The 115,343-nt window shown below is 36.0% G+C and carries 94 protein-coding genes, 2 pseudogenes, 2 CRISPR repeat arrays and 1 riboswitch (2 of these 99 running past the window's edge); of the genes and pseudogenes, 20 read left to right on the top strand and 76 right to left on the bottom strand.

What is annotated here, in order from left to right; translation table 11 throughout:
* Together sigK and E5Z56_RS10300 are read right to left on the bottom strand one after the other, a co-directional pair.
* Positions 1 to 570: the 5' portion of an RNA polymerase sporulation sigma factor SigK gene (gene sigK, locus E5Z56_RS10305; RefSeq protein ID WP_138157711.1), read on the bottom strand. 117 nt of this gene lie to the left of the window's left edge; 570 of the gene's 687 nt are visible here — the first part of the coding sequence; the start codon lies at positions 568 to 570; its stop codon lies beyond the left edge, outside the window.
* A 130-nt stretch (positions 571 to 700) separates the two neighbouring features.
* A complete protein-coding gene (locus tag E5Z56_RS10300; protein WP_138157710.1) occupies positions 701 to 994 on the bottom strand; it encodes a hypothetical protein in 294 nt (97 codons plus the stop codon).
* Positions 995 to 1,045: 51 nt separating this feature from the next.
* A riboswitch (SAM riboswitch) is annotated at positions 1,046 to 1,176 on the bottom strand.
* Positions 1,177 to 1,323: 147 nt separating this feature from the next.
* On the opposite strand from E5Z56_RS10300, the gene E5Z56_RS10295 reads away from it, so the two are divergent.
* The 5 genes from E5Z56_RS10295 to E5Z56_RS10275 all read left to right on the top strand — a co-directional run bounded on the left by E5Z56_RS10295 (position 1,324) and on the right by E5Z56_RS10275 (position 4,552).
* A complete protein-coding gene (locus tag E5Z56_RS10295; protein WP_138157709.1) occupies positions 1,324 to 1,845 on the top strand; it encodes a flavodoxin in 522 nt (173 codons plus the stop codon).
* A gap of 127 nt (positions 1,846 to 1,972) precedes the next feature.
* Positions 1,973 to 2,854 carry a LysR family transcriptional regulator gene (locus E5Z56_RS10290; RefSeq protein WP_138157708.1) on the top strand — a complete coding sequence of 294 codons (882 nt, stop codon included), beginning with the start codon at positions 1,973 to 1,975 and terminating at the stop codon, positions 2,852 to 2,854.
* 90 nt (positions 2,855 to 2,944) lie between these two features.
* A complete protein-coding gene (locus E5Z56_RS10285; RefSeq protein WP_138157707.1) occupies positions 2,945 to 3,388 on the top strand; it encodes a cupin domain-containing protein in 444 nt (147 codons plus the stop codon).
* Positions 3,389 to 3,862, top strand: a complete 474-nt coding sequence (locus E5Z56_RS10280; RefSeq protein WP_138157706.1) for a flavodoxin — start codon at positions 3,389 to 3,391, stop codon at positions 3,860 to 3,862.
* Positions 3,863 to 3,871: 9 nt separating this feature from the next.
* On the top strand, positions 3,872 to 4,552 hold the full coding sequence (locus E5Z56_RS10275; RefSeq protein ID WP_138157705.1) for a carboxymuconolactone decarboxylase family protein: 681 nt from the start codon (positions 3,872 to 3,874) through the stop codon (positions 4,550 to 4,552).
* 57 nt (positions 4,553 to 4,609) lie between these two features.
* Here the strand turns inward: E5Z56_RS10275 and E5Z56_RS10270 are convergent, their stop codons facing one another.
* Entirely contained in the window at positions 4,610 to 5,296 is a 687-nt protein-coding gene (locus E5Z56_RS10270; RefSeq protein ID WP_232842438.1) for a Crp/Fnr family transcriptional regulator, read from the bottom strand.
* Positions 5,297 to 5,411: 115 nt separating this feature from the next.
* On the opposite strand from E5Z56_RS10270, the gene hcp reads away from it, so the two are divergent.
* Complete coding sequence (gene hcp / locus E5Z56_RS10265; protein WP_138157704.1) at positions 5,412 to 7,049, top strand: hydroxylamine reductase; 1,638 nt, start codon at positions 5,412 to 5,414, stop codon at positions 7,047 to 7,049.
* A 244-nt stretch (positions 7,050 to 7,293) separates the two neighbouring features.
* On the opposite strand, the gene E5Z56_RS10260 is transcribed toward hcp, so the two are convergent.
* Positions 7,294 to 8,883 carry a peptide chain release factor 3 gene (locus E5Z56_RS10260; protein WP_138157703.1) on the bottom strand — a complete coding sequence of 530 codons (1,590 nt, stop codon included), beginning with the start codon at positions 8,881 to 8,883 and terminating at the stop codon, positions 7,294 to 7,296.
* Positions 8,884 to 8,966: 83 nt separating this feature from the next.
* Between E5Z56_RS10260 and hemW the strand changes: the two genes are divergently transcribed.
* The gene (hemW, locus tag E5Z56_RS10255) at positions 8,967 to 10,061 is read left to right on the top strand and encodes a radical SAM family heme chaperone HemW (protein ID WP_138157702.1); all 1,095 of its coding nucleotides are present in this window, start codon (positions 8,967 to 8,969) and stop codon (positions 10,059 to 10,061) included.
* On the opposite strand, the gene E5Z56_RS10250 is transcribed toward hemW, so the two are convergent.
* The 12 genes from E5Z56_RS10250 to asd all read right to left on the bottom strand — a co-directional run bounded on the left by E5Z56_RS10250 (position 10,058) and on the right by asd (position 24,659).
* On the bottom strand, positions 10,058 to 10,654 hold the full coding sequence (locus E5Z56_RS10250; RefSeq protein ID WP_138157701.1) for a hypothetical protein: 597 nt from the start codon (positions 10,652 to 10,654) through the stop codon (positions 10,058 to 10,060). The two genes, hemW and E5Z56_RS10250, sit on opposite strands and share 4 nt — an antisense overlap.
* A 12-nt stretch (positions 10,655 to 10,666) precedes the next feature.
* Positions 10,667 to 11,110 (bottom strand): cell wall hydrolase, encoded by a 444-nt coding sequence (locus tag E5Z56_RS10245; protein WP_138157700.1) that lies wholly within the window; start codon positions 11,108 to 11,110, stop codon positions 10,667 to 10,669.
* 56 nt (positions 11,111 to 11,166) lie between these two features.
* Positions 11,167 to 11,631, bottom strand: coding sequence for a hypothetical protein (locus E5Z56_RS10240; RefSeq protein ID WP_138157699.1), 465 nt, complete (start codon positions 11,629 to 11,631; stop codon positions 11,167 to 11,169).
* Positions 11,632 to 11,770: 139 nt separating this feature from the next.
* Positions 11,771 to 13,258: a glutamate synthase subunit beta gene (locus E5Z56_RS10235; protein ID WP_138157698.1), complete on the bottom strand. Its 1,488-nt coding sequence runs from the start codon at positions 13,256 to 13,258 to the stop codon at positions 11,771 to 11,773.
* A gap of 10 nt (positions 13,259 to 13,268) precedes the next feature.
* Positions 13,269 to 17,834: a glutamate synthase large subunit gene (gene gltB / locus E5Z56_RS10230; protein ID WP_138157697.1), complete on the bottom strand. Its 4,566-nt coding sequence runs from the start codon at positions 17,832 to 17,834 to the stop codon at positions 13,269 to 13,271.
* Positions 17,835 to 18,234: 400 nt separating this feature from the next.
* Positions 18,235 to 19,479, bottom strand: a complete 1,245-nt coding sequence (locus E5Z56_RS10225) for a CdaR family protein (protein WP_138157696.1) — start codon at positions 19,477 to 19,479, stop codon at positions 18,235 to 18,237.
* The gene (gene cdaA, locus E5Z56_RS10220; protein ID WP_138157695.1) at positions 19,472 to 20,347 is read right to left on the bottom strand and encodes a diadenylate cyclase CdaA; all 876 of its coding nucleotides are present in this window, start codon (positions 20,345 to 20,347) and stop codon (positions 19,472 to 19,474) included. Before cdaA ends, E5Z56_RS10225 begins: the two co-directional genes overlap by 8 nt.
* 68 nt (positions 20,348 to 20,415) lie before the next feature.
* Entirely contained in the window at positions 20,416 to 21,549 is a 1,134-nt protein-coding gene (locus tag E5Z56_RS10215; protein WP_138157694.1) for an aminotransferase class V-fold PLP-dependent enzyme, read from the bottom strand.
* Positions 21,546 to 21,761, bottom strand: a complete 216-nt coding sequence (locus E5Z56_RS10210; protein WP_175405461.1) for a DUF3343 domain-containing protein — start codon at positions 21,759 to 21,761, stop codon at positions 21,546 to 21,548. The genes E5Z56_RS10215 and E5Z56_RS10210 overlap by 4 nt, the downstream gene beginning before the upstream one ends.
* Before the next feature lie 66 nt (positions 21,762 to 21,827).
* Positions 21,828 to 22,592 (bottom strand): 4-hydroxy-tetrahydrodipicolinate reductase, encoded by a 765-nt coding sequence (dapB, locus tag E5Z56_RS10205; RefSeq protein WP_022506338.1) that lies wholly within the window; start codon positions 22,590 to 22,592, stop codon positions 21,828 to 21,830.
* Between the two features lie 60 nt (positions 22,593 to 22,652).
* A complete protein-coding gene (gene dapA / locus E5Z56_RS10200) occupies positions 22,653 to 23,555 on the bottom strand; it encodes a 4-hydroxy-tetrahydrodipicolinate synthase (protein WP_022506339.1) in 903 nt (300 codons plus the stop codon).
* 21 nt (positions 23,556 to 23,576) lie between these two features.
* Entirely contained in the window at positions 23,577 to 24,659 is a 1,083-nt protein-coding gene (gene asd / locus E5Z56_RS10195; protein WP_138157692.1) for an aspartate-semialdehyde dehydrogenase, read from the bottom strand.
* 164 nt (positions 24,660 to 24,823) lie between these two features.
* Here asd and queA point away from each other — a divergent pair, with 164 nt between their 5' ends.
* From queA to E5Z56_RS10175, 4 genes are all read left to right on the top strand, one after another.
* Positions 24,824 to 25,849, top strand: a complete 1,026-nt coding sequence (gene queA / locus E5Z56_RS10190) for a tRNA preQ1(34) S-adenosylmethionine ribosyltransferase-isomerase QueA (RefSeq protein WP_138157691.1) — start codon at positions 24,824 to 24,826, stop codon at positions 25,847 to 25,849.
* 8 nt (positions 25,850 to 25,857) lie between these two features.
* Complete coding sequence (gene tgt, locus E5Z56_RS10185) at positions 25,858 to 26,988, top strand: tRNA guanosine(34) transglycosylase Tgt (protein ID WP_138157690.1); 1,131 nt, start codon at positions 25,858 to 25,860, stop codon at positions 26,986 to 26,988.
* Positions 26,989 to 27,057: 69 nt separating this feature from the next.
* Entirely contained in the window at positions 27,058 to 27,456 is a 399-nt protein-coding gene (yajC, locus tag E5Z56_RS10180) for a preprotein translocase subunit YajC (RefSeq protein WP_138157689.1), read from the top strand.
* 57 nt (positions 27,457 to 27,513) lie between these two features.
* Entirely contained in the window at positions 27,514 to 27,921 is a 408-nt protein-coding gene (locus tag E5Z56_RS10175) for a TIGR04086 family membrane protein (protein WP_175405460.1), read from the top strand.
* Between the two features lie 93 nt (positions 27,922 to 28,014).
* Here E5Z56_RS10175 and E5Z56_RS10170 read toward each other — a convergent pair whose 3' ends face one another.
* The 6 genes from E5Z56_RS10170 to E5Z56_RS10145 form a co-directional block, all read right to left on the bottom strand.
* Positions 28,015 to 35,298, bottom strand: a complete 7,284-nt coding sequence (locus tag E5Z56_RS10170) for a dockerin type I domain-containing protein (protein ID WP_138157687.1) — start codon at positions 35,296 to 35,298, stop codon at positions 28,015 to 28,017.
* A 182-nt stretch (positions 35,299 to 35,480) separates the two neighbouring features.
* On the bottom strand, positions 35,481 to 36,929 hold the full coding sequence (locus E5Z56_RS10165) for a nicotinate phosphoribosyltransferase (protein WP_138157686.1): 1,449 nt from the start codon (positions 36,927 to 36,929) through the stop codon (positions 35,481 to 35,483).
* Positions 36,930 to 36,941: 12 nt separating this feature from the next.
* Entirely contained in the window at positions 36,942 to 37,466 is a 525-nt protein-coding gene (locus E5Z56_RS10160; protein ID WP_138157685.1) for a cysteine hydrolase family protein, read from the bottom strand.
* A 171-nt stretch (positions 37,467 to 37,637) separates the two neighbouring features.
* On the bottom strand, positions 37,638 to 38,708 hold the full coding sequence (locus E5Z56_RS10155) for a branched-chain amino acid aminotransferase (protein ID WP_138157684.1): 1,071 nt from the start codon (positions 38,706 to 38,708) through the stop codon (positions 37,638 to 37,640).
* A gap of 60 nt (positions 38,709 to 38,768) precedes the next feature.
* Entirely contained in the window at positions 38,769 to 39,635 is an 867-nt protein-coding gene (locus E5Z56_RS10150; protein WP_138157683.1) for an RluA family pseudouridine synthase, read from the bottom strand.
* A gap of 4 nt (positions 39,636 to 39,639) precedes the next feature.
* Complete coding sequence (locus E5Z56_RS10145) at positions 39,640 to 39,921, bottom strand: DUF1294 domain-containing protein (RefSeq protein WP_175405459.1); 282 nt, start codon at positions 39,919 to 39,921, stop codon at positions 39,640 to 39,642.
* Positions 39,922 to 39,946: 25 nt separating this feature from the next.
* Here E5Z56_RS10145 and E5Z56_RS10140 point away from each other — a divergent pair, with 25 nt between their 5' ends.
* A complete protein-coding gene (locus E5Z56_RS10140; RefSeq protein WP_175405458.1) occupies positions 39,947 to 41,014 on the top strand; it encodes a glycoside hydrolase family 10 protein in 1,068 nt (355 codons plus the stop codon).
* Here E5Z56_RS10140 and E5Z56_RS12245 read toward each other — a convergent pair.
* The 16 genes and pseudogenes from E5Z56_RS12245 to purE form a co-directional block, all read right to left on the bottom strand.
* Positions 41,011 to 41,981 (bottom strand): annotated as a pseudogene (locus E5Z56_RS12245) (IS30 family transposase). The gene E5Z56_RS10140 and the pseudogene E5Z56_RS12245 sit on opposite strands and share 4 nt — an antisense overlap.
* Before the next feature lie 260 nt (positions 41,982 to 42,241).
* Positions 42,242 to 43,528, bottom strand: a complete 1,287-nt coding sequence (gene mtaB / locus E5Z56_RS10125) for a tRNA (N(6)-L-threonylcarbamoyladenosine(37)-C(2))-methylthiotransferase MtaB (RefSeq protein WP_138157681.1) — start codon at positions 43,526 to 43,528, stop codon at positions 42,242 to 42,244.
* A 149-nt stretch (positions 43,529 to 43,677) separates the two neighbouring features.
* A complete protein-coding gene (locus E5Z56_RS10120) occupies positions 43,678 to 44,313 on the bottom strand; it encodes a flavodoxin (RefSeq protein ID WP_138157680.1) in 636 nt (211 codons plus the stop codon).
* A gap of 11 nt (positions 44,314 to 44,324) precedes the next feature.
* Positions 44,325 to 45,494 carry an iron-containing alcohol dehydrogenase gene (locus tag E5Z56_RS10115; RefSeq protein WP_138157994.1) on the bottom strand — a complete coding sequence of 390 codons (1,170 nt, stop codon included), beginning with the start codon at positions 45,492 to 45,494 and terminating at the stop codon, positions 44,325 to 44,327.
* Positions 45,495 to 45,531: 37 nt separating this feature from the next.
* Positions 45,532 to 46,533 (bottom strand): aldo/keto reductase, encoded by a 1,002-nt coding sequence (locus E5Z56_RS10110; RefSeq protein ID WP_138157679.1) that lies wholly within the window; start codon positions 46,531 to 46,533, stop codon positions 45,532 to 45,534.
* 114 nt (positions 46,534 to 46,647) lie between these two features.
* Complete coding sequence (locus E5Z56_RS10105) at positions 46,648 to 47,541, bottom strand: LysR family transcriptional regulator (RefSeq protein ID WP_138157678.1); 894 nt, start codon at positions 47,539 to 47,541, stop codon at positions 46,648 to 46,650.
* Between the two features lie 70 nt (positions 47,542 to 47,611).
* Positions 47,612 to 48,286 carry a RibD family protein gene (locus E5Z56_RS10100; protein ID WP_138157677.1) on the bottom strand — a complete coding sequence of 225 codons (675 nt, stop codon included), beginning with the start codon at positions 48,284 to 48,286 and terminating at the stop codon, positions 47,612 to 47,614.
* A gap of 228 nt (positions 48,287 to 48,514) precedes the next feature.
* A complete protein-coding gene (locus E5Z56_RS10095; protein WP_175405457.1) occupies positions 48,515 to 49,378 on the bottom strand; it encodes an aldo/keto reductase in 864 nt (287 codons plus the stop codon).
* Between the two features lie 173 nt (positions 49,379 to 49,551).
* On the bottom strand, positions 49,552 to 50,877 hold the full coding sequence (locus tag E5Z56_RS10090) for an MATE family efflux transporter (protein WP_138157676.1): 1,326 nt from the start codon (positions 50,875 to 50,877) through the stop codon (positions 49,552 to 49,554).
* 81 nt (positions 50,878 to 50,958) lie between these two features.
* Entirely contained in the window at positions 50,959 to 52,224 is a 1,266-nt protein-coding gene (purD, locus tag E5Z56_RS10085) for a phosphoribosylamine--glycine ligase (RefSeq protein ID WP_138157675.1), read from the bottom strand.
* Positions 52,225 to 52,237: 13 nt separating this feature from the next.
* Positions 52,238 to 53,416, bottom strand: coding sequence for a phosphoribosylaminoimidazolecarboxamide formyltransferase (locus E5Z56_RS10080; protein WP_138157674.1), 1,179 nt, complete (start codon positions 53,414 to 53,416; stop codon positions 52,238 to 52,240).
* An 11-nt stretch (positions 53,417 to 53,427) separates the two neighbouring features.
* Positions 53,428 to 54,144: an IMP cyclohydrolase gene (locus tag E5Z56_RS10075; protein WP_138157673.1), complete on the bottom strand. Its 717-nt coding sequence runs from the start codon at positions 54,142 to 54,144 to the stop codon at positions 53,428 to 53,430.
* Between the two features lie 13 nt (positions 54,145 to 54,157).
* A complete protein-coding gene (gene purN / locus E5Z56_RS10070) occupies positions 54,158 to 54,784 on the bottom strand; it encodes a phosphoribosylglycinamide formyltransferase (protein WP_138157672.1) in 627 nt (208 codons plus the stop codon).
* Positions 54,784 to 55,821 carry a phosphoribosylformylglycinamidine cyclo-ligase gene (purM, locus tag E5Z56_RS10065; protein WP_138157671.1) on the bottom strand — a complete coding sequence of 346 codons (1,038 nt, stop codon included), beginning with the start codon at positions 55,819 to 55,821 and terminating at the stop codon, positions 54,784 to 54,786. The genes purN and purM overlap by 1 nt, the downstream gene beginning before the upstream one ends.
* 10 nt (positions 55,822 to 55,831) lie before the next feature.
* A complete protein-coding gene (purF, locus tag E5Z56_RS10060) occupies positions 55,832 to 57,286 on the bottom strand; it encodes an amidophosphoribosyltransferase (protein ID WP_232842437.1) in 1,455 nt (484 codons plus the stop codon).
* Positions 57,283 to 57,780: a 5-(carboxyamino)imidazole ribonucleotide mutase gene (gene purE / locus E5Z56_RS10055; RefSeq protein WP_022506249.1), complete on the bottom strand. Its 498-nt coding sequence runs from the start codon at positions 57,778 to 57,780 to the stop codon at positions 57,283 to 57,285. The genes purF and purE overlap by 4 nt, the downstream gene beginning before the upstream one ends.
* Positions 57,781 to 57,985: 205 nt before the next feature.
* On the opposite strand from purE, the pseudogene E5Z56_RS12235 reads away from it, so the two are divergent.
* A pseudogene (locus tag E5Z56_RS12235) lies at positions 57,986 to 58,057 on the top strand (hypothetical protein); the annotation flags it as partial.
* On the opposite strand, the gene E5Z56_RS10045 reads toward E5Z56_RS12235, so the two are convergent.
* Both E5Z56_RS10045 and E5Z56_RS10040 read right to left on the bottom strand, forming a co-directional pair.
* Positions 58,045 to 58,953, bottom strand: a complete 909-nt coding sequence (locus tag E5Z56_RS10045; protein ID WP_138157669.1) for an SPFH domain-containing protein — start codon at positions 58,951 to 58,953, stop codon at positions 58,045 to 58,047. The pseudogene E5Z56_RS12235 and the gene E5Z56_RS10045 sit on opposite strands and share 13 nt — an antisense overlap.
* 3 nt (positions 58,954 to 58,956) lie before the next feature.
* Positions 58,957 to 59,391 carry an NfeD family protein gene (locus E5Z56_RS10040; RefSeq protein WP_138157668.1) on the bottom strand — a complete coding sequence of 145 codons (435 nt, stop codon included), beginning with the start codon at positions 59,389 to 59,391 and terminating at the stop codon, positions 58,957 to 58,959.
* 128 nt (positions 59,392 to 59,519) lie between these two features.
* On the opposite strand from E5Z56_RS10040, the gene E5Z56_RS10035 reads away from it, so the two are divergent.
* Positions 59,520 to 60,110 (top strand): DUF4364 family protein, encoded by a 591-nt coding sequence (locus E5Z56_RS10035; protein WP_175405456.1) that lies wholly within the window; start codon positions 59,520 to 59,522, stop codon positions 60,108 to 60,110.
* Here the strand turns inward: E5Z56_RS10035 and E5Z56_RS10030 are convergent.
* From E5Z56_RS10030 to E5Z56_RS09995, 8 genes are all read right to left on the bottom strand, one after another.
* Complete coding sequence (locus E5Z56_RS10030; protein ID WP_138157666.1) at positions 60,105 to 60,359, bottom strand: pro-sigmaK processing inhibitor BofA family protein; 255 nt, start codon at positions 60,357 to 60,359, stop codon at positions 60,105 to 60,107. The two genes, E5Z56_RS10035 and E5Z56_RS10030, sit on opposite strands and share 6 nt — an antisense overlap.
* Positions 60,360 to 60,433: 74 nt before the next feature.
* A complete protein-coding gene (gene secG, locus E5Z56_RS10025) occupies positions 60,434 to 60,679 on the bottom strand; it encodes a preprotein translocase subunit SecG (protein WP_138157665.1) in 246 nt (81 codons plus the stop codon).
* A 91-nt stretch (positions 60,680 to 60,770) separates the two neighbouring features.
* A complete protein-coding gene (locus E5Z56_RS10020) occupies positions 60,771 to 63,011 on the bottom strand; it encodes a DNA gyrase subunit A (protein ID WP_138157664.1) in 2,241 nt (746 codons plus the stop codon).
* 14 nt (positions 63,012 to 63,025) lie between these two features.
* The gene (locus E5Z56_RS10015; RefSeq protein WP_138157663.1) at positions 63,026 to 65,011 is read right to left on the bottom strand and encodes a DNA gyrase/topoisomerase IV subunit B; all 1,986 of its coding nucleotides are present in this window, start codon (positions 65,009 to 65,011) and stop codon (positions 63,026 to 63,028) included.
* Positions 65,012 to 66,970 (bottom strand): excinuclease ABC subunit UvrB, encoded by a 1,959-nt coding sequence (gene uvrB, locus E5Z56_RS10010; RefSeq protein WP_138157662.1) that lies wholly within the window; start codon positions 66,968 to 66,970, stop codon positions 65,012 to 65,014. It abuts the gene before it with no gap.
* Between the two features lie 5 nt (positions 66,971 to 66,975).
* On the bottom strand, positions 66,976 to 67,683 hold the full coding sequence (locus E5Z56_RS10005) for a JAB domain-containing protein (RefSeq protein ID WP_138157661.1): 708 nt from the start codon (positions 67,681 to 67,683) through the stop codon (positions 66,976 to 66,978).
* Between the two features lie 208 nt (positions 67,684 to 67,891).
* On the bottom strand, positions 67,892 to 68,449 hold the full coding sequence (gene cyaB, locus E5Z56_RS10000) for a class IV adenylate cyclase (protein ID WP_138157660.1): 558 nt from the start codon (positions 68,447 to 68,449) through the stop codon (positions 67,892 to 67,894).
* A gap of 1 nt (position 68,450) precedes the next feature.
* Complete coding sequence (locus E5Z56_RS09995) at positions 68,451 to 69,404, bottom strand: ketopantoate reductase family protein (RefSeq protein ID WP_138157659.1); 954 nt, start codon at positions 69,402 to 69,404, stop codon at positions 68,451 to 68,453.
* A 128-nt stretch (positions 69,405 to 69,532) separates the two neighbouring features.
* On the opposite strand from E5Z56_RS09995, the gene E5Z56_RS09990 reads away from it, so the two are divergent.
* Positions 69,533 to 71,680: a Tex family protein gene (locus tag E5Z56_RS09990; protein ID WP_138157658.1), complete on the top strand. Its 2,148-nt coding sequence runs from the start codon at positions 69,533 to 69,535 to the stop codon at positions 71,678 to 71,680.
* A 914-nt stretch (positions 71,681 to 72,594) separates the two neighbouring features.
* Here the strand turns inward: E5Z56_RS09990 and E5Z56_RS09985 are convergent.
* Entirely contained in the window at positions 72,595 to 73,599 is a 1,005-nt protein-coding gene (locus E5Z56_RS09985) for an aldo/keto reductase (protein WP_138157657.1), read from the bottom strand.
* Positions 73,600 to 73,803: 204 nt separating this feature from the next.
* Between E5Z56_RS09985 and E5Z56_RS09980 the strand changes: the two genes are divergently transcribed.
* Entirely contained in the window at positions 73,804 to 75,129 is a 1,326-nt protein-coding gene (locus E5Z56_RS09980; protein ID WP_138157656.1) for an MATE family efflux transporter, read from the top strand.
* Positions 75,130 to 75,225: 96 nt separating this feature from the next.
* Here E5Z56_RS09980 and E5Z56_RS09975 read toward each other — a convergent pair whose 3' ends face one another.
* The 3 genes from E5Z56_RS09975 to feoB are packed head-to-tail and all read right to left on the bottom strand — an operon-like array spanning position 75,226 to position 78,364.
* Positions 75,226 to 75,822, bottom strand: a complete 597-nt coding sequence (locus tag E5Z56_RS09975) for a hypothetical protein (RefSeq protein WP_138157655.1) — start codon at positions 75,820 to 75,822, stop codon at positions 75,226 to 75,228.
* A 36-nt stretch (positions 75,823 to 75,858) separates the two neighbouring features.
* Complete coding sequence (locus E5Z56_RS09970; protein ID WP_138157654.1) at positions 75,859 to 76,017, bottom strand: FeoB-associated Cys-rich membrane protein; 159 nt, start codon at positions 76,015 to 76,017, stop codon at positions 75,859 to 75,861.
* Position 76,018: 1 nt separating this feature from the next.
* Positions 76,019 to 78,364 carry a ferrous iron transport protein B gene (gene feoB, locus E5Z56_RS09965; protein ID WP_138157653.1) on the bottom strand — a complete coding sequence of 782 codons (2,346 nt, stop codon included), beginning with the start codon at positions 78,362 to 78,364 and terminating at the stop codon, positions 76,019 to 76,021.
* Between the two features lie 404 nt (positions 78,365 to 78,768).
* Here feoB and pckA point away from each other — a divergent pair, with 404 nt between their 5' ends.
* On the top strand, positions 78,769 to 80,376 hold the full coding sequence (pckA, locus tag E5Z56_RS09960; RefSeq protein ID WP_138157652.1) for a phosphoenolpyruvate carboxykinase (ATP): 1,608 nt from the start codon (positions 78,769 to 78,771) through the stop codon (positions 80,374 to 80,376).
* A gap of 118 nt (positions 80,377 to 80,494) precedes the next feature.
* Here the strand turns inward: pckA and E5Z56_RS09955 are convergent, their stop codons facing one another.
* The 12 genes from E5Z56_RS09955 to E5Z56_RS09905 all read right to left on the bottom strand — a co-directional run bounded on the left by E5Z56_RS09955 (position 80,495) and on the right by E5Z56_RS09905 (position 92,626).
* Positions 80,495 to 81,013 carry an NAD(+) diphosphatase gene (locus tag E5Z56_RS09955; RefSeq protein WP_138157651.1) on the bottom strand — a complete coding sequence of 173 codons (519 nt, stop codon included), beginning with the start codon at positions 81,011 to 81,013 and terminating at the stop codon, positions 80,495 to 80,497.
* A 220-nt stretch (positions 81,014 to 81,233) separates the two neighbouring features.
* A CRISPR array of direct repeats spans positions 81,234 to 81,649; the repeat unit is 36 nt; unit sequence ATCTACAATAGTAGAAATTCTAAGGGTTGATTAAAC.
* A gap of 128 nt (positions 81,650 to 81,777) precedes the next feature.
* On the bottom strand, positions 81,778 to 82,053 hold the full coding sequence (gene cas2 / locus E5Z56_RS09950) for a CRISPR-associated endonuclease Cas2 (RefSeq protein ID WP_138157650.1): 276 nt from the start codon (positions 82,051 to 82,053) through the stop codon (positions 81,778 to 81,780).
* 106 nt (positions 82,054 to 82,159) lie between these two features.
* Positions 82,160 to 82,324, bottom strand: a complete 165-nt coding sequence (locus E5Z56_RS11715; protein ID WP_175405455.1) for a PD-(D/E)XK nuclease family protein — start codon at positions 82,322 to 82,324, stop codon at positions 82,160 to 82,162.
* Positions 82,317 to 86,153: a type V CRISPR-associated protein Cas12a/Cpf1 gene (gene cas12a, locus E5Z56_RS09945; RefSeq protein WP_138157649.1), complete on the bottom strand. Its 3,837-nt coding sequence runs from the start codon at positions 86,151 to 86,153 to the stop codon at positions 82,317 to 82,319. The genes E5Z56_RS11715 and cas12a overlap by 8 nt, the downstream gene beginning before the upstream one ends.
* A gap of 404 nt (positions 86,154 to 86,557) precedes the next feature.
* Positions 86,558 to 88,066, bottom strand: coding sequence for a recombinase family protein (locus E5Z56_RS09940; protein WP_138157648.1), 1,509 nt, complete (start codon positions 88,064 to 88,066; stop codon positions 86,558 to 86,560).
* 91 nt (positions 88,067 to 88,157) lie between these two features.
* The gene (locus tag E5Z56_RS09935; RefSeq protein ID WP_232842436.1) at positions 88,158 to 88,328 is read right to left on the bottom strand and encodes a hypothetical protein; all 171 of its coding nucleotides are present in this window, start codon (positions 88,326 to 88,328) and stop codon (positions 88,158 to 88,160) included.
* 10 nt (positions 88,329 to 88,338) lie between these two features.
* Positions 88,339 to 89,193, bottom strand: a complete 855-nt coding sequence (locus E5Z56_RS09930; RefSeq protein ID WP_138157646.1) for a ParB/RepB/Spo0J family partition protein — start codon at positions 89,191 to 89,193, stop codon at positions 88,339 to 88,341.
* Entirely contained in the window at positions 89,190 to 90,584 is a 1,395-nt protein-coding gene (locus tag E5Z56_RS09925; RefSeq protein WP_175405454.1) for a relaxase/mobilization nuclease domain-containing protein, read from the bottom strand. Before E5Z56_RS09925 ends, E5Z56_RS09930 begins: the two co-directional genes overlap by 4 nt.
* Positions 90,545 to 90,901 carry a plasmid mobilization protein gene (locus E5Z56_RS09920; protein ID WP_138157644.1) on the bottom strand — a complete coding sequence of 119 codons (357 nt, stop codon included), beginning with the start codon at positions 90,899 to 90,901 and terminating at the stop codon, positions 90,545 to 90,547. Before E5Z56_RS09920 ends, E5Z56_RS09925 begins: the two co-directional genes overlap by 40 nt.
* A 249-nt stretch (positions 90,902 to 91,150) precedes the next feature.
* A complete protein-coding gene (locus tag E5Z56_RS09915) occupies positions 91,151 to 91,471 on the bottom strand; it encodes a hypothetical protein (protein WP_138157643.1) in 321 nt (106 codons plus the stop codon).
* Positions 91,452 to 92,384: a ParM/StbA family protein gene (locus E5Z56_RS09910; protein WP_138157642.1), complete on the bottom strand. Its 933-nt coding sequence runs from the start codon at positions 92,382 to 92,384 to the stop codon at positions 91,452 to 91,454. Before E5Z56_RS09910 ends, E5Z56_RS09915 begins: the two co-directional genes overlap by 20 nt.
* A complete protein-coding gene (locus tag E5Z56_RS09905; protein ID WP_232842435.1) occupies positions 92,381 to 92,626 on the bottom strand; it encodes a cysteine-rich VLP domain-containing protein in 246 nt (81 codons plus the stop codon). Before E5Z56_RS09905 ends, E5Z56_RS09910 begins: the two co-directional genes overlap by 4 nt.
* Positions 92,627 to 92,760: 134 nt before the next feature.
* On the opposite strand from E5Z56_RS09905, the gene E5Z56_RS09900 reads away from it, so the two are divergent.
* From E5Z56_RS09900 to E5Z56_RS09890, 3 genes are all read left to right on the top strand, one after another.
* Positions 92,761 to 95,751, top strand: coding sequence for a hypothetical protein (locus E5Z56_RS09900; RefSeq protein ID WP_138157641.1), 2,991 nt, complete (start codon positions 92,761 to 92,763; stop codon positions 95,749 to 95,751).
* The gene (locus E5Z56_RS09895) at positions 95,751 to 96,587 is read left to right on the top strand and encodes a hypothetical protein (RefSeq protein WP_138157640.1); all 837 of its coding nucleotides are present in this window, start codon (positions 95,751 to 95,753) and stop codon (positions 96,585 to 96,587) included. Before E5Z56_RS09900 ends, E5Z56_RS09895 begins: the two co-directional genes overlap by 1 nt.
* Positions 96,588 to 97,395: 808 nt before the next feature.
* The gene (locus tag E5Z56_RS09890) at positions 97,396 to 97,869 is read left to right on the top strand and encodes a phosphatase PAP2 family protein (protein WP_138157639.1); all 474 of its coding nucleotides are present in this window, start codon (positions 97,396 to 97,398) and stop codon (positions 97,867 to 97,869) included.
* Positions 97,870 to 97,973: 104 nt separating this feature from the next.
* Here the strand turns inward: E5Z56_RS09890 and E5Z56_RS09885 are convergent, their stop codons facing one another.
* The 12 genes from E5Z56_RS09885 to cas1 all read right to left on the bottom strand — a co-directional run.
* Positions 97,974 to 103,817 (bottom strand): DUF7601 domain-containing protein, encoded by a 5,844-nt coding sequence (locus E5Z56_RS09885; RefSeq protein WP_138157638.1) that lies wholly within the window; start codon positions 103,815 to 103,817, stop codon positions 97,974 to 97,976.
* Between the two features lie 96 nt (positions 103,818 to 103,913).
* Positions 103,914 to 104,534: a Spy0128 family protein gene (locus E5Z56_RS09880; protein ID WP_138157637.1), complete on the bottom strand. Its 621-nt coding sequence runs from the start codon at positions 104,532 to 104,534 to the stop codon at positions 103,914 to 103,916.
* A gap of 37 nt (positions 104,535 to 104,571) precedes the next feature.
* The gene (srtB, locus tag E5Z56_RS09875) at positions 104,572 to 105,276 is read right to left on the bottom strand and encodes a class B sortase (protein WP_138157636.1); all 705 of its coding nucleotides are present in this window, start codon (positions 105,274 to 105,276) and stop codon (positions 104,572 to 104,574) included.
* A gap of 187 nt (positions 105,277 to 105,463) precedes the next feature.
* Positions 105,464 to 106,663 carry a DUF7601 domain-containing protein gene (locus E5Z56_RS09870; RefSeq protein ID WP_138157635.1) on the bottom strand — a complete coding sequence of 400 codons (1,200 nt, stop codon included), beginning with the start codon at positions 106,661 to 106,663 and terminating at the stop codon, positions 105,464 to 105,466.
* Between the two features lie 123 nt (positions 106,664 to 106,786).
* The gene (lepB, locus tag E5Z56_RS09865; RefSeq protein WP_175405453.1) at positions 106,787 to 107,503 is read right to left on the bottom strand and encodes a signal peptidase I; all 717 of its coding nucleotides are present in this window, start codon (positions 107,501 to 107,503) and stop codon (positions 106,787 to 106,789) included.
* Between the two features lie 201 nt (positions 107,504 to 107,704).
* Positions 107,705 to 108,523, bottom strand: coding sequence for a class B sortase (locus E5Z56_RS09860; RefSeq protein WP_175405452.1), 819 nt, complete (start codon positions 108,521 to 108,523; stop codon positions 107,705 to 107,707).
* Between the two features lie 75 nt (positions 108,524 to 108,598).
* Positions 108,599 to 109,411: an SGNH/GDSL hydrolase family protein gene (locus tag E5Z56_RS09855; protein WP_175405451.1), complete on the bottom strand. Its 813-nt coding sequence runs from the start codon at positions 109,409 to 109,411 to the stop codon at positions 108,599 to 108,601.
* Positions 109,412 to 109,829: 418 nt separating this feature from the next.
* Complete coding sequence (locus E5Z56_RS09850; RefSeq protein WP_138157631.1) at positions 109,830 to 110,684, bottom strand: IS3 family transposase; 855 nt, start codon at positions 110,682 to 110,684, stop codon at positions 109,830 to 109,832.
* Positions 110,681 to 111,016 (bottom strand): imidazolonepropionase, encoded by a 336-nt coding sequence (locus E5Z56_RS11945; protein WP_232842434.1) that lies wholly within the window; start codon positions 111,014 to 111,016, stop codon positions 110,681 to 110,683. Before E5Z56_RS11945 ends, E5Z56_RS09850 begins: the two co-directional genes overlap by 4 nt.
* Before the next feature lie 86 nt (positions 111,017 to 111,102).
* A CRISPR array of direct repeats spans positions 111,103 to 113,835; the repeat unit is 36 nt; unit sequence GTTTTAATACCTTATGAAATTACACTACTCTCAAAC.
* 76 nt (positions 113,836 to 113,911) lie between these two features.
* The gene (gene csn2, locus E5Z56_RS09840) at positions 113,912 to 114,583 is read right to left on the bottom strand and encodes a type II-A CRISPR-associated protein Csn2 (protein WP_138157630.1); all 672 of its coding nucleotides are present in this window, start codon (positions 114,581 to 114,583) and stop codon (positions 113,912 to 113,914) included.
* Entirely contained in the window at positions 114,580 to 114,900 is a 321-nt protein-coding gene (gene cas2, locus E5Z56_RS09835) for a CRISPR-associated endonuclease Cas2 (protein WP_232842433.1), read from the bottom strand. Before cas2 (E5Z56_RS09835) ends, csn2 begins: the two co-directional genes overlap by 4 nt.
* On the bottom strand, positions 114,890 to 115,343 hold the 3' portion of the coding sequence (gene cas1, locus E5Z56_RS09830) for a type II CRISPR-associated endonuclease Cas1 (protein ID WP_138157629.1). The gene runs 422 nt beyond the window's last position; the window shows 454 of its 876 coding nt (coding positions 423-876); the start codon falls outside the window, past its right edge — the gene reads right to left on this strand; its stop codon occupies positions 114,890 to 114,892. The genes cas2 (E5Z56_RS09835) and cas1 overlap by 11 nt, the downstream gene beginning before the upstream one ends.

The following is a 115,343-nucleotide window of genomic DNA, read 5'->3' as shown; positions in this document are numbered from 1 at the left end:
ACCGTTTAGTCCATATCTTAAGTTAATTATTTGCAATTCTCTTTTTGTTAAAGTTTCAGTTAGGTACTTATTAATCTTTTGGAGATTTAGCTTTTTATCTAAGTTATCTGCAAAGTCATCATCAATAGAAAGTAAGTCCATTAATTTTAGGGTGTTACCGTCTTTGTCAATATCAACTGCATCTTCCAGAGAAACATTTTGTGAGGACTTTTTCAAATTTCTAAAATGCATTAGAATTTCATTTTCAATACACCTTGATGCATAACTGCTGAGTTTTATATTTTTGTCCATATCAAAGGTATTTATGGCTTTAATAAGTCCTATTGTACCGATTGAAACTAAATCATCTTGGTCAACATTTACTGCATAATATTTCTTAATAATATGTGCTACTAATCGCAAATTATGTTCTACTAAAATATTTCTAGCCTTAATATCGCCATTCTTGGACTTTAGAAGGTATTCCTTTTCTTTCTCTTCCGATAATGGTTTAGGGAATTTTCCGTTACCACATATGTGAAGAATAAAGGTAAAAATATACTGACCTAAAAAATTTATAAATTCCAGCACAACACCACCTCCAAATTACTAGTACATTTTATTCAATGAATTTGGCATTTTGCTTGTACTTATAATTTTTATTTAAACAGAAATAGCTGACACCTAAGTGGTATCAGCCTTTCTGTTTTACATATTGATTTTACTTTGATTGTTTTAGTACTTCACTGTAATCAATCTTGATAAGTGGTTCTTCCCCAATTTTGTCTGTTGATTGATAGGCAATATGACCTACTGTACCAACATAATTAATTGTGTTGTTCCTATTAACTGCCATAATATCAGATGGTTTTCTCTCAGTTGGCTTCTTTCCATCACTAAAAGTAAAGCCCTCACTTTCGGCATCAATCATAAACTGATTTGCTACTGAATTGTCCTTAAGATAAACATAGATTCTTCCTTCATTTTCTGCTAATAAGTTTTTAATTCTTGACATAAAAAATTCTCCCTTTGAGTAATAATTCCACAAAGAGAGGTAAAAAAATAACACCCATCGTTACCGATAGATGTTGACCAGACTAAATATATACACACCATCGGTTAAGCTTTACCACCTTGCCTTTTGGTAGGTTGGTGTGCGATCATAGGGCTTACTCCCTCACGCACTCTTTATGGTAGTTTCATAATAACACTTTAGTTTATATATGTCAAGAAGAAATTAATAAGTTATACTTATTATTTACATAAGTATAAAGAATTGAATTATAGGTACTTTTTAAATATAATTAAAATGTAGAGTAAATTTGTAAATTTGGAGGAATCTTTATGAGTAAAAATTTAATCATCTATTATTCACGAAAAGGTGAGAATTATGTTAATGGAAATATTGTAAGCCTTAAGAAAGGCAATACTGAAATTTGTGCTGAGTATATTAGTAATGCAGTTGGTGGAGATTTATTTGAAGTTGAAACTGTAAATGAATATTCAGAAAACTACACTCAATGTACTAAAGAGGCAAAAGATGAATTCAATAGCAATGCAAGACCTGAACTAAAAAAGTATCTTGACAGTATTGAAGAATATGATAACATTTTTATTTGTGGTCCATGTTGGTGGGGTACTTACCCTATGGCAGTATTTTCTCTTATTGAGAAGTTAGATTTTAACGGTAAAAATGTATTGCCTTTAATGACACATGAGGGTAGTGGTCTTGGTAACTCAGTAAACGACTTAAAGAAAATTTGTATTGGTGCTAATGTTAAAGCAGGTCTTGCTATTCATGGTGCTGAGTCAGAAAATTCTGAAAGTAAAGTTACCTCTTGGGCAAAGAAAAGCATTGATGAATAAATCTATTTACACTAAACATCTACTAAATTAATCATATCTTTACACAAGAAAGATAGTATAGCGTAATTGTTTCTATACTGTCTTTCTTATTATTTAACAATATGTTATAATTAATTTGGTGATAAATATGGAACTTAGAGTTTTGAATTATTTTTTAGTTATTGCTAATGAAAAAAATTTTACTAAAGCAAGTCAGCTTTTACATATAACTCAACCTACCCTATCAAGGCAAATTGCTCAACTTGAAAAAGAACTAGGCACAAAGTTATTTATAAGAAACAATCACAACATTTCTTTAACTGAGGATGGATTAATTCTTAAAAGAAGAGCACAGGAAATTTTATCCTTAGCCGATAAGACAGTCAAGGAACTTTCTTACAATGAAAAGGAACTTGAAGGTGTAATAAATATTGGTTGTGGGGAATTTTTGTCTTCTAAAATTTTAGGTGATATTATTGCTGAATTTAGGAAGAAATATCCACTTGTACAATTTGACTTACATAGTGGCAACGGTTACAGTGTTTTTGACAGAATAGAAAGTGGACTTCTTGACATTGGACTTGTACAAACTCCTATTGATATAGACAAATATAACTATGTTACTATGCCTGTTAAGGAACTTTGGGGTGTTTACATTTGTGAAGAATGTGAATTAGCTAACAAGGAATTTGTTGAACCTAAGGACTTAAAAAATCTTCCTATGATTGTATCTATGAACAAGTTTATGCAACAAAAAGTAAACAGTTGGCTAGGTAAAAGCAGTGGTAATATGATTGTGGGAAAAGGTAATTTAATATACAATCAAGCTATGATGGGCAAAAGTACAGAAAGTTGTGTTGTAGGAATAGAACTTAACTGTAAATATGATGGTTTAAAATTTGTTCCTTTCAGTCCTAAAATTGAAAGTGAAACTGTGTTAATTTGGAAGAAAGACTGTATATTTTCTACTGCTACATCAACATTTATTGAGTTTATAGAACAATACCTAAAAGGCATAACTAACAATTAATTTTAAGTATTAGACATTGTATTATTAAGGATATATAATGTAAATAAGGAATAATATAATAAGTTATTTATCAGACAGGAGGAAAAGTAAATGAAGTATTTAGATAAGAAAGAATTTGACAAAGCCAACAAATTTGGCACAGGTAATCCTAATGATGCTTTTGCAAAGTATTTTGTTGGTAATTCATTTTTGAATCCACTAACTAATCCTAAGGATACAGCAGTATTCCTAGCTAATGTTACATTTGAACCGGGTTGTAGAAACAACTGGCACATTCATCACGCTAAGAGTGGTGGTGGACAACTACTTATCTGTACTGCCGGTGAAGGTTGGTATCAGGAAGAAGGCAAAGATGCAGTTGAACTAAAGGAAGGCTCTGTTATTACAATTCCACCTGAAGTTAAACATTGGCATGGTGCTAAGAAAGACAGCTGGTTCTCACACATTGCAGTAGAAGTTCCCGGTGAAGAAACTTCCAATGAGTGGTGTGAAGAAGTTAGTGATGAAGAATATAACAAATTGGAGGAAAAATAAATGAGTAAGAAATTAGTAGCTTATTTTTCAGCAAGTGGTGTTACAAAAAGCGTTGCAGAAAGACTTGCTAATATTGCAAATGCTGATTTATTTGAAATTAAACCTACTGAAAAATACACAAGTAAAGACCTAGACTGGATGGACAAGAAAAGTAGGACTACTTATGAAAAGGACCATCTTGACTTTAGACCTGAAATTAAATCTAAGGTTGAAAATATGGAACAGTATGATGAAGTTTTTGTTGGCTTCCCTATTTGGTGGTATGTTGCTCCTAACATTATTGATACTTTCCTAGAAAGTTATGACTTCTCCAACAAGAAAGTAATTCCATTTGCTACTTCCGGTGGCAGTGGTCTAGGTAGAACTGTTGATGTACTAAAGCCTCTATGTGACAGTAGCACAAAATGGGATAAGGGTAGAATGATGAACCATATTTCTGATGATGAAATCAAAAACTGGGTAGAAAGTTTATAAGGTGATAATATGAACTTAAAGATTACTGATCCTGAATATATTGAAAGATTCAATCATTTTGCATTTGATGAAGTTGTAAATGCTGAAGAAAGTCTAGACACTAAGACTAGATATATGGCTATTCTTGCAACACTTATCGGTTGTCAAGGTACTGATGCATACAGAGAAATGCTAGGCAAAGCACTTGATGACAAAGTTAGTCCTATTGTAATTAAAGAAGTTGTATATCAGGCTACTGACTATCTTGGTTATGGCAGAACTCTTAACTTCTTAAACATTACTAATGAAGTATTTGCTGAAAGAAATATTGAGATGCCACTTGAAAGTCAATGTACTACTACACTTGAAGACAGACTTGAAAAAGGTATTGAAGCTCAAGCTACTATCTTTGGTGAACATATGAATGAGGCCTGGAAAGCAGGTACTATCAACAAGTGGTTAGCTGATAATTGCTTTGGTGACTACTACACAAGAAAAGGTCTTACTCTTGCAGAAAGAGAAATGATTACTTTCTGTTTCTTATCTGCTCAAGGTGGTTGTGAACCTCAGCTTATTGCACATTCAAAAGGCAATATGAATATGGGCAATGACAAAGAATTTTTAATTAAAGTTGTTTTACAATGTGTTCCATATATTGGTTACCCTAGAAGTCTAAATGCTATTAACTGCATTAATAAGGCTTGTAAATAATTTAAAATTATAAAAAATTGACCTACACATTAGCGTAATGCTTTTGTGTAGGTCTTTTTATATAAGTAATTGAAAATGATTTTTTGTATTGATGAAGAAGTTTTCTTTTTGCATTTTGCTGATTTCGTAGGACAATGCACTTCTATCTACATTAAGGTAATCGGCTAATTCTTGGCGATTATAGGGAATATCAAAGGTAGTAGAATTCTTTGATTTTGACACATAGGACAGGTATGACAATAATTTCTCTCTAATAGTTTTAGGTGTTGTTATTAAAATTTTCTTAGACAGATTAAGGCACTTTACTGATGAGATTGTAAGTAAATTTTTGATTATACTATTATGATAAGTACACACATTACTACATAAGTTCATAATTTTATTGATTTCAAAGAATACTACTTTTGAATTTTTTGCTGACACTACATCAACCATAATTGGTTCATTCATAATGCAAGCATAATTTTCTCCGAAAATCTCCCCTACCGTTACTGTATCAATTATGTTCCTATTACCCCACACATCATTATTTTCTATTATTATATTTCCATCAAGTACAAGTCCTATTGTGTTTACACTTTGTCCTGTTGTAAAGATATACTCACCTTTGTTATATTCTTTGATAGTTGGTTTTAGACAATACAATAAGCTATTTAATTCTTCTACAGAAATATTATTAAACAATAATGAATTTTCTAGGACTTTTATATTCTCTTGGATTAAAAGTTTTTCTTGTAATTTCAAAATAGCAAATTCATCCTTTTTAGATTTTGTTGTAGAAACAACATAATTATAATTGAAAATATATTATACTAACCTCACAAAGTCAAGGGACTTTGAAATTTTGGAGGTATATATAATGGAAAATAAAATGTTTTGTTATCAATGTCAAGAAACTGCTAAATGTAGTGGTTGTACTATGAGTGGTGTATGTGGTAAGACACCTGACACAGCAGTTATGCAAGACTTGTTGGTATATGTAAGTAAGTTACTATCTACTGTTACAACACAGTTAAGAAAAGAAAACAAGGTTATTGATAAGGAAATTAATCACCTTATTACACTTAACCTATTTACAACAATTACAAATGCAAATTTTGACAAAAAGGTAATTGAAGAGAGAGTAACAGAAACTTTAAAGGTTAAGGAAGAATTACTTTCTAAGGTTAAGGATAAAAATTCTTTATCAGAAAAAGTATTTTGGAATGGCAACAAAGATGAATATGAAAGCAAAGGTAAAACTGTCGGTGTACTTTCTACTAAAGATGAAGATGTTAGAAGTTTAAGAGAGCTAATCACATATGGTTTAAAGGGACTTTCTGCATACAGTAAACATGCTAATGTGCTAATGAGTGACAATGAAGAAGTTGATGGATTTTTACAAAGTGCATTAGCTAAGACACTTGATGACAGTTTATCTGTTGAAGAATTGATTAATCTTACACTTGAAACAGGTAAATACGGTGTTGAGGGTATGGCTATGCTTGACAAGGCTAACACATCAACTTATGGTAATCCTGAAATTACTAAAGTTAATATTGGTGTAAAGAGTCGTCCCGGTATTCTTGTATCAGGTCATGATTTAAAGGATCTTGAAATATTACTAAAGCAAAGTGAAAATTCAGGTGTTGATATTTACACACATTCAGAAATGCTACCTGCACACTACTATCCACACTTTAAGAAGTATTCTCACTTTGTAGGTAACTACGGTAATGCTTGGTGGAAACAGAAAGAAGAATTTGAAAGTTTCAATGGTCCTATCCTAATGACAACTAACTGTATTGTGCCACCTAAGAAACGTTATATTGACAGGATATTCACTACAGGTGCTACAGGTTATCCGGGTGTTAAACATATTGATGGTTGTATTGGTGAAGAAAAAGACTTTTCCGAAATTATTGAACTTGCTAAAAAATGTCCACCACCTACTGAAATTGAACAAGGTGAAATTATCGGTGGCTTTGCTCGCAATCAAGTACTTTCACTTGCAGACAAAATTGTTGATGCAGTTAAAAGTGGTGATATTAAGAAGTTTGTTGTTATGGCAGGTTGTGACGGTAGAGCAAAATCAAGAAACTACTACACAGACTTTGCAAAGGCTTTACCTAAGGACACAGTAATCCTTACTGCCGGTTGTGCAAAATACAAGTACAACAAGCTAAATCTAGGTGATATTAACGGTATTCCTAGGGTACTTGATGCCGGTCAATGTAATGACTCATATTCACTTGCAGTTATTGCACTAAAACTGAAAGAAGTATTTGGACTTGATGACATTAATGAGTTGCCTATTATTTACAATATTTCTTGGTATGAACAGAAGGCAGTTATTGTTCTACTAGCATTATTATACTTAGGTGTAAAAAATATTCATCTTGGTCCTACACTACCTGCTTTTCTATCTGAAAATGTAGCAAAGGTGCTTGTTGATAACTTTGGTATTTCAGGTATCGGTACAGTTGAAGATGATATTGAATTATTTTTCGGGAAATAATTTATAAGAAAAAAGAACTAGGGTTGCAGTAAAATTACTACAACCCCAGTCGATATATAATATCATTTGTGCCATAAATTAATTAAAATAATGTTCTTTTCTCTGTTAATAAAATAACATACAATGTATGGAAAATCATTACTTGTGGTAAAATTAACCGAATATTTGACAAATTTAAATAATTTCACAACTAAACAGGCTACAAAAAAGCACAACCTTATAAAAGGTTGTGCTGAATTTTTAATTATACATTACCAAATTCTTGAAGTTCAAGTCCTTTATTATGTTCTAACGCCCAATCAATTGACCAATAAGATGTAAATAGAAGTAAGTGATTACCTTTTAAATCTTGAATTCTCTTAGTATCTGATGCTAAGTCAAGAGCCTTAACATCAACTTCACTGTCATTCTTAATCCAACGGATAAACTGATAAGGTAGGTTCTCCATAATAATTTCTACATTGTATTCATTGTTTAGTCTGTACTTTAGAACATCAAACTGAAGTACACCAACAACACCAACAATTACTTCTTCCATACCGGCATCAAGTTCCTGGAAAATCTGAATTGCACCTTCCTGTGCAATCTGGTTTGTACCCTTAATGAACTGCTTTCTCTTCATTGTGTCTTTCTGTCTAACTAAACAGAAATGTTCAGGTGCAAAGGTAGGAATACCCTTAAATTTAAACTTATGTGATGGTGAACAAACAGTATCACCGATTGAGAAAATACCCGGATCAAATACACCGATAATATCACCGGCATAGGCTTCATCAACAATTTCTCTTTCTTGAGCCATAATCTGTTGTGGTTGAGAAAGTTTGATTTTCTTGTTGCCTTGCATATGGAATACTTCCATATTCTTTTCAAACTTACCTGAACAAATACGCATAAAGGCAATTCTGTCTCTATGGTTCTTGTTCATATTAGCTTGAATTTTAAATACAAATGCTGAAAATTCATCACTCTTAGGTTCAATAATACCGTCATCAGATTCTCTAGCTAATGGTGGTGTAGTTAAGTTCAAGAATTCTTCTAGAAATGGTTCAACACCAAAGTTAGTTAAAGCTGAACCAAAGAATACAGGTGTAAGTTCACCTTTACGAACTGCATCAATATCAAATTCATCACCTGCACCATCAAGAAGTTCTACATCTTCAAGTAGAGTTTCTTTTTGACCATATGCTAGGTGTGAATCAAGTTCAGGGTCATCAAGAGTAAATTCTTCTTTTTCAACTTCCTTTTGACCATTATTAGCAGTAAAGGCAATAACTTTCTTAGTGTTTCTTTCATAAACACCCTTGAATTCTTTACCTGAACCTATAGGCCAGTTAATAGGACAAGTGTTGATACCAAGTACATTTTCAATATCTTCAAGTAGGTCATAAGGACTCTTAGAGTCTCTATCCATTTTATTAATAAATGTAATAATAGGAATATGTCGCATAACACAAACTTTGAAAAGTTTGATTGTCTGATTTTCTACACCCTTACTACCGTCAATAACCATTACTGCACAGTCAGCAGCCATCAGTGTTCTATAAGTATCTTCTGAGAAGTCTTGGTGTCCGGGTGTATCCAAAATGTTGATACAATATCCTTTATATTTAAACTGAAGAACTGAAGAAGTAACAGAAATACCTCTTTGTTTTTCAATTTCCATCCAGTCTGATACAGCATGTTTTGCTGTTCTCTTACCTTTTACAGAACCGGCAAGGTTAATTGCTCCTCCGTATAGCAAAAGTTTCTCTGTTAGTGTTGTTTTACCTGCGTCAGGGTGAGAAATGATTGCAAAGGTTCTTCTTTTATCAATTTCGTTAAATAAATCGCTCATTTTTCCTCCAATAATACTTGACATATCTCTAAAAGTATATTTTACTATTATTAATAGAATTAGTCAATGTTTTTGAGGTAATTATGAAGAAAATCGGATTATATATTCACATTCCTTTTTGCAAAAGTAAATGTCCTTACTGTGACTTTTTCAGCATTAAGATGAATGATGAAGAAATGAATAGGTATGTAGATAAAGTAATTGAAAGATTTGATAAGTACTGTAATGACAATATTGTGCTGGATACTGTTTATTTCGGTGGTGGTACACCCAGCACCTTGGGTACTGAAAGAATTGCTAAAATACTAAATGCAATTAATAATAAATTTACTGTTGATGAAAATGCTGAAATCACTATGGAAATGAACCCTACCAGCAAAGAATTAATCGACTTTACTGTACTTAAAGAATGTGGGTTAAACAGATTATCAATCGGTATGCAATCTGCTGTAGAAAATGAAATGAAGTTACTTGGAAGAACTCATAGTCAAGAAGATGTAATCAACACTGTTAATCTGGCTAAAAAGTCAGGTATTGATAATATTTCACTTGACCTTATTATCGGTGTACCTACTCAGACTAAAGAGTCACTAAAATATTCTGTGGATTTTTGTAAGTCACTTAATGTTAAGCATATTTCTGCTTATATTCTAAAGATTGAAGAAGGTACAAAGTTCTATACAATTAAGGACAGTTTAAATATGCCTAGTGATGATGAACAGGCTGAAATATATATGTATGTTAGCGAATACCTTGAAAGTATTGGATATAATCAATACGAAATTTCTAATTATTCTTTAGAGGGCTTTGAAAGTAAGCACAACACAAAATACTGGAGATGTGAAGAATATATTGGCATTGGTCCATCGGCTCATTCATTTTATAATGGTGAAAGATTTTACTACAACAGAAGTTTTGAAGAATTTTATAATGACAAAACTAATTTTGATTGTATTGGTGGTACTGAGGAAGAATTTATTATGCTAAATTTACGACTTAAAAGAGGTTTAATTTTTAAGGAATATGAAGAAAAGTATAATAAAAAATTTCCGGAAGAAATTATTAAGAAAGCTAAAATACTTGAAAAAGCAGGACTAGTGAATGTGGATAAAGAAAAGGTATCCCTAAATCGTAAGGGATACCTTGTATCTAATGCTATAATATGTGAGTTAATTTAGTAGAAAAATCTAATGTACTTTACATTATAGAAATCACAAGCAGTTACATTTCTTGTTCCTCGTTCATTGATTAAAAGGAAGTTTGCACCTACACCTAAAAGTGTACCCTCTAATGACTGAACTGTATTTGTACCCATCATAAAATTAACTTGAACCATTCTGCCGATTTGGGTTCTTGCAAAGCTATTTAGGTACTGAATATTCTGAGCATCTACTAAGAAAGGCTGAAATGGTTGGTTGTATTCTTCTATTGGTTGAGCACTTTCTTCTGTAGTTAAATTTACTCTCATTGGGGATGAAATTGGAACTGATGTACCTGTTGCAGTTTCACTTGAATTTCTGTTACCTGAATTAAGTTCATCTAAATCTGACATTGGAGTTGCTACAGTTTGAATACTGCTACTTGGTACAATATTTCCATCATTTACACCGGTAGTCATACTTTGATTTCTATTCATTTGGTGTGTATTTGCAATATCCTCTAGTGAAGGTATATTTACAATATCTGATGTATTAGCATACATATATCTATTTGGGTTATTACCTGTCAAACCATAAATTTGTCCTAAATCTATCATATTTCTATTAACCATATAATCCTCCTATTAAGTATCAGCATATGCGTTAGTTGGTGCATAAAAGCAATGCTCCCCTATTCGTGTATATAATATGCCTACCTTACTGGGAAAATATGTTGGACAAGTATCACTATATGGGTTAAAGTAGAAAAGGCTGTTACCTACTGTTGGAAGTCTTCCACCGGCTAAAGCCCAATCTGCAATTTCATATTGTATAGGGTCTGGGGTCATATTATAAACATTCTGAGGATTATAAGCACCACCTATATAATCGTGGTAACAGGTGAATTGTCGGTATTGAGTTAATATATTACGAACATTGCCACCGTCATTTATTCTTGCAAATTCTCCATAAGGAACTGTTGCTCTGTTCATAATTAGGGTTGCTATGGCTTTCATACCATCTTCCCCTTCGGATTCTGCTTCACACTTTAATATACGAGCAAATAGTTCTCTAGTGTCTAAAGCCATACTATCACCTCACCAATCGTTATATATTATGGTGAGGTTTTTATTTTGACACAAAATTAATCTATATGGTCTTCATAGTAATCGTCAGCATCTTCAAAATCATCAAAGTCGTCATAATGGTCTTCGTAAAAATCATCTGAGTCGCTATAACTTTTTACATTATATTCATCATCACTGTATGAATTTGAATTTTTTCTGTTATAAGAATAATTACTGTTGTATGAATTGTAATTTTCGTTTACTGTATAATCATCATATGTTGTGGTGGTAGTTGGAATAGTATGAGATTTATAAAACTGTGAATGCTCTTTATCCCTTGCTTTTCTTTCATTAACAGAATTTTCATAACCGGCTATTAAAGCCACTACAAGGATTATGCCGATAATTAGGAGAATTATGCTACCCGATGAATCAAAATGCTTTTTCTTATACTTACCTGTTGGTGAATGAATATCAGAATTACAAATTTGGTAATTCATAAAGTCGTTATTGAAATCATTGTTAAAATCATTGTTACTCATAGAAATACTCCTTTCATAAAGGTAATATCTTCTTACAGTTACATTATAACACATTTACTGTCCCAAATATGGGACTTTTCTTTTATATAAAGAAAAAAGCAAGGTGCATAAACACCTTGCTTCCTAGCAATATTTATATTTATTTTAAGGCTGTATAACCCATTAAATACTCATCAACTTCAGCTGCTGCATCTCTACCCTCACGAATAGCCCATACAACAAGTGACTGACCTCTGTGCATATCACCGGCAGTAAATACCTTTTCTACATTTGTAGAGTACTTACCTTGCTCTGTAGCAACATTACTTCTCTGGTTAGTTTCTACACCAAAAGCATCTGCAATATACTTCTTTGGACCTAAGAAACCTGCTGCAATTAGTACAAGTTCAGCATCTAGGTACTTTTCGCTACCCTCTACTTCTTGCATAACTCTTCTGCCTGTTTCCTTATCAGTAACGAACTGAACCATAACTGTCTTGACACCCTTTAGGTTGCCGTTTTCATCTTTGACAAATTCTTTAACAGTTGTCTGATAAATTCTTGGGTCATGACCGAATACTGCAATAGCTTCTTCCTGACCGTAGTCTGTTTTGCAGACTCTTGGCCATTCAGGCCATGGGTTGTTCTCTGCTCTTGAGTCAGGTAATTTTGGCATCATTTCAAGCTGAACTACTGACTTACAACCTTGACGGATTGATGTACCAACACAGTCATTACCTGTATCACCACCACCGATAATAACTACATTTTTGTCTTTAGCAGAAACATAGTTACCATCCTGTAGGTTAGAGTCAAGAAGGCTCTTTGTTGTTGCTTTTAGGAAATCTACTGCAAAGTAAATGCCGTTGGCATCTCTGCCCTCTGCTTTAATATCTCTTGGATTACCTGCACCACAACAAAGTACTATTGCATCAAACTTATTAAGTAGCTTACTAGCCTTTACATCTTCACCAATATTAGCATTTGTTTCAAACTTAACGCCTTCTTCTTTCATTAAGTTTACTCTTCTGTCAATGAACTGCTTTTCAAGTTTCATATTTGGGATACCATACATTAGTAGTCCACCGATACGGTCATCCTTTTCAAATACAGTAACATTGTGGCCTCTCTTGTTAAGTTGGTCGGCACAAGCTAAACCGGATGGACCTGAACCGATAATTGCAATATTCTTATCGGTTCTAACCTTTGGAGGGTTAGGCTGCATAAGACCTGAGTTATAAGCAAACTCAATGATAAAGTTTTCATTTTCCTTAACAGAAACAGGATTACCGTTAAGTCCACAAGTACAAGCTGCTTCACATAGAGCAGGACAAACTCTTGAAGTAAATTCAGGGAAGTTATTTGTCATAAGCAGTCTATGTGCTGCTGCCTCATATTCGTTAGTGTATAATAAATCGTTCCATTCAGGTACAAGGTTGTTCAAAGGACAACCTGATACCATACCCATAATAGGCTTACCGTTTTGACAGAAAGGAACACCACAATCCATACATCTTGATGCCTGTTGTCTTCTTTCGCTTTCAGGCAATGGTGTGTGGAACTCTTTATAATTCTTAATTCTTTCAAGAGGCGATGTGCCTACATTGCTTTTTCTTTCAAATTCTAAAAAACCAGTTGGCTTACCCATTTTCAACGCCTCACTTTCTTGTATTAATATAGAATGCTTCAATCTTTGCCTGTTCAGGTGTCATACCCTTTTCTTCCATAGCATACATTGTCTGCATCATCTTTGCGTAATCGTTTGGTAAAATCTTCTTAAACTTAGGAACATATTCATCAAAGTTATCAAGGATTTCCTTACCCTTTGGAGAGTCTGTTGCCTTAACATGTTCTTCAATCATATTCTTTAGTTCAAGAATATCGGCTTTTTCTGATACAACACTAACAGAAACAAGCTCCTTGTTCATTCTCATATATAGGTCTGAGTCTTCATCAAGTACATAAGCGATACCACCACTCATACCGGCTGCAAAGTTTTTACCTGTTTTACCTAGGATAGCAACTCTACCACCTGTCATATATTCACAACCATGGTCGCCTACACCTTCAACAACTGCAATAGCACCTGAGTTTCTTACACAGAAACGCTCACCTGCTACACCACTGATAAATGCTTTACCACTTGTAGCACCATATAGAGCAACATTACCGATGATAATGTTTTCATCTCTCTTAAATGTACTACCCTTTGGAGGATAAACTACAAGTTTACCACCTGATAGGCCTTTACCGAAGTAGTCGTTACTGTCGCCTACAAGTTCAAGTGTTAGACCCTTTGGAATAAATGCACCAAAGCTCTGACCACCGGCACCGTTACACTTAACCTTAAATGTATCATCTTCAAGTGTATTATCACCAAAGTGCTTTGTGATTTCTGAACCGAATATTGTACCAACAGAACGGTCTGTATTTGTAACATCAATTTCGATTGAATGTTTCTTCTTTTTGTTCTTAAATGCAGGTTCTAACTGCTTTAGAATAACCTTTTCATCAATAGTCTTTTCAAGTTCAAAGTTATAAACGTCAGCTGGGTTAAATCTCTGAGGTTCATCAGAATTAACAAATGGATTGTTGATAATCTGGCTTAAGTCAATTCTTGAAGCTTTGCTACCCTCTTCAGTTTCTTTAACCTTTAGTAGGTCTGTTCTACCGATTAGTTCATCAACTGTACGGATACCAAGTTTAGCCATATATTCTCTTAACTCTTGAGCAATAAAGTGCATAAAGTTAACTACATATTCAGGCTTACCCTTAAATCTCTTACGAAGTTCAGGGTTCTGAGTTGCAATACCTACAGGACAAGTGTCTAGGTTACATACTCTCATCATTACACAACCCATTGTTACCAGAGGAGCAGTTGCAAAACCATATTCTTCTGCACCAAGTAAAGCAGCTACAAGAACATCTCTACCTGTCATTAGCTTACCATCTGTTTCAATAACAACCTTAGAACGAAGTCCGTTCATAATTAGTGTTTGATGAGTTTCTGCAAGACCAAGTTCCCATGGTAAACCTGCATTATAAATTGAGTTTCTAGGAGCAGCACCTGTACCACCATCAAAACCTGAAATTAGGATAACACCTGCACCTGCCTTTGCAACACCGGCTGCAACTGTACCTACACCTGCTTCTGATACAAGCTTAACTGAAATTCTGGCATCTTTATTAGCATTCTTACAGTCATAGATTAGCTGTGCTAAGTCTTCGATTGAATAAATATCGTGATGTGGTGGAGGTGAAATTAGGCTAACACCGGGAGTTGAATGACGAGTCTTTGCAATCCAAGGATAAACCTTCTTACCTGGAAGATGACCACCTTCACCCGGTTTTGCGCCCTGAGCCATTTTAATCTGAATTTCTTTTGCACTTACTAGATATTCTGATGTAACACCAAATCTACCGGAAGCAACCTGTTTAATTGCTGAACAACGGTTAAGACCATCTTTACCGATTGTTAGACGGTCAGTATCTTCGCCACCTTCACCGGAATTTGACTTACCACCGATTTGGTTCATAGCAATTGCCATTGTTTCATGAGCTTCCTTAGAAATTGAACCGTATGACATAGCACCTGTCTTGAATCTATGGCAAATGCTTTCAACACTTTCAACTTCATCAATTGGAATACCACCATCTTCAGGGAAGTTAAAGTCAAGAAGACTTCTTAGGTTCATATTTGTATCTTCTCTGTTGATAGCTTCTGAATATTTCTTGAACAAATCATAATTGTCTGTCCAAGTAGCTTCCTGTAGAAGGTGAATTGTTTCAGGATTATATAGGTGTTCTTCCTTACCACTTCTTAGCTTATGACTACCGGCACTTTCAACTTCAAGCTGAATATTTAGGTCTAGTGGGTCAAATGCTGATGCATGAAGTCTTTCGGAACGCTTACTAATATCCTGTAGTGTAATACCACCAACTCTTGAAACAGTATTTGTAAAATACTTATCAATTACTTCCTTAGAAATACCGATTGCTTCAAAAATCTTAGAACCTAGGTATGACTGAATTGTTGAAATACCCATTTTTGATGCAATCTTAACGATGCCATGTAGGATAGCATCGTTATAATCGTTAACTGCTGCGTAATAATCTTTATCAAGTGAACCTGAATCTACTAGGTCACGGATTGTTTCTTGTGCTAGATAAGGGTTAATTGCACTTGCACCGTAACCAAGTAGTGTTGCAAAGTGATGAACTTCACAAGGTTCTGCACTTTCAAGAACAACAGAGATTGATGTTCTCTTCTTTGTTCTAACTAGGTGCTGTTGCATTGCTGATACAGCTAGAAGTGAAGGAATAGCTACATGGTATTCATCAACACCTCTATCTGATAGAATGATAATATTTGCACCGTCTTTATATGCCTTATCAGCTAATAGGAACAGATGTTCAATAGCCTTAGCTAGGTTTGTACTCTTATAATAAGTGATTGGAATAACTGCTGACTTTAGACCGGGAGCATCAATGTTCTTAATCTTTAGTAAGTCAGTATTTGTTAGGATTGGGTCTTCAATCTTTAGAATATGACAGTTCTCAGGTTTTTCTTCTAGGATGTTACCGTTACTGCCTAGATGAACACTTGTATCAGTAACAATCTCCTCACGAATTGAGTCAAATGGAGGGTTTGTTACCTGTGCAAACAACTGCTTAAAGTAGTTAAACAAAGGACCATCCTTTTGTGATAAAGGAGGAATTGCAGTATCTGCACCCATAGCTGCAATTGGTTCTGTACCATTTTTAGCCATTGGTAGGATACTTGTTCTAATCTGTTCGTATGTATAACCAAAAGCCTTTTGATGTCTTACAAGTGACTCTTTGTCATACTTTTCTATACCCTTATTAGGAATCTTTAAGTCAGCTAGGTGAAGTAGATTTTGGTCTAACCATTCACCGTATGGCTGTCTTGTTGAATAATATTCCTTAATATCTTCGTCATCAATTAGCTTACCCTTGACTGTATCAACAAGTAGCATTTTACCTGGGCGAAGTCTTTCTTTTACTACAACATCTTCAGCCGGAATGTCAATACAACCAACTTCTGAAGAAAGAACTAGGAAACCGTCTTTTGTAATATAGTATCTTGATGGTCTTAAACCGTTTCTGTCAAGAACTGCACCCATCATGTCACCATCTGAGAAGATGATTGATGCCGGACCATCCCATGGTTCCATCATTGTTGCATAATACTGATAGAAGTCTCTCTTTTCTAGAGACATTGTACGGTTGTTTCTCCAAGGTTCAGGAATTGTAATCATAACAGCCAGAGGAAGTGGCATACCTGCCATCATCATAAATTCTAGAGTATTATCAAGTCTGGCTGAGTCAGAACCGTTAGGATCAACAATTGGGAATACCTTTGACAAATCATCACCAAAAACTTCTGATGAAATAGATTCTTCACGAGCTAACATTCTATCTGCGTTACCTGTGATTGTATTGATTTCACCATTATGAACAATAATTCTGTTTGGGTGAGCCTTTTGCCATGAAGGATTTGTATTTGTACTGAATCTACTATGTACTGTAGCAATAGCAGAAACAAATTTATCACTCTGTAGGTCATAGAAGAACTTTCTTAGTTCTTTAACAAGGAACATACCTTTATAAACGATTGTACGGCTTGAAAGAGAAACAACATAAGTATCTTCGTTACTCTGTTCAAATACTCGTCTTGCAATATATAACTTTCTATCGAAAGGTAATCCCTGTTCTACATTAGAAGGTCTCTTAACAAAACCCTGCATAATGTAAGGCATACTGTCTAATGCCTTTTGACCGATTACTGATGGATCAGTAGGAACTTCTCTCCAACCTAAGAACTCTAGATTTTCTTTCTTAATAATAATTTCAAAAAGCTTCATAGCTTGAAGTCTTTTTAGCTTATTCTGTGGGAAGAAGAACATACCAATACCGTAATCTCTTTCCTCACCAATATCAAAACCTAGGTCAGCAGTAGCATCTTTGAAAAATTCGTGACAAATCTGTAGAAGAATACCAACACCATCACCGGTTTTGCCTTCGGCATCTTTACCGGCTCTATGTTCAAGTGTTTCTACAATACTTAAAGCATTGTCAACAACTTTTCTTGATTTAATGCCGTTGATGTTGACTACTGCACCGATACCACAGTTGTCATGCTCAAAACGAGGATCATACAAACCCTGTTTTGCAAATGGTTCCTGATTTCTGAAGTTATCCATCAGAAGCACCTACTTCCTTTTTATTAGTTTCTTTATATTGAACACTAACCCTACATATAGTTATAGGGGTGAACTCTACAACAATTTTTAAGATTTATTGCATAAATAACTTTAACACAATAAAGGACATATGTCAAGGAAAATTGCAATTATTTATATTTTTGTTGCAATTTTCTCTGTTTTTAGTATGTTTTTTGAAACTAATTCGAAATATTTGCAAGTTTCTTATTCATTCTTGCAATTATATTTTAGTCATACAAGACCTATTAAATTAATATGTATTCTTAGGGCAGTTTCTACATATTGTTAGAAAAATAATATTATTTTGATTAATATTGTAGAAATAATTTGTAATATTTTTAAAGAAAACTGACCTTGAATTAACAAGGTCAGTTATAATTTAACTTATTTCAACTACTACTTCATAAGAACCATAAATCCAACAACCGTCTTTATCTTTCAGAGTTAGACTTAAAGGCATGGTCCTTGAACCTGCTGATACTTCAGTACCTGTAAAATCAATTACTGCATCAATATCATTCTCATCAATATTTTTCAAGGCACTCTTTGTACCATACAGAGTTACTTCTACAGACTGAGTAGTAACATTTGCAGAATACTTTTTATCAAGCCCCTTAATATCAAAATCAGTTAATGTAATAGTTTTCTTTTCCATTGAGGACAAGTCCATATTAACAACAACAGAATTAACTGAATTAATATCAACACACTTATTAGGAATATCAAGATTTTTATTAATCTTATAATCTTTATTCCGTAAAGTTGAGAAGTCAATAGGCTCAATATTTACCTTAGTAATATTTTCAATATTACTTGAGTCAGCACCTAAGGATATTGAATTAGGTTCAATCTTGCAATACTTAGTTAAATCAATTCCACTAGGTCCATTTACAGTACTTAGTTCAACATTAACATCTTTCTTCTGTAGTACACTTACTGTAGCTTTTACCTTTGATGGTGAAATTGTAAGTGTATCATTGGTTTTGATTTCTTCACCGAAAGAATCAAGTAACTTAACATCATATTCATTAGTTACGGAACTCTTAAGTTCTTCCTTAACATTGCCTTCAACTACAACTTTATCAATTTTCTTAATTTCAGTTTCAGGTCCTGAAATAGTAACAGACTCGTTATCAAGAAGGACAGTACCATAGTAATCCTTAGGAATGGTATAACTAATATTCTGTTCGATTTTCTTAGTTACATTTCTGTTTCTGTCAAGTTTAATATAAACTGTACTAGGAGAAACTGACTCAATAGTATAGTTTAGTGAACTTGACTTTTTCTTGGCTACAAGTGACAAGGTATATGAACCGGCAGAAGTAAGGTTATCGGTTTGTTCCGGTACAATCTCAATATCATCAGAAGTAAGATTACCGATAATTGAACGGTTGCCTGAAACTGTTACAGTACCCTTAAGTTCATCATTGTTAAATACCTTTAGTCCTTGGCTACTTGCAGTATCGGGCAAATCAATTGTAATAGGAATATTAGAAACTGAATAGCTTGTTTCTGCAAAGTCACCCATATTAATACTAATCCAAATTGTAAGAGAAATAACAACAGACAGTATTATTAGAAAAAGTTTGTTGGAAAAAATTCTAGACAAAATACCTTTATTCATCTTTCTTGTTCTCCTTTCTAGAGGAGAATTTACTTAGAAAATTCTTTTTCTCTTGTGTAGGGATAAGTTCTTCTTCCAGTTTTTTAATCAAAGATGTTTTGTTGTAATTAGAAGTTAATTCTCCATTTTGTGCAACAGAAATTGTACCTGTTTCTTCAGATACAACAACAATAACTGCATCTGAAACTTCAGAAATACCTAGGGAAGCTCTATGTCTTGTACCTAAGTTCATATCTACATCTTCGTTTCTTGAAGTTAAAGGCAAAATACAACCTGCTGACTTAACAAGTCCGTTACTGATAATTACTGCACCGTCATGAAGTGGTGCTTTGTTAAAGAACAAGTTACCTAAAATAGCAGTTGAAGTATCTGCGTTAATCTCTACACCGGTTGCTGCAATATCCGAAAGTTTGGTTTCTCTTTCAAATACTATCAAAGCACCTGTTTTTTGTCTGCTAAATACCTCAGCAGTTTCTGCTACATCTAAAATTGCCTTTTTCTCTTTTTCTATCCATTCATCAGTTCGGTTTACCCTATTCATAAAGGAAAAGCTCTTTATATTTTTACGACCTAACTGTTCCAAAGCATTTCGTATTTCCGGTTGGAAAATAATTGCCAACAAAACAACACCAAATTCAAACAATGTTTTCAGCAAGTTCTTCATCATCAACATATTAAATATTGACGCAACCAGGTAGGCAATCATTAAGATTACTATACCTTTTACAAGTTGTTCTGCTCTGGTATCTCGAACAAGTTTAAATAGACTATATACAATAAAGGCAATAACAACAATATCAATAACATCAACAAATCTGAATGTTTTTAGCACTGTTAAAATACTATCGAACAATGCACCTATATTCATTGTTACCACTCCTTTTATTTTTACTTACATATATTTTAGCATAAAAATAATACTAGTTCAAGAAAATTTTAAATTGTTAATTTTCTTATAACATTTAGTAGGTAATTTATGTCATTTATTGTATTAAATGCTCCAGGAACTACTCTTACTGTACCATTTTCTATAGTATTCATTGTTGTATGAGCAAGTGGTGAACAATGAAGTCCTCCCCTAGTCATTATTCCGTATTTATTTAATTTTGCTACAAGGTCCTCAGAATAAACTCCATCTATATTAAAAGAAACTACCGGTGCTACTTTGCCATAATCAAAGGACTTATTATAGGTTATAACCTTTCTGTTATTCGCTAGTCCATTAAATAGGTGTTTTGCAAGTTTATATTCGTGGTTATAAATATTTTTGATACCTCTATTTTTTACAAAGTCAACTCCTGCCTTTAGTCCTGAAATACCGTTCATATTTTGTGTGCCACTTTCAAACTTTTCAGGTAGTCCTTCAGGCTGAGATTTCTTAACAGATTCAGTACCTGTACCACCATATAATAATGGTTTTAAATTGCGATTATTCAGGATTAGAACACCTGTACCCATTGGACCATAAAGGCTTTTGTGACCTGACATACAGACAAAATCATATTGATTTGTGCCAACATCTATATCAAATACACCGGCAGACTGTGCTGAATCTACACAAAAGAGAATTCCGTAAGCATGACACAATGCACATATTCTTTCAATAGGAAACCTAAAACCAAAAACATTTGATGCATGAGTACAGATAACTAATTTTGTTTCAGGTTTTATTAGGTGTCGCACATTATCTACTGTTTCATTATCGTCGTAGGAATAATCAAAGGTTGAATAAGTTACACCTTTATCTTTTAATGATTCCAAAGGTCTTGTAATAGAATTATGCTCCATTGAAGATATTAGAACATGGTCACCTTCATTTAGTAAACCAAAAATTACTGTATTTAGTGCCATTGTACAATTCTCTGTAAAGATAATTTCTTCCTCACTATTTGCATTGAAAAGTTCCTTTAATCTTTTTCTACATTCATAAATTTCTTTAGCAGCTCTCAGAGAAAGTGAGTGACCACTTCTTCCGGGATTAGCACTAAACTTCTTTAATGATATATCTACATTTTGCCGTACTGACAGTGGCTTAGGAAAAGAAGTTGCACCATTATCAAGATAAATCACCTATTTACAATACCTAAAACTGAAATTTTATTTTTTAGGAGAATATCCTTTGCTTTATCAACATCACCAAGCACCAGTAAACTGTATCCACAAGAACGAGCAATATTGTTCTTTGGTGTTCTTTCAACAGAACATTTTATATTGTGTTTGTCAAGTATTTCCTTAGACTTTAAGGCACTTGACACAGAATTTAATAATATATATTTTTTCAATAAAATCACCCCATAGTACATCACATTAATATACTATGGGGTGAGAATTTATATGTGTTTATTAGATTATTCAGCAAGTAAATCTGACATATCATACATACCGGACTTTTTATCCTTCATAAATACGGCTGCATTGATAGAACCAATAGCAAAAACTTCCTTAGAATGAGCTTCATGTTTAATAGAAACTACTTCATCATGACCGGCAAAAATAACTTCATGTTCACCGACAATTGTACCACCACGAATTGAGTGAATACCGATTTCGTTCTTATCTCTCTTCTTTCTATAAGCATGTCTATCATAAACATACTGCTTTTCTGTTGGAGATACAGAAGAAATACCATCAGCAATCATAAGTGCAGTACCACTAGGAGCATCTAACTTTTGGTTATGGTGCTTTTCGATAACTTCAATATCAAAGTTATCACCATGGTTAGCAAATACTTTTGTTGCCATTTTGCAAAGTTCAACCATTAGGTTGATACCAAGTGACATATTACCTGAATAGAAAATAGCAGTCTTTTCTGATGCATTCTTAATTTCTGCAATTTGTTCTTCAGAAAAACCTGTTGTACAGATAACTGCAGGAACTGCATTTGTTACTGCATAGTCAAGCATAGTATCTAGTACTGCAGGATTACTAAAGTCGATAATTGCATCATACTTTTCAGTAATTTCAGAAAAACTCTTATATACTGTAAAATCATAGTCGCCACAATCGTAAGCGTCTACACCACAAGCAATTTCACAATCGTTTCTTTCATCAATTGCCTTTACAATAGCGTGACCCATCTTACCTGAGCAACCACTTAAAATAACCTTTGTCATTATTATTCCCCTTAAATATAGTTATGGGCGTACAATGTACGCCCAAATTCATTAGTTTAATTACTTCTTGTACTTATCAAGTAGGTTGTACTTAGCTAAGCAATCCTTTAGGTCATGATAACCTGAATAGCTCATTGGTACAAGTGGTAATCTACATTCACCGGCATTGAAACCGATTAGGTTCATAGCAGTCTTAACAGGAATAGGGTTAACATCTGAGAACATAATATCCATTAGTTCAACAAAATGGAAGTTCATTTCTGCTGCTCTCTGGAAATCATTATCAAGACAAGCCTGACAAATTTCGTGCATTTCCTTAGGGCAGAAGTTTGAGAATACAGAAATAACACCCTTACCACCTAGAGACATAAATGGAACTGTCTGGTCATCGTTACCTGAATAAATAGCAAAGTCATCTGAACATAGGCTTCTTGTTAGAGAAACTGATGAAATATCACCGTTAGCTTCCTTAACACCTACAATGTTCTGGTGCTTTTCAAGTTCAGCATATGTCTTTGGCTGCATATTACAACCTGTTCTTGATGGAACATTGTAAAGAATGATTGGTAGGTCAACAGAATCGGCAATTGTTGTAAAGTGCTTTACTAAACCGGCCTGTGAAGTCTTGTTGTAGTATGGAGTTACAGAAAGCAAACCGTCTGCACCATACTTCTGTGCTGACTTTGATAGGCTGATTGCAGTAGCAGTATCGTTACTACCTGTACCTGCAATAACCGGAATTCTCTTGTTAACCTTTTCTGCTACATATGAAAGAACAGCCTTGTGTTCTTCAACTGAAAGTGTAGCAGCTTCGCCTGTTGTACCACAAGCGATAATAGCATCAGTACCGTTTTCAATCTGGAATTCAAGTAGTCTTCCAAGTTCATCAAAGTTAACTGAACCGTCGCTATTCATAGGTGTAATTAAGGCAACACCTGCACCTGTAAAAATTGGTGTACTCATTATATATAACCTCCAAAAGGTTTAGTTTTCAATATATCCTTCAGCACATAGAAGTTCAGCTAGAAGAACTGCACCACCTGCAGCACCTCTTAGTGTGTTATGGCTCATACATACAAACTTCATATCGTACTGAGTATCAGGTCTTAATCTACCGATTGAGATAGCCATACCGTGTTCTAGAGTTCTGGCTGTCTTAATCTGTGGCTGGTCTGGTTCTGTAAAGTAGTGTAGGAACTGCTTTGGAGCACTTGGTAGCTCTAGTTCCTGAGCTCTACCCTTATAGTTTTCCCATGTTTCGATAATCTTTTCTTCTGATGGAACTTCACCGTCAAATGAAACAAATACAGCTGCTGTATGACCATCTGAAACAGGAACTCTTAGGCACTGTGATGTGATAGCAATATCATCAGTATCAACAATCTGGTCGCCTTCAATGTGACCCCAAATCTTTAGTGGTTCTTTTTCTGACTTTTCTTCTTCGCCACCGATATATGGGATTAGGTTGTCAACCATTTCAGGCCATCTTTCAAATGTTTTACCTGCACCTGAAATTGCCTGATAAGTACAAGCAAGAACCTTGTTACAACCTAGTTCTCTTAGTGGGTGTACTGCAGGTACATATGACTGTAGAGAACAGTTAGACTTAACTGCAACAAAGCCTTTCTTTGTGCCAAGTCTCTTTCTCTGAGAATCAATAATCTTAATATGGTCAGCATTGATTTCAGGGATAACCATTGGTACATCAGGTGTGTGTCTGTGAGCTGAGTTATTTGAAACAACAGGACATTCTGCCTTTGCATAAGCTTCTTCTAGTTCACGAATCTGATCTTTTGGCATATCAACAGCACAAAATACAAAGTCAACCTTTGATGCAACTTCTTCAACATTAGCTGCGTCAAGGATAATCATATCTTCCATAGCCTTTGGAATTGGTGTTGTCATAGCCCAACGAGATTCTACACATTCTTTATATGTTTTACCTGCACTTCTTTTACTTGCAGCAAGTGCTGTAACAGTAAACCAAGGGTGATTTTCAAGTAGAGTTGCAAATCTCTGACCTACCATACCTGTAGCGCCGATGATACCAACTTTATAATTTTTCATATTCGTCTTCCTCCAAATTTAAAAAATCAGTTGTGTTTTTCTCAAGTTTATTATATTATATATTAGGAAAAACAAATTGACCTATTTTCTTATTTATTCTATCATTTAAGAAAGATTATGTCAATTATTTTGAGAAATAAAGATTAGGATGATGTTGATTTTTTATGAAGACTAGTGATTTTTATTATGATTTACCGGAAGAACTAATTGCTCAGACACCTGTTGAACCAAGAGATTCTTCAAGAATGATGGTTTATAACAGAAAAACTAAGGAAGTTCTTCACAAACATTTTTATGATGTTATCGACTTTTTAAATGAAGGTGATGCTCTTATTGTTAATGACTCAAGAGTTTTACCTGCTAGAATTTATGGTACAAAAATTCCTACCGGTGCTAATGTAGAATTCTTACTGCTAAAACAAGTTAAGGACAAAGTATGGGAAACACTTGTAAAGCCCGGTAAGAAAGCAAGAACCGGTGACAGTTTTACTTTTGGTGATGGCATTATGACAGGCAAAGTTATTGATGTACTTGAAGATGGCAACAGAATTGTTGAATTTAAGTGTGACAGTAACTTCTACGAAACACTTGATAAGATTGGTCAAATGCCACTTCCTCCATACATTCATGAAAAGCTAAAGGACAAGGAAAGATACCAAACAGTATATAGTCACGAACTTGGTTCTGCTGCTGCTCCTACTGCCGGACTTCACTTTACTGATGAACTGCTTGAAAAGATTAAGGCAAAGGGCATTAAGATTGGATATGTAACACTTCATGTTGGACTTGGTACATTTAGACCTGTTAAGGTTGATGATGTTACAACTCACAAGATGCACAGTGAACATTATGAAGTACCGGAAGAAACTGCAAAACTGATTGAAGAAACTAAGAAAAATGGTAAGAGAGTTATTGCAGTTGGTACAACTTCTTGCAGAACACTTGAAAGTGTTGCAAAGGAACATGGCAAGGTTGTTCCTTGTGAAGGTTGGACAGATATTTTCATTTATCCGGGATTTGAGTTTAAGGTACTTGACGGACTTATTACTAACTTCCATCTACCTGAAAGCACACTTATTATGTTAGTTTCTGCTTTTGCCGGTTATGATGAAGTTATGGGTATATATAAAGAAGCTGTCAAAGAGAAATACAGATTTTTCTCATTTGGTGACAGTATGTTTATTGAGTAAGGAGAAATATGTTTAAATTAATTAAGAATGAAAAAACTGCAAGACGAGGTGAGTTTGTAACACCACACGGTACTTTTCAAACTCCTTGTTTTATGAATGTTGCAACTGCCGGTGCTATTAAGGGTGGTGTATCTTCCTTTGATTTAAAGGATATTAAGTGCCAAGTAATGTTGTGCAACACCTATCACCTACATGTTAGAACAGGTGATAAGATTATTAAAGAACTAGGTGGTATTCACAGTCTTACTAAGTGGGATGGTCCTATACTTACAGACTCAGGTGGATTTCAGGTATTTTCACTTGCAAAGCTAAGAAACATTAAAGAAGAAGGTGTTTACTTCTCTTCTCATATTGACGGTAGAAAAATATTTATGGGACCTGAAGAATCAATGCAAATTCAGTCAAACCTAGGTTCTACTATTGCTATGGCTTTTGATGAATGTATTGAAAACCCTGCCCCATATGATTATGTAAAGAATTCTATTGGCCGTACTACCAGATGGCTTGAAAGATGCAAGAAAGAAATGGACAAACTTAACAGTCTTCCTGACACTATTAACAAGAAACAAATGCTATTTGGCATTAACCAAGGTTCTACTTACAGTGACCTTAGAATTCAGCATATGAAAGATATTGCTAAACTTGACCTTGACGGTTATGCAATCGGTGGTCTTGCAGTTGGTGAAACTGCTGATGAAATGTATCGAATTATTGAAGATATTGAACCATATATGCCTAAGGATAAGATTAGATACCTAATGGGTGTTGGTACTCCTGTAAATATTCTTGAAAGTGTTAAGCGTGGTGTTGATTTATTTGACTGTGTTATGCCAAGTAGAAATGCAAGACATGGTCACCTATTCACAAAGAGTGGTATCATCAACATTAACAACCAAAAATATCAAAAGGACCTTGCTCCTATTGACAAAGAATGTAATTGTCCAGTATGCAAGAGTTTCTCAAGAGCATACCTAAGACATCTTAAGAAAGCTGAGGAAATGCTTTATATGCGACTTGCAGTAATGCACAACCTATATTTCTACAACAATTTAATGGAAGAAATCAGAAATGCCCTTGATAATGGAGAATTTGAGACATATTACAACAATAATATTGACATATTAGGAAAACGCATTTAAAATAGTACTTGAATATGCAATGAAAAGTTGTTATAATCTAATTATTAATATGAAATGGAGAATTTAACTATGAATCTAAACTTACTTTCCGGCTCAGCAAGTGGTGGTAGCATGTGGACACTAATCATCATCTACGCTCTTATCTTCGTTGGTATCTACTTTATTCTTATCAGACCAAAGTCAAAGAAGTCTAAGCAAGAACAGGAACTAAGAAACAGCCTACAGATTGGTGATGAAATCACAACAATCGGTGGTATCGTTGGTAGAGTTATCGCTATTAGAGAAGAAGCTGATGAAATCGTACTTGAAACAGGTTCTGAAAAGACAAAGATGGTATTTAAGCGTTGGGCTATCTCAACTGTTAACTCAGACAAGGACAAGCCAGCTGAAAAGACTGACAAGACAGAAAAGAAAGGTTTCTTCGGTAGAAAGAAAAAAGAAGCTGAAGAAAGTCCTGCTGAAAAATAATTACATAATTTTCAATTCCCCTGAATATGATTTAGTATCATATTTGGGGGTGTTTTTTTGAAAAGCATTACTTTAGGATTTAATAAATTTAAGTACATAAAAGGTTTAGTTATTGGTTTAATTGTTGGAGAATTAACACTTATTGTTTTACTTAGTCTTGTAGCAATAGTTATGAGTAACACAGGAATACTGAACAGTACTGTACTAAACATTCTTCTCACTATTATATGTGGTGTATGTGCATTTGTTACAGGGTTTATATGTTCAAAGATTTCTCCTATTAAAGGATATATCAATGGGATTAGCAGTGGGTTTATATTTTTCTTAATTATCTTTAGTGCAGGTATGATAAGTATTGACAGTAACTTTACTGTTTTTACATTCTTAAAATTTATTGTATCTTTCCTATTTGGTACTATTGGTGGAATTCTTGGAGTCAGTAAAAAAGAAAAGTTAATAAAATAATTATAGGCTAGTGATACTTTTAAATCTATCACTAGCCTTTTTCTTTAGAAAATATGAGGGTTGCATAAACAACCCTCATTTTAATATTAAATTTTACATATTTTCTGATGGGAAAACATCAATCATATGATTTAGATACTTCTGAATCAATGTAACATCCTTAACATTTACAGTACCATTACCGGAAACATCACCGGCATATAGCTGAGTTGTAGTTAATGACACTTTATGTGTAATGTACTTTTGAAGTAAAGTAGCATCTGTTACATCAACTTTACCGTCAAGGTTAACATCACCATACTTTGGTGGGTCAATTACTGTTACCTTAACAGTAGTAGTCTTTGTATTAGCTTTAATAGTAATTTCAGCAGTACCTGACTTTACACCGGTTACATTGCCGTTTTCATCAACAGTAGCAATATCTTTGTTGCTTGAAGTATATGTAATGTCGCTATATGCTAAAGCAGTTTCAGGATATACATTAGCTGATACTAATGTTGTCTTGCCTGTAAATACTTCAACATCATTAGCAGAAACACTTTCTACTTCATCAGGTACAGGTTTTACAATTGCACCAACACTAAATTCACCTAGGTTAGTATATTTATCCTTTGTACCTACTGTTTTCCAGCTATGGTCCTTAGAAGATACTAACATAAAGCCTAAATTAGCTGCATCTTGATTATGTTTTGTAAAGATTGTTTCAGGCACTTCATCTGATGTGAAAGTGATAGTCTTTTTCTCACCGGCTTTAATATTTGGTAATACAGCCTCACCTAATGAAGTATATACTGTTTCGTTACTATTGTTATTCTTTTCAAATACAGAAGCCTTTGCCCATTTATCCTGGTCAACAAACTTTACATAGTCTCCACCCTCATAATCAATATTACCGTCATTCACAAGTTCAACCTTTAGAGCAAACTGTGAGTTCTTGTTATCATCGGTAATATATCTTATAGAGTCAATGTCTGCATTTGTAAATACTATCTTGGACTGTTCCTTAAATGAATACTTTTCGGAAGTTGCAAGAACTTTATCTCCTGATGTGATAGTTGAGTACATAGTAATCTTGCTGATTTCTGTATTCTCAGGAACTTGGTACTGAACTTTCATTTCTTGTTCATCAGTAGCCATCCAATTATCAATATTCTTTGACTCATAAAGTTTGTCATTAACATAAAGATTCATCTTTACATCACGGGCAGTATCTACACCACTGTTCTTTGCCAAAACTGAAACATCAACTGTTTCACCTGATGTAGGGTTTTCATCTGAGAACTTGACAGCCTCATTATCTTCACCGGTTGGATATTCAAATCTTGCACTTGTATCATACATACCGATTACAAGGTTATTATTTTCTTCAAATGCACCATCTTTTTCGGCATCATTATCATCAGCATCAATGTACTTTTCATAAACTAAATCGTAAGCATCATAAGTAACAAGAATTTTGTTATTATCTAAAACAACTGCATCAATGTTAGTCTTGAACTTACCGTTATCGGAATTCTTGATGCCACCTTCTGTTAGGTTGGTCTTTGTACCCCAAACGCTTTTGATAATATTAACAGGTGTATCAAGCTTTTCTTTAATAGGTTCACCGGAAGAATCACGAACAACATTGCCATCACTGTCTAACTTTGTTGTTTCTGTGATTTGGTCAACACTATCAATTGTCATTTCTTTAATCCAAATCTGCTGCTCAGTACCTTCATTTACTGTCCATAAACCGTACATTTCTCCATTATCGCTATAATAAACTTTAAAGTCATCACTTACAATATGGTCGTTGTCATCACTGTCAGTAATTTCTGTTGGTGTCATTGCATCTTTTTGAATTTTCTTTTGGCCGCTTTTATCAGTATATACATACTGTGAAAGCAAAGTATCTACATTTAGATAACCATATGTTCCATCACATTTATAGAATAGCAACATATTGTCATAATTGTCATTATGAACATTTACAAGTTGAGGATTTGTTGTAGAATACACACTATCATTGAGTAATATTGAATCACCAACATTAACCTGACCATCTTTAGAAGTGATATTTCTGATATACATTTTATTTTTGTCACCATTAACATCACTATCGTTGGCATCGGTTAAAAGGACATCAGCATCAGTATCAAAACTTTCACCCTTACCTGTAGAATTGCCATTATTTGTAATGTATGAAAGCATAATATTATTACCCTGAGGTTCTGCATCGAATCCATCAACACTGCTACCATTGGTATCAATAGCAGTTGGTGTTGCCCATGTGATTTCATTAGACTTTAGGTTAGTTGTTGTAACACTTAAACCGTATGGAATTTTGTAAATATCATCAAGAGAAGTTTTGTCAGTTACACCTGTAAAGTCGGCAGTTTTGTAATAAAGCTGAACTTCACCTGTAGATTTATTTGCAACTACATATGGGTTAAATACAACCTGGTTTTTGTCAGACTCAAATACATTATAATCGTGGAATTTACCTGTTGATTTATTATAGAAAATGCTTACAATCTTAGAATTTGTCAATACATCATAATTAGATTTTTCAAAGTCTAGGTCAGCATTTTGCCATGCTAGGAGAATATCATCACCACAATCATATGTTGTTAAATCAAAGTCAGTTAAATCTTGGTCATTTGTAATATCTTCTATATCATCACTATTAGTCTTTTTGCTATTTACTAAAGCCTCATCAAGAACACTCTTAGGTTCTGTAATTGTAGTACCCTTATTAGTGTCGTAAATCATATACTTAACTTCAGTAATAGAATTTTCTTCACTTTGAATTGGTGATGCTACAAAATAAACACCATCTTTGATTTTAATAATATTTGGCTGTGTAACATCTTCTGATGGAACTGTCAGTTCATTGTTTAGTAAAGCCTTCTTAGCCTTAGTATCTGCATTAATAGAAGCAGAAGACGGCTCTAGGTCGCCTAGTTTTGTTTTCTTAAGAACATTGCTCTTCTTCAAAGCAACATTTGCTGCTCTTGATACTTGGTCTTCAAGACTTTCATTTCTTGTATCATAAAGAGTAATATCGGTATCAGCAATAGTTTTACTTGTTGAGAATACTGCTAAATCTACATTTACATTTAGACTTAAGTTAACTGTTCCGATACTTTCGCTAAATGCACCTACGATTTTGAAATTAAATCTTGCATCAGCCTCTAGGTTCACACCTACTAAACCATCAACACCAACACCTGCACCTATACCTATTTCCGGAGAAATATCAACAATTCCTCTCCACAAATAGTTCTTAGGATTTTTCAAATCATCATCTGTTAGATATGTTGCCATTTTGTCACCATCAAGTGGTTTATTAGGTAACATACCGGCAGTAATTGTAGCAGTACCACCTACATTAAAGAATACATAGCAAGGAATACAATAGATAAAGAATGGCTTACTGGCTCTGTAGGACAAAGAACCTGAAAGCACTGCATAAGTATCTAGGAAGTGTCTTTCACCATATTTATCTGTGTAATAATCAATTTGAATTGTAAAGGCTACTGTAAAGGAAATTGAACTGGAAGTTTTTAAATCCATAGCATCCTTTAAATTGTCTACATCCTTTTTATCACCTTTTCTGCCGGCCCATAATTCATTGAAAGCGTCAAGTGTTTCTTGAGCGTCTTTTAGCTGTTCTGACATATTTGTAGTTGACCATTCTCTTTGACCTTTAGGCTTTGTCATATCTTTTGACTTATCTAACTGAATACCGATTTGTATAGTATTGATTGGCATACCGTCATATGTATGGTCACTTGAACCGATATTTATGATAGGAGTAAAACCTTTTACAGAGAATGTTGGACTTAGTGAACCTAGTACAGGAATATCCTTTGCTACAGTTGGTTCGTCAAGTTCTGAATCACCTTTTGTAGCTTCACTTTCTGCACCAAGTTGTGGGAAGTAGATTGTATCGTCTTCATCATAAGAAGCAAGGAATGAATAGCCTGTATCAAATCTACCGTAATCTTTCTTTACAACTATTGTATCAGAACTATTTTTGTATGTATTTAGGAATTGGAAATACATACTTGAACCAGGTTTTGCAAGTTCACATAATGGTAGAGTTAAGCTAACTTTTGTATCAGTAGAGTCAACTGAATAATCCATTGTTTGTTCTTTACCGTCAGTTTCTATAATACATCTAACAGTATTTAGAGGTAAATCTTTATCTTCATAAGTTCTGTCAAAATGAAGATTAATATCGTAACTTTCATTAGCTGACAATGTAATAACAGAATTATAAATATTACCCTTACTGTCAGAAGCAGTAACAGTAGTTGGTGCTATACCGTATGTTTTGTATGGAAGTTTTAAGTCCATAGCAAGGTTAGTAATATTATCCTTACCTACTGATACATCACGAATATAATCGTGACCATTGTACTTTACAAGAACTCTATGAACTTCATTTTTGTACAATGTGAAAGTACTATTCTTCTTGCTTGTACCATCATACTCAACTTCATTCTTAAAAATAAAGTTACAGTTTTTGTCTGTTAAAGCAGTACCACCTTCAAAAAACAATGTACTGTTTTTACAAGCAATATAGTCCTCACTGTCATTTGAAACATCATCACTGCTTGGGAACAGAATTGTACCATTCTTTACAAATACAGAACCGGATGCACTGACTTTCAGTTGGTCATCGGAATTAACTTTTTCAAATTCAAGGTGTATGTAGTTATCATCGGACTCATAAGCATACTGTACTGCATAGAAGAAGTCAGAACCGTAATAAGTTTTTGTACTACCGTCTGTACTGCTTTTATATGTCCATTTTGCTCTATAACCTGAATTTGGATTTGCACTAAATGAAAGAATAGTATTTTCAGCAGAATTTAGGTAACTGATATTTTGATTTAGGTTATTTGTATAGCCTGTTAATTCAGCTGAACCGTCTTTTCCTTTAATTTCATATTTAGAGCCTTTGCCTAAATAATCACCATACTGAGGGTTCTTAACAATCAGCTTAGTTTGTTTTCCTACTGTAAATTCAGGATAGAAATAAGCATAAGCATTAGTTATACCTATTTTGCAAGAAGTGTTATTTGAGAAATTTTCAACCTTTTCTACAGTTGACTCTACCATATCTTTATTATCGTTTTGACGATACTTCATATGTGGTATCCAAGCATTTTCACTTAATGGGTCAGGTGTATAGTTGAAAGTAATTTCATCACCGATAATACCGTTTTTATCAGCTGACTGACTATCTCTCTTTGTATTAGTCCAAGAAAGAGTACCTATCTTGTTGCTACCATAATAAGCAGTAGCTGTGCAATTACTGTCATCTACAGAAACTGAAATACCTGATGATAATTTTCTGTTTTGTACCTTAACTGTAGCATCTCTAAGTTCAAATACAGGTTCAACAGTAATAGTATTGTCACTTGAAATATAACTGCTATAAGTACGGATAAGTTCAGGTGTTAAGTCAAATTCTTCACTGCTATTGGAAATAATTTCAGATCTTGTGTTGTTAGAAGTGTTTACAAGACGGTAGCCCTTAATTCTTAACATACCTGAATATTTACTGTCTAGTGCATAAGAGAAACCGGCTGATTCTCCTCTATACATAGTAACACTTGTTGACTGATTATTGTTCATAGGATCAGAAAGTTTAATACCACCTCTATAAACTTCGTCCTTTACATTTTGTAATTTTCCGTCTTTATATAATTCTATAGAAGAATTATTTGAAATTTTTACATTGTATTTTGTTAATAGTAAATAGGTATTGTCGTATTCACCCTGACTAGTATAACCGTTGTTGTAGAATTTAACTCCACAAGAACCCCAGAAACTACCTTTCTCAACTGTAAAGTATAATTTCTGCTTAGCGTTTAAATTTTTAAAATCAAAACCTCTTGATATTCTAGATGATGAAACATTACCCATATTCCAATGGTCACCATATCTGATCTTGGACATCCACTCACATTCAGCGTTACTACTGGCAAGTTTATCCTCACTATCGGTATAAACTGCAACATAGTCCCATGCACAAGAACCAACATCGTGACTGTATTTTACTTGAAGTCTGTCAACACCGGCAAAGTCAATATCATCTGTTGCAATATCTAAGGCTGCATATCTCCAACTAGTACCATTATTATAGCCTAGAGCATAATATCCACCGGCACTATTGTATCTATATGTAGCATCATTATTCTTATACTTTGTACCTTTACCGTATTGGAAAGTTGCCTTTGATAAATCAACAAATTCTACATCACGAAGTTTATTGTACTTATATGTACCAAAACCTGTATCGTAAGTATCACTATCTCCTACGGAAGTAGTATCTACCTTTGCACCTGTAGAAAGAAGTACCTTAGCTTTATCTTTCTTTACCTTTGCATTTGATACATTATCAAGGTTAACATTAAAGTAGGTGTCATTCTTTGCATTAAGCAAATCTACAGGGAACTTAATTTCTGTCATACCCGGAGTAAAAGTAAGGTTCATAACATTTGAAGAATAATCAACCATACCTTTTGCAGATGCAGAAGAAGTTTTTGCAGTAAAGTTAATAGTTTTTCCCAGATTACCTGAACGATTAATCTTTACATAAGCAGTATTTGACTTAGGGTTAACCTTAGTGTCACTTACTGTAATATATGAATCAGGCTTTTCTCTTTCTTCTTTAATTGAAATTAGAGAAGTTGTTTGGTTACCTAGTTCACAATTTTTTGCATCACATAGTGAGAAATAGAATTGTAAGTCATCACGAACATACTTACTTTTTCTAGTTTCAATATAAATAGTTTTATGACTTTCGCCATCTTCAAAAGTAACATTAAATGTTGATGAAGTTGGCATTAACTTATTCTGTACAGTATCGTTATAGTCAGAAATAAGTTTCTTTGTTTTGTTATCAACATCCTTACTATCTGCATTTTCATAAGAAGTATCTGCTGTACCTGTTTTAGGTATAAAAGAATAATTTGAAATTGCATAATAAGGATTAGCCTTACCCTTTATTGGTTCGGTTGTAGTAAGGTTATCGGTATAAATTCTATAATCTGTACCATACTCAGCAGTAAGGTCAATAGTCTTAACTTTTACTGTTGATTTACCCTTTGTACCACCTTGTCTGAGAATATTAAATGAATAAAAGTTATTCATTTTTAGTTCTGCAGTTTTCTCAGGAAACATAATCAAGCCGTTTTCATAGGTCTTTTTCAAAGAATTATTATCTTTGAAATAAGTTGACTTTTCTTGATTAAGATTTCCGATTGTCTCTGTGTTCTTTTGGGTTACAGCATAACCAAAAGGAATTGAACAAATAATCATCAATACACATAGTATTGAAATAATTATTGCCTTTGTGTACTTGTTTATTTTGTTCATATTACCATCCTTTCTTAATAGTATTTTATGGTATTATAACTAATACAATAGTATCACACAATGTTCACATATTAAAGTAAATTGTCACGAATTGCAATTTTTTGTCCTAAACGGATAGCTATTATAATTTTGATTTAAAAAATACGCCTTGCTACAACAAAGTGGCAAGGCATATTCTTTATTTATATAAAGTTCTTAAATCTTGAAAGTAAATCTTTCTTGGTATTCCATAGCTTTTCTGAAAGGTCAACATAATATTTATGTGGATTTTCGAAACGCTTAACTTCATCCCATAGTAAATCAATTTCCTTAGCACAATAATCTTTGATTTCTTCAAGGGTTGGCATATCATATACACACTTGCCATCTTTAAAGATTGGTACTTGAAGTTCACGAACTGTAAAATTAGTTAACTCCTTAGTTTTCCAAGTAGCCTGTTGGTCAAAGATTATTCTAGGTTCTTTATCATTTACCACTTCGTCATAGATACAAAGTTCATCTGCCAAAGCCTTGCCACTTTCTTTGTCATAGTATCTATAAACTTTCTTGAAGTGTGGGTTAGTGATTTTTGCAGTATTTTCGCTGACTTTGATTTTCGGAATAATGTTGCCCTCATTATCTTCAACTGCAACTAACTTATATACTCCACCAAATACCGGTGTACTCTTGGAAGTGATCAGTCTTTCACCTACACCAAAAGTATCTACCTTTGCGTCTTGCATCATTAAGTCACGAATTAGGTATTCATCAAGTGCATTGGAAGCTACAATCTTACAACACTGTAGGCCTGCATCATCAAGCATTTTTCTTGCTTTCTTAGATAGATAAGAAATATCACCTGAATCAAGTCTGATTGCAAAATTAGTAATACCCTTCGGTAAAAGAATTTCCTTAAACACCTTTATTGCATTTGGTACACCACTTTTTAGGGTATTATAAGTATCAACCAAAAGTGTTACATTCTCAGGATAAGTTTCACAATAAGTCTTAAATGCATCATACTCAGTATCAAACATTTGTATCCAAGAATGAGCCATTGTACCACCTGCCGGTACACCATAAAGTTCATCTGTAATTGTACAAGCAGTACCTGCACATCCACCTATATACGCTGCTCTTGCACCTAAGATTGCACCGTCAGCACCTTGTGCTCTACGAGAACCAAATTCAAGTACCGTTCTGCCTTGAGAGGCTCTTACAATTCTATTTGCTTTAGTAGCAATCAGTGACTGATGGTTAATTGAAAGAAGTACAAATGTTTCAATAAGTTGTGCTTCAATTGCCGGTGCTTTTACTGTAAGGATTGGTTCATTTGGAAATACAGGTGTGCCTTCAGGTATTGCATAAATGTCACCTGTAAAATGGAAGTCCTTTAGATAATCTAAAAATTCTTCATCAAAAATGTTTTTTGAACGAAGATAATCAATATCTTCACTTGAGAAATGAAGGTTCTTGATATAATCAATTACTTGCTCAAGACCTGCTACAATTGCAAAACCACCATTGTCCGGTACTGAACGATAGAACACATCAAAATATGTAATTCTCTTATAAAAACCGTTCTTAAAGTAGCCGTTTGCCATTGTAAGTTCATAAAAGTCACATAGCATAGTCATATTCTTTTCTGTCATATTTACACCTACTTATTCTGTTATTTTAATTTGGAAGCTACTCATAACGGAAAGTGCTTCATCATTTAACTTGTCGTCATTTGATGCAACAAGACTTTTATTTACAATAATTTCTGTTTCAGGTTGGGCAGTTTTTGCAATTACTGCATTTGAGATAACACAGATATTTGTTACTACACCAACTAATTCTATTGATGAATACCGATTATTTTTTAAATATTCAAAAAGTTTATCCGAGCCAAAAGTATTCTTTTCAAAAAGTAAATCTGTTTCTTTAACTGATTGTGACACTTTGCCATAAAGATTATGACCATTTGTTCCTTTAATACAATGTGGTACAGGTAAAGATTTACCCTCATTTGTATTCATATAATCATCATAATGGGTATCTAAAGTAAAAACAACATCATCACTGTTATTATGGTACTTTTCAATTAAATTAGCTATTTTAGAGTCAAGTTCTTTAGCTTTTTCAAAGCCAAGAGAACCTGAAACAAAGTCATTTTGATAATCTACAACTACAAGACATTTCTTCATAATTAATCCCTACTTAAATTTATCTAGTAATATTCAATCATTTTTTCAGAATTTAGTCAAGTATAATTTAGGTAAATTTTAGTTTAGAAAAGTATAGGATAAGATAAAAAAGGTATAAAAAAGACCTATGCAAAAACATAGGTCTTAAAGTCTTAACTTTTAGATTTTAGATTAGCAAACTGGTACAACCCAACCTAGCTTATCTTCAACCTTACCCCACTGAATACCTGTTAGGTTATCGTAAAGTTTCTGGCTGATTTCACCGATTTCGCCATTGTTGATTGTCATAACCTTATCGCCACACTTTAGTTCACCGATTGGTGAAATAACTGCAGCAGTACCTGTACCAAAGCTTTCCTTTAGTCTGCCTTCGTCAGCTGCTTTTTCAACTTCCTGAATTGAAAGTCTTCTTTCTGAAACCTTGTAGCCCCAAGATTTTAGAAGTTCGATTGTACTCATTCTTGTGATACCACCAAGGATTGAACCTTGAAGTGCAGGTGTAATAACTTCGTCATCAATAACAAAGAATACATTCATTGTACCAACTTCTTCAATATACTTTCTTTCTACACCGTCTAGCCATAGAACCTGAGTATATTTCTGCTTTTCAGCTTCGTCCTGAGCCTTTAGAGAAGCAGCATAGTTACCACCTGTCTTAGTAAAGCCCATACCACCCTTAACGGCACGAACATAATTTTCTTCAACATAAATCTTAACAGGGTTAAGTCCTTCAGGATAATAAGCACCAACAGGACAACAGATAATTACAAATAGAAGATGTTTTGCTGGGTGAACACCTAGCTGAGCATCTGTTGAGAAAATAAATGGTCTAATGTATAGAGATGTACCTTCTGAATGTGGTACCCAATCTTTTTCTACTTCTACAAGTTTCTTAACAGCTTCTACTGCAAACTTTTCGTCAATCTGAGGAATACAAAGTCTTTCGTTAGAAACATTAAGTCTAGCCATATTTTTGTCCGGTCTAAATAGGTTAATGCCACCGTTGACATTTCTGTATGCTTTCATACCTTCAAATACTTCTTGACCGTAGTGGAATACCATTGCTGATGGGTCTAGTGCGATTGGACCATAAGGTACAATTCTTGGGTCATGCCAACCCTGACCTTCATCATAGTTCATTAGGAACATATGGTCTGTGAAAATACGACCAAAACCTAATTTGCTTTCGTCTTGTGGTTTTTCTTTTGGATTTTTAGTAAGTTCAATTTTAATTTCTTCCATAATATAATCGACCTTTCATATATGAACTCTAGTTCTATTTTATCACAAATTACATAATAGTCAATATTTTAACAAATATTTTATGTCAAAAGGCACATTACTTTCTAAAACTATTTTTTCATTACTTATTGGATGGGCGAAAATCACCTTGCTACAATGTAGTGCTTGTCTAGAAATATGTTCTAGAGAACCACCATATAAATCATCCCCTGCAAGTGGATAACCTAGGTATGACATATGGCATCTTATCTGATGGGTTCTTCCGGTTTCCAAAGTACAGAGAATTTCTGTATAGCTAGGACTTCTGTCTATCACTTTATAGTGAGTAACAGCCTTTGCACCATCATCAGAAACTTCACGAACCATCTTGCTATCTTCTTTTAATTTTATATTTTTATTTACCGTACCATCTTCGACAATATTACCACAGCATACTGCTGTATATTCTTTATATAGAGACTTGATTTTGTTTGCTACAAATCTATTTTTTGCAATTACAACTAAGCCTGATGTATCTCTGTCTATTCTGTTAATTGCTCTAAAGGTATAGTCCTCATTTTTGTTAAGCGAATAGTATCTAACTATATTTGCTAAAGTATCTGTTTGGTGATTCTTAGTAGGATGTACCGGCATTAGTGGAGGTTTATCTACTACTAAAATATAGTCATCCTCATAAATTACATTTAGTTCACCTTTAGTTGGAGTAATTTCGTTACTGTCGTTAGGTAAATTAATTACTACCTTATCCCCTACATACACATTATCTATAGTTCTCAAAAGCTGATTATCCCTAGTAATTCCCATTTTGGTTCTAACCAGTCTTGTAATTAATCTTGCTGAAATGTTGCAATAATACTTTAAAAACTCTTTGCAATTTTTGTTGTCATATTCAATCGGCACTATAAAAGTTAAATTTTTTCTACTCATAACTCTATCCTAAATAACCTACTGCATAAAGCACTACTAAGGTAAAAATAATTTGTAACACAAAAATAATTGGAATACCAACCATAAAAAGTGGGTGTCTTGTTTTGTGATGAATAATTCTCATAGTTAGGTACATTAATACCGAACTACCTAAAAATGAAAATAGCATCAAGGTGCTTTCTCTTACTCTCCACGAACCCAAAACACTTGCTCTTTTATCATAAATAGTCAAGGCTATGGCTATAATATTCACTATTACTAAATATATAATCAGAAAATACAACATAATATCACCGAAAGGATTGTTAATATTGAAAACTAAAATTTATTTATCTTTACTTGCTCTTTCACTTCTAATAGCCGTTATCACATTAAATTACTATGAAGTAGCAAATCCTGTAAAAGAAGTTAGCAACACCAATACTGTACCTATAACTGAAAGTACCATTAAAAAAGTTATTAAGAAAAGTGAAGATAAATTCTTTATGAAAGGAATTTGGGTTACATATATGGACCTTGACATGAGTGACACAGACAGAAGTTATACTTCATTTAAAAAGAAGTTTGATTCTATTGTTGACACTTGTAAAGAAAAAGGCTTTAACACACTTATTGTACAAGTTAGACCATTTTCCGATGCATTATATAATTCAAATGTATATCCTTATTCTCACATACTTACAGGTGAACAAGGCAAAAATCCAAATTATGATGGACTAAAATATATGTGTAAAAAAGTACATTCATCCGGAATGAGAATTGAGGCTTGGGTAAATCCATACAGAGTTAAAAGCAAAAAAGTTCCTGAAAAATTATCAAGTGATAATCCATACATTAAAGATAGTTCCATAGGTGTTGAAACTGATGATGGAATTTATCTTAACCCGGCAAGTAAAAAGGCTCAAGACCTAGTTGTAAATGGTGTTGAAGAAATTGTTGCTAACTATGATATTGACGGAATACAGTTTGACGATTACTTCTACCCTACTGATGATGAAAGTTTTGATAGCAGAGAATACAGTCAATACAAAAAAGCACAAAATAACAACTGTCTTAGCCTTGACAAGTGGAGGATGAACAATGTTAATACACTAATCAAAAAGGTATATGAGAAAGTTCATAGCCTTAAAGACAATGTACAGTTTGGCATTTCACCACAAGGCAATGTTGACAACAACAAGGAAATTTATGCTGATGTAAAAACTTGGTGCAGTAAAGACGGATATATTGACTACATTTGCCCTCAAATTTACTTTAGCTTAGACAATCCTGCACTTACTTATGAAGATGCCATTAATGATTGGCTAAAGATTAAGACAAATAAAAATATCAAAATATATTCAGGTCTTGCCGGATATAAAGCCGGTACTGATGCTTAGATTGTCAAACCAAGTGCAACACTTTGATTAAAATAGTCAATAGGTGAAAGAAGGTCTAAACATTTTCTAGGTCTATTATTGATTTTATCAAGGACTGCATCAAGTTGTGCTCTTGTGACTTTTCTGAAATCAGTACCTCTTGGAAAGAAAAATCTTAATAGTCCATTGATATTTTCATTTGAACCTCGTTGCCAAGGAGCATGAACATCTGCAAAATATATTTCTAAATCTAAATCTTTTTCAATATCAGCATATCCGTTAAATTCAGAACCATTATCTAAAGTTAATGTAAGTGGCTTGATTTTTAAAGAAGCTTTTTCAAAAGCTTCTCTAAAAGCTGAATTAATTGATGAAATAGATTTATCTTTACAGGTAGCAGCTACAAGAAATCTTGATTTTCTATCAATAGCAGTAACAAGATAGCCTTTTCCAACTGAACCGTAAATTGTATCTCCCTCATAATCACCAAATCTTCCTCTCTCATCAATTACAGAATCACGATTATGAATTGATTTTTCAGAATGTTTAGTGTAGGTCTTACGCTCAGTTCTGTAAGGTTTTCCTCTTCTTCTAAGATGTGATGCAGGTGAAATACCCGGGAATAATTTGGAACGAATTGCACGATAAATAGAAGAAAAGAAATCTTTATATTATGATTTAAATTCCATTTATCGGCTATTATTTCGTGACCAAAAGGAATGTAATTTATCAAATACATAATTATATATATCTGTGTATATGAGTAAATTATTTTTCTATGACAATCCTTTCTTCTTACTAAATATTTTACATGTGCGCCCCAAGAATGATAGTGTTTGCGTTTTTTACTAAAATTCCGTTTTAATTCTCTGCTGATTGTAGAAGGACTTCGTTCAAGTATTTTTGCAATTTTTCTTATGCTATATCCTTTTTCGTAAAATTCTTGTAGACATTCTCTTTCAATTAGTGTAAGATGTGTATATGACAATATGATTACCTCCGTATTATGTTTGGTGTTGCAACTACATTTTACACGTTGGTTTTCATATTGTCTATTTTTTTAGTGTTGCACTTGTTATTATAATCTACCATGACAGTGACAGTGGCACTTGGAGTGACTTTGACGATATACTAAAACAAGAATATGAAATTGCAGTAAAAAAGAACTATAATGGTATAATGCTATACAGTTATAGTTCTTTATCGGAAAAATCTGCAACTAAAGAAATTGCAAACCTTACTATGAAATTAAATTAATTCACCTATGCAATAATCATCAAATGCATCTGTCAATTTAACATCTACAATCTTATCGTTTAGGTCTAAGTCATAAAATACTCTTACCGGTGTATAGTTCATTGTATAACCTTCCCAGTAGCCTTCTTCTTTCTTACGTTCAAACAGAACTGAATATGTATTGTTAAGCTGGTTTCTAAGGAACTCTTTTCTATCCTTTAGAGTAACTTCAATCATCTTCTTACTGCGTTCACTCTTAATTTGTGGGTCAACCTGATTAGGTAGCTTGTCGCCTACTGTACCCTTTCTACGAGAATATGAGAAAGTATGCACTTTGGCAAACTTAATTGAATGAACAAAGTCAAGGGACTTTTGGAATTCTTCTTCGGTTTCACCTGCAAAGCCTACCATTACATCAGTAGTAATTGCACAATCTTTAAAAGCTTTACGCAAGTTATTTACAATTGTTCTGTATTCTGCTGTATCGTAATGACGGTTCATTCTCTTTAATGTTTCATCACAACCTGACTGTAGAGATAAATGGAACTGTGGGCAAAGTTTATCACACTTTGCAAGTCTTTCAATAAACTCAGGGTCAAGTCTTTCAGGTTCTAGGGAACTTAGTCTTACTCTGTCAATGCCATCAACTGATGCTACAGTTTCTACTGCATCACATAAATTTAAGTTAGTATCTTGACCAAAGCAAGAAAGGTTGATACCTACTAAAACAATTTCTCTAAAGCCCTTTGATGCTAGGTCTGTTGCCTCTTCCTTTAGCTCATTAATATCCTTTGAACGAACTCTACCTCTTGCATAAGGGATAATACAATATGCACAGAAACGGTTACAACCGTCTTCAATCTTGATTTGTGCTCTTGTTCTTTCTTCAAAGTTAGTAATCTTAATTGGTTCAAAAATTTCTCCACCTGTATGTTCTTCAACATTTACATAATGGTCTGAATTTGACACATAATCTTTTATTAACTTTGAGATAATTTTTCTGTTTGTATTACCCACAACAATATCACAAATTTCATACACTTCATCTTCAGGAAATGCTTGTGACATACAACCTGTTACTACAATAATTGCATTTTCGTTATTTCTTCTAATTCTTCTTATTAGCTTTCTGTTTTTGCTATCACTTACAGAAGTTACAGTACAAGTATTTACAATAAAAATATCTGCATGGTCTTTGTCAGGGCTATGGGTAAAACCATCTTTTAGCATAACCTCTGTCATAACCTGAGATTCGTACTGATTAACCTTACAACCCAGTGTAATTATATTAAATGTCATAAAATACTTCTCCTTTTAGTCATAACTTAAAGTATAATAATTTTCAAGAGAAATGTCAACTAAAGGATTGATAAAGCAAGGAAATAACTATATTTTCCATAAAAATTGCCCATTGAAAATCAATGGGCATTATTTTTATTATGTTTGATTTATATACCTAGGTCTTTTACCCAAGACTCTACTTCATCTTGTGATGCACCTGAAGAAAATCTTTCCCCATCTTGCCAATTACCTGTACCTGCTTGTTCTTTTAGAAGTTCGCCACTATCTCCAAGACCTGATGATGATGAAGTACAGAAAGGAATAACTGTCTTGTTTGTAAAGTCATTGCCTTTAACAAAGTTATCTACAGGCCAAGCAGCAATACCCCACCAAATTGGATAACCGATAAATACTGTATCATAATTATCGAAATTTTCAGGTGTTACAGTTTTTAACGGAACATCTCTTTTGCTTTCGTCATCATGTTCAACGCTTACTCTGCTTCTGCTATTTGTCCAATCAAGGTCACCTTCTGAATATGGTTCTTTAGGTTCAATTTCAAAGAGATCTCCACCTGTTGCATTTGCAATTGTTTCAGCTACTGCTTTTGTAGAACCTGTTGCTGAGTAATATGCTACTAATACTTTACCCTTTGACTTAGTAGTTTTTGTCTTAGTACTTGTTGATGAACTTGAGTTGCTATTTGTACCGTTGCTAGAACTTGAATTAGAATTTGAACTACCACAAGCTGAAAAAGTTAGTACAAGTAAAAGTGCAATTACTAGGGAAGTTAATTTTTTCATAAAATCTCTCCTTATTTACATTCTTCAAAAATTTCTAAAATTTCTTTGTGAGTTAGTTTCTTGTAGCTACCACCAACAATGAAACATGACTCTGCTATTTCTTTTAGATTGATATTTTCTTCAACACCTAATTCTTTAAGTGTAGTTGGCATTCCGATTTCTTTAATAAAATCAGCTAAAGCATTTACACCTTCTAAGGCTAGTTGTTCTTCTGTTTTATTATCTTTAGGGATACCCCAAACATTAGTTGCAAACTGTGCAAATTTCTTTTTGCCAACTTCACAAATATGCTTATAGTAAACAGGATGAAGAACTGCAAGTCCTGCACCATGGTTACAATTAGTATATGCACCTAACTGATGTTCCATTTGGTGACATTGAAAGTCAGTCTTTTTGCCAAGTTTGATAATACGGTTCTCAGCCATTGTTGCATCCCACATTAGATTACTTCTTGCTTCATAATCTTCGGGATTCTTAATTGCAACACGCAAGTTCTTAATAACATTTTTCATTAGTGCCTCTGAAATATCATCAGAAACATTGCTTTCATCAGGTTCACTAAAGTAAATTTCCATAATATGTGAAAGTGTATCAAATGCACCTGAAACCATTTGGAACTTTGGTACACTGTATGTGTATGTTGGGTCTAACATAACAAACTGTGCATTTAGCTTTGGATAATCTCTACCTGTTTTAATCTTAAGTTCTTCATTCGTAATTACTGCACCACCGTTACATTCGCTACCTGTACCGGCAGCAGTAACAATAATTCCAAGTGGTAATGGTTCAAAGTTAACAACACCGCCTCTAGCCCAAAAGTCAGACCAAATGTCACCGTCATACTTAGCCCCTAGTGAAATTGCTTTGCAACAATCCATTACACTGCCACCACCAACTGCTAAAATTAAATCAACATTATTTTCTTTTGCAAGTGAGATACCCTCTTGTACCTTTGAATAAGTTGGATTTGATGGAATACCCGGAAAATCAATAATTTTCTTGTTGCTATCGGTTAATACAGAAACAACTTCATCATAGATACCGTTATTCTTAATTGAACCTCCACCGTAACAAAGCATAACTTTGTCGCCATATGAAGTTAGAATATTTGACAAATATTCTTTTACACAACCCTCACCAAAATAAACCTTTGATGAGTTTTCAAAAACAAAATTATTCATACTTTTTATATCAAACAAATGATGTTTGAGTTCTCCTTTATCTTTTAATAATTTTTGTGCCACCAAATACTTGTGACATATGTGTATTTTCTAATGCTTTATCTATTGATAGAACTTCACTTTCTGAAAGTTCTATATTAGCAGACTCAGCATTTTCTTTTAGTCTATCAGGCTTTCTAGTACCCGGAATTGGTACAATATATGGTTTCTTAGAAATCATCCATGCCAGAGAAATCTGTGCCGGTGTTGCACCTTTTTCTTTTCCTAAATCGGTTAATAATTTTAGTAGTTCTTGATTTTCTTTTACTGCTTCACTTGTGAACTGTGGCATTACACTACGGTAATCAGTACCTTTTTCAAACTTAGAATTTTCGTTATATTTTCCTGACAAAAATCCATTTGCCAGTGGTGAAAATGCTACAAAACCAATTTGTAGTTCTTCAAGTACAGGAAACAGACTTTCATAATCTCGATACATCATAGAATAACGGTTCTGTATTGCAGTTACTTTGCAAACTGAATTTGCTCTACGGATAGTATCTTCCTTAACTTCACTAAGTCCCCAATGAGTGATTTTGCCTTCTTTGATTAAGTCAGCCATAACTGAGGCTACTTCTTCAATAGGCACATTTTGGTCAACTCTATGAAGATAATACAAATCAATATGGTCTGTATTTAGTCGCTTTAATGAACCTTCTACTGACTTTCGTATTACTTCAGGTCTTGAGTCAGGGATTAATGCTCTATTTACATTTTTATTAGACTCATCAAACTTAATTCCAAACTTTGTGGCAATTTTTACTTTGTTACGGTACTGTTTTAGTGCTTTACCTACTAATTTTTCATTATGGTGAGGGTCAGCTAATGTACCGTAAATTTCGGCAGTATCAAAGAAGTTATAACCAATATCAACTGCTTTTGAGATTAGATTACACATTTCCTTTTCATCAGCAGGTGAACCATAGGCATGGCTCATACCCATACAACCTAAGCCTACTGCTGAAACCTGTAAATCAGTTCCTAAAATTCTATTCTTCATTTTTTACTCCTTATAACATAAAAATAATTAATTTCTATACTTATATTATAAAGAAAGTGAAACTTCAAAAGAAGTCTCACTTAGTTAATCAGTATATACCTAAAGGTAATAACTCTAGTTTACAACAGAATTTTTAGCAGCAGTTAGAAATTGCTTTACGGTATCTGTTGGATTTTTTGAATATAACAACCCATAAGGAATACTGTGTTCCCATTCTACGGGAATAACCTTTAGTAATGGGTGAACATTTGCCCAACCTTTTATAGCTAAAAGTACATTGTTGGTATTTTCACATTTATTAAAAATATTCATATTGTAAAAATCAAAATCAACAATATTTATTGCACTATGGTTTTGCCATATATCATCCCTAAGTCTATCAACATAGTTACTCCAACCTCTGTGCATTAGCATTAAGTTTTCACCATATAAATCTTCAATTTGAAGTTTATCTTTTACTGCTAATTTATGGTGAATTGATACTGCACAACAGAATGGTTCTCTTGAAAGTTCAAGACCATTACACTTCCTTAAATGCAACATTGTATCATCAAAAATACCACCTATAACATCAATTTTGTTACCTAGGTTTGCAAGAATTTCTTTTGCATTTTCAGGTGTATTTTCAAATGGTACAATCTCAAACTTAATATCAGGACATTGTGATTGAATGTTTGGCCAAAGTTGCATTAATAATTGTGCCGGTGTTGTTGGTGATGAACCAATACGAATAATTTTATCACCACTTGACATAGCATTCTTTGCTCTTACAACAGAATCTTTGCAATAGCTGATTATGTACTTAGCATCTTGATATAGGGACTTTCCTGCCTCTGTAAGTATTAAACCTCTATGTGTTCGATTGAAAAGTATTAGTCCAAGGGACTTTTCAAGCAAATTTATCTGTTTTATAACTGCTGATGGTGTAATATATAATTCTTCTGATGCTTTGTTGAAACTACCGGCATCAGCTACCTTTATAAATGTATCTAGTTGAGGATTATACATAATTACACCACCTTATAGTTATAAAATGATTATAAATAAAGAATATTTCTTTGTCAATTAGGACATAAAATTAATTACACTTATATCTCAGCCAAACTGCACTACTACCAAACTTCTGAACATCAATTAATTTTAGTCTTGTTACATCATGGTTCATTGGCAATCCATCAAATACAGTTGGCATACCACCTCTGCCGTCGATACCTGAACCTACAAGTATACTGATTTCATCAAGTAGGTCTGAATCTAGGAATGCAGTATTGATAATAGGTCCACCAACAATACCCATTCTTTCTACACCAAATTCAGTAGCAAGAATTTCTGATGCTTTCACTAAATCAACCTTATCATTACCACAAGCAATCCAAGAAATATTCTTGCTATCTAGATAATCTAAATATTCCTTAGTTACATTTGTACTTGTTAGGATTAGGTAAGGTTTGTTCATACCTGATGCATCATGCCATAGAAGTTTACCCTTTGTATCAACAATAACTTCATAGCCCTTTGCATTTGCTTTTTTAGAGAAACCCTCTTTACCGTAAGGCTCGTTATTCTTTGGAACAAACTCACCGTCAGCCATTTCAAGTTCAGCAGTTACTCTACCACTAACTGTTGTTGGAACATTAATTTCACTTAATGTTGAATAGTATTCATTTACACCCGGTAGCTTTGATGTCATTGCACAATCAATTCTACCATCTATTGAAGTCATCATATGACAAATAATGTATGGTTTTTTCATTTTGTTACCTCTTTATATTCTGATTATACGGAATTTAATTAATGATATTTTTACTATGATAATCACTTATTTGTGGTAATTATAAGTTTCTCATAATAAGGAAAATCGCATATTAACAATGCTTTTTCCCTCCTTCAGTCGCTCTATAAAAATTGAATTGCAATTGCAATTCAAGAGCGACAGCTCCCTCGTCTGAGGGAGCCAATGTTATATAAAAGTTTACAATAATTATAGCTTACCACCATATACAGGGAAACCACTGCTTTCACCGTAGTTATCAATCTTTTCAAAGTTCTTTAGTGTTTCCATATCTTCTGCTGAAATTTCAAAATCAACATCAGCATTAGTTTTCATATGGTCAGGGTTTGCAGTTTTTGGAAGTGAAACTGTACCCATCTGAATTGTATATCTGATACATAGCTGTGGTACAGATACTTTGTACTTATCAGCAATTGCCTTGATTTGTGGTTGGTTTAGAATTTCACCATGAGCAATTGGTGAATAAGCCTCTACAAGAATATCATTCTTCTTACAATAATCAACTAAGTCAAGGTCTGTGTTACTAATGTGCATTAGAATTTGGTTAACCATAGGCTTAACTTTGCAATCACTAAGGATATTATCTAGGTCATCCTTTAGGAAGTTAGATACACCGATAGCCTTTAGTTTGCCTTCTTCATAAGCATCTTCAAGGGCTTTCCAAACCTGCTTATTTTCTTCAAAATATCTCTTATCTTCTCTAAATTCTACCCATGGCTGAGGGCTATGGATAATCATTAAATCAAGATAATCAAGTCCCATTTTCTCTAGAGTTTCGTCAATTGATTTCTTTGCATCTTCATAAGTTTTTGCTTCAGCTGCAACCTTACTTGTAACAAAGATTTCTTCTCTTGGAACACCACAAGTTAAAACACCTTTACCTACACCGGCTTCATTGCCATATGCTTGAGCAGTATCAATTAGACGATAGCCTAGCTTTACTGCACTTTTCACTGCATCTGCAACAACACTGTCATCAATAAACCAAGTACCTAAACCTAGTTTTGGAATTTTCACACCATTTGAAAGAGTATAAGTTTCGTTAAAAATCATTATTTTTTCCTCCTAAATTATATTAATTTCAATGTATTATTAAGTTCATTTTCATTATACAACTTGGAGTTGACTTCAAGTCAAGACTTTTTATAAAAATTTTTTATTTTGCTTTTATATAAAAATGGTGGCTTAATGATAAACACTAAACCACCATATAAAAATTGATAATTTTAAATTAATTTGAACTTTGTCCACTTTTGGGACTTATATCTACATAAGAAAATTACAGCTCTGATGATTAGGTCAATACACATACCGATAGTTACACCGATTACACCTAAATTTAGAGTAATACCTAAAATTATTGAGAAAAATAATCTTGCAAATACAGTTAGTGATACTGAAATAATCATTGTGAACTTTACATCACCGGCTGCTCTCAATCCATTTCCCAATGGTCCTGCATAGGTAAAGACTAGACCGTTTATAGCATTATTGATAATTACCATTATGATTACTAAGTGCTTAGCCTCAGCTGACAAGGTAAAGAACTGAAGTAATATTGGAGTAATTGCAATAACAAAACCGTTCCAAACAATAGACAAAATTGTTGTAAGTTTGTTTAATTTCTTGAAATAGAAATTTGCTGACTTAATGTCATTTGCACCCATACATCTGCCGATTACTGTTGTATATACCGGTGACAAAGCAAGACCCATTAGTGCTGCTAATGACCATATACTTTGGGCAACACCATTTGCTGCAATTTGGCAAGTACCAAATAGTGCAATAATACTTGAAATTGCAACCTTTACAAGCTGATGAACACCATTCTCTACACCGTTAGGTACTGCAACTTTCATTACTTTCTTTAATATGCTACTGTTCCAACTAAAGATATATTTCCATTTATAAGAAACCATATTATTTTTCTTAAAGCAATAAACAGTAACTGCTATTGCCGAGATAGTTCTTGAAATTAATGAAGGATACGCAACACCGGCAACTCCCATTTTTAGCACATATACACCGATACAGTTACCGAGAATATTTATAAAGTTAGCAAATATTGAAACATTCATTGTTACATTTGACTTACCTATACTTCTGCACAAAGCTGCACCGGCATTATAAATTGCCAAAGCAGGAAATGAGTAAACAGAAATTTTAAGGTATGTAACACAAGCATTCATAACACTTTGCTCTACTTTACCAAACAGTAAAACCAATATGCTATGGCTAAAAATTAAAATTAGCACAGATAGTACAACAGAAAATACTGTTGAAAACATAAGTAACTGACAAGCTGACTTTGTGGAATTTTCTTTATCTTTACAACCTATGTACTGACAGATTATTACTGCACCACCTGATGCTAAAGCTGTAAATAGGAATAGCAAAATTGTATTAAATGAGTTTACAAGAGATACACCGGAAACTGCATCTTCACCGGCATAACTAACTACAAATGTATCTGCTAAACCTACTAACATCAGTAGGAACTGTTCAAAGAAAATTGGGATAATCATATTTCGTAAATCTTTATTTGTAAACATAAAACCACTAACCTTCAAAAAGATTTACCGTCAAAAATGCACACCATAAAATGATGTGCATTTAAGTTCAATTATTAAAAATTATTTTGTGCGACCAATATCGGTTCTATAATGTGCACCCTCAAAAGAGATTTTCTTTACTGCATTATAAGCATTATTAAGTGCATCATCAAGAGTTTTACCACTGGCAGTAACACCCAGAACTCTACCACCGTTTGTGTAGAATTTGCCGTTTTCATACTTTGTACCGGCATGATAAACTGTTGCACCCTCAACTTGACCTTTATCATCTAGACCAAACATTTCAATACCCTTTTTGTATGATTCAGGGTATCCACCACTTGCCATAACGACACAAGCAGTTGGTTCATCTGACCATTCAATATTGATTTCGTCTAGTCTTTCGTCAATAATTGCATCACAAATATCAACTAAATCTGTCTTTAGTCTTGGAAGTACAACCTGAGCCTCAGGGTCACCAAAACGAGCATTATACTCAATAACCTTTGGTCCTTTTGGTGTCATCATTAAGCCAAAGTATAGACAACCCTTAAATGGTCTGCCCTCTGCTTTCATAGCATTTACTGTTGGAATAAAGATTTCTTCCATACACTGCTTAGCAAGTTCATCAGTATAGTAAGGGTTTGGACTGATTGTACCCATACCACCTGTGTTTAAACCTTCATCATTGTCATATGCTCTCTTATGATCCTTTGAGCTAACCATAGGTTTAACTGTCTTACCGTCTGTAAATGACAGAACAGAAACTTCAGGACCTGTTAGGAATTCTTCAATAACAATGTTATTACCGGAAGAACCAAATTTCTTATCTTCCATAATTGTCTTAATTGCTTCTACTGCATCTTCAACAGTTTGACAAATAAGAACACCTTTACCAAGTGCAAGGCCATCAGCCTTTACAACACATGGTGCCATATTATTTTCTTTAACCCAAGCAATTGCCTTTTCTGAGTCGCCAAAAACTTCATACTGAGCAGTTGGAATATTGTACTTTTTCATTAGGTTCTTAGAGAAAACCTTTGATGCTTCAATAATAGCAGCCTTTGCATTTGGACCAAATGCACGAATACCGGCTTCTTCGCAAGCATCTACCATACCGTCAGCTAGTGGGTCATCAGGAGCAACAAAAACCATATCAATGTTATTGTCTTTTGCAAAAGCTACCATTTTTTCTTTATCCATTACAGGAATATCAACAACTTCTGCATCTCTTGAAATACCACCGTTACCCGGTGCACAATAAAGCTTTTCTACCTTATCACTTTCAAGTAACTTCTTGATTAGTGCATGTTCTCTACCACCGGAACCAACCATTAATATTTTCATTTAAGTCACCTCATTAATGATGGAATAGTCTAATACCTGTAAAGCACATTGTCATATTGTACTTGTTACAAGTATCAATTACATTATCATCACGAATTGAGCCACCAGGCTGTGCAACATACTGAACGCCACTTCTCTTAGCTCTTTCGATATTATCACCAAATGGGAAGAATGCATCACTACCTAGAGAAACACCTGAGAATGTGCTTAACCATTCTTTCTTTTCTTCTCTTGAAAGTGGTTCAGGCTTTTCAGTAAAGAACTGTTCCCATGTGCCATCAGCTAGTACATCTTCGTAATCATCGGAAATATAAACATCAATTGTGTTATCTCTGTCAGGTCTTCTAATGTCTTCCTTGAAAGGTAGGTTTAGGCACTTTGGATGCTGACGAAGATACCAAATATCTGCCTTATTACCGGCTAGTCGAGTACAGTGAATTCTTGACTGCTGACCTGCACCAACACCGATAGCCTGACCGTCCTTTGCATAGCAAACTGAATTTGACTGTGTATATTTTAGAGTGATTAAAGCAATAAGCAAATCTCTCTTAGCTTCTTCAGGAAGTTCCTTATTTTCTGTGATAATATTCTTTGTTAAGAATTCTTCATCAATCTTTAGTTCGTTTCTGCCCTGTTGGAAAGTAACACCAAATACATCCTTATATTCCTGTGGAGCAGGTGTATAGTTAGGGTCAATCTTAACAATGTTGTAGTTACCACGCTTTTTAGTCTTTAGGATTTCAAGTGCTTCGTCTGTATAACCAGGAGCAATAATACCGTCAGATACTTCTCTCTTTAGTAGCAAAGCAGTTTCCTTATCACATACATCAGAAAGTGCTGCCCAGTCACCGTAAGAGCTCATTCTGTCAGCACCTCTGGCCTTAGCATAGGCTGATGCTAGTGGTGAAAGTTTTAGGTCGTCTACAAAGTAGATTTTCTTAAGTGTATCTGAAAGTTCTGTTGCAACAGCAGCACCGGCAGGAGAAACATGCTTAAATGATGCAGCAGCAGGTAGACCTGTAGCAGTCTTTAGTTCCTTAACTAACTGCCAGCTATTGAAAGCATCTAGAAAGTTAATATAACCCGGTTTACCGTTTAGAACTTCGATTGGAAGGTCACTATCGTCTTTCATAAAAATTCTTGATGGTTTCTGGTTAGGGTTACAACCATACTTTAGTTCAAGTTCGCGCATAGTAATTCTCCTTATTTATTTTTATTAATAATTCTTGATGTTGCTTTGCCTGTTGCAATATCAATATATCTTACGAATAGAGATACTTTGTTATCTTCGTTAAGTGCATTCCATACTTTTTTAGTAAATGTATCAATATCATCATTATTAACATCTACAAGAGTTGGTTCGCCTTCATAGCTTGGTAGTGGGTTACCGTCATTCATATATGTATGAATAAATCTGCCCTTACCTGCCAGTGGGTTTTCATAAGAATAAGTAAATCTTAGTGAAGAATTAGGGTCACCGTCATCACTCTTTAGAATTGACATATTCATATCCATTTTTCCATCGTTAATTTCGATAATACCTGAAATTCTTGGTGTGTAGTTAGGACCATCAGGTTCAAACTCTCTTGTGCGAAGTGACTGTTCAAAAGTCTGACCTTCTTTCATTAGGTCATAAACAGTATCTGTCTGGTCACCATTTGTAACGATAGTCTTGTTACCTAGCACTCTTACAGGTGCATAGATAATTAGTGAAGGGTCTGTTAGTTTGCTTTCATCAAAAGCCTGTGTACGGATGCCCTCACCTTCTTCTACAAAAACTCTGTTTCGGCTGTTTTCACTTCTACCCATAATAAAGTATGTGATTACTGCGTTTTTACCGTCAGCAGTTCTCCCTAGCATAATGCCTCTGCCGGGATATGCGTTACTCTGAAGATCTTTCTCAAATGATATTGCTTTCACTATAAAGTACCTCTCATTCTGAAATTATTGTTTTGTTATCTTCTACTTTTATTTTGCCACTGCAAAATAATTCTACTGAAAGTGGAAGTATCTTCCACTCTACATTTTCCATAATTCTTCTTTGTAAAATTTCCGGTGTATCGTCATTCTTTACTTCAACAGACTTTTGCATAATGATAGGACCACCATCACACTCTTCTGTTACAAAATGAGTTGTTGCACCTGAAATTTTAACACCCTTTTTTAGTGCTTCTTCATGAACTTTCAGTCCATAAAAGCCTTCACCACAGAAACTTGGAATTAGGGCCGGATGAATATTGATAATTCTGTTTTCAAAGGCTGAAATCACCTTATGTCCTAGGATAGTCATAAAACCTGCTAGGACAACAAGGTCAGCACCTTTACTCTTTAACAATTCTGATAAAGCAGTATCATATTCATCAAATGTATCAAAATCTTTTCTTCTGATAACATCAGTATCTATATTATTATTTTTTGCTCTTTCCAGTGCATAGGCATTAGGATTAGAAGAAATTACTGTTGTAATCTTGCCACTTTTGATGATACCTGATTTTTCTGCATCAATAAGTGCCTGTAAATTAGTGCCACCACCGGAAACTAAAACAACTATATTCTTCATTATTCAAAAATAACTCCGTCATTACCTTCAACTAGTTCACCAAGAACTACTGCATCTTCACCGTAAGCCTTTAGAGTTTCAACTGCCTTATCTGCATTTTCCTTTGCAACTGCAACAATCATACCAATACCCATATTAAATGTATTGAACATATCATGTTCAGGAATGTTACCAACTCTCTGAATTACCTTAAAGATTGGAAGTACAGGAACTGCATCTTTCTTAATCTTAGCAGTTAGGCCGTCACTTAACATTCTAGGAATGTTTTCATAGAAGCCACCACCGGTAATATGAGAAATAGCCTTTACATCAACTTTGCTGATTAGGTCTAGGATAGGCTTAACATAAATCTTTGTTGGAGTTAGTAGAGTTTCACCTAGAGGCTTGTCTAGTTCTGGGTATTCGTTATGAATTGTGTTTTCATCAATACCAAATACCTTTCTTACTAGTGAGAAACCGTTTGAATGAACACCACTTGATGGTAAACCGATAAGTACATCACCGGCTGTTAGTTTTCTACCGTCAATGATTTTCTTCTTATCAACAATACCTACTGAGAAACCTGCAACATCATATTCATCAACAGGATAGAAACCAGGCATTTCAGCAGTTTCACCACCAACTAGTGCTGAATAAGACATTTCACAACCATCAGCAATACCTGATACGATTTGTGCTACCTTTTCAGGTACATTCTTTCCAACTGCGATGTAATCAAGGAAAAACATTGGCTTTGCACCACAACATACAACATCATTAACACACATTGCAACTGCATCAATACCGATTGTATCGTGCTTATCAAGTAAGAAAGCAAGTTTTAGCTTTGTACCGACACCGTCAGTACCACTTACTAGGATTGGTTCTTCCATACCCTTCATATCAGGAGCAAACAGACCACCAAAACCACCAATGCCTGAAACAACACCTGATGTTTTTGTTCTCTTAACATGCTCTTTCATTAATTCAACTGCTTTGTAACCTGCTGTTACATCAACACCTGCATTCTTGTAACTTTCTGAAAAACTATTTTTCATAATACACCTCTTATTTGGAAAGTTTTATTTTCTTGCTGAATTTATCAACATAGTTTTCTTTTGGTACCGGTCCTGTGTAATTACCTGTGAAACAAGCATCACAAACAGAAATACCGTTTTCGTTAGAGATTTTTCTTAGGCTTTCAATGCTTAAGAAACCCAGTGAATCTGAACCTACAAAATTCTGTAGTTCTTCAACTGTCATTAGGTTGGCAATCATATTCTTTTCAGTATGTAAATCTGAACCATAATAACAAGAATATTTTAGTGGTGGTGAAGAAATTCTCATATGAACTTCAGCAGCACCTGCCTCTCTAAGTAATTTAACAATGTGACTGGCTGTGCTACCATGGACAATTGAGTCATCAATAATAACAACTTTCTTGCCTCTTACTTTATGCTTTAGAACATTTAGTCGCATCATCAGTAGTCGTTCTTTCTTAGTATTTTTCATTGAAGAAAGGTTACGACCTATATATTTATTTTTAACAAAAACTGCACTATAAGGAATACCGGATTCTTCGGCATAACCTTGGGCAGCTTCATTACCTGAGTCAGGAACACCACAAACAAGGTCAGCATCTACAGGGAAGTCCCTTGCAAGTTCCTTACCGAATTCTTTTCTTACTGCGTGAACAGGACCACAATCAAGGATACTGTCAGGTCTGGCAATATAAACATATTCAAATACGCATAAAGCAGACTTCTTAGGCTTTTCAATCATATATGAATGGAAACCGTCTTCGTCAATAACAACCATTTCACCAGGCTTTACATGACGAATAAACTGTGCACCGATTGAGTCAAATGCACAACTCTCGGAAGATACAACATAGCTTTGGCCTAGTTTACCTACACATAATGGACGGAAACCATAAGGGTCTCTTACTGCAATTAGCTTACTTGGTGAAGTAAGAACAAATGAATAAGCACCTTCAATTTTGTTACAAGCATTTTTAACTGCATCTTCAATAGTTTCGCTATTTACTCTTTCTGTTGCAATAACATAAGCAATAAGTTCTGCATTTGAGAAAGACTGGAAAATAGCTCCACCTTCTTCAAGATTCTTTCTAATTTCAGCAAAATTAGTAATTGAACCATTATGACAAATTGCAAGTGAACCTTGAATATATCTAATAACAAGTGGCTGAGAACCAGCTCTGTCAAGTGCTTGATATGGAGTGTATCTAACATGGGCAATAGCAATCTTACCGTCAGTACCCAGTTCTTCCATAGCTTGATTAGTCAGTACTTCGGAAACCATACCAACATCTTTAATTGACTTAAAATTACCATCATTGTTTACTGCAATACCGGCACTTTCTTGACCACGATGTTGAAGTGCATAAAGGGCATCTCTTGAGATTGAAGCAACATCTACTTCATCATCCATCTTATAGATACCAAACACACCACATTCTTCGTGAACTTTTTCATTATAAAAATCTAGGGAATTATTTTTCAAATTTCATCAACCTTACTCTGAATATCTTTATCCTTAGAAACAACTGTTTCAGCCATTTTCTTTCGGTTATCAACTAACTTCTGTGCTAAAGTTTCATCTGATAGTGCTAACATTTGGATTGCAAGAATTGCAGCATTTGCAGCACCGTTAACAGCAACAGTAGCAACAGGAATACCTGTTGGCATCATAACTGTAGCAAGTAAAGCGTCCATACCGTCAAAACAAGGACCTTTACAAGGGATACCGATAACAGGAAGTGTTGTATTAGCAGCAAGAACACCACCTAAATGAGCAGCCATACCGGCAGCAGCAATAATAACACCAAAGCCATTCTTGATTGCATTCTTAGCAAATTCAGATGCTTCGTCAGGTGTTCTGTGAGCTGACATAACATGAACTTCAAAAGGAACTTCGTAATCTTTCAACTGTTTAATAGCTTTTGAAACAATTGGAAAATCGCTATCAGAACCCATAATAATTGCAACTTTTTTCATAATGATCACCTTTCGTTACAAAAATCAGCTAGTAAAAACAAATGTATTTTTATTAGCTACATAATTTTACCTTTTAATTATACCCAAAAATCAAATTAAATTCAATAGATATAGGCTATTTTTTGACAGTAGGATACTACATTCTGTAATTTTCAATATAAATCATATACTAATCAAGTAGAATAATGTATCTTAATGTATAATTATGTATGAACAAACTATAAATATAAAAAATGAGCTACCTAAAACAGGTAGCTCAGGTAATTATTTATTATCGTTAGAGATAATTTCCTTAATAGCAGTTGCAGCAGTTGCAAGTGGCTTAATATCTGATGGAATAATAATCTTAGTTGACTGACCATCGGCAACTTTCTGGAATGTTTCGTAACTCTTTAACTGTAGTACTTCTTCAATTGGCTTTGCTTCATTTAGAAGTTTTAGTGCGTCTGCTTGAGCCTTTTGAACAAGCATAATAGCTTCAGCTTCACCCTGAGCCTCTCTAACCTTTGATTCCTTGATAGCATCAGCTTTTAGGATTGTTGATTCCTTTAGACCTTCTGCCTTTAGGATTTGGCTCTTCTTCTCACCTTCAGCTTCAAGAATTTTCGCTCTTCTTTCTCTTTCAGCTTTCATCTGCTTTTCCATTGCATCCTGAATTTCTTTTGGTGGAAGAATATTCTTTAGTTCAACTCTGATTACACGAATACCCCAAGGGTCTGTTGCAGTATCAAGAATTGTACGGATTTTGTCATTGATAGTATCTCTTGAAGTTAGAGTTGCATCAAGTTCCAGATCACCAATAATATTTCTTAAAGTTGTAGCAGTTAGATTTTCAATAGCTGATAGTGGTCTTTCAACACCATAAGTATATAGCTTAGGGTCAGTAATAGCAAAATAAACTACTGTATCAATCTGCATAGTAACATTATCTTTTGTGATAACCGGTTGTGGTGGGAAATCTACAACCTGTTCTTTTAGTGAAAGTTTCTTAGCAATACGGTCAACAAATGGTACTTTTAAGTGTAAACCTGTGTTCCATGTTGTTTGGTAAGTACCAAGTCTTTCAATAACATAAGCGTGAGCTTGAGGTACGATTTTGATATTTTTTACGATTACGATAATTATTGCAATAATAATTGCTGCAATAATCACTAGCTTTACGATTGGATCCATAATTTACTCCTTTACCGGTGAAACAATCAGTTTTACACCTTTAATATCCTTTACTATAACTACACTATCTGTAGGAATTACTGAACCGTCATCACTTGTAGCAGACCACACAGAGCCTTTTAGGTTTACAAGTCCTACACCTAGGGTGTTATTAATTTCTTCTTTTACTACACCTTTCATTCCAATATATCTATCGGAATTTGTGGGTAATTTCTTGGTTCTTGTGATTTTCTTTACAATAGGTTTTGTAGCAATTAAGGTTGCTACTGAAATAACTATAAACAGAATTATTTGTAACCAAATATTTTCCGGTACAAAAATTGAAACTATTGCAGAAACAACTGCTCCCAAAACAAACCATATAGACACAAGTTGATAAGTTACACCCTCAATAATAGCCATAAAAAGTGCTATACCAAACCATATATAAGGCATCATTTCCAAATTGACAACCTCCTCTTAGAAAATTATATCACAAGTGAAATAGTCTAGTCAATAAAAAACACTACACATTTCATATATTTTGTGTTATAATAATTTTAGAACTTATGGAAGAAGGTGACTCTATGTCCTTTGATACATTTGATGAAGGAATTAATCCCGGTGGAATGAGAAGTAAGAATGAAATTAGAATACTGATTTGTTATTTAATTAAGTCTGTAAAAGCTCCGGTTAGCAAAGAATTGATTTTGGAGTCACTACAAAAAGATGGACTTGCTAATTACTTTGAGGCTAGTGCTTGTTTTGATGATTTAGTTAAAAACAGACATATTACTGTTAATGACAACAACAAGTACATTCTTACCGAAGACGGTATGATGATTGCCACTCAGCTTGAGGATTCCTTGGCTTATACAGTAAAGGAAAAAGCCTTTCACTGTGTAATGATGTTACTTGAAGAAGAAAAAACTGAAAGAGAAAACAAGGTTGAAATTGTTAAAAATGAAAGAGGATACAATGTAAAATGCTCTATCACCAGTGAGGGGCTGACTATTCTTTCTCTTGAATTTTATGTTCCGGACTATGAACAAGCAAAGTTAGTTAAGAAAAACTTTAGGAAAAATCCGGAGTTGCTATATAAGACTACAATTTCAGTATTGTCAAAACAGAAGGATTTATTAACCGACACACTAAAAGACCTAGAAATGTTGTCATAACAAATTTAGGAAAAGTAAAAGTGCTACTGCCGGAACTCCCCCACCTGCTGACACTCCAACAGTAAACATACTTATAGGTATATGTACCTGAGTTATTACCGAGGTTACATTTACTAAAAACAGTGCAGAAAGACCTATAATCATACTACCAAAAGCCCTTAATAAGGGCTTTTTATTTTTGCCTAATTTATGTAAAACAGCAAGAATAATTAAGATAATAACAAGCATAGAAAGTAGATAATAGTCCATAAAATCACCACAAAATAAAAAATACCGATGGAACTTGTCCATCGGTAAATTATATGCATTGTATTACTCGCTTATTACTTAAAGTTAGCAATAATATCAAGAACGATAACAAATACTACGAAACCTGCTGCGAATACCTTTGTCCATCTTGCTAGGAAAGAATCCCAACTTCTTGCTTTGTTCTTAGAGAAGAAAGAATCAGCTGCACCGGTGATAACACCTAGACCCTGCTGGTTGCCTTCCTGTAGAACAACAACTAGGATAATTAGTACGCAAAATAGAATAAGTAATGCACCAAGGATATAACTAACTACGCCCATTTCAATTCACCTTTCATTAGAATTAATCAGTCTTTTAGTAAATAATAACACAAAACCATTTAAAAATCAAGTATTATTTTCTATTTAAACTTTATAAAATAGAAAGTTGTTCGTTGCCACTATCTTCTTCAGTTAGAAATGCACCTAAAGCAGGTAGTGTTTTGGTTCTGTATCGTGATGGTTTTGAGAATAAACCATCGGTATATTCTTCTAGTTTTTCAAGGTACTGACCTTTTTTCATTCGCATTACAGCGACACCTTGAGTATTCTTAGTATTCTTTAAGTTTATTACACCTGTATGGATAAGCAGAACTCTGCCACCTGATGAGGTTAACATTAATTCTTTATCTTCATCAAGCCACATTACATCAGAAAGTGGTGACTTATCGGAATAAGCACTAACAAGTTTCTTACGGTTTGTCTTTGTATAATAAGCATTCATAGGCACTTTTGCAAGTTTACCATTTTCAAATGCAAATACAAACATACCGTTGTAGTCCTTTGTAACAAACATTTTTAGTGGGACTTCTCCCTCATCCATTTGAAGTTTAGCCGGTACATAATCCCCCAGTACACTAGCCTTTGTATCATCAAAGTCAGAGGCTTTACTCTTATAAACTTGACACTTATTAGTGAAGAATAAAAGTTCAGCAGTATTGGTTGACTCATAATGCTGAATCATCATATCCCCTTCCTTTAGCTTTTGTTCACTGCTCATACGAAGTGACTGAGGAGTAATTTTCTTAAAATAACCCTCTTTACTAAAGAATAGGTTTACCGGATAATCCGGTACTTCTTCAACATATGACTCATTACTTTCATCAACATTATATAGTAATTCGGAAACTCTGTCTTTGCCGTATTTATCGGCAACATTCTTAAGTTCCTTAACTATAATAGTCTTTACTCTTTGCTTACTTGCGAGGATTGCCTCCAGCTCTGCAATATCCTTTTCAAGACTTTCGATTTCTTCAATTCTCTTAAGGATATATTCTTTATTTAAATGTCTTAGCTTAATTTCTGCAACATATTCAGCCTGAGTTTCATCAATACCAAAGCCTATCATTAAGTTAGGTACAACTTCACTTTCTTCTTCAGTTTCTCTGACAATTTTTACTGCTTTATCAATATCAAGTAAAATTGCCTTTAGACCTTTTAGAAGATGAAGTTTCTCTTGCTTTTTGTTTAAATCAAAATATGTTCTTCTTCTTACACATTCAACTCTAAATGCTATCCATTCGTTAAGAAGTTCTCTGACACCCATTACTCTTGGTACACCGGCAATCAGAACATTAAAGTTACAACTAAAACTATCTTGTAATGTTGTAAGTTTAAATAACTTCATCATTAGCTTTTCAGGGTCAGTACCACGCTTTAGGTCGATTGTGATTTTTAGACCGTCAAGACCTGTTTCATCACGAATATCGGCAACTTCTTTTACTTTGCCTTGCTTAGACAAATCAATAATTTTTTCAATAATTACTTCACAAGAAGTTGATGGTGGAATTGAGAAAATATCAATACAGTTATTTGCTTTATCATACTGATACTTTGCTCTAACCTTGATACCACCACGACCGGTTTCATAAATCTTCTTAATAGCACTTTCGTCATAGATAATCTGTCCACCACCTATAAAGTCAGGTGCAGGTAATGTTGACATAATGTCATGGTCTTTATCTCTAATAAGTGCTGCTGTAGTTTCACAAACTTCACGCAAGTTAAATGAACAAATGTTAGACGCCATACCTACGGCAATACCTGTATTTGCATTAACAAGTACAGATGGGAAAGTTGCCGGTAAAAGTGAAGGCTCTTTCATTGTATTATCATAGTTATCCACAAAGTCAACTGTATCTTTATCAATATCCTTAAAAAGTTCATTACAGATTGGGTCAAGTTTTGCCTCAGTATATCTTGATGCAGCCCATGCCATATCTCTACTGTAAAACTTACCGAAGTTACCCTTTGAGTCAACATATGGATGTAAAAGTGCTTCATAACCTCTTGACAGTCTAACCATTGTATCATAGATAGCTGAGTCACCATGAGGATTAAGTTTCATTGTTGCACCAACAATATTGGCTGACTTTGTTCTCTTACCGGTTAAAAGTCCCATTTTGTACATTGTGTAAAGTAGCTTTCTATGAGATGGTTTAAATCCGTCAATTTCAGGAATTGCTCTGGACATAATAACACTCATAGCATAAGGCATATAGTTTTCTTCAATAGTTGAAGCAATTTTTTGCTCTACTACTTCACCTGCACCGTCAATTACACCGTCAATCTTAGGTAATTGAGGAGCTTTTGGCTCTTTCTTCTTTCTTGCCACAGTAACTCACCTCCTTAACTTAAATCTAAGTTATCTACATATTCAGCACCATGGTTTACAATATAGTCTTTTCTGCCTTGTAAATTGTCACCAAGTAGAATATCAAACATTTCTGCTGTACGTTTAACATCATCAGGCATAACCTTGATAAGTCTTCTGGTTGCAGGGTTCATTGTAGTTAAGTTCATCATTTCAGGTTCGTTTTCACCAAGACCTTTACTACGCTGAACAGTAAACTTTTCTTTGCCGATTTCTTTAATATACTTTTCTTTTTCTGCCTCGGTATAAGCAAAATAAACCTTTTTCTTTGTTGTAATTTCGTAAAGAGGTGATTCTGCTATAAATACCTTGCCTTCTTCAATTAGTGTTGGTGTAAGTCTGTACACCATAGTAAGTAAAAGTGTTCTAATCTGGAAACCGTCAACATCGGCATCGGTACAGAAAATAATTCGTTTCCATCTTAGTAAATTCATATCAAAAGTAGCTAAGTCCTTATTTGCCTTTGACTTAACTTCAACACCACAGCCAAGAACTTTTAGCAAGTCGGTAATAATGTCGCTTTTGAAAATTTTATTTAAATCTGCTTTTAGGCAGTTAAGTATTTTACCTCTAATAGGCATAATTGCTTGGAAGTTAGGGTCTCTTGCCTGTTTACAAGCACCTAAAGCTGAGTCACCTTCCACTATGAATAATTCTCTTTCGGAATTATCCTTACTTCTGCAATCAACAAACTTTGCTACTCTGTTTGTCATATCAAGAGAACTTGTTAAATTCTTCTTAATTCTAACTCTTGTTTTTTCGGCATCCTCTCTACTTCTCTTATTAATAAGAACCTGATTACAGATTTTCTCTGCTTCAAGTGGTGTTTCGATAAAGTAGATTTCAAGTTCATGACGCAAGAATTCTACCATTGCATCCTGGATACCTTTATTTGTAATAGCCTTTTTAGTTTGGTTTTCATAGGAAGTCATACTGGAGAAACTTGAAATTACAATTACAAGACAATCTTCTACATCTTCAAAAGTAATTTTCTTTTCGTTCTTAGTATATTTACCGTTATTCTTTAACCATTGGTCAATCTGATATACAAAAGCATTTTTAACAGCCTTTTCAGGTGCACCACCATATTCCAGATAGCTTGAGTTGTGGTAATATTCGTGCATAGAAACCTTGTTTGAAAATGCAACTGCAATTGTCATTTTACATTTATATTCAGGTTTATCCTTTCTATCACGAACCTTTTGTTCTGTTGACCAAGTTTGAGTTGTAGAAAGGCCTTGTTCACCTACTACTTCATTTACATAGTCAGTGATACCGTTTTCATACTTAAACTCTGTTACTTCAAACTTACCGTTTACTTGGTTTCTGAAAACAAAGTTTACACCTGCATTTACAATTGACTGTTTCTTCATTACATCCAGGAAATAGTCAGCAGTAATATTTATATCTGTGAAAACCTCTAAATCAGGTTTCCACTTGATGATTGTGCCGGTGTCCTTCTTGTCATATTTTTCTTTATGAAGTCCACCTACATTTTCACCTTTTTCAAAATGAAGGGTAAATTTCTGTCCGTCTCTACGGATATTTACATCCATATATTCTGATGAATACTGAGTTGAACAAAGACCTAAGCCGTTTAGACCTAGAGAAAACTCATAGTTTTCGCCGTCATTGTTGTTGTATTTACCACCGGCATACAGTTCACAAAATACTAGTTCCCAGTTATATCTTTCTTCATTCTTGTTGTAATCAACAGGAATACCTCTACCATGGTCCTCAATCTGAATTGAGCCATCTGCAAACTTTGTAACTATTATTTCGTTACCATAGCCTTCTCTAGCTTCATCTATGGAGTTAGAAAGTATCTCAAAGACTGAATGGCAACAGCCCTCTATACCATCAGAACCAAAAATAACAGCAGGTCTTTTTCGTACTCTATCGGCACCTTTTAAAGAACTTATACTGTCATTTCCGTATTCTTGTGTCTTTTTCTTTGCCACTTAATCTTCTCCCTTCAATTTATTGATTTTATCTCTAATATATGCAGCATGTTCAAATTCAAGCAACTTTGCTGCTGCTTTCATTTCTTTTGTTAACTGCTCGATAAGTTTCTTCTTTTCACCCTTAGTTAGCTTTTTACTGTTAAAGTCTTTTTCTTCCTTACGGGTACTGATTTCCAGAACATCTGCAACCTTTTTCTTGATAGTTTTAGGTGTAATGTTGTGGTCTTTGTTATACTGTTGCTGAATTTCTCTTCTACGGGTAGTTTCTCTTATTGCTGACTCCATAGAAGGTGTTACTGTATCGGCATACATAATAACCTTACCTTCACTGTTTCTTGCTGCTCTACCTATTGTCTGAATCAGACTTCTTTCTGAACGAAGGAAACCTTCCTTATCAGCATCTAGGATTGCGACTAAAGAAACTTCCGGAATATCAAGTCCTTCACGAAGTAGGTTGATACCAACAAGTACATCAAACTCACCTAAACGCAAGTCCCTAATAATTTCCATTCTTTCAACAGTATCTATATCATGGTGCATATATCGCACCCTAATATCCATTTGTTCAAAGTAATCAGTTAAGTCCTCAGCCATTTTCTTGGTTAAGGTAGTAACTAGAGTTCTTTCATTCTTTTCTGTTCTAATATTTATCTCAGAAATCAAGTCATCTAGCTGACCCTCTGTTGGTCTTACATCAATTTCAGGGTCAAGTAGGCCTGTTGGACGGATAATTTGTTCTGCAACAACACTGCTCTTTTCAAGTTCTAAGTCGCCCGGTGTTGCTGAAACAAAGCAGACTTGATTTATTCTATCATAAAATTCATCAAAATTTAAAGGACGGTTGTCATATGCTGACGGTAATCTAAAGCCATAATCAATAAGACTTTTCTTTCTTGAAAGGTTACCACCATACATACCTCTAACCTGAGGTAAAGTAACATGGCTTTCATCAACAAAAAGCAGAAAGTCCTTTGGAAAATAATCTAACAAAGTAAATGGTGCAGTACCTTTTTCTAAACCGGCTAAAACACTTGTGTAGTTTTCGATACCGGTACAAAATCCGATTTCTTGTAGCATTTCAATATCGTATCTTGTTCGTTGTTCAAGTCGTTGAGCCTCTAGAAGTTTACCCTCACTTCTGAAATATTCAAGTCTTTCATCAAGTTCCTTTTCTATTCTGGCAATAGCCGGTTCCATCTTTTCTTTAGGAACAATGTAGTGAGATGCAGGGTAAATTGCAACATGCTTTAGAATAGAATTCAGTTCACCTGTTAGTGGGTTAATTTCGGATATTCTATCAATTTCATCACCAAAATATTCTACTCTAATAATATAGTCAGAAGATGCTGCCGGAAAAATTTCTATTGTGTCACCCTTTACTCTAAATTTATTTCTTGTAAAGTTAATGTCATTTCTCTCATATTGCAGTTCAACTAACTTTGCAACAAGTTCTTCCATTGGTTTTTCCATTCCCGGTCTAAGGGAAATAACCATATTACGGTAATCAATAGGGTTACCTAAGCTATAAATACAGGAAACTGAAGCAACAATAATAACATCTCGTCTTTCGGATAGAGCTAAGGTTGCACTATGTCGGAGTTTGTCGATTTCGTCATTAATGCTACTGTCCTTTTCAATATAAGTATCGGTTGATGGCACATAGGCTTCCGGTTGGTAGTAGTCATAGTAGGATACAAAATATTCTACTGCATTATCAGGAAAAAATTCTTTAAACTCTGAGCATAACTGAGCTGCTAAAGTTTTGTTATGGGCTAAAATCAAAGTAGGTCTGTTTACCTTTTCAATAACATTAGCCATTGTGAAAGTTTTACCTGAACCTGTTACACCTAAAAGTGTTTGTTCTTTGTTGCCGTTTTCGATACTCTTTACTAATGTATCAATAGCTTGTGGCTGGTCACCTGTTGGTTTATATTCAGATTTAAGTTTAAAATCCATAAAACTCAATCATCCTTTAAGTAAAAAATACTACCTGTCAGTTCACTTTCGGCAAGTGAAATAAAATCATTATCTGCAACTATAATATGGTCAATTAAGTGTGAACCTATTAAGTCAAGGGTAGTAATTAAATTTTTTGTGATAATTATATCTTCCTTTGATGGAAATGCCACACCACTTGGGTGATTATGGGCAACTACTGCTGTATGGGCATTATAATTCATAACAAGTTCAACAATTTTACGAACAGGCATTTCTGAACTTGTGAAAGAACCTCTTGCTACACTGCCAAAGAAAAGTTCTTTACCCTTAGAATCCATCAACAATAAATATACTTCTTCAGAATCCTTGCCAATATACTTAGGTAAAAAATAATCTCCTAAATGTTCCAAATCAATAATTTTATTTGCATTGTTGTGTTTATCGCTAATGTAAATACGAGTAAACTCAGGAATCATCTTGATAAGTATTGCAGTATGCTCACTTACTCCACACTCCATAATAGTGTTGATTGGAGAGTCACAAAGAGCAGAAAAAGAACCAAACTTATTTAACAGTTTATGTGCAATACCGTTAGTATCTTTTCTTGGACAAGCATAGTAAAGTAGCATTTCAAGTTGTTCGTATTGTTCAAAAATTTCCAAAGTACCGGCATCAAGAAACTTTTTCTTCATTCTGGAACGATGGTTTGCGTGTACATTTTCATTTGCCATATGAATCACCAAAGCATAATTTCTCACAATATTCTACATCATAATAATGTATCACAACATATTGTGATAGGTCAATTATAATTACACAACTGTAATCTTAAATTTATGATTTATTAAATAATTTTCTATATTTTTAGGGGATTTTTGCACAAATTAAATTAAAAAATAAGCCATAAAACCTTAAATAAGGAATTATGGCATTTATGATTTATTCACTTATATTCATTAACATTGACAAATATGAAGTATTGATTGTGTTTTTCATTGAGTAGCCTAGTTTTAACAATAGGCTTTCTAATACTTCTAATGATTTTTCTTTTTCAGAATTATTTTCCACTATAATTTCTAATTCTAAATAATCACCTAAACCCTTAACAGTATCTACACAAGCAGTTACATTGTTATTTTTTAGGTACTGTCTTTCCTTTATAAGTGGTGGTACTGCTGTAAAGCCTATATTTTCTAAAATTTCTTTAACAATATTAGAGTCTTTAATTTCAGTTTCAAGTTCTTTTCTTGACATAGAAATATTGTCTAGCTTTGCACCTTTATATGTAATCACCGAATTAGTTTCATTTGTAGATTTATTAAGTACATTTCTTATTCTTAATGCCTCATCAAGTGAAATAAAGTCATGATATGATGAAGTAAAGTAAGTGTCGGTTTCTACAACTAAACTTGACTTTATGAAATTTAGATTTTCTAATTTATTAATAATTTCTTCTTTATTAAGAATTTTTACTTTTAATTCAACTTCAATACTCATATTACTTTGCCCAAGTTACTTTGTCTTTGTCACCTGTATAATCAAACTTACCGTCATTCTTTTCTTCCAATGCTTTTATCATATGATAGGTAAATTCATTATATGGTGTTTTAATATTCAGTTCTTTTCCCATACGAATTAATGCTCCTGAAAACATATCAATCTCTGTATGTCTTTTTGCATCTAAGTCCTGTAATGTGGAATATCTTGCTGATGCAGGTACTGCACTGCCTCTCTTTGATAGTTCTCCTGACTTATTAATATCAATACCTTTTGCTTGTGCTATAGTTTCAAGTTCATTTCTTAAACCGTCACTAATAGCTTTCATATGGATACTGTCTTCATAACAACCTACACCTGCACCTAAAATTGCTTGTGGTAAATTGTTACACACATTAAGCCTAAACTTTGCCCACATTTCTTCTAATATGTAATCAGTATATCTATAATGAAGTCCTGTGTTGCTAAATAGTTCTTCAATAGCCTTAACTCTTTCGCTATAATATGGTTCTTCTGTTTCGCCAAAAATTATACCTAGTGTGGTTTCAGGGTTAAAGCAGTAACCGTTATTTTCTTTATGAGAGGCTACCTTAATAAGTGAATGGATAACATTCTTCTTGCCTATTTCTGCTGAAATAATTTCTTCACTGTCAACACCATTCATTAGGCTCATAACGACAGTATTTTCATTAACTACACTTGCAATTGTTTTCACTGCACTTGGCAAAGAATTATACTTTAATGCTACTACTAATAAATCAATATCTTTTTCTGTTGATGACCACACATTAGGATAATACTTTTCATTATTAATGGTAATACCATTCTTTAGTCTATCAGCTCTTTCACCCTCAGCTATAACACCAAGTTGGATATTATCTTTCTGTGAAAGTCCCCAAATTACATATGAGCCAACTGCTCCTGCACCAAGGACTGCTACTTTCTTTATTTTCATATTGTTCAACCTTATCTTTAATAAACTAAAATTAGTATAAACCTAATTACGAATATGGTCAACAAAAATTATCTGGCAATAAAAAATAAAGTATGATATAATAGCCTAGCAAAAGAAAGAAGGTTAATATGGATTATTCACAAATTTTAGCTAAAGAATTTAACATTAAAGAACAATACGCAACTAATATTATTAGTTTGCTTGATGAGGGAAATACAATTCCTTTTATTGCAAGATACCGTAAAGAAATGCATGGTTCTATGGATGACCAGTTGATAAGAGAATTTTCTGAAAAGTTAGAGTATCTTCGCAACCTTGATAAGCGTAGAGAAGAAATCAGAAACCTTATTAATGAACAAGAAAAATTAACTGATGAAATTTCTACTTCACTTGATAAGGCAGTTACACTTAGTGAACTTGAAGATATTTACAGACCATTTAAGCCAAAAAGAAAAACCAGGGCATCTATTGCAAAGGAAAAAGGTCTTGAACCACTTGCTATTGAAATACTTTTACAAGATAGCAAATTTAACCCTAACAAGTCAGCTGAAAAATATGTTAATGCTGAAAAAGGTGTTGATACAGTTGAAGATGCTATTAATGGTGCTAAGGACATTATTGCTGAACAAATTTCCGATAATTCAAAAATCAGAAAGACTATCAGAAAAATGTTAAACAACTATGGTACAGTAGTTTCTGTTGCAAGTGATAAAGACAAGGACAGTGTTTATAGGTCTTACTACGAATACAGTGAACCTGTAAAGAAAATTGCCGACCACAGACTTCTTGCTATTAACAGAGGTGAGAAAGACGGTTTCTTAAAGGTATCTATTCAATGTGATTATGAAAAGTTTATTGAATATATCAACAATGAAACTATCAACTACAAAAATGACTTATGCAGTGACATTATTAAAGAAGCCGGTGCTGACGCATATCAGAGACTTATTTTCCCATCTATTGAAAGGGAAATTCGTTCTGCTTTAACTGAAAATGCTTGTGAAAACTCAATGAAAGTTTTTGCAATTAATCTAAAGCAATTATTAATGCAACCACCTGTTAAGGGTAAAACTGTACTTGGACTTGACCCGGGATACAGAACAGGTTGTAAGGTTGCCGTTGTTGATGAAACAGGTAAGGTACTTGACACAACAGTTATCTACCCTACTCACGGTGAAATTAAGGTTAAGCAATCAAAAGAAAAAATTATTCAGTTAATTAAGAAATATGATGTAGATATTATTTCTATAGGTAACGGTACTGCTAGTAAAGAAACAGAAATGTTTGCAGTTGATGTAATTAAGGACTGTGGCAAAGATGTTAAGTATATGGTAGTTAGTGAGGCAGGTGCATCAGTTTATTCTGCATCTAAACTTGCTGCTAAAGAACTTCCTGAACTTGACCTTACCCTAAGAAGTGCCGTTTCTATTGCAAGAAGAATTCAAGACCCATTAGCTGAACTTGTAAAAATTGAGCCTAAAGCAATTGGTGTTGGTCAATATCAACATGATATGCCACAAAAAAGACTTGCTGAAACACTTGACGGTGTTGTTGAAAACTGCGTTAACTCAGTTGGTGCTGACTTAAATACTGCATCCCCTGCATTACTTTCAAGGGTTGCCGGTCTTAATGCTACTGTATGCAACAACATTGTAAAATACAGAGAAGAAAACGGTGCATTCTCTTCAAGAAGTGAACTAAAGAAAGTACCTAAACTTGGACCTAAAGCATTTGAACAATGTGCCGGTTTCCTTAGAGTTGCTGAAAGTAAGAATCCATTTGACAACACAGGTGTTCACCCTGAAAGTTATAGCAATGCAAAAGAACTGCTAAAGACACTTGACTACAGCGACAAGGATATTAAAACCGGTGACTACTCTGACCTATCAACCAGAGTAAAGAACTTTGGCAGTAAGAAACTTGCTGACATTGTTGAAATCGGTTTACCTACACTTGACGATATTGTAAAGGAACTATCTAAACCCGGACGTGACCCTAGAGATGAACTTCCTGCACCTATGCTAAGAAGTGATGTACTTGACATTAAGGACTTAAAGGAAGGTATGGAACTTAAGGGTACTGTAAGAAATGTTATTGACTTTGGTGCATTTATTGACATTGGTGTGCATCAAGACGGTCTTGTACATATTTCTCAAATCTGTGATAAGTACATTAAGCATCCATCAGAGGTGCTAAAAGTCGGTGACATTGTAAAAGTAAAAATTCTTTCTGTTGAACCTGAAAAGAATAGAATTGCTTTGACTATGAAATTTTAATTTTTCGAGTTATTAATTATATTTGTGAGTTAAAATAAGGTGTAATATAAATTAGGGTTTGTGGGGTTGTTTATGTAGTGTGGGTTAATTAGATAGTAACCGATTAATTCATCTAATTAATAGCTTTTTCACTCCTTCAGTCATTCTTTAAAAGGTGAATTGCTCTGCAATTCACGAATGACAGCTCCCTCGTCTGAGGGAGCCAGACACAGTTTCTGCAAATCAATAAGTATGTACATATTTTCAAAATTGTACATACTTTGTTGCCTCCCTCGCTGAGGGAGGTGGCTTTGCGTATGCAAAGACGGAAGGAGTGATTGGAATTGTAAATTCATTTACAATTCCATATTATCTGAAACTTTCCTCTATTTCTAACTATAAAATATAAGAAAAATTATGAGTTACAGTTGTAGGGGACATCATTGATGTCCCGTAACAATTTTTCCTATTTATCAGTATTTTGTCCTATTTAAAAATCTTGAAATTATAGTTTGTAAATGGGGCAATAATCCCATAGGTATCGCACTTTTAACGGGCGAACGATGTTCGCCCCTACGACTGTGAGCCAAAATTTTGTTATAATTCACACCCACAAACCCTAATTTGCAGAAGTGATTAATCTCTTAACCCACAAACGAAATTAAAAATTTAGCATTGCAATATATTTTTGATTATGTTAAAATATATCTATGTGGTAGACTATTTTATAGTCATTCATTTGAAAAATCCCCTTTGATTTATTACAGTTGCCAGACCGTATTCAAGGGGATTTTTTTATACAAAAATAACGGTGTAAATTCTTATGAGTTTGCACCGTTTTACTTTTAGTTAATTCTTTATTTTAGTTTAATTTTTTAGGTTAAATTTATATTCTGCTTTAGTTTGCTTTATAATTTGCTTATAGCTAATAAATATTACTTTTTCTCATCAAGTAGCATTACGCCTTGCTGAGGGTTCTTATCAATTGCACCTACGATTTTATGTGGAACATATAATTCTTCAATATAAGCAATATCTTCATCAGTTAACTTAACATCAAAAGCACCTACTGCATCATCAAAATACTTTGCTTTTGTTGCACCTATAATTGGTGAAGCAACACCCTTTGTCCACTGCCAAGCAATGGCTATTTGTGACATTTTGCAATTATACTTTTCTGCAAGTTCATTTACACGATTGACAATTTGAATGTCATACTTTTCCATTTTGCCATACTTACCTACTGCTACTCTATCGGTTTTACCTCTTAGAGTATCACTATTCCAAGTTGGTCGAGCAAGATGACCGGCAGCTAATGGGCTATATGGCATTAAGGAAACTCCCATTTGTTTACAAATAGGAATAAGCTCTCTTTCGTCTTCACGATAAAGAAGATTGTAGTGGTTTTCCATTGCTGAAAATTCTGTCCAACCATTATCCCTAGCAGTTAGTTGCATATTGTAGAACTGATAACCGTACATTGCAGATGCACCGATTGCACGAACTTTCCCTTGTTTTACTAGGTTATGTAGTGCCTCCATAGTTTCTTCAATAGGTGTTTCGTAGTCAAAACGATGGATAATATATAGGTCAAGGTAATCTGTACCTAATCTTTTTAGTGTACCCTCAATTTCACGATTGATAGCATTTTTAGAAAGTCTACCCTCATTGAAATAAACCTTTGAGGCAATTACTACCTTATCTCTAGGAACATTATTCTTGATAGCTTTTCCTAAATATTCTTCACTTGTACCGGCAGAATAGCCATTTGCAGTATCAAAAAAATTAATACCAAGGTCAAGGGCTTTCTTTACTAATTTTTCACTTTCAGTTTCATTAAGTGTCCAATCATGCATTGTACCGGCTTTACCAAAGCTCATACAACCTACACATAGCTTTGACACTTCAATATCTGTTTTTCCTAACTTAGTATATTCCATATAATCACTCTTTTCATATATAGTTATCTCTAAGTAAATTATAATCTTTTGTTCTTAAAAAGTCTAATGCTTTTAGTTAATTTATTACAATGCCTAGAAGGTATTATGGATAGGATAATTAATTTTTCTTAAGAACAATATATTATGATTTATTTATGTTATAATGATAGTTAACAATAAAAACTAAAATACATTGAGGGGAAAATGAAAGAAATAGATTTGACTAGTGGTTCTATATTCAAAAAGTTGATAAAATTTTCTTTACCTATGATTGTGGGGAATTTTCTTCAACAAATATACAACCTTGCAGACACATTGATTGTGGGAAAATACATAGGTGCAAATGCCTTAGCATCAGTTGGTTCGGTATATACTTTAATGACATTTATCACATCAATTATTATTGGGTTATGTATGGGTAGTGGTGCATTTTTCTCATTAGATTATGGTGCTAAAAATCATAAAAGATTAAAGGAAGATATTGTACTGTCATTTATATTTATACTGTCGGTATCGGCAATAATCAGCATAGTTATTTACCCTTGTATGGGAATAATACTTTCAATTTTACAGACACCTAGTACATTAATGGCACTTACCAAAGAATATGTTACCGTAATATTCAGTGGTATAATATTTATATTTTTATACAATTTCTTTGCATATTTATTACGGTCAATAGGCAAACCATATGTACCATTAGTGTTCTTGGGAATATCATCGGTACTGAATATTATTCTTGATATTTGGTTTGTTGTTTCACTTAACAAGGGAGTATTCGGTGCAGGGTTTGCTACTGTAATATCACAAGGTGTGGCAGGTATTGGGTTACTGATTTACTCAATAATAAAAGTACCTATTGTGAGAATTCAGAAAGAAAAAGTTGATTTAAGTTTCAAAAGATTTAGGGAAATTGTTATAAATGACCTTGCTACTTCTGTACAACAATCTGTAATGAACTTTGGTATTCTGATGATTCAAGGGTTGGTAAACAGTTTTGGTGAAGTTATTATGGCATCATTTGCAGCAGCAGTAAAGATTGACACATTGGCATATATGCCTTCCCAAGAATTTGGCAATGCCTATTCCCTATTTATTTCACAAAACTACGGTGCTAAAAAATCAGACCGTATCAAGAATGGCACAAAAATTTCTTTTATAGTATCAGCTATATTTTGCCTAGTTGTTTCAGCTATTATATTTATATTTGCTGAAAGTCTTATGGGAATTTTCGTTGAGTCATTTGAAAAAGAGATTATTATTGAGGGTGCAAAGTACCTAAGAATTGAGGGTGCTATGTATGTTGGTATCGGTATATTATTCCTATGGTATGGGTACTTTAGAGGAGTTAACAAGCCACTTATTTCTCTGATTCTTACAATTATTTCTCTTGGTACAAGGGTAGTGCTTTCTTATGCATTAGCACCAACTACACCACTTGGAGTAATTGCAATTTGGCTATCTATTCCTATCGGTTGGATACTTGCTGATGTTGTGGGATATTTTTATTATAGGAAAAATAAATTATAAATCATAAATGATGTAAAAAGGCAAGGTATTATTTACCTTGCCTTTATTCTTTACTCTTATTCAACTGTAATTATAAACTTAAGATTTTTGTTTAAATCATTCATAAGAAAGTACAATATCAAGCAATAGTTCATTACTAACTTTACTTGTTGCAAAAAACTGCAAATCATCTAAAATAAAATAATTCATACATCTTATTTTATCATCAACAGAAACCTTTGCAACACCTTTAAAAGTATCATTTGATACTTTTTCAACAGTTAAAATTTCAATACACTTAAAGTTATCTGATAAAGGATTTTGCTCTACATTGTAATTTACAGAAGTGAAAATTTCATTAAAGTTAATTTTATTTTCACTTTGGAAAACTGCAACCTTATTATTTTCATTATTAATATATAGCTTTCCCTCATTATCCAACAAAGACCAATTCTTTGGAATACTTATGCTTTTGCCATTGTCAAGAACTACCTTTTTCATTTTAAGAGGCATTTCATCTCTAAGTTGTTTACTATACTTAGCATAGAAATATGTGAAGACTAATAAAACCAAAATACATACCAAAGATATAATTGACAGTCTAAGGAAATGATTTTGTTGAGCATTAATACAAGCAAGTATTAGATGTCCAAGTGGACTTAGGCATACAATAGCCATAATAAATAAAGTTGAGTTTTTTAAAAATCTTTTCATAAATTTGTACCTTTGTATCTATAAGATGCAATAAAACTATTTACACTTTTTATTACAATTTTGGCAACCACAATTGCAACAACCTTTGCCTTTTTTCTTTCTACTTCTCATTGAGAAAATTGCAATAGCTACTGCAACAATGACTAAAGCTAAAATTATATAATCCCAAAAATTTAAACTGCTTAGAAAATCCATACTACACCATTCCTACTGCTGAACCGATTAAGTGGACTATGAATGCTACTACCCAAGCAATAACACACTGCCATAAAGCAACACCTATTGCCCACTTACTGCCTAGTTCCCTTTTTACTGATGCAATAGCTGCAACACAAGGAGAATATAGCAAACTAAATACAAGTAGTGATGATGCTGCAAGTGGTGTTAATACTGAGGCAATGTTGCCACTAAATAGGACTTGTAATGTTGAAACTACACTTTCCTTAGCCATAATACCTGAGATTAATGAAGTACATATTCTCCAATCTCCAAGTCCTAATGGTGCAAATATCGGTGAGATAAAACCTGAGATTGAGGCTAACATACTATCTGCTGAATTTGTCACCATATTAAAGTGAATATCAAAGCTCTGTAAGAACCAAACAACTATTGTTGCAATTAAGATAATTGAAAATGCTCTCTGCAAAAAGTCCTTTGCTTTTTCCCACAATAGCTGAACAACATTCTTTGCACCTGGTAATCGGTAGTTTGGTAATTCCATAACAAATGGTACTGCCTCACCTTTGAACAATGTTCCTTTATATAGAAAAGCAATCAATATACCGATTACTATACCCAGCACATACAGTCCTGACATTATCAGTCCACCTTGTTTAGGGAAAAATGAACTGACAAAAAATGAATAGATAGGTAACTTTGCAGTACAACTCATAAATGGAGTTAGTAGGATTGTCATCTTTCTATCTCTTTCGGATGTTAAAGTTCTTGTTGCCATAACTGCCGGTACTGTACAACCAAAACCAATTAGCATTGGAACAATACTTCTGCCTGACAGACCGATTTTTCTCAGCAATTTATCCATTACAAATGCTACTCTTGCTATGTAGCCACTGTCCTCCATTAATGATAAGAAGAAAAACAATGTTACGATTATAGGTAAGAAACTTAACACACTACCTACACCGTTAAATATACCATCTATTACAAGACTATGTATTGTATCATTTACATGGGCTGAGGTTAGAGCATTATCTGTTATTGTGGTTAATGAGTCAATGCCCATTTCCAATAAAGTTTGTAGTCCTGCACCTATTACATTAAATGTTAGGTAAAAAACTAAAACCATTATTGCAATAAAACAAGGAATTGCAGTATATTTACCTGTTAGAATTTTGTCTATCTTTTCACTTCTGACTCTTTCTTTACTTTGCTTTGGTTTGATAACTGTATCTTCACAAAGTTTTTCGATAAAGTCAAAACGCATATCGGCTATTGAGGCATTTCTGTCAAGTTGTCTTTCTGTTTCAAGTTGTTGAACAATATGCTCAAGCATTTCCATTTCGTTTTCATCAAGGTTCAACTTATCAAGAATTAGGTGGTCACCCTCTATTGCCTTAGTAGCTGCAAACCTTACAGGAATATCTGCTTGTTCTGCATGGTCCTCTATTAAGTGAATTACTGCGTGAATACAACGATGTACTGCACCGTTGTGGTCATTTTTGTCACAAAAATCCTGACGCAATGGCTTTTCCTGATACTGAGCAATATGAAGTGCGTGTTTGATAAGTTCATCAACACCTTCATTTTTTGCTGCTGAAATTGGAATAACCGGTACACCAAGCATTTTTTCCATTGTATTTACATCAATAGAACCTTGGTTACCTGTAACTTCATCCATCATATTAAGTGCAATAACCATTGGAATATTCATTTCAAGAAGTTGCATTGTAAGGTAAAGGTTTCTTTCAATATTGGTTGCATCTACAATATTAATAATAGCCTTTGGCTTTTCGTCAAGTACAAAATTTCTTGAAACAATTTCTTCACTACTATATGGTGACATTGAGTAAATTCCCGGTAGGTCAGTTACATTTGTGTTGGGATAGCCTTTGATTGAACCATCCTTTCTGTCAACTGTTACACCTGGAAAGTTACCGACATGCTGATTTGAACCGGTGATTTGGTTGAACAAAGTTGTCTTGCCACAGTTTTGGTTGCCAACCAAAGCATATGTAAGGGTTGTTCCTTCCGGCAAAGGGTTGCCATCTCCCTTTGAATGGAATTTGCCTTCTTCACCAAGACCTGGATGCTCTGTATCCTTGAACCTATCCACTCTATCGTGACTTCTTGTACGAGATTTGATAGGTTCTACCTGAATTTTATCGGCATCTGCTAATCTTAAAGTCAGTTCATACCCATGGACCTGAAGTTCCATAGGGTCACCCATTGGTGCAAATTTCACAACAGTTACTTCTGCATTAGGAATCATACCCATATCAAGAAAATGTTGTCGCAATGCACCCTCACCACCAACTGATGTTATGATGGCACTTTCGCCTATATTCAATTCTTTTAAGGTCATAAATTAAATTATCCTTCCCTTTTCTCCTAAAATTATAAAAATTTTTGCATACTTTTAAACTCCAAGATTATTATAATACATTTAACTACATAAATCTACAATATCTGCACATATGATGAAAATTTCATGAATAATCAAAGTAATACTACTTATAATAGATTACTGTAGTGAATAATTGTTAAGAGTAATAGACAAAATGTTAAAGATGTGTTAGTTATTATACAAATAAAGGTAAAGGTCAGAAATTTATAGTATTTTACTAGTTATTTGCTTGACGATAATGCTTAATTATGCTAAAATATTTAAGAACATAGGATTACAGTTTATGCTGAATAACTATAGCATTGGACTGAAAAATACAATTTCTATGTAAAAATTCAAGAAAAAGAAAGGTTGATACTGAAATGGCAAAGATTGATTTAACTAAGTATGGTATTACCGGTACTACTGAAATTATCCACAATCCTTCCTACGAAGAACTATTCAACGAAGAAACAAAGCCTGAACTAGAAGGCTATGAAGTTGGTCAGGAAACTGAACTAGGTGCAGTTAATGTAATGACCGGTATTTACACAGGTCGTTCACCTAAAGACAAGTTTATCGTTATGGACGAAAATTCTAAGGACACTGTATGGTGGACTTCTGATGAATACAAGAACGACAACCACCCAGCTACACAAGAAGCATGGGAAGCTGTAAAGGAAATTGCTAAGAAAGAACTTTCTAACAAGAAGCTTTATGTTGTTGACGCATTCTGTGGTGCTAACCACGACACAAGAATGGCAGTTCGTTTCATCGTTGAAGTTGCATGGCAGGCTCACTTTGTAACAAATATGTTCATTAAGCCAACTGCTGAAGAACTAGAAAACTTTGAACCTGACTTTATCGTTTACAACGCATCAAAGGCTAAGGTTGAAAACTATAAGGAACTAGGTCTAAACTCAGAAACAGCTGTTCTATTTAACATCACAAGCCGTGAACAGGTTATCGTTAACACATGGTACGGTGGTGAAATGAAGAAGGGTATGTTCTCAATGATGAACTACTACCTACCTCTAAAGGGTATTGCTTCAATGCACTGCTCAGCTAATGCTGATATGAACGGTGAAAACACAGCCATCTTCTTCGGTCTATCAGGTACAGGTAAGACAACACTTTCAACAGACCCTAAGAGACTTCTAATCGGTGATGACGAACACGGTTGGGATGACAATGGTGTATTTAACTTTGAAGGTGGTTGCTATGCTAAGGTTATCGACCTTGACAAGGAATCTGAACCAGACATCTACAATGCTATCAGAAGAGATGCTCTACTAGAAAATGTTACTGTTGACGAAAACGGTAAGATTGACTTTGCTGATAAGTCAGTTACAGAAAACACTCGTGTTTCTTACCCAATCGACCACATTGAAAACATTGTTCGTCCTGTATCTTCTGCTCCTGCTGCAAAGAATGTAATCTTCCTATCAGCTGATGCATTTGGTGTACTACCTCCAGTTTCTATTCTAACTCCTGAACAGACAAAGTACTACTTCCTATCAGGCTTTACTGCAAAGCTAGCAGGTACTGAAAGAGGTATCACAGAACCAACTCCAACATTCTCTGCTTGTTTCGGTCAGGCTTTCCTAGAACTTCATCCAACAAAGTATGCTGAAGAACTAGTTAAGAAGATGGAAAAGAGTGGTGCTAAGGCTTACCTAGTTAACACAGGTTGGAACGGCACAGGTAAGAGAATTTCTATTAAGGATACAAGAGGTATCATTGATGCTATCCTTGACGGTTCTATTACAAAGGCTCCTACAAAGACTATCCCTCACTTCAACTTTGAAGTTCCTACAGAACTACCAGGTGTTGACCCAGCTATCCTAGACCCTAGAGACACATATGCTGATGTTAACGAATGGGAAACAAAGGCTAAGGATCTTGCTTCAAGATTTGTTAAGAACTTTGCTAAGTATGAAGGTAATGAAGCAGGTAAGGCTCTAGTATCTGCAGGTCCTACAGTAGAATAATTTTAGTCTTAACTAACTTTATAATTCATAAATTTAGGGTGTACTCGCTGAGTACACCCTTTTTGTTATGCCTATTTATTTTTATTAAAAAAGAGCATAAGCAAATGCTTATACTCAATTAGTCTTCAAACTGAAGATTTTTCATTTTTACATACTGCTTTAAAAGTCCCATTGCTGCATTACCCGGTGAATCAGGGAATAAGACTTTATGAGCTTTGGTTGCTTTCACCCATTGTGCTGAATTAACTTCTTGTGAAAGTTTCAGTTCACATTTTGGTGAATATGCCATAAAAGCATGCATAAGTTTGTCACCATCTTCAAACCAATATGTACCACCATACTGAAGATTATCAAGCTTTATGCCTAGTTCTTCCTCCACTTCTCTATAGGCAGTTTCTTCAGCATTTTCCCCCAGCAAAATATATCCGGCAGTAATTGTGCCATAAACTTTGGAAATATAATCTTGCATACAAACTACAATTTCATCAAATTCATTGTACACCAGAACAATTACACAGCTCTCAAAACTGTCAAACCAATATCTGTTGCACTCATAACAAAATGGTACTTCACCATCATCCCCTGCCATTTTAGGCTTTAATTCACTGCCACATTGTGGACAAAATTTGTACTTCATAAGTCACCTATCATTTCACTAAATTTCAATGATATTTTACTACATTTATTTTTAAAACACAATATTGATTATACAAAAAGCCACCAAAATATTACTTGGTGGCTGATTTCATAAATATGGATTAATTAAACTAGAGCCTATGAAGATTTCATACACATATCCACAATAGTGAAATTATAAAGGGTTATTAAACACAATCAACAATGATTATGTTGTTCCGATCTACAATAGTAGAAATTCTAAAGGATTATTAAACTAATGCCATTGTAAAGATAGTTACCATATCTACAATAGTAGAAATTCTAAGGGTTGATTAAACGCTAATATAGGTGAAATACCTGCATTTATCTACAATAGTAGAAATTCTAAGGGTTGATTAAACCTCCCGAACTTCTTCATATTTATTGCGAATCTACAATAGTAGAAATTCTAAGGGTTGATTAAACGGTCGATATAGTCGTCTATTGCTTTCTATCTACAATAGTAGAAATTCTAAGGGTTGATTAAACAGTCTTTGAATACCTAGACAAAATGGGAGATCTACAATAGTAGAAATTCTAAGGGTTGATTAAACCACAATCGTTACGGCTACACCTAGCAATCTACAATAGTAGAAATTCTAAGGGTTGATTAAGCCCTAACTTTGTTTAACCCTACATAAATTACATCTTGGTAATTTATGCAATTGTTCATTGTGCATATAATCTTCATTGTTTAACAACCTTTTTCAAAGAATATCTAAAATAAAGACTGAGGTTTGCAAATTATGTAACAACAAGCAAAGGCTCATCTTCATTTTTAGCATAACCAAATTTTTGAACTTTGCATGAACTACTTAACTGAAAGATATACACACTATCAGATTGGTCAAACATTTTCAAAAATTTATTATTAATATCTGCAATAATGTTGTTTAGTATTCTTTCACTATTATCAATCTCATATACAGAATACTGCAACATATGACCAAAACGCTTAATGTACTTTGAAAATTTACTGCGTTTTCTGTCATCAGATATATCATAACTAATTATAATCATATTATTCTCCTATGTCAAATACAGGAAATTTATCCACATCTAATTTCTTCATAAATGCTCTGTAGTAAGACTGAATATATAGAAAAATTGAATCTTTCTACACTTATTATGTACCACTGTCCACTGTTGTGTGGACAGCAGTACCATTTAGTTGGTCTGAATTTTTATAGGTCATTTTCTCAGTATCATAATCAAGTGAATGAAAATAAATTGACACAGGGCAAAAGATAAAATCATTAAGATTAGAAATAGCAATAGGGTTTTCACTCACCTAAATCACCTTTTTGAGCAAATTCCAGCCATTCCTTTTTGCTGATTTTCAACAACTCATTATTGGTTACATCATCGGCTTTTTTTAGTTTGTTAATAATCATCAATCCTTTTCGTGCAATGTTATATGCACCATTTGCATCACCGTCTTGTGGTTGTGACGGTACTTCATTATTAGACTTTTTGTAGTTTTCGCTATAATAGAAGTTACCGTTTCTATCCTTTATCGGTGAGATAATGTAATCAACATCACTATTAATTTCAGAATTTCTCAACTGAACAGTCAGTTTAAGAGTATCCATAAATGACTTTAGGAGTTCCTTACTATTAACTAACAATAACTTTTCCTTAATATTATCATTAACAAAGTCAATACCTGCGTTAGTAAAAGTTTCCTTGAACTTTTCAGTAATATCAACAACTACACTAGCTGTTTTATTTCTTGAATCTTTGTAATACTTAATTCTGTTGCCATAAGAACAGATTGTCCACTTCTTACGATAATTGTAACTACCTTGCGGGAACTTATCATAATCAATATCAAACTCAAAGTAATCTTCACTTTGGTTATATCGAATATCATCAATATTGCTAATGAAGTTGTGAGTTTTTGGTATTGTTTCATACTTAGGATAAAGCAGATTTGCAAAACCTGTTACCGGGTCAATCTTACTTGTCAGATATGGGTCAACATAAAAGATAATACCACTTTGTTTACCGATTCTTTCAAATGTTTCAAACTTATTTGTAAGCTGATATGCCTTTAAAAGTCCACCACATTCTTTATAGTCAGTACCTTTATCAACATAATAATTCAGCTTATTAATAAGCATAGTTTCAAACTTTTGATAAACTTGTTTTTCAACTTTTGTTCTACCTCTTTTGAAACCACCATTAAGGTTTTCCATCACAACAATTGCATCATATTGAACAATAAGTTTACAAATTTGATGTACAACCTGACTAATGTAACCGTCTTTCAGTTCCTTAATTGTTTCAATAGTTTTCCAAGTTTTTCTTGCCTTTTGTCTATCTTCTTCCCTTTGATTAAGTTTTTTCTGATAATCAGTTTTGTATTTTTTACCATTGTAACTGTTTTCAATAATATTGAAGTTGATTTGGTCAACTATTACTCCATCACTATTAATTATAGTTACATAGATAAGATTTCTTTCACCTCTATCAATACCAATAATATGGTTTTTATTTGACTTCTTGAGAAGTTCTCTAACATCATTGTTTAACCAATAATGGTCAGGCTGATTACAATTCATTGCTAAAGTTAAATGTAGAGAAAATTGATCTTTAGTAAAGCGTTTGTTCTTTACTATATCGTAGTCAAATTTGCTATAATACTTAGCTTTCTCATCATCTGTAGGATTGTCTTTATCATTTACTTTATCTTCACAAGTACGCTTAATAATTTCAACATTTGCATCATGTTTAAATTCTGAATCTTTCTTGATACTTGCAGGTCTATAGAACATTTCTGCTCCACCTTGTAGCTTGTACACTAAATTTTCAAGATTTCTGTCATCAAATAGCATTTGAAAATACATAGTATGTAAGTTTTTCTTACCCTTACTATACTCAGAAAAATCCTTGTTGTAGATTTTGAAAAGATAAAGTTTGCCTTGTTCTACTAATGAAAGTAATTGTTTTTCAGATACTTTCACTTTGGTAATTTGGTAGGCTTGATTGTTAACATCATCAACAAATTCATTAAAACTTCCATACTCATCAGCTGACTTAAAAACAAAATTGTACTTGCAATAATATTCCTTAGTTCTTGCAATATAGTACTCTAAATATGCTTTTAGGTCATCTTTGTTAAAGTTATTACTTGTGGTTTTATAACTTTCGGTTTTTCTAATTCTATTGATATTTTCAGGTAGATACTGATTCTTTAGTTCTTCAAGAACAGCATTAACACCATCAGCATTCTTTCTACCGTTTTTCTTTACAATCTTGCCATCAACAAGCATAAGATTTTGAATAACTCTACCCGGATTTGGGATTTGATTGTACTCAATCTTAACCATTGTATCACTATCATTTTCAGGAGTATTATACTGAGTTTTGAATTCTCTCTTGGTTTCTTTGTCCATTACACCAAGATAATACAATCCATCTTTCATAAAAAGTTGTGCTGAATAGTCAGTTTCTTTGCTATGTTGCCATCCACCTAGGAACTGTGGATTATCAAAAGACAGCTTAATTTTATCAAGTGAATAAGGCTTTTCCGTAATGTAATTTCTTACCTTGTCATATAGCTTATCAATATATCTCAACTGATCAAACCATTTTGTAAAACTACCATAGAAAAGTTCATCCTTGCCACTTTCTTTGCCGGTACCGGTTAGTATTTTCACAAAACTTTCTAATGATTTAACACTATCTAAAAAGTCCTTAATAAGTGCTACATCTTCTTCGCTTGTTTTTAGGTTTTTATTTTTCGGATAATCACTAGATAATAAGTCTTTTACTAGTTGATATTTATTTTCAACTTCTGTTGTAACTCTATGAAAATCACAACTAAAGTAATCTGTAATTTTCTTACTGTTAATATCTTCTTCAAGAGTTGTTGCAATTAACTCTTGTAGCTGATTAATTGAAAAACTTTCTGACTTTTTATAGACTTTATGTCTCTTGTCATTATACTTATCAATATCTTTTGCTTTCTCCGGATTATTGACTTTATCATATTGGTCATTCCATAAATTACGGAATACTGACCAATCATTGAACATACTTTGTGATAAATTAGTAAGTGAAATATCATTCCTTACAAACACACCATCAAGGTTATATTCTGATAGATTATCAAAAATCTTCTCAAATTCAGTTATAGTGTCTTTTAATGCAGTGAAGTTCTTTTCAGCATCACCGGTATTATAGAAATCATAAACTGCTTTTAGGAGTTCATTGTCACTTTCAAACTTACTAGGAAGAAAAGAAATAGTCTTTTTTTGACTGCCAATCTGCTTATATAGTCGTTTTAGGTTAGGGACTTTATGACCTTGTTCTGCAGTTTGGTTATGGAGATTAATGTACTCATTAATCCCCTTAACCTTGTCATTACCTATAATAGCGTTGTAGGAATCAATACCTGACTGTGAAAGAACACAATTGAAATAATCCAAGGTAAACATATCATCAACTGTTGTGTCATATACACCCTTAAAGTTATTTCTAAGTTCTTCAAGGTCACTTGGCTTTAGTTCTTCTAAAGCCTTTTCATATGCTTTCATATTATCAATAAATTTGGGTAAATTATCATTAATACATCTATAAGGAATTGCAGTTGACTGTTCCTTATCTGTATACATATTCTTACAATTATCGTAATAACTGTTAAAATAAGTTGAGAAAGAAGAAAGATTTGCTATATCTTCAAGGGCCTTTTCGTCATCTTCAAGATACTCAGGTAGATAATCAGATAAAATCTTTTTATTTAATCGTTTCAAAATTTCTTTTAAAAGATCGGCTAATTCTTTCCTTAACTTTTCTTCAACAGACTTAAACTTCTGTTCATCCCTGTCTTTAGTGATATAAAGTTCATAGTACTCATCAAGATGCTTTAACTTTACGGGTTGGGAAAGACATATATCACTTTCATCTGCAAGGTACTTTGAAATATACTCCTTGATACGCTTTGCAGAATCTAGCAAATCTTTTTCTTTGGATAATCTGCCTTTAAATTCAAAGTTGTCAGCAGTTGCTCCTATTGGAATAAGGCTGAATCTTAAAGTTTTTTGAATGTTGTATAAATCAGTGAAAAAATCAATTTTTCTACATTCATCTGAAAATTTGTTAATGTTGATTGACATTGTATCATTCCTTTTATATGTAATTTTAAGGTTATTATTTATAATATCAACATCATAATCTAATTATATATCAGTATCTATAGTAATTCAATACACAAACCATCCAAATTTTAATGATTTAATTTGTTTAATATTTTCACAAGTTAAATACACTAATTTTTATATAATAAATTATATCATATTATGTGTCCCACTTTTGGGACTTACCTATAAAAAAAGAGTGATAGTTGAAAAACTATCACTCTCAAACTCCATAAAACATACTACGGTTTCATGGACTACAACATAATAACCTATCTACAATAGTAGAAATTCTACTATCATTATATTCTATGTGCAATCTACTGTCAAATAAAATTATTCTATATAAATTTGATTAACCTTAGTTAACTTATATATTAATATTATATCTTGGGTGGAGCAGGCGACGTCATAGTCGAACACTGCTCCGTGCAGGTTTTATCGGTGTTAAAGGCTTCTTCAATTTCCTCTAACGGTATGTCATCAATGCTCACAGGCTTCTTGCTGGCGTTGATTATCAGTGTAAAGTGGTCATCGTAAAGATACACCGAATGAACAAGAATATTGATGATAGCTCGGCGTTTGTTTATATCATCCAGCGGCATTTCACATACGAAATCGAGGAAAGCGAGTATCTGCGCTTCCGAAAGACAGATACGTTTGTTTTGTTCAATGGCAAGCTGTTCCTCCAGCTCTTCTTTTTCAGCCTGACGCTTGTTAAGGCGTTCTGTCAGCATTGGCACGGATTGTCCTTGCTCAATACCTCTCCATAAATTTTCTATGGCAGTATCCGCTTCTCGGATGGCTTTCTTTAACTGCTTGACCGAAAGATTATCAGGGCTTTTATTACATTCCTCAGCTACCTTTTTGGCTATGAATTCGATGTTTTCATCTGTAAGCAGTTTCAAACATTCCGCAATCACTCTGTCCTCGATTTTCTTTTTGCCAACGATTGTTTTATCACAGCGTTTCTTTCGGGCTTCCTTGCAGATGTAATAGTGATACTGTTTTCCGGTTTTGCTTGTGCCGCCGTAACCGACCATCATATTCTTACAGTGACCGCAAAATAGCTTTGTTGTCAAAAGATATTCGCCCTCGCCGTGCATTCTGGCTGGAGCCTTTTTGTTTTTGTTCAGTATATCCTGAACCTTGTAGAATAAATCGTCGTCTAAAATCCTCGGCATACCGTCCGGTGTTTCCTGTCCCTTATACATATAAACCCCTATATATCGCTTGTTGCTCAACATACGGCTAAGACTGTTGTAGGTAAAATCGTTACCTAAAGACGTTTTGACTTTGCGGCGTTTCAAATCCTTTACGATTTCTGCCTTTGTTTCACCGCTGGCGTATCGCTCAAATATCTCACGCACGATTTTGGCTTCGTCCTCGTCAACATAAAATCGCCTGTCTTTATCCACCTTAAACCCAAGACCGGGATTGCTGCCGTTGGACAAACACTTTTGCGCGTTGATTTCCATTCCTCGGTGGATCTTCTGAGAAAGCTCGGCGGAATAATACTCCGCCATACTCTCCAACACGCCTTCGACGAGGATGCCCGATGCGTCATCGGTGATATTCTCTTTTGCCGATAACACCCTCACACCGTTCTTTTTTAGCTTGGCTTTGTAGATTGCGCTGTCGTAGCGGTTACGGGCAAAGCGGTCAAGCTGATACACCAACACACCCTCAAAGGTGTGCTTATCGCTGTCGGAAATCATACGCTGAAACTCGGCACGATTATCATATTTACCGCTCATAGCTCTGTCTATGTACTCACCGACAACTGTATAATGATTTTGCTCCGCGTATTCATAGCAAACCTTTAACTGACCTTCGATGGATTGCTCGGTCTGACTGTGGCTCGAAAAGCGGGCATAGATTACTACATTCATAATTGACCTCCTTTGCTCTCCGCCGAGATGACGGAGAGCTTTATTGATTATATTTTACAGGATTTGTAGAAAACAGTCGATTGTGTCAAATTTACGCAATCTTTTTTCCGTCCTGATATTCGGGGTGAGCCTTTAGCCACTTCTCGTAATACTGTTTGCCAAACTCACTGTTATAAAACTCGATGATATCGGGAACAAATGCTTTTGCGAGGAGCGTTAACGTTTCTTCCGAGTATTCCGCAGTTTGCAATTCATTGTTCAATAGGCTCACCTCATCTTTCACGGTCACGCTGTCGCTTGAGATAGCGTTGGTAATAATCGCAGGCTTTGAGGACAAAGTCCTCAAGCTGATTGTCGGTGGCTCTCGGAGCGTATTTTCTTACCTTGTCCATTGGGATTTTCAGCGTTTCCCGTTGGTTTGCTTTTTCCTCCGACATCACGAGCTCCAAACCTTCTTTCGTCAGAGAACAGCTATTAAAGGCTTTGTGCAAACGATAAGCCTGTGAGTAAGACGGTGTATGATCATCCCGCTCGATAATCGCATATAAATCACGCTGGATTTCGGGTGAGAGATATGACAGCTCTACGCCGACAGAGAAAGCGATCTTGCCTTCATCCATCAGGTTTAGCAATTCGGGGATAAGATTTGTTAAGCGAATATAACGCTGTACGGTTTTGTAGCTTTCACCTGATTGTTCACCGATAAATGCAGTCGCTCGGTTTTCGTCAGACTTCGGGACAATTTGTCCCGAAGTGAGATCAGTTCGCTGTCCCTGATGCTTTAGTGCTTCGGCTTTCAGCTTATAGGCAAAAGCCTTTTCCGACGGTAGAATGTGCTCCCTGTGTAGATTGCTGTCCACCACCATAATCGCCGCCTCGTCACGGCTGACGGGACGAATAAAGGCAGGGACTTCTGTGAGCCCTGCCTTCTGCGCCGCACGGAAGCGGCGGTGTCCGGATATGATTTCATACTCGTTTGTTGTGCCTTCAAGAGGACGGACGATTAGCGGTGTCATAATGCCCTGCTGTTGAACACTCATAATTAGATTGTTCATTTCTTCATTGTCGAGCACCTGATAAGGGTGGTCTTTGAATTCGTGTAATTTGTTGATTGATATATTGGTCATCTTTCGTAACTCCTTTGTTTAGTTTTAGTTGGTTGATAATATTTGTACTTGTATCTGCCTTGCTCCAGCTGCTTTTCCTGTTCAATCAAAGCTCGGAGTCGAGGCACTTTGTTTTCAATGCGCTCGCAGATTTTGAGCTGCCGGCGCAAAGGTGTCAGCTTCTTTGTGATTTCTCTACATTGTTCTTTTAGAGAATTATCTTCTTCCGGCGTTTTCGCCCTGCGGATTTGATTGCAGATATGCTGTCGCTCAGTTTCATAAGCCTTGATTTGCTCAGTGATTTCATTTCGGCAAGATACAAAATCCTCTGCGCACTCCACGCTGTGATTGCAGAGGAAATGGTATTCTTCAAGCGTTCGGTCAAGATTGATAATTTCTGCTCGCAAATCAGGCGACAGCGGACGATAATCAGCTTTCTTGATATTCGAGCCTGTGCAGATTTTAGCTATAGTGATAATCAGTTCAAACAGCGAGGTAATCAGGTCGGGCGTATGCTCCTTTTCGTAATCTCGTATAACCAAAATCAATGGTGTTCTGCGGACTACAGGTCTCGGCGTGTAGAAATCCATAAAGTACCTGTCCTCGTGTTGTGTGCGCAGGCGAGTTAAGATGGCTTGTCTGGAATAATCCTTACCCAGACTGCTTATCCTTACGGGCTTCTGCCAATCGGGAGCGACTACGGACGGATGCTCATATTTGAAGTTCCTCACAAACTTGTAACCGAGAGAACGCAGGTACACTTCAAAGTCCACCGGATTACAGGTATTCGCAAGCGCTTCATCAACGTCCTTACGAAGCATATCTTTGTGCGGTAGCTGTCCGCTTTTCCGTATCCAATACGCTTTATCTCCGCCGTAGAACGGAGCGTTTTCGAGAATGGATTTACCGTATTCACGGCAGACCTCATCGGAAATCTCTCGCAGCTTGTAGTGGTCGGAGATATGATTTTCAAATTTTTTACCGGTGCGAAAGGAAACGCTGTTTAGGACAATGTGATTATGAATATTTGAGGTATTTAGATGCGTCGTTACGACAACCTCATAATCATCGCCCCACATACGCTTGGCGGTTTCAATTCCGATTCGGTGTGCTTCTTCGGGCGTGACCTCGCCTGCCTGAAAGCTCTGATAACCGTGATACACTGCATTACCGCCGAGCTTGCCGAAACGTCGCTTGGTGGTCATCATCTGCTCATAGGCTCGCTTCTTCGTACAGTTGATTCCGCTGACATACATCGTTTGATCTGTCTTGTTGCTGTTCTCAACGTAATTGAGGGTAGCGGCTAAGTCATCATCAAGATATTTGCGCTCGATTGTTTTATCGGGATTCTGAGCGTAATTGATAACATCCTTCAACCGTCCTTTGACGGGCCAGAAGCCTGTTGTAGCCACGTCGTTACCTCCTTGCAGATCTGTGCTGTTGTAGATTTCTCCGGCAAGAGTAACTGCCGTTGGATTTCATCAACCGTTTCAAGCAATCTCCGCTCGATATCGGGTGACACCTTATCGGCAACCTCGTCGCACAATCGGCAGAGCATTTGATAGAAATGAAAAAAGACATCAGGCTGCACCGTCCTCGGTGCATAACCCAATGCCCTTTGTCTGAAATATTCGGATTGCGTTAAGCCACAGCTCTCGGCGAGCTTGGCTATCTTGTTCTTCTCGGACTGCGTAACACGCAGTTCGATTCTTGCATTTTTATCGTTCAATAATATACCTTCTTTCTTCGGGTGTTAGGGTGTCCCTAAAGACTTACAACAGCTATGGGCTGTTGTATTTGGAATTTGCCGTACAAATTCCCTGCTTGCTACAGTATAAGACAAACCCGCCCTGCTGCTCTCAGGACGGATTTTCGGTGTCTTATACTGTTGTATAGAGTATCTTTTTACGAATAATCTCTTTTGTGCCATTTGGGCACGATCTGCTCGGTTCATCATAGATTCTTGTGCCATTCTGGCTCAATCGAACATCGATAAAGAATCCAGAACCGCTTTCGGATCCAACTCAGATATATCGTTACTCAGCTCTGCTTCATTTTCCGTTGCAATCGGCAACGTGATTGCAGCCGTCTGAAATTCTTCTCTGACGACCTTTCGGATATCGCTGAGGGAGAATGACGGAGAGTGATCCTGATTTCGGATTTGATTGATGACCGCATCAACAATGAATTGATTTCTCGATTTGCCGAGAGTGCTGAGATAATCCGCAGCCTCTTTCTCATCGGGGTGATCCGGTCGGAATCGCACATTGATCCTGTACTCATTTCGCACGACTCTCATCCGCTTTCAGCTTGATTTCTGCAAGAGCTTCATAACCTTTTGCCGCAGCGCAGATATCGTCAATGAAGCTGACACGCTCAAGGCTCCCGGTATAGAAATGCTTGACCAGGCAACCGCCGCCACCGCAGATATACAGTCTCATTGTTTGGGCATCGTACCCATGCTCACGCAGTCGGCGGAAGATGCCCTCCACATATTCCTGCGCGGTGGCTGTGATGATTTGCAGATCTGATTTGGAGATATCAGCCGTGCCCTCTCTGAGCACCGTGTCGATGATGAAGTCATCGATCTCACGCTGCGTCAGCTTGGAGAAAGCTGCGCGGACGGCAAGCGTGCATTGATATACGCCGAACTTCTCGGTATACATCTTGCTTTCCGCTTTCGGTCTGCCGTTTTCCAGAAACATCATGTTCATGGTGCCGTTACCGATATCCGCCATCACGCTCAGCCCTTTCATACGGGGCGTGTACGGAAGGATAGCGGAATACCCCTGCGGGAAGATCTTTACATCGGAAATATGGATATTGTAATCTACATCCCGAAAAGTAAATGTGACATCTTCATTCTGCGACAGATACTTTGCAAACGCTTCTTTCTGACCGCTCGTCCAAGCTAACGGAAGTCCTGCGGCGATGATGACGTTGGCTTCATAGATATTGGCATCGCTCAATTCCATAGCAATAGCGACAAGGGTAAGGCAGTAATAATCGTTATCCTGTACCTTATCCCGCAGGAACTCCTTGTGCCCTTCGCCGATCAGATAATACTTGCCGTTGTAGATGAGCATATCCTTTGTAAACAGCGGCTCAGTGTCATAGGCTGTAATGCCGATCTTGAAGCAATGGTTTGCGGTCTTGATATTACCGTAGCCGTGATCGACTCCAATAATGTATTTTTCTTTAAATTGTTTCATAATGTTTTTCTCTCCTTGTAATTGATATTTTGGATGACAGATCGGTACAGCATTTTATCGGTGGGCAAAACTGAATAATAAAAGTAATTACAATAAATTCCCGATATCGATAACAGCTGTACGCAAGGGTAGCTGTCGCCGTCATCCAACAGCAGACAGCACCCGTCTTGGCAGTTGGCACAGGCAGAACGCACGAGGGCGTTCACCTGCTCAATCTGCTCAGGTTTAATGGGAACAATCATAAGGCATCGCCTCCTTTTCAATTGAGATATACTGCTGTCTACTAAAAAGTGTGGGAGCAGTGTTCATAAAATGAAAAGGTATTGTTTTATCGTGCCAATTGTGTTATGATAGGCATTAAAAGGAGTTGTCCTTCATGAAATACAGGATCTATGAATTATCCGCACGCGCCATCATGCGTAATGCTGTTAAGAATATAAATGGTGTTTACACTTTCTATCTTGATGAAGAAGCGACGAAAAAGTGTATCGTTCCTAATGCGCCTGAAGCACAGTCGGATTGTGCATTGTTTCACCAGATTCGAAGGGTTGCGAATCGCACCGTTTTTTCTTATGCCGACAAGGTAAATATTCTGTCAGATATCTTGGTCTATATTGATTTCACCCATATATTTGACCGCAAACCGACACAAAAGAAATATATTGACTGGCAAAAGAAAGCAGAGGATATGTTCCGTCCGAAGGGTATTACCTTGGATTTGGGGCACGGTGAATTTGATTATGTTGCCTTTGAACGTTCGGCGAGTATGAGTCGTAACGCAAGGCTGTCCTTTATCCGCTCCGACTTCTATGATCCTGTCCGTAAACGAATCATGCTTGATATGATGATCGGTAAATGTCAGCTGTCCAAGCTCTACGCGTACAACGGCTTAATGCTGACGGATGGTTTTCGTGTTAATGATACGGCTATTTGGGATAGTAAGCGGATCGTTGTGATCGACAACCCAATATCGACCGTTCACAGTGTTCCTGTTATTACGGTTGAGGACGATGGCTCGGATAACGCCGTGCGCGAATATAACCGCATAGAGAAGATAACGGATATTGACGTTCTTGAGTTTGACGGCGAGGGTTTGATCTCTGCCGAATACGGAAAACAAATAGATTATCTGTACTGCAAAAAGAAAGAGCATACGTCTTTCCAAATTCGTATGCCGTATATCAAAGGCGTATTGCACGAGGTAGATTTTAAAAGCTTTCTTTCAGAGTTAGGAGTATATGAGATAAAGGACATATGGGGAGAGATCCATCCGGTCAACGAAGTCGATATTATCCTCACCAAAAGTATGTTCAAGGGCTTTGGCTGGATGACAGAGAACGGGTTGACTTGGTCGGAATATCTTAACCGCTGTAAGCAATATGACCACGCCATATATATTTCGGGTGTCAGCCAACCCGAATCCGACAAGTACACGGAAATGAATTATCAGTTTTTGGTGACAGCATCTATCAATGCCGAAGAGTTTCGCCCTGCCGATCTGCCGCTTGGCTGGGATAAAAAGCCTTCCACCGATGTACGTCAATGGATCACCAAAACGATGGAAGAACGGTATTACGATATGGTTGCCGATAAGGATTATCGACTCTATTACTGCATGGTTCATAATCCTAAATGGGTTGAGATATTGAAGAAGAACCCCTTGTTTGTCAATGAGCCGTTCTTTACAAAGCAGCTTGATATACAGGCAGAAAAGATATTAAAAAACTATGCTCTCGGTACGCTGTCAATCGTCGGAGATAACCGATATTTATCCGGCGACTTGATCAAGTTGATTGAATATATGGTGAAATCGGCAAACAGAGATCATACTTCCGCTGTGATAGACTTAGAAAGAGAGCGCCTGAGACCGGGTGAGTTCTATGCTCCCTGCACTCAGTACAAAGAGAATGATAAATATGTTCTTCTCCGCAATCCTCATATTGCAAGAAACGAGGAAGCCATAGCAAAAGCGCCCGAAGAGATCGGATACTACCGAGATAAGTATTTATCTCATCTTAACTATGTGATTATGGTGGATTCAGAAACGCTGATACCGGAACGTCTTGGCGGCGCTGACTTTGACGGCGATATGATAAAAACGATCGCCGATCCGCTGATGAATGACTGTGTGGCGAGGAATTATCATAACCCTACCGTTTTTGACAGCTTTTCGGAAGGTTTGCCATTACTGAAAATACCGTTTGCACCTCCGATCGTGCGCGATGCTGATGACTGGCACGCCCGATTTGAAGCGGTACGCGATACCTTTAACAATAAGGTCGGACAAATATGCAACGCCGCCTTTGACCGCAGCATTGCGGCATATAACGAGAATACCGCCGCCGATGAGCAACAAAAGTTGCGCGAGGACACGGAATCGCTGGAGATATTGACCGGTTTGGAGATCGACTCTGCAAAAAGCGGTGTAAAACCTGATCTATCCGAATATCTGAATAAGAAGATTGTCAGCCGCAGTACCTTCCTAAAATACAAGAATATTGTAAACAGTGCTGACAGCCGACAATGGTATGAACCCACCTTGAAGCAAAAGTTGGATAAATACTTTGCCTCGATTGATTGGGACAGTATTAGCTCTAATGTTGAGAAACTGCCGTATTTTGCGCGGATGTTGGAGCTGCATACACCGAAGCTGAAATCCAAACCGGCGAAAGATGAAGAATTGTTCAAATTCGCACGCAGGAAAAGCTGGCAGAAAAAGTTGAATCCGCTTCATATGGAGTTTATGAGAAGTGTGATAGCCGATTATGAAGAAGCCTTGCGGCGTATTCAAATCAATCGTCTGCCGCAGAAGGAACAACAGCGCAAAAGCGATATTGAGCGGATACTCTTTGCGAGAGGACAGGAGAATGAATACACCTCCGATGAACTTTACGGCGTTTTCAGTACTCTTGATGCAGAAAAGATCGCTCAAATCAGGCGTGATCTAATTGAAAAGCAATGGCATCTGATGAATTATGGTGACAGGGTCGATTTCGTGATGGAGATCTTGCCAATCGGCAAATACGATTACGCAGAGTTTTTCTCTGATTTTCGTTTCAACGGCTATCGCATCCTCGGCGACATGATCTGCGATTATGATGATACAAACCGTGCCGAAGCACAAAAAGAAAACGCCGTCAGCAGAAACGCTGACAGCGAGTTGATGCAAAGTATTATGAAAGCATACAAAAGCAATCCGGGTAAGGATTATACCAAATTAGCCGACCGATGCGTTATGGATTATTTGACAGACAAAATAGATGGGGACGATGCGCTGAAATGCGCTGTTGCACTTGGCAAAAGACAGTTTGCCATACACACCTTATTCGATTACTTAAAGGACTACGTTGTAAAGGGGCGTGAATAATGCTTAACGAGATAGAGGAATTTGTCGCATATACCGGCAAGATCAAATACAAAGCGGACAACAAATATGACAGCTCATACCTCGGCAGATTCACTTATGAAATGCTGATGGATTTTTCGGGATTATACCGTGTGTTCGTTATCATCGCTCGAGGATATCTATTCCGTGACGATACAGTCGATATTGATCGTGCCCGTAAAGCCTTGTGCGCTTGGTGCAGTATTCCGAAAAGAAAAAACGCCCATCCGCAGAAGGATGGGCAAAGTGAAACAGATTACAGATCGCTGCATACAGAATTCCCCGAATTGGTTGACGAAAGCGGAAAAAGCTGGTTTTATGCACACGTTCATAACGTAATAAGGTTTGTATTGAAGAATCCCGATAAGGTAACTAAAGCCTCCTTCAAGAATTGCGAAGCGCTCAAGAAAGGTTTTGATACCGAATGGCGTAAGAAGCTGATGCAGTATCAGGTGCCGCTGTTTTCGGTCAACACCAAAGCGGCATGGAGTATTCGCTTTGATGATATTCTCGCCGATGCGATGGAGCAAGGTGCATTACAAAACAAAAATTATGACTTACCGAAAGAAACAATGGATATGTTGGCTGCTGCTACGCCGAAAGGTGTCCCCGATACTGTGTTGCCGACATTGGTAAAATACTACTATATTAACAAGCAGGATGATTCCGAGTGGGTTGTCTTGCCGGTTACCAACTTTGACGCTTACTTCGGCACAACATCCTTTGGACGAAAGTGGCTGAAGCTGCTCCCCGAAAACATCATTGAACGGTCAAGTATGAGTTACGGGATATGCCGATACAAAGTAATCACTAATTGAGATCAAAAACTGAATATAACAGAAAAGCCCCGCTGTCGGATAACGGAAAGTGTTTGCGGCATACTGGACAGCCTTATCGTTTTATTGATGTTCCTGCCCTTGTTCGGAAACGGCGGCGACACTGCTGTATCTATGTTTTCATTAACAGATACAAGCGATTGGTTGAAAATCGTTTTTATTATAATCACGGGGCTCACTGTGCTGAACGGCTTTTGCGGCGTTATAATAAGCAACTTCGACAAGCCTGTATGGAACAAACACAGGATCATTACGGGTATCGCATTGTCCGTTATCGGAACAGTATTATTTGTCGTGACAAGGCAGCTATACGCCGGAGTATTTTATCTTTGCGTGCTCATAACAAAAGGCTTTTTGCTGCTGAAAAGCAAATGACACGGAGCGTATCAGCCATGTGAGCAAGCGTTTCTTGAGGTATCATCATACTTGATTTAGAATTAAGTAAATTCATTTTGAAAGGATGATACACATGAAACACAGATGCTTGTTCCCGGCGGCAGTATGCGGTTCGCTGTCCATAATACTGATCGTTTTAGTGCGCTGCGTCGACGTCGCTCCGATCGGAGCCGAGGCAACGAATATCGGGCTGTCGCACCTCAACGGTTTTGTATTTAAACTATTCGGAGTAATACTAATTTCAAATAAAAAGCTTAAATAAGGTGTTAGCGGAGAATTTCGTAGAACGCGGCGGAGGACGCAGGCAGGCTGGCGCCTGTCAAGTCCGACAACAAAGTTATACGGAATTCTCCGCAACAGATGTTAAAGGGTTTTATTTGAAATTAGTATAAATATGCTCTGGTATGATATAACAGATTGGCTCGGAATAGCCGCGATTCTGACGGCGTTAGTTTTCACGGTCGCCGGACTTGTACAGTTGATAAAAAGAAAAAGCCTGCTTAAGGTAGACCGTGAGATCCTCGCTTTGGGCGGTCTTTATATCATCGTTATCGGGCTATATGTGTTATTTGAAAAAGTAATAATCAACTACCGCCCGATCATTATGCCCGGCAGCACCCACCCCGAGGCTTCTTTTCCGTCGTCGCACACGATGCTCGTTTGCATAATAATGGGAAGCGCCGCGATGCTGCTCGGCAAATATATAAGGAATAAAAAGCTGTGTACGGCGATCAGGGTAATGTGCCTTGCCATAATCGCATTTACCGTTATCGGCAGGCTTATTGCGGGAGTTCATTGGTTCACGGACATACTCGGCGGGATCCTGATAAGTATCACGCTGCTGTCGTTTTTTCGGGAAGTAAAATAAAACGAACACCTGCTACACGATTCGATTGGCAGAAAAAGCATAACCACCTGAAACAGGTGGTTATGCTTTTTTATCTGATTCTTAAATTCAATCCAAAAGCGCACTTACTCTTTTTTATGCGGGCAGAGCTTTACCTTCCATAGAACAACTGCAGCTGTAATAGAAAAGATGATTATCAAGCTCAACGTCGGTATGATAATATAGTTCATCACGCCTGTCGGAACTACCATACCCAGCGTGTTGGTGACCTCGAGCGTAGCGTCATCCGTTATGGAGAAGGTCATCCTGTTCGTCCTTCGCGGCTGACCGTCATTGAGCGTAAAGGAAGCGGAATACTCCTGGTTCTGTTCGGTCACGGTCAAGTCGACGTCAGGCGGTACCGCGATAATCACTTCATCATCGTGCTTCATAGTGAATGTATCGCCGGAATGAAGCTCCGTACTCTGTGTGACGCTGTTCTTCATCCACTCATATCCGTCTGTCGGCTCAGCCGAATCAACGGTAAGCGTAAACGTGAAGTCACGGTTGGGATCTCCCGCGTTGCCGTTCACGGTTTTTCGTATCGTCAGGAGTTTATAGCCGGGTGCTTCTTTTTCGTTCGGTACGCTCAGCGTATAGATGTAGCTGTCCTCGGTCTCGACCAGCTGACCGTTATACGAGTCGCTGATAAGTGACGGAACTCCTATAGCCGATATTCGGAATACAATATCTTCATCAAGCTTTGTATAGTTCAGCGGAGCTTGTGTTTCTGTCAGGAAGTAGACTGAGCCTCTGCTTCCGGGATTAAGTGTTCTGCCGCTGTTACCGCCGCAGATATACAGCTCGCCGTTTGATGTGACCATATCTTCAAAGCCCGTCAGAGGATCGCGGTTCTTTTCATATCCGCCGATAGCGGTGTTAGTCTGTTTATAAAGAGCGAAGTGAGCGTTATCCAACACAATGCCGGTTTTTTCACTGTCCATCTTGACAACCTTGAAGTTGAACTGCTTATTGTAAACATCAACATAAGCGCTCAAGCCGTTGTCGCCGAGTTTACCGTTCGCCCATTTCAGGTCAACGCTGCCCTTGGTTCCCCACTTGGTACCATCCTCATAGAACAGCGAAACGGTGCCGTCGTTGTTGACCTTAAAGCACAGATTCTTTTGCAGTCCGACATAACCTCTCGGCGCTGCGGTTTCGGTCAGCGTGTATGTTTTATTCTTTTCAAAGTCATACAAAATGGTGACCAAGCCATTCTCATCGGAGTAATAGTTGCCAACCGTGTTGCCGGAGCTGTCGACCAATTTGAACTGTCCGTTTGGAAGCGGCGTATCGGAATTCCACCTGAACAGCCGGATCGCGATACCGCCCTCACGCGTATTGGTAATGGTGTCCTCACGAGAGGTTTCAGAAATTTCTTTCTGACCATAGGTGACGATATAATCATACGCCCTGTCTTTATCCTCGCCTTCAGGTGTAACATCATCGATACGCGACGCGACGACATTGACTCTGCCGCCTGACGAAATCGGCTTTACAGTACCGGAGTCGGTCACTGTGCCGTCATCGAGCACCGTGGGATTCTGATTGCTGATGGTGACCTCCTTGACCACATAGCCGGCCAGAGATGTTCGTTCGGTGCCGTTTAAATTAGGCTGCAGCCTTGTCCAGAAATAATTGGCTGTGGTCGAGGGTGATTTGATCTGTTTAACGGAACCTTCAAGCAGCGTTCCGTCCACATATACCGCCGTATAGATTTCGGAATGACCGGTAGTTATGCTTAGGTCGCTCCAAGACTTCTTAGCCGAAATGCCGTAGCCCTTGCGGTTGTGTACTTCCATTTGAGGATTCTCATCCGCAATGACCGTGCCGATATTCTCGGGATTGCCTGCATCCACCATATAGGACGCGATCGGCTCTACCGTACCATCCTCGTGAGTCTTGGAACCCATGACACGTTCATATCCCATAAGACCATAGCCTGTTTTGGGATCCTCTGTCACCTTAAAGACAGAGCCGACCGGAAGTCCCGGGACGCAAATCGTGTAGCCCGCCGGGATACCCGCGATCGAGCCGAAGCCCGAGGTTTTGAACGTAACGTCTTCAGTGCTGACTCCGGGAACTTGACCGTCTTGAATGGCTTTATAGTGAGCTCGGGTATATACCACCGATGTTTCGGCAAATGATGCTGTATCCGGGTCAAACCGACAGATTTTCTTATCCGGAGAGAGCACAAGGTAGCTGTACATATTCGCGAGCGGGATCTGATCCGGCGAAACCTTAACTGACGATATAGACAGTCTGAAGTTAAAAGTAGCAGGATCGTCCGTGACCTCCTGATTATCCTCATCTAACAGCTTTTTCGTAACCAAGAGATCCTTGATAACATTATCATTAACATGGTTATCAAAGGATATATTCGGTCGAACCTGAGCGCTGCCGGATTCGGATGAGTAGCTTTTCAGATCGCCCCTGATCTCAATTCTGTCATCAGGGACATTTTCCCCGTTGATCGTAACATTGCCGTAAACAGTAGAATTAACGGCACATTCCACGATCCTGTAGGTGATCGTTTTATCAGGGAAGGCGATCTCCGCGTTCTTTGATGGATTTATAAAGTAAATATTATCATACGCCTGATCTTCGCTAAAGCCCGGTGGTCGGTATTTTCGGACAAAGTTTACAGGCTGGTTGGAGTTTTGGTAGGTTACAGCGACATATTCGTCGTTGTTGCCCAAAAGGTGTTCCTCACCTGGTTCACCGTTGGGTCCTTCGGGAAGAGTGTAGTAAATCTGGAACGGATACTCGAGGAAGTCTGAGTCGAGCGCATCCGTGCCCTCACCGCTGACGCTTTTGGAAACGACAACATGTCCGGGCGTAACAGACGCGATATTGAAGCGCATATACAGGTTAGAAGCGTTAGCGCCGCGCTCCATATAGAACATCTTCATAGTGTGGGTGGAATAATCCTTGAAGATGTTGCCGTCGAAGTATTCGGACAGATACTCGTTGACCTCTTCATCGGTGGCAGTGGGATACTTACTCTTGTAATTATCGTAGAAGATCTGTCGCAGAGTGGTATGCGCCATATTTTTACTGTGAACGCTGGTTCCGTTTTTATCAAAGTAAACGTCGCCGGTACGGAAGTTGATTGTACCCATCTGGGCGGAGTGAACGCCGCCGAGGTCAAGAACCAGCTGACCGTCAACATACAGCCAGAAGTCATCGTCACCGGTGAACTCAAAGATGATGTCATGTCCCCAAGCATCCAGTCCGGACGGTGTCTGTACGAACGCCGCCTCCATCTCCATACCGAAGTAGTAGTTTGCTTTTCCGCTGGGGTCTTGAGTCTGGATGAGATGAAGCTGTTCGTATTTTCTGGGATCGGTCTCAGGCAGCTCTCCCATCGTACCGTCTCTGGGCGATGTAAGCGATGAATACAGATTCTGTGTATGGCTGCCTTCAGGCGGATATACGCCGGGCTTGATAGTATCATAAGGGAAGAACTGACCGTGCTTTAGCGAATAAGCGTTTAAACTCTGAGTATGCGTACCCAGCTCGTGATACAGGGTAAAGTCTGTCTCTCCGTTTTCTTTTGTATTGAAAACGATATTTCCGTTTTCGTCCTCACGCTTTAGAGTCGCAAAGTTCTGGGTACTGTCGAATTCAAAGTAACCGCTCGATTCATGAACACTTTGCAGGAACAAGTGGTTGACCGGGATCGCATTCGCAAAGACCTCGCCGAAGTCTTTATTTGATTTGGTTGCGGTAGGATAGCCGTTTTCATTCAGATTTGAACTAAGCAGACCTGTTCTCAGGTTGTTCAGACCATATTCACCGCCAAGGTAATCCCAAGTTACGGAAGAACCCTGCGAAGGATTGGTGTGGTTCGAATCCTTCGCAATATCGACCATCTTCATCTTGATGCCGAACTGGTTATTGTCGAGCGTCGGCACCTCATGAAGCCTGTCGCTGAGGTTCAATTCTTCACGGGTCGCGAAGTATATCGGCAGCGCCACTGACTCAGCGCACGGTTCAAGCGCTGTTTTGTCAGCGTTGGGTCGCAAACCGATATATGCATATCTGGTGTTATCCCACGCGATAGCGTTGCTGTAGAAGCTGCCGTCTCTTCTGCCGGGCAAATTGATACCGATCGGGGTCTCGGACAGAACCTGATGACCCGTCAACTGCGGCGCGAGGTATTTTTCAGAGTACGGATTGTACAGTTCGTAATAATAGTTCGGCTGCTTGGTGACCGGGTCAAGATACTCGGTAAACTCCCATTCAAGCGATTCCGACGCGTCGCCGAGCCACATTATTTTACCGCCCGAAGCAAAGCACGGATACAGCGATCCGTCACGGTCGATTGCATACATATCATAGCGAAGCTCGGATTCGTTCCAGATACGCACGTAAACGATTACCTTAGTGCCGTCGGGAACATCGGATACACTGACGCGATCCGCCGAGAAGGTGATATATTCTTGATCATCGAGCGAAGCGCGGTCAAGAAGATTCAGCCACGCAAAGGCATTGGAGGGGTTGGTCGTGAACTTGAAGAAGCCTCCGCCGTTTTGTTCGGTTCTCGGCTCATAGGTCAGGTAATGATTACCGGTTCTGAGACGCACGGTGTTTTGTCTGCCGGCATCTATCGTGAACACGCTTGCGTCATCGGGTGATTCCACGATCACGATATCGTTCCCGTCGGCGCTGAGATATTTGCCGCCGGTCGACAGCATAAACCCGCCTTTTTCCTCGTTATACTCGAACGTCCACTGATCGATCTCGTTATTCTCATCGACATAAAGGATACGGTTTTTATTACCCGCAGTCAAAACCATCTTTACCAGCGAATGGGTATCACCCTCAGCCATAAACGCGTTGCCGACAGTAGATCCCTCCGCATAGTGGAAAATACCGTAGGATTTGCCGTCAAGCTGGTTCACTACGCTCTGATCCGTCACAGGGATAGTGTATTCAATAAAGATTCTTGAATTTGTTGTGTTATTATTATCTGTCCAGTAACGAATACCTGAACCGCTTCCCGAGTGCTGGAGCCACTTTTTCTGATTTTTCAGCTTGATATTGAATGACGGGGTACTGCTGTTGACTTCGCTGATATCAAGCAGATCTGCTGCATTGGCGTTGGTGGTCAATTCCACGAGATTTCCGCTTTTATTACGCAGATACTTCTTTTGGTTGTCTACATAGGTATAAAGCTTGAGAAAACCACCGGACTCCTCAAAGAACCATATCGCGGCTTTGGATATATCAGTCGTTTCTTCCAAAGCATCATTTTCGTTTAAATTGGCAGTAAAGAAATTTTCCGGTGATCCGTAATAGAGATAAAAGCCGGAGTTCTGTGCTCTTTCTGAGGTGAGTTCTTCGACTGTCTGTGCTTTATCTGTAGCGCTGCCGCCGGAGATCTCAACGATCTCATAGATACTGAAGCCGGTCGCGTAGAAGCTGAGCTTTCCGTCCTCAATCTCAAAGTCCTCGATCTCCTCGCGGGTGCCGTCATCCTTTATATGCAGCAGCTTTGTCTCGGTACCGCCGCTGATTTTAGGATGTGCGATCTCAACATATATCGGAGTTTTTTCTCCGGGCTGATACTCTGTGCCGCCGTGGGTGATGGTGATATCGTAAGCGGCGATGACCGAGGTTTTATCAAACAATCCGCCTTCGTCCGCGTAGTCTTCTGTAACATCCGTTACGGTAGCAACGGCGTTGTGCGGCATCATACCGTTAAGGGTTACTTTTGAATCAGCTTCCTCTGTGTTTAGATTCATCTCAATGCTCTTGTTGCTTAGCATACCGTTGCCGATTACTGCCGTTACGGTTAAAGAAAAGCCGGGAATCAGGAGCGACAAAATGCATATGATGCATAGGAAAAGCTGCAAGTTCTTTCGTTTTTTAAAGGAAAGCAGACATACTACTGCCGCAGAATAAATTTTCTTTAGCGTATTCATATGCAAACCCTCCTTTCGGTTAAAATATAAAACTGATTTATGATTCTCAGGCATAGCCTCAGAATAAAAATTATAAACTGTAGATTTTCTTATTTACTATCTTTTGATAAGCCGCTCGGTAGAAACCGAGTAGATAACAGCCAGCATAAACAGTCCGCCCGCCGCCGCGATACAGATCAAAAGATAGATATCCAGCATACTGTCATCGCCTGTTTGGGGACGTGAGGTAGGCGGATTCTTCGGAGTCTGCGCCGTACCGGCAGGCTGCGTCACAGCATTTGCTTCGGATTCGTCCGACTGCTTTTCGGCAATTACAAACCTGCATCTGTCCAGCTTGTAATTGCTGCCTGCCTTAGTCAGAATGACCGTCGACGTCAGCTTGCCGCTGTTGTCCGCTCTGACTGCGACAGTTGCAGTATAATACTCAGGTGAATAATACAAGCCGTCCTTTGCTTCGGCTTGGATAGTATACTCATAATCCCCCGGTACGGAAAAACTTATATTTATATTTTCTGTCGCGCCGTCTTGAACCTCCAGAGAGGATTCCTTCGGCAGCGGACAGTTGACTTCAGAGATTATTTCCGCCGTGCCGCCGCCCTCGATCTCTACGGGGATCGAAACGGATTCCGCTTCCGCCGCGAAAGCGGTGAACGGGAGCAGACACAGCGTGACAAGCATAACAGCGCCTGTCAAGAGAAAAATGATTGCTTTTTTCAAGATAAACTCACTTTCTTATGCTTTATAGATTTGCAAATCAGTGGCTTAGGATGCCGAACACGAGCATACGCTCGATGTTTTCGGCGGACTGGCAGGTAGACAGCGCGATAATATGCGTTCTATCCTGCGGCTCTTCATAGACAGCTGCGTTCGTCTTTATATATTCAAGCAGCTTTTCGTTGTCAGTATTCGTCGGGTCAAAAATAATGTCTTCATCCGCGGGAGCTTTTGCCGCGGCAAAAAAGTTGATTTTGTACTCTTCCCCGCCTACGGTGATCAGTGTGCCCGTTCGGTGGGTTGAAAAATAATCGGGCTTGATAAACTCGTCCAGCGCCCCGAACATGGCGCCGTAGTCCATGTGGTGGCCGTACAGCAGGGAGTACTCGTCCTTGAATTCGCCGTCGCAACGGCTGTCAAGAAAGATACTACCCGAGAGAGAATAGTCTCCGTAAGGGTCTTTGTTAAGATATTCCGAATTGTTTTCGCCCTGCATAACAGGGTAGTCTATGTTGGTGTTGTCCACGGTCAGCCACGCTACGGCGTCGTCGGACAACTCGCGCAGTATTGCGGCATCTTCTTTACCGTGGGGCTTATACTTCAAAACACTTTGATCGTTGGCGTTGTAGTAAACCATAACAGCGTCGATCATTGCGTAAATGCAGATGAGAAAAAAGAGGAGAGACACAATGAGGACAATACGATCGATACCTTTGTCAACAATTTTGATCGTTTTTCGCAGCATCGTATCTCTCCTTTCTTCATAGTACTATGTTTTCCCGGAGCATCCCGGGAGCTTGCCTCCGCTTATGCGGAGGATTTTATTTCCGGATTTTTGGATCGGCAAGATCCGCGCGGTAATGCCGATCTACCGGAGATCATTCGTCTTCGCTGTCCTCCGGATCTTCATCATCATCTTGCCGATGATTCTTTCAATAATTGTTTCTTCTGCGCTTTGCGATAAAGAATATGATCAGCGCGCCGAACAGAAGGATACCGATAGCGAACGGAGCGATCGTGAGCAGAACGCCGGTGGGGATAACGCCGTCTTTGGTGTTGGTGAAACCAACATAGACGTCATTAGGACCAATAGCTGTCGCTGTAGAAGCAGGAGCAGCGTAAACCTGAGTTTTACCGCTTACATCGGTAGTTATGCCCGAGGTTTGAGTGTAATCCTCATATTTCTCGGTAAGAGTGTAAGTTGCAGCCTGAGGCAGACCTTTAACCTTTATATACTGACCGTCCTTCAGATAATAATGTACAGTAGCACCGCCGTTTTCATCGGTTGTAATAGTAGATGCATTTGTCTGTCCTGCATTAGCTGCAATAGTAGCAGCGTTTGCTACGCTTGTTGCTTCAGCGCCTGTTATATCAACAGTATAGGCTGTATTCGGAAGCGCGTTGGCAATAGTAAGCGTAAAATCAAAGTACTTGTCCTTTGAACCCTGATTACCGGTTACTTCCTTACCAAATTCAAGATTAGATGTCTTGTACTCATTTACAAAGCCGTCAGACTTGTCTGTAACCCGATCACCATCGTGTTCAACTACCTTTTTAGAAACAGCAGCAGCAGTATCGTGAAGAACGTAAGAAGATACAGCCAAAGCGCCGTCTTTATCTGTTACATAAACATCAAGGATACGAGTCTTAGCGGTAGCATCCTTAGACTTCTGCGTATCATACTGTATGCCTGTAACACCACTGATTTCTTTCTCAGTTAAGATGTAGCGATAGATACCGGGCTCGGGGAAGCTAACGCTTTCAAAATTGATGTTGACTACCTTCTTTACGTAGTTTTCGCCGGAGTCCAGAGTAACAAGATCACCGGGGGCTACAGCTGTTAACTTTGTATCATTCGCTGCATAAGCGGCAGTACCAACAACAGGAGTGCCTACGCCGGCAAATACAGATAATGTAGAAGCGGTAGGTTCTATCGCGGTACCCGGAGCAATAGTGTATTCGAATGTAATAGCGGGAACCTTAGCATCCTCGTCAACGATCAGATATTTGTTGAAGCTGGTAGTTCCACCTGCTTGCGGCGTGTAATTCGCCGCCGAAGCGGAGATTGCGGCAATGCCCATGATCAGCGCGGTTGCCATGATGATCGCCATGATTTTTGTAAATCTCTTCATTGTTTTTCCTCCTTTGTTATATTGAAAAGATTTTATATGCAATTGAATTGCTGACTGTTTGTGTTCCCGCGTATGGCGGGAAATCGTCATCCTAAAGGATAACGGTAAAGTTTATGAGGCATATCAAAAGCCTCTGCGCCGCATGGTGAGCAGCAGGGTGCCCTGCAGATCGCCGGTATCTACTGCGCCGAAGCTGCGGCTGTCGTTTGTGTCCTCACGAAAATCGTTGAGGATAAACACCTTGCCCTCGGGTACGGTGTACGGATACTTTATATCTGAGCCGTCCGCGGGATAGGTCGGATAAAATACTTCCTCGGAAGGGGCGTTGCCGTTGACGGTAAAGGTGCCGTTTTTAGATATATCAACAACACTGCCCTCCATCGCGATAACCCTGCCGACGGTCGTTCTGCCGTCGTGCCGGTACATCACCGCCGCGTTGATAAACGGCTTTTGCAGGCGAAGGGTTATTACAAGATCTCCGTCGCGCACCATAGGGTGCATATTGTTGCCGTAGTGGATCATGATCCCCAAGACAAAGGTGAAAACTCCCCATACGACCAATGCGATCACCGCTATCTTGATCAGCAATCCGATAAGAAGCTGCTTGGTGGTTTTTTTCTTCTTGCGCGGCTTGCCCTTTGGTCGTTTACCGGCGGGCTTTTTGCGGTCGGTATTCTCCTTTTTTTCAGGCGAAAAACCAGACGCTTCTGTCTTGGGCCTTTGCGTACAGTCAGCGTCTGTAGGTTGGGGCACTGGGTGCGCTTGTGTATGTTGAGAATCATTATCCGCAGAGGATATCGCTTCATCCAACGTGTTTTTCTGTGCGTTTTCTTCTTCCAATATGCACCCCTCCGTTTCTGACACTTATACTTATAGCTATTATAGCGTTTTAGAACAATAATTTCAAGACCTTTTGTTTATTTTCTCCAAAATATTTCTGTTTTGCAATAATGACAGTTGGATAAATATTTATTCACACATATATACAAAATAAAGAACCGCCGCACAAAATGTACGACGGTTGAAAGGATGAATGAAAAATTATGCAATTCGGTATGCGGCCACTACGAATCTTCCTTCGTCGGTATGGTAGTAGCAGGTCGACAAAAACATGATCTGCTCCGGATACTTTGGAGCTTCGTTCAGAGAAATCAGCGACATATTCCGGACGTTTTCAAGTACACCTTCATATTCGTCCTTGCTCAGCTCGCCCACCGACCGGTAATACGCAAATTCCTTTGAATCCTCGGGGAGCAGCTTTGTCTGAAACGCGGCAAAGACGCGATAGACACGGTTTTCTTTTACCGTCCGAAATACGATATCCTTATGCTCCAGCGCAAAGCTGCCGCTTTTGTAGCTGTCGAGACTGCCGAACATAGAACCGGAGTTCATGTTGTGACCGTAGATCACAAAGGCGTCTGAATCGGCGTCGCAGCCCTCGCCGATGAACAGCGTACCCGAATACGAATAGTTCTTGTCAAAATCACGGTGCAGATAGAACTCGGGATCGCTCTCATCGGATTTCATAACGGGATAATCTATCACTGTGTCTTCGATGCTGAGCCAGCCGACGAAGTCGCTGTTCTTCTGAGTCAAGGTTAAAACGGGCGTGTTATCCGCGGCGTTCTCCGTTTTATTGTCAGTTTCGCCGGACTGCGACGGCTCCGTGCTGCCGATGATCTCCTGCGCGCTGATATCTTTTATCCCGGCTTCTTCCTTGATCGACTCAAAGCCCTTCGATTCCTCTGACTGGGGAAGATATATTTTCAGCGCCTGATAACCCGCAAAAGCGAGTATCAAAAGCAGTATGCCCGCGAAAACATAATATATCACCGGGGTTTTTAACTTTTTGCGTTTCATCTGCGGCATCTCCCCTTTCCTGTCTTTTCACTTTATTCTACAACGGATTTCCCTTTTCGTCAATGATTCACCGCGTCAGGATAATTCCTCTTCTCTTATTTTTCCGCATTGTGAACACATCAACACTCTCTTGCGAGGATCCCCGCCGATTTGCACATATTCGTGATCGGTTTGACAATCCAAGTGTAAGCAATCTCCGCTCAATATTCCTCTGGCAATAAGCTTTGCCAGGATCGTCATACCATCTTTATTGGGATGCGAGCCGTCAATTGTCGGGATCGAGATTTTATCTGCATGTAAATCTATTACTTCGCATTGATATTCGCTCGCAACTTCACCTATTACTTTGTTATAGGACTCGATACTGTTTCCGTACAGCACCTTGGGAAAATGAATTACCGGCTCCGTTGGCGTATATGTCGAAAACAGAGTAACACAATAAATCTGCGCCTTCGGATACTTTGATCTTAATTTTTCAAGCATCATGCTATATGCGTCGCGGAACACAAATTTATTTCGTTCATTTCCGTTGGGCTTTTGAGATAACAGATCGACTCCGAACCCCCAATCGTTTACTCCCAATTGAATAACAATAATATCGGGATTTCTGTGCAATTTTTTTAGATTATTGATCCTTTCGTCGCTGATTCCTGATGGGAATAATCGATAATAATTCGGTAGCTTTGTTACTCGACTGCCTGACCAAGAATCATTAACCAATAAATTTGCTTCGAGATATTCGATCAACTGTCCCCACCAAGTATCGGAATAATCTTTGACGCCGGAGCGTTCGCAATTCTCGCCTTCGTAAAAGACGTTATAATCCTTTGGATTCCACCCGGATAGTGTGCTGATTGAATCGCCGAAAATAGACACGTACTTTTTCAAAAATACTTTCCTTTCTGCTGTGTTATAAAATAATAGGTAGTAAATCAATTATATCATATTCTAAACTGATTTTCTACTATTACCAAAAAAATCAGCAAAAACGCCGTTCCGGTTTTTACACTGAAACGGCGTTCTGTTGTTGTATCAGAGAACACACCTGACGGCGAAGCCGCCGCTGAAAAAGTAGGTGTTCATCCAATACTTGTTTGGTGGAGGTGAGGGGAATCGAACCCTAATTATTCTTTTCATGAAATTACACTACTCTCAAACAGACACAGAGAATTATAAATTAGGGATATGTTTTTATACCTTATGAAATTACACTACTCTCAAACATGAACATCCAGTAGTTAAATTGAACCGCCCCATATTGTATAGACAGTACAAAAAGAGCCTACTTGATGTAGAAAATTAAATTTTAAGCAACAAACTGATTTCGTTTTTCTAACGGAGTCAGTTTTGTTTTTGTTTGAATACGATAGTTGTTGTAAAAGTTGATATATTCATTTATGAGGAGTTTTGCTTCCTTATAATTAGCTATTTTCACTCTATTGATACACTCTGTTTTAAGTATTGAAAAGAAATTTTCTGCTAAAGCATTGTCATATGGATTACCTCGCCTTGACATTGACGGTGTTATGCCGTATGATTGTGTTAGCAAATGATATTCATGCGATACATATTGCGAACCTTGGTCACTGTGGAGCTGCAACTCTGCAGTGATATTTTCTTTTTTCACAGCCTCTTTGATTGTATCTAGCACGAGTTTTACAGTCATTTTTCTTGATAACCGGTAAGATACTATACTGTTATCATATAAATCTCTAATTATTGATAAATAACAGTTACCTTGAGCAGTTGGAATATAGGATATATCAGTAACCCACTTTTGATTTGGTCTATCTGCATTAAACTCTCTGTTTAGTAGATTTGGATATTTGTGTAGGTGTTCAGACACATACTTAAACTTCTTTCTACGGACAACAGATAGTAGATTATACTTTTGCATAACCCTTAATACAGTTTTAGGATTGCAGTATATACCTTGCTTTTCAAGCCATATATGTACTCTGCGATAGCCATAAGTATTATGACTTTCCTCTTGACATTCTCTTATCTTTTCAGCTAACGGCAAATCTCTGTCAGGTATATCCATTCTTTTCAAAAACGCATAATATCCACTCCTTGATACTCCAAAGAATTTGCACATTTGACTTATGCTATACTTATCTTTGTGCTTAAAGATTACTTGATATTTTATTGATGGCTTCACTTCCTTCCTGTGTGCGAGAGAAAATCCCTCATTAATTCATTTTCCATTTCTAATTGTTTTATCTTTGAATCTTTACGAGCTATGATATATTTTAACTCATTGATTTTCATATCTTCTGTGACTTCATAATCTTTTGGCGGTCTACCCTTCTTGTGAATTACTTTTCCTGCTTCAAGCATTCGTTGTTTCTTATTGTATCGTGTGATGAAGTTATGTACTTGCTTTTGAGTAAAACCAAGTTTTGCCCCTATTTCTATCACAGTAAACCCTTTTGATTTTAATTCTAATATTTCATTTTCGTAATTACTTATGTGTCGGTAACTTCTTGGCATTAAAAATCCCTCCTGATGTATATTCTACATCAAGAGGGTGTTTTTTCCATTGTCCATTTTTTACGGACTTGTTCAAAATCTTTGCTGTTTTAATACCTTATGAAATTACACTACTCTCAAACCATTCTATCCTCTGCCATTTTTGTAAGTGTGTTTTAATACCTTATGAAATTACACTACTCTCAAACAGTACCTCACCAAATCCGAACTTTTCTTATGTTTTAATACCTTATGAAATTACACTACTCTCAAACTCTTAGGCTCACTAGCCCCGTAACTCCTAGTTTTAATACCTTATGAAATTACACTACTCTCAAACGAAGGTTTCACCGTCGGCTTTGGCAACCTTGTTTTAATACCTTATGAAATTACACTACTCTCAAACACAACAGCTTCAAGAATTAGAAAAACCTTGGTTTTAATACCTTATGAAATTACACTACTCTCAAACAACAGTGTTGTCAACAAGTATCAAAGTCCAGTTTTAATACCTTATGAAATTACACTACTCTCAAACCAAAAAGGAGGAATAAAAATGCAGTTACAAGTTTTAATACCTTATGAAATTACACTACTCTCAAACTGTTCTATAAATTTGCTTTTGTAATACACGTTTTAATACCTTATGAAATTACACTACTCTCAAACTATGTGCGCGGACACATCAGAGAAGTAAAGGTTTTAATACCTTATGAAATTACACTACTCTCAAACTTGCCTTCTGTCCAAGTTGTTGTTAGTAGGGTTTTAATACCTTATGAAATTACACTACTCTCAAACTATTTGATTATCGAAGAAACAACAGACGGGTTTTAATACCTTATGAAATTACACTACTCTCAAACGCTCTACAGGTTTAAGAAGATCTGAAGTTGTTTTAATACCTTATGAAATTACACTACTCTCAAACTAAAAGGTGAGCAAGCTCACGAGACCATAAGTTTTAATACCTTATGAAATTACACTACTCTCAAACTAAGGTCCATAATTGCTGAACACTTCTTGGTTTTAATACCTTATGAAATTACACTACTCTCAAACCACTCCTGATTTTAATTAAATGGTTGTTGTGTTTTAATACCTTATGAAATTACACTACTCTCAAACAAAGATCAGCTTGATGATCGATCTTAAGAAGTTTTAATACCTTATGAAATTACACTACTCTCAAACGCCTCAGTCGGTGGGATGATTGCACCAGATGTTTTAATACCTTATGAAATTACACTACTCTCAAACATAATAAATTTGCTCATTTTATTTACTCCTGTTTTAATACCTTATGAAATTACACTACTCTCAAACTTTACTCGATACATTTAAACTTTGGGCTGAGTTTTAATACCTTATGAAATTACACTACTCTCAAACCACTGGCACAAAACTATTATCTGCTATCGGTTTTAATACCTTATGAAATTACACTACTCTCAAACTAGATAGTCACCTTCATTCTTAGGTATAGGTTTTAATACCTTATGAAATTACACTACTCTCAAACCGGCTTTTCAGCCACTACATGAGCGCTAATAGTTTTAATACCTTATGAAATTACACTACTCTCAAACACTAATAGCAATAGATTCAAGTTGCTATCAGTTTTAATACCTTATGAAATTACACTACTCTCAAACAGTGATAATGACTCTGTCTTACTTGACGAGTTTTAATACCTTATGAAATTACACTACTCTCAAACATACTGCCGTCATTATATAAAGTCAACACTGTTTTAATACCTTATGAAATTACACTACTCTCAAACCTTCTGTGAGGGCTGCGGTGAGATGAAAAGGTTTTAATACCTTATGAAATTACACTACTCTCAAACAAATTGGCTATAAAGCTGCCGCCTTGCCTGGTTTTAATACCTTATGAAATTACACTACTCTCAAACTGACAGCAACGGAAGAGAGGTTGACCCTCAGTTTTAATACCTTATGAAATTACACTACTCTCAAACACGAAGCATTACTGCTCCACTATTTCTAAAGTTTTAATACCTTATGAAATTACACTACTCTCAAACTGCTGCAATAGCTTCAGCATAAGCGTTAATGTTTTAATACCTTATGAAATTACACTACTCTCAAACATACAAGGAGGAAAACAAATTGAAAAAGACGTTTTAATACCTTATGAAATTACACTACTCTCAAACGATATGTTTTCCTAAAAGAAACATTACTACGTTTTAATACCTTATGAAATTACACTACTCTCAAACTTGGTTATTGTTAAATAACCAAACTTTTTGTTTTAATACCTTATGAAATTACACTACTCTCAAACCAAGGGTTTCCACATTTGGTCTTGTCAGGTGTTTTAATACCTTATGAAATTACACTACTCTCAAACTATATTTTTGATGATGAATAAAGACAAGTCGTTTTAATACCTTATGAAATTACACTACTCTCAAACACTAACTGTTAAACAACAAGTTAAACACTTGTTTTAATACCTTATGAAATTACACTACTCTCAAACCCTCCAATACTTTCATAACTGCGTTATAGGTTTTAATACCTTATGAAATTACACTACTCTCAAACAATACAACAAATGTTTCAGCTGAATTCTTAGTTTTAATACCTTATGAAATTACACTACTCTCAAACCCTCCTTTTTGAATAAGTTTGCAAGAGATTGTTTTAATACCTTATGAAATTACACTACTCTCAAACTTTAACGGAGTCTAAACCAGAGCTAATAGGTTTTAATACCTTATGAAATTACACTACTCTCAAACCAACCTCATTTCTTGTAATTTCTTGTATAAAGTTTTAATACCTTATGAAATTACACTACTCTCAAACCTCAAATAGAATGCATCCACTACATGTGCATGGTAAATTCATAAGATATTTTACTTAATTTTATTACATTTTTATATTATTTGTCAATCATCTCACATAAATCTTTATCAATTATTATTACTTCTTCTAGAGAAGTAATTTGATTTGGAAATATATTTTCTATATCTACTAAATAAATATCGTGAGCAATAAGTGTGTTATAAAATGATAAAATCTCATCATAACTAAAATAAATATAGAGATTTTGTGTTATAAAACACTTAATACCTAGATACTTATTTACTAAATTAATATACAATAAAAGTTTTTCCAATACACCTGAAGAATCATTATTAGGAGAGAAAGAAAACAGTTTTATAAAAGCACTTGTTTCTATTTCATCATTAAACGTAAAATCAAATTCTTTTTCTTCACAAAGATTATAACAAAGCTTTGTACATAATTCTTTAATCATTGATAATTCATCAAAATACTTTGAATTACAAATAAATTCTAAATCACTATTAATTTTACTCATAAGCTTTTTATCAGCTAAATTAAAAGATAGTGCATTATCTATAAATCTAACTGACTTAGAAAAATCTAGTGGTTTATAATCCTTTGAAAACACAAATAAGCCCTCTTCATCACTATTCTGTAAACTTAGAATAGTATTTCTAAACTGAATTTTATTTTCAATAACCAACAGTTTAATATTACTATTTTCAAATTTCACAGGATCTGTCATTAACTTATATAACATTCTCATAGCATTAACAACCTTTCATCAGTATCTACTGTATCATTTGAATACTCACCGGAAATAATTTCCATCTTTGAATACTGTTTTTCGGTAATAGTAATAATTTGAACAAGACCTTCCGGAGGCTTGTTCTTTTTTACACTATCGATCATTCCTTTTGCATTTGTCTGATTTAATGCCAATCTCACATAAACAGACTGCTGCATCATCATAAAACCACTTTTAATTAAATACTTTCTAAACTTAGTATAATTTCTTCTATTTTCAGCTGTTTCTGTTGGTAAATCAAACATTACTAAAACTCTCATAAATCTATAACTCATTTTTTGGAAACCTTATTAAAGATGAATTCTGTTCTTCTATTGCTGTAAAAACACTTTTACAATATATTTTTATCGCATTAAGAAAAGTTTGTTTTCGGTCATCTATTATCAACTCTTTGTTAAGTAAAGTGTATATCTGTACTTTTTCTTCTTTATCAAATTTTTTCGGATTACATTCCTTAACGATAGAATCAACAAAAGGTCGGAATGGTTCCATTAAATCACAACTTAAATTGTACTGATTAAACATATTATCATGAAATAATCCCAGTTGTGTTATGTAACCATTTGACACAACTTCTCTGTTAAAAGCAGAAAGTATAATACTGTATCCATAATTTAGCATAGCATTAATGGGACAATCATTTTTTCTTGAAAAGCTCTTACCGAATAAAGCATTAAAATATACTTTGGCAGAATGGCCTTCTCTATTAGTAGCATCA

Origin of the sequence: Ruminococcus bovis, assembly GCF_005601135.1 — a bacterium.
In the GTDB taxonomy this organism is placed as follows: Bacteria; Bacillota; Clostridia; order Oscillospirales; family Acutalibacteraceae; genus Ruminococcoides; species Ruminococcoides bovis.
This window is presented reverse-complemented; position numbering and strand designations above follow the sequence as displayed.

What these genes read in the sequence shown, in the direction of transcription:
- E5Z56_RS10300 (WP_138157710.1), bottom strand. Translation starts at nt 994, where the DNA reads ATGTCAAGAATTAAAAACTTATTAGCAGAAAATGAAGGAAGAATCTAT.
- E5Z56_RS10295 (WP_138157709.1), top strand. Translation starts at nt 1,324, where the DNA reads ATGAGTAAAAATTTAATCATCTATTATTCACGAAAAGGTGAGAATTAT.
- E5Z56_RS10290 (WP_138157708.1), top strand. Translation starts at nt 1,973, where the DNA reads ATGGAACTTAGAGTTTTGAATTATTTTTTAGTTATTGCTAATGAAAAA.
- E5Z56_RS10285 (WP_138157707.1), top strand. Translation starts at nt 2,945, where the DNA reads ATGAAGTATTTAGATAAGAAAGAATTTGACAAAGCCAACAAATTTGGC.
- E5Z56_RS10280 (WP_138157706.1), top strand. Translation starts at nt 3,389, where the DNA reads ATGAGTAAGAAATTAGTAGCTTATTTTTCAGCAAGTGGTGTTACAAAA.
- E5Z56_RS10275 (WP_138157705.1), top strand. Translation starts at nt 3,872, where the DNA reads ATGAACTTAAAGATTACTGATCCTGAATATATTGAAAGATTCAATCAT.
- hcp (WP_138157704.1), top strand. Translation starts at nt 5,412, where the DNA reads ATGGAAAATAAAATGTTTTGTTATCAATGTCAAGAAACTGCTAAATGT.
- E5Z56_RS10260 (WP_138157703.1), bottom strand. Translation starts at nt 8,883, where the DNA reads ATGAGCGATTTATTTAACGAAATTGATAAAAGAAGAACCTTTGCAATC.
- hemW (WP_138157702.1), top strand. Translation starts at nt 8,967, where the DNA reads ATGAAGAAAATCGGATTATATATTCACATTCCTTTTTGCAAAAGTAAA.
- E5Z56_RS10250 (WP_138157701.1), bottom strand. Translation starts at nt 10,654, where the DNA reads ATGGTTAATAGAAATATGATAGATTTAGGACAAATTTATGGTTTGACA.
- E5Z56_RS10245 (WP_138157700.1), bottom strand. Translation starts at nt 11,110, where the DNA reads ATGGCTTTAGACACTAGAGAACTATTTGCTCGTATATTAAAGTGTGAA.
- E5Z56_RS10240 (WP_138157699.1), bottom strand. Translation starts at nt 11,631, where the DNA reads ATGAGTAACAATGATTTTAACAATGATTTCAATAACGACTTTATGAAT.
- E5Z56_RS10235 (WP_138157698.1), bottom strand. Translation starts at nt 13,258, where the DNA reads ATGGGTAAGCCAACTGGTTTTTTAGAATTTGAAAGAAAAAGCAATGTA.
- gltB (WP_138157697.1), bottom strand. Translation starts at nt 17,834, where the DNA reads ATGGATAACTTCAGAAATCAGGAACCATTTGCAAAACAGGGTTTGTAT.
- E5Z56_RS10225 (WP_138157696.1), bottom strand. Translation starts at nt 19,479, where the DNA reads ATGAATAAAGGTATTTTGTCTAGAATTTTTTCCAACAAACTTTTTCTA.
- cdaA (WP_138157695.1), bottom strand. Translation starts at nt 20,347, where the DNA reads ATGAATATAGGTGCATTGTTCGATAGTATTTTAACAGTGCTAAAAACA.
- dapB (WP_022506338.1), bottom strand. Translation starts at nt 22,592, where the DNA reads ATGACAAAGGTTATTTTAAGTGGTTGCTCAGGTAAGATGGGTCACGCT.
- dapA (WP_022506339.1), bottom strand. Translation starts at nt 23,555, where the DNA reads ATGAGTACACCAATTTTTACAGGTGCAGGTGTTGCCTTAATTACACCT.
- asd (WP_138157692.1), bottom strand. Translation starts at nt 24,659, where the DNA reads ATGAAAAATTATAAAGTTGGTATCATCGGCGCTACAGGTATGGTAGGT.
- queA (WP_138157691.1), top strand. Translation starts at nt 24,824, where the DNA reads ATGAAGACTAGTGATTTTTATTATGATTTACCGGAAGAACTAATTGCT.
- tgt (WP_138157690.1), top strand. Translation starts at nt 25,858, where the DNA reads ATGTTTAAATTAATTAAGAATGAAAAAACTGCAAGACGAGGTGAGTTT.
- yajC (WP_138157689.1), top strand. Translation starts at nt 27,058, where the DNA reads ATGAATCTAAACTTACTTTCCGGCTCAGCAAGTGGTGGTAGCATGTGG.
- E5Z56_RS10170 (WP_138157687.1), bottom strand. Translation starts at nt 35,298, where the DNA reads ATGAACAAAATAAACAAGTACACAAAGGCAATAATTATTTCAATACTA.
- E5Z56_RS10165 (WP_138157686.1), bottom strand. Translation starts at nt 36,929, where the DNA reads ATGACAGAAAAGAATATGACTATGCTATGTGACTTTTATGAACTTACA.
- E5Z56_RS10160 (WP_138157685.1), bottom strand. Translation starts at nt 37,466, where the DNA reads ATGAAGAAATGTCTTGTAGTTGTAGATTATCAAAATGACTTTGTTTCA.
- E5Z56_RS10155 (WP_138157684.1), bottom strand. Translation starts at nt 38,708, where the DNA reads ATGGAAGAAATTAAAATTGAACTTACTAAAAATCCAAAAGAAAAACCA.
- E5Z56_RS10150 (WP_138157683.1), bottom strand. Translation starts at nt 39,635, where the DNA reads ATGAGTAGAAAAAATTTAACTTTTATAGTGCCGATTGAATATGACAAC.
- E5Z56_RS10145 (WP_175405459.1), bottom strand. Translation starts at nt 39,921, where the DNA reads ATGTTGTATTTTCTGATTATATATTTAGTAATAGTGAATATTATAGCC.
- mtaB (WP_138157681.1), bottom strand. Translation starts at nt 43,528, where the DNA reads ATGACATTTAATATAATTACACTGGGTTGTAAGGTTAATCAGTACGAA.
- E5Z56_RS10120 (WP_138157680.1), bottom strand. Translation starts at nt 44,313, where the DNA reads ATGAAAAAATTAACTTCCCTAGTAATTGCACTTTTACTTGTACTAACT.
- E5Z56_RS10115 (WP_138157994.1), bottom strand. Translation starts at nt 45,494, where the DNA reads ATGAATAATTTTGTTTTTGAAAACTCATCAAAGGTTTATTTTGGTGAG.
- E5Z56_RS10110 (WP_138157679.1), bottom strand. Translation starts at nt 46,533, where the DNA reads ATGAAGAATAGAATTTTAGGAACTGATTTACAGGTTTCAGCAGTAGGC.
- E5Z56_RS10105 (WP_138157678.1), bottom strand. Translation starts at nt 47,541, where the DNA reads ATGTATAATCCTCAACTAGATACATTTATAAAGGTAGCTGATGCCGGT.
- E5Z56_RS10100 (WP_138157677.1), bottom strand. Translation starts at nt 48,286, where the DNA reads ATGAAAAAACCATACATTATTTGTCATATGATGACTTCAATAGATGGT.
- E5Z56_RS10095 (WP_175405457.1), bottom strand. Translation starts at nt 49,378, where the DNA reads ATGATTTTTAACGAAACTTATACTCTTTCAAATGGTGTGAAAATTCCA.
- E5Z56_RS10090 (WP_138157676.1), bottom strand. Translation starts at nt 50,877, where the DNA reads ATGTTTACAAATAAAGATTTACGAAATATGATTATCCCAATTTTCTTT.
- purD (WP_138157675.1), bottom strand. Translation starts at nt 52,224, where the DNA reads ATGAAAATATTAATGGTTGGTTCCGGTGGTAGAGAACATGCACTAATC.
- E5Z56_RS10080 (WP_138157674.1), bottom strand. Translation starts at nt 53,416, where the DNA reads ATGCGCGAACTTGAACTAAAGTATGGTTGTAACCCTAACCAGAAACCA.
- purN (WP_138157672.1), bottom strand. Translation starts at nt 54,784, where the DNA reads ATGAAGAATATAGTTGTTTTAGTTTCCGGTGGTGGCACTAATTTACAG.
- purM (WP_138157671.1), bottom strand. Translation starts at nt 55,821, where the DNA reads ATGAAAAATAGTTTTTCAGAAAGTTACAAGAATGCAGGTGTTGATGTA.
- purE (WP_022506249.1), bottom strand. Translation starts at nt 57,780, where the DNA reads ATGAAAAAAGTTGCAATTATTATGGGTTCTGATAGCGATTTTCCAATT.
- E5Z56_RS10045 (WP_138157669.1), bottom strand. Translation starts at nt 58,953, where the DNA reads ATGGATCCAATCGTAAAGCTAGTGATTATTGCAGCAATTATTATTGCA.
- E5Z56_RS10040 (WP_138157668.1), bottom strand. Translation starts at nt 59,391, where the DNA reads ATGATGCCTTATATATGGTTTGGTATAGCACTTTTTATGGCTATTATT.
- E5Z56_RS10035 (WP_175405456.1), top strand. Translation starts at nt 59,520, where the DNA reads ATGTCCTTTGATACATTTGATGAAGGAATTAATCCCGGTGGAATGAGA.
- E5Z56_RS10030 (WP_138157666.1), bottom strand. Translation starts at nt 60,359, where the DNA reads ATGGACTATTATCTACTTTCTATGCTTGTTATTATCTTAATTATTCTT.
- secG (WP_138157665.1), bottom strand. Translation starts at nt 60,679, where the DNA reads ATGGGCGTAGTTAGTTATATCCTTGGTGCATTACTTATTCTATTTTGC.
- uvrB (WP_138157662.1), bottom strand. Translation starts at nt 66,970, where the DNA reads ATGGATTTTAAACTTAAATCTGAATATAAACCAACAGGTGACCAGCCA.
- E5Z56_RS10005 (WP_138157661.1), bottom strand. Translation starts at nt 67,683, where the DNA reads ATGGCAAATGAAAATGTACACGCAAACCATCGTTCCAGAATGAAGAAA.
- cyaB (WP_138157660.1), bottom strand. Translation starts at nt 68,449, where the DNA reads ATGAGTATTGAAGTTGAATTAAAAGTAAAAATTCTTAATAAAGAAGAA.
- E5Z56_RS09995 (WP_138157659.1), bottom strand. Translation starts at nt 69,404, where the DNA reads ATGAAAATAAAGAAAGTAGCAGTCCTTGGTGCAGGAGCAGTTGGCTCA.
- E5Z56_RS09990 (WP_138157658.1), top strand. Translation starts at nt 69,533, where the DNA reads ATGGATTATTCACAAATTTTAGCTAAAGAATTTAACATTAAAGAACAA.
- E5Z56_RS09985 (WP_138157657.1), bottom strand. Translation starts at nt 73,599, where the DNA reads ATGGAATATACTAAGTTAGGAAAAACAGATATTGAAGTGTCAAAGCTA.
- E5Z56_RS09980 (WP_138157656.1), top strand. Translation starts at nt 73,804, where the DNA reads ATGAAAGAAATAGATTTGACTAGTGGTTCTATATTCAAAAAGTTGATA.
- E5Z56_RS09975 (WP_138157655.1), bottom strand. Translation starts at nt 75,822, where the DNA reads ATGAAAAGATTTTTAAAAAACTCAACTTTATTTATTATGGCTATTGTA.
- E5Z56_RS09970 (WP_138157654.1), bottom strand. Translation starts at nt 76,017, where the DNA reads ATGGATTTTCTAAGCAGTTTAAATTTTTGGGATTATATAATTTTAGCT.
- feoB (WP_138157653.1), bottom strand. Translation starts at nt 78,364, where the DNA reads ATGACCTTAAAAGAATTGAATATAGGCGAAAGTGCCATCATAACATCA.
- pckA (WP_138157652.1), top strand. Translation starts at nt 78,769, where the DNA reads ATGGCAAAGATTGATTTAACTAAGTATGGTATTACCGGTACTACTGAA.
- E5Z56_RS09955 (WP_138157651.1), bottom strand. Translation starts at nt 81,013, where the DNA reads ATGAAGTACAAATTTTGTCCACAATGTGGCAGTGAATTAAAGCCTAAA.
- cas2 (WP_138157650.1), bottom strand. Translation starts at nt 82,053, where the DNA reads ATGATTATAATTAGTTATGATATATCTGATGACAGAAAACGCAGTAAA.
- cas12a (WP_138157649.1), bottom strand. Translation starts at nt 86,153, where the DNA reads ATGTCAATCAACATTAACAAATTTTCAGATGAATGTAGAAAAATTGAT.
- E5Z56_RS09940 (WP_138157648.1), bottom strand. Translation starts at nt 88,066, where the DNA reads ATGAATGTAGTAATCTATGCCCGCTTTTCGAGCCACAGTCAGACCGAG.
- E5Z56_RS09930 (WP_138157646.1), bottom strand. Translation starts at nt 89,193, where the DNA reads ATGACCAATATATCAATCAACAAATTACACGAATTCAAAGACCACCCT.
- E5Z56_RS09915 (WP_138157643.1), bottom strand. Translation starts at nt 91,471, where the DNA reads ATGAGAGTCGTGCGAAATGAGTACAGGATCAATGTGCGATTCCGACCG.
- E5Z56_RS09910 (WP_138157642.1), bottom strand. Translation starts at nt 92,384, where the DNA reads ATGAAACAATTTAAAGAAAAATACATTATTGGAGTCGATCACGGCTAC.
- E5Z56_RS09905 (WP_232842435.1), bottom strand. Translation starts at nt 92,626, where the DNA reads ATGATTGTTCCCATTAAACCTGAGCAGATTGAGCAGGTGAACGCCCTC.
- E5Z56_RS09900 (WP_138157641.1), top strand. Translation starts at nt 92,761, where the DNA reads ATGAAATACAGGATCTATGAATTATCCGCACGCGCCATCATGCGTAAT.
- E5Z56_RS09895 (WP_138157640.1), top strand. Translation starts at nt 95,751, where the DNA reads ATGCTTAACGAGATAGAGGAATTTGTCGCATATACCGGCAAGATCAAA.
- E5Z56_RS09890 (WP_138157639.1), top strand. Translation starts at nt 97,396, where the DNA reads ATGCTCTGGTATGATATAACAGATTGGCTCGGAATAGCCGCGATTCTG.
- E5Z56_RS09885 (WP_138157638.1), bottom strand. Translation starts at nt 103,817, where the DNA reads ATGAATACGCTAAAGAAAATTTATTCTGCGGCAGTAGTATGTCTGCTT.
- srtB (WP_138157636.1), bottom strand. Translation starts at nt 105,276, where the DNA reads ATGCTGCGAAAAACGATCAAAATTGTTGACAAAGGTATCGATCGTATT.
- E5Z56_RS09870 (WP_138157635.1), bottom strand. Translation starts at nt 106,663, where the DNA reads ATGAAGAGATTTACAAAAATCATGGCGATCATCATGGCAACCGCGCTG.
- E5Z56_RS09860 (WP_175405452.1), bottom strand. Translation starts at nt 108,523, where the DNA reads ATGAAACGCAAAAAGTTAAAAACCCCGGTGATATATTATGTTTTCGCG.
- E5Z56_RS11945 (WP_232842434.1), bottom strand. Translation starts at nt 111,016, where the DNA reads ATGCCAAGAAGTTACCGACACATAAGTAATTACGAAAATGAAATATTA.
- csn2 (WP_138157630.1), bottom strand. Translation starts at nt 114,583, where the DNA reads ATGAGAATGTTATATAAGTTAATGACAGATCCTGTGAAATTTGAAAAT.
- cas2 (WP_232842433.1), bottom strand. Translation starts at nt 114,900, where the DNA reads ATGAGTTATAGATTTATGAGAGTTTTAGTAATGTTTGATTTACCAACA.